The following is a 112,394-nucleotide window of genomic DNA, read 5'->3' on the forward strand; positions in this document are numbered from 1 at the left end:
GTCGAGCTCGCGCGGCGTGAGCTGCGGCGCGCCGGGCGCCGGACCGGTCCGCGGCGCCTGCGGCGGCGCGCCGGCCGCCGCCAGCCGGATGCACGCGCTCAACAGCTCCTCGCGCAGCCGCGCGTCCGGCACCTGACCGGCCAGCGCCCGCAACTCCGCGTGCGCCTCGCGCACTTCCTCCCACGCCCGCGGGTCCGCCGGCAGGGGAGCCTGAGCGAAGGAGAGCAGCCGCTGCGCCTCGTCCCTTATCACCAGCGCCTGCTCCAGCTCCCGCGCCGCGTCCAGCGCCACGTTCAGCGGCCGGTCGCCGAGCGCGAAGGGCTGCCGCAGCGCCCCGTAGAGCACCCCCCGCACCCGCCGCTGCACCACGACCGGCACCGCGAGCACCGACCGCAGGCCCTCGCTCGCCACCGCCGCGTCGTACTCGTGGCTGATCACCCGGGAGTCGCGGTACTCGGTGACGGCGTAGGGGCGGCCCATCGCGAGCGTCTTGCCGCCCAGACCGTTGCCGGTGGTGATCGCGAGGCCGCGCAGTGCCTCGGTGGCCGTGCCCGCCAGCTCGCTGATCCGGAACTGCCGCGCCCCGTAGCCGACCGGCAGCCCGCCGCCGCCCGCCACCAACCCGCCGAACGACACCGGCAACAGCCCCGACCTGCGCATCCGCAACAGCGCCGCGCGCACCTCGACCGACTCGCCGCGTCCGTTCACCCGCATCACCCCCTCACCCCCTTCCGGGGGTAGTGAGACCCACGTCACTCCCGGACGATGCTACTCAGGGGTCCGTCGACGAGGAGGACACATGGCGGCATCGGACGCGACCGGGACCTTCCGGGAGGCCCGGGACTTCCTGCTGCGGCACCGTGAGGACTACCGGGCAGCCTACGACGGCTTCGCCTGGCCGCGCCCCGAGCGGTTCAACTGGGCGCTGGACTGGTTCGACGTGATCGCCGCGGACCCCGAGCGCGCCGACCGGCCCGCGCTGTGGATCGTCGAGGAGGACGGCAGCCAGGCGCGCACCACCTTCCGGGAGATGTCCGCCCGCACCGACCGCGTCGCGAACTGGCTGCGCGGCCTCGGCGTGCGCGCCGGCGACCGGGTGCTGCTCATGCTCGGCAACCAGACCGAGCAGTGGGAGACCGCGCTCGCGCTGATGAAGCTGCGGGCGGTGGCCATCCCGGCCACCCCGCTGCTCGGCCCGGCCGACCTGCGCGACCGGATCGACCGCGGCCGGGCCCGGCACGTGGTGGTGCGCGCCGCCGACGTCCCGAAGTTCGCCGAGGTGCCCGGCGACTACACCCGGATCGCGGTCGGCGGCGCCCCCGCGCCGTGGCGGGCGTACGAGGACGCGTACACCGCCGACCCGCACTTCGTGCCCGACGGGCCGACCCGCGGCGACGACCCGCTGATGCTGTACTTCACCTCCGGCACCACCGCCCGGCCCAAACTGGTCGAGCACACCCACCTGTCGTACCCGGCCGGCCACCTGGCCACCATGTACTGGATCGGGCTGCGCCCGGGCGACGTCCACCTGAACATCTCCTCGCCGGGCTGGGCCAAGCACGCCTGGTCCAGCCTGTTCGCGCCGTGGAACGCGGAGGCGACGGTCTTCGTGCACAGCTACACCCGGTTCGACCCGGCCCGGCTGATGGCGGAGATGGACCGGGCCGGGGTGACCAGCTTCTGCGCGCCGCCCACGGTGTGGCGGATGCTCATCCAGGCCGACCTGCGGGCCCTGGCCCACCCGCCGCGCGAGGCCGTCGCGGCCGGCGAACCGCTCAACCCCGAGGTGATCGAGCACGTCCGCCGGCTGTGGGGGGTGCTGATCCGCGACGGCTTCGGGCAGACCGAGACCGCCGTGCAGGTCGCCAACCCGCCCGGTGAGCTGGTCAAGGCCGGCTCGATGGGCCGGCCCACCCCCGGCTACACCGTCGCCCTGGTGGACCCGCAGACCGGCGAGCCCGGTGACGACGGCGAGATCTGCCTCGACCTGTCCCGCCGCCCGGTCGGCCTGATGACCGGGTACGCCGGCGACCCGGAGCGCACCGCCGAGGCGATGGCCGGCGGCTACTACCACACCGGCGACATCGGCCACCGGGACGCGGACGGCTACATCACGTACGTCGGCCGCAGCGACGACGTCTTCAAGTCCTCCGACTACAAGATCTCGCCGTTCGAGCTGGAGAGCGCGCTGCTGGAGCACGAGGCGGTGGCCGAGGCCGCCGTGGTGCCCGCGCCGGACGAGCTGCGGCTGTCGGTGCCGAAGGCGTACGTCGTGCTCGCGGCCGGCTGGGAGCCGGACGGGGAGACCGCCAAGGCGATCTTCGCGCACTCCCGCGCGGTGCTCGCCCCCTACAAGCGGCTGCGGCGGCTGGAGTTCGCCGAGCTGCCCAAGACCGTCTCCGGCAAGATCCGCCGGATCGAGCTGCGCGAGGCGACCGCGCGCGACGGCAGCCACGAGTACCGCGAGGAGGACTACCGGTGAGCGACACCGACACGACCGGGACGGTCACCGGCACCGCGCCGGCCGAACCGTCCTACGCGCACGGCACCGGCGGCACCCCGCTGCTCGGCGACACGATAGGGCGCAACCTCGACCGGGCGCTGGCCGCGCACGCCGACCGCGACGCGCTGGTGGACGTCGCCGGCGGACGGCGCTGGACGTACCGCGAGTTCGGCGCCGACGTCGACGCGCTGGCCCGCGGACTGGCCGCCCACGGGGTGCGCAAGGGCGACCGGGTCGGCATCTGGGCGGTCAACTGCCCGGAGTGGGTGCTGGTCCAGTACGCCACCGCCCGGCTCGGCGCGATCATGGTGAACATCAACCCCGCCTACCGGCTGCACGAGCTGGCGTTCGTGCTCAAGCAGTCCGGCATCGAGGTGCTGGTCGCCTCGACCGAGTACCGCACCAGCGACTACCGCGCGATGGCCGCCGAGGTCCGCGGCGACTGCCCGCGGCTGCGCGAGGTGGTGCACATCGGCGACCCGGAGTGGGACGCGCTGATGGCGGCGGGCGCCGACCTGCCCGCCGACTACCTCGCCGTCCAGGAGGCGTCGCTGAGCTGCGACGAACCGGTCAACATCCAGTACACCTCCGGCACCACCGGCTTCCCCAAGGGCGCCACCCTCTCGCACCACAACATCCTCAACAACGGCTACTTCGTGGGCGGCACGGTCGGCTACACCGAGCAGGACCGGGTCTGCCTGCCGGTGCCCTTCTACCACTGCTTCGGCATGGTGATGGGCAACCTCGGCATCACCTCGCACGCCGCCTGCATCGTCATCCCGGCGCCCTCGTTCGACCCGGCCGCCACGCTGCGCGCGGTGGAGCAGGAGCGCTGCACCTCGCTCTACGGCGTGCCCACCATGTTCATCGCCGAGCTGGGCCTGCCCGACTTCGCCTCCTACGACCTCAGCTCGCTGCGCACCGGGATCATGGCCGGCTCGCCGTGCCCCACCGAGGTGATGAAGCGGGTGATGTCGGAGATGCACATGGCCGAGGTGTCGATCTGCTACGGCATGACCGAGACCTCGCCGGTGTCCACCCAGACCCGCCGGGACGACGACCTGGAGCACCGTACCGAGACCGTGGGCCGGGTCCTGCCGCACCTGGAGGTGAAGGTCGTGGACCCTACCTCGGGCGTCACCGTTCCCCGCGGCACCCCGGGTGAGCTGTGCACCCGGGGCTACTCGGTGATGCTCGGCTACTGGGACGAGCCGCAGCGCACCGCGGAGGCCGTGGACGACGGGCGCTGGATGCACACCGGCGACCTCGCGGTGATGCGCGAGGACGGCTACGTCGCCGTGGTGGGCCGGATCAAGGACGTGATCATCCGCGGCGGCGAGAACGTCTACCCGCGCGAGGTCGAGGAGTTCCTCTACACCCACCCGAAGGTCTCCGACGTGCAGGTGGTCGGGGTGCCCGACGAGCACTTCGGCGAGGAGGTCCTCGCCTGCGTGATACCGCGCGACCCGGCCGACCCGCCCACCCTCGCCGAGGTCGCCGACTTCTGCGCCGGCCGGCTCGCGCACTACAAGGTGCCGCGCCACCTGCGCGTCCTGGACGCCTTCCCGATGACGGTCAGCGGCAAGGTGCGCAAGATCGAGCTGCGCGAGGGGTTCGGCGCGCGGGGCTGACGGCGGCCGGACCGGTCGGCGCCGACCGTGCGGGGAGCGGGTGCCGCGCCGCGCTCAGCACCGCCGGGCGAGCCGGTCGGCGGCCTCGTTGACCGGCTGCGGCGTGCCCGTCAGGTCCAGGACGAACAGCGGCACCGCGAGCTGGTCGGCCCGCAGCCGCGCGTCGTGGGCGTACCCGGCCAGTGAGAAGAACGCGCCGGTGGCGTCCTCGTTGAGGCAGTTGAGCCACAGGCACTCGACGTCCCGCAGCGGGGTGGGCAGCGTGGTCGGGTCCACCTGGGCGACCAGGTCGTCCCCGCGCAGGTCGATGCCGCTGGCGGTACGGTCGCCGGCCAGCCGGACGTTCCCGAAGCCGAGCCACTTCAGGTAGTGGGCGGCGGCGCTCAGCGCGTCCCGGGCGGTGCGGATCGTGACCGGGCGGAACGGCGGCCGGCGGGTGGGTGGAGGCGGGACCTGCCCGGCCGGCTCGGGCGCCCCCTCGTGGGGCGCCGGCGCCGTGGCCCGCCCCGGCTCGGCCGCGCCGCCCGCGACCGGCAGCCGTACCAGCGCGCCGCACACGCAGTCGAACTCCGGCTGCGGCCACTGGTCCGAGCGCCCGCACTCCGGGCAGCGCAGCCGGACCCAGGAGTCGTCCCAGGAGCGGTGCAGCACCTGCACGGGCTGGCCGCCGGGCAGGACCGCAGCGGCGAGCGGGTTGCCGCAGGCGCACGGAAACGTCGGGGCGGTGTAGCCGCGCTCCCGCCCGCAGGCGGGGCAGCGCACCGGCACGCTCTCAGCCATCGCTCGCAACTCCCGTCCGGCCCCGGCGGTTTCGGGCCGGGGCGTCGTGCACCCATAGTGCAGGAACTCGGCGCCGGTGTGACCGTTCCGCCGCAAGCAGTGAGCGTATGGAGTATCCGGGGCGGCGCCGTGCGCGTACCGGCCGGCTCCGGCGGGGTTAAGGTCGCCTGCGGGCCGCCTCCGCGGTGGAGGGCCCGCGAAGCCGCAAGTCACCGTGGGGGCAGTCGTGAGAATGAGGCTGGAGTTCACCACCGAGCCGTTCGACCTCCAGGAGCCGCCCGCGCACGCGATGGAGGCGCGCGAGGTGCTGCGGGACGGGACGCTGGAGGCCGTCGACGTCGGCCCGTTCGGCAACAGCGCCGAGGGCGACCTGGAGGCGGTGATCGCGGCGGTCGGCGAGCTGCTGCGGCGCACCACGGCGGTCGGCGCCACCCGCGTCTCGCTCCAGGTCAGCGTGCTGGGCGAGGAGGCGCGGTGAGCGACCAGGAGCGCAGGTCCGCCTTCGTCGCCGCGGTGCGGCCCCTGGTGGACGCGATGGGCGGGCGGGTGCTGCCGCCGGGCGAGGCGGAGGGCGACGACGTGGTGCTGAGCTGGGAGGGCGAGCCGGCCGTCGCCGTGCGCCTGCCGCACCTGGCCGACTCCCTCGACCACCTGCTCGCCGACCTCCGGCGCCGGCACGGCCCGCTCCACGAACTGGGCCGCAGGGAGAAGCAGGCCGTGGTCCGGGTCCTGGAGGAGCGCGGCGCGTTCGTGCTGCGGCACGGGGTGGAGACCGTGGCGTCGGCCCTGGGGGTCAGCCGCTTCACCGTCTACAACTACCTGAACAGGGAGAACGCGGCCCGCGAGGTGAAGTGAGCGCACGGCGGCGGCCGTTCGCGGAGCCCGGAGTTTTCAACAAACTGTTGACGCCCGCGCGCGGCGGCTCGTAGCTTGCGGGGGTGACATCCAGCGCTTCGCCGGGCCTGGCCCGGTTCAACGCGGCCGACGGGCGTGCCGCCGCCGAGCTGCTGCACGACGTGTGCGCCAGCCGGGTGTGGGGCGCGGCGGTCGCGGCCGGGCGGCCGTACCACCGGCTGGCGGACCTGCTCGCGGCGAGCGACGCGGCGATGGCGGCGCTGACCGCCGCCGACCTGCGCGAGGCGGTCTCCGGCCACCCGCCGATCGGCCGCCCCACCCCGGGCGACCCGACGTCGGCACGCGAGCAGCGCGGGGTCGGCGACGCCGAGCGGGACGAACTCCTCCGGCTGAACCTCGCCTACCAGGAGGCGCACGGCCACGTCTTCCTGATCTGCGCCACCGGCCGTACCGGCGCCCAGATGCTGGCCGCGCTGAAGGAGCGGATCGGCAACAGCGCGGCCGACGAGCGCGAGATCGTCCGGGCCGAGCTGGGAAGGATCAACCGGATCAGGCTGGCCCGCCGCACCGAGGAGGACCCCGCATGACGGCAGCGCCGCAGGACCCGCGGCCCCGGACCGACCAGGAACAGGCCGCCCCCGTGCGCGCCGTCTCGGTGTCCACCCACGTCCTCGACACCGGCGCCGGGCATCCGGCGGCCGGCGTCGGCGTCGAACTGGCGGTCAGGACCGGGCCCGACGCGCCCTGGCAGGAGCACGGCGCGTCGGCCACCGACGCGGACGGCCGGTGCCGGGACCTGCCCGCGCTGCCCCGGCACGCCACGCAGGCGCGGCTCCGCTTCGCCGTGGAGCCCTACCTCGGCCGGCAGGCCGGGTCCCGGCCGGGGGCGCGGCAGGACGACCCCCGCGGCGGCGTGTTCTTCCCCGAGGTGGCGACCGTGTTCACGGTCGTGCCCGGCGAGCACTACCACGTCCCCCTGCTCCTCAGCCCGTTCGGCTACTCCGTATACCGAGGGAGCTAGCACCATGACCGCGCACACCAGTCCCGCCCGCGTCGCCCGGCTCGGGCAGAACCAGTACGGCAAGGCCGAGGTCCGGGTGGTCCGGGTGGTACGCGACGGCGCGACCCACCACCTGAAGGACCTCAACGTGTCGGTGTCGCTGTCCGGCGCGATGGACGACGTCCACCTGTCCGGCTCCAACGCCAACGTGCTGACCACCGACGCCACCAAGAACACCGTCTACGCCTTCGCGCAGAAGCACGGCGTGCAGTCCGCGGAGGCGTTCGCGATCCACCTGGCCCGGCACTTCGTCACCCGCCAGGAGGCGATCCACCGCGCCCGCGTCCGCGTCGAGGAGTACGCCTGGGACCGGATCGGACCCCGGGAGGGCGGCCACTCCTTCGTCCGCGACGCCCGCGAGACCCGCACCACCGAGGTCGGCTACGACGGCACGCGCTGGCAGGTGGTCTCCGGGCTGAAGGACCTGGTGGTGCTCAACTCGACCGACTCCGAGTTCTGGGGCTTCGCCAGGGACGAGTACACCACCCTGGAGGAGACCCGCGACCGCATCCTCGCCACCGAGGTCGCCGCACGCTGGCGGTTCGCCTGGAACAGCGACGACCAGTCGCCGCCCGCCTGGGAGGAGGAGTACGCGCGCGTCCGCGGCCACCTGCTGGACGCCTTCGCCGGGACCTACTCCTTCTCCCTCCAGCAGACCCTCTACGCCATGGGCGCCCGCGTCATCGAGCAGACCCCCGGTGTGGACGAGATACGCCTGTCGCTGCCGAACCGGCACCACTTCCTGGTCGACCTCGCACCGTTCGGCCTGGAGAACGACAACGAGGTGTACTACGCCGCCGACCGCCCGTACGGCCTCATCGAGGGCACGGTGCTGCGGGAGGGCGCCGAGGCCGCGATCCCGGTGACGGACTGAGAGGGCGGACGGCATGGCAGAGCAGACCCCTACCGGCGCGGCACCGGACGGCGGGCGGCCGGGGGGACCCGGCCCGCGCACCGTGATCGAGAACTGCGCCGTCGCCACCGTGGACGCCGCCGGCACCGAGTACGCCACCGGGCACGTGGTGGTGGCCGGCCGCACCATCGAGGCGGTCGGCGCGGGGCCCGCGCCCGCCGGCCTCGCGGACGTCGTCCGCCGGATCGACGGCACCGGGCACCTGGCCACCCCCGGCCTGGTCAACACCCACCACCACTTCTACCAGTGGCTCACCCGCGGCCTGGCCCAGGACAGCAACCTCTTCGACTGGCTGGTCGAGCTGTACCCGACCTGGGCCCGGATCGACGAGACCATGGTGCACGCCGCCGCGTCGGGGTCACTGGCGATGATGGTCCGCGGCGGGGTCACCACCGCCATGGACCACCACTACGTCTTCCCGCGCGGCACCGGCGACCTGCTCGGCGCCGAGATCCGGGCCGCCGCCGAGGTCGGCGTGCGCTTCACCGCCGCCCGCGGCTCGATGGACCGCGGGAAGTCCGACGGCGGGCTGCCGCCGGACTTCGCGGTGGAGGGCCTGGAGGAGGCGCTGCTGGCCACCGAGGCCGCGATCGACACCCACCACGACGCCTCCTTCGGCTCGATGCTCCAGATCGCCGCCGCGCCCTGCTCGCCCTTCTCCGTGTCCACCGCACTGATGCGGGAGGCGGCGGAGCTGGCCCGCCGCAAGGGGGTGCGGCTGCACACCCACGGCAGCGAGACCGTGGAGGAGGAGAAGTTCTGCCACGAGCTGTTCGGGATGGGCCCGACGGACTACTTCGAGTCCACCGGCTGGCTGGGCGACGACGTGTGGATGGCGCACTGCGTGCACATGAACGACGCCGACGTCGCCGCCTTCGCCCGTACCGGCACCGGTGTCGCGCACTGCCCGTCCTCCAACGCCCGCCTGGCCGCGGGGATCGCGCGCGTGCCGGAGATGCTCGCCGCCGGCGTCCCGGTCGGCCTCGGGGTGGACGGCACCGCCTCCAACGAGTCCGGCGAACTGCACACCGAGCTGCGCAACGCGCTGCTGATCAACCGGCTGCGCGGAGGCGAGAAGGCGCTCACCGCCCGGCAGGCGCTGCGCCTGGGCACGTACGGCGGCGCCCGCGTGCTGGGCCGCGAGGCGGAGATCGGCTCCCTGGAGCCGGGCAAGCTCGCGGACCTGGTGCTGTGGAAGCTCGACGGGATCGGGCACGCGTCGATCGCCGACCCGGTCGCGGCGCTGGTCCTGGGCGCCGCGGCGCCGGTCACCCTGTCGCTGGTGGGCGGGACCGCCGTGGTGGAGGACGGCCGCCTCACCCGCGTCGACGAGGAGGGGATCGCGCGCCTCACCCGCGACGAGGCCCGCCGCCTCGCCCGGATCGCGGGCCTGACCTGAGCCGCCCGGCCCGCGGCACTCCGGCTCGCGCCGCCCCGGCGCCTACAGCCGCCGGTACATGACGTGCAGCCCCACGTAGCCCAGCCGCGGGTGCCGGAAGCCCTCCGGCACGGTGCCGATCACCTCGAAGCCCAGCGACCGGTAGAGCCGCACCGCGGGGGTGTTGGACGCGACCACCGCGTTGAACTGCATCCCGCGGTAGCCGGCCGCGCCCGCCCAGCGCAGCGCCTCCTCGCACAGCGCCCGCCCCACGCCCCGCCCGGCGTGCCCGGGGTCCACCATGAAGCTCGCGCTGGCGACGTGGGCCGCGTTGCCCATCTGGTTGGGGTTCATCTTCGCAGTCCCCAGGACGGCGCCGGAGGAGTCGGCGGCCACGACGGTGCGGCCGGGCGGCGCCAGCATCCAAGCGGTGCGCGCCGACTCCTCGGGGATGTCCACCGGGTAGCCGAACGTCTCGCCCTCGGCGCAGATCCGGTGCAGGAACGGCCAGATCAGCGGCCAGTCCGCGGCCTTCGCGTCGCGTACCCGCAGGTCCGTCACCTGCTCACCCCGCCAGCCGCTGGTAGGCGGGCAGGGTGAGGAAGTCGACGTAGTCCGTGTCGAGGGCGGTGCGGATCAGCAGGTCGTGCGCCTCGGCCCACTTCCCGGCGGCGAAGGCGTCCTCGCCGATCTCGTCCCGGATCGCGAGGAGTTCGTCGGCGGCGACCTGGCGGGCCAGCTCCGCGGTGGCCTTCTCGCCGCCCTCGAAGACGATCCCGGCGTGGGTCCACTGCCAGATCTGCGAGCGGGAGATCTCCGCGGTGGCCGCGTCCTCCATCAGGTTGAAGATCGCCACCGCGCCGGAGCCGCGCAGCCACGCCTCGATGTAGCGGATGCCGACCTGCACCGCGTTGCGCAGGCCCTCGTAGGTGGGGCGGGCGTCGAGCGAGGCGATGTCGATCAGCTCGGCGGCGGTGACGTGCACGTCCTCACGCAGCCGGTCCTTCTGGTGCGGGCGGTCGCCGAGCACCGCGTCGAAGGAGGCGCGGGCGATCGGCACCAGGTCGGGGTGGGCCACCCAGGAGCCGTCGAAGCCGTCGGCGGCCTCGCGGTCCTTGTCCGCCTTGACCTTCGCGAAGGCCACCGTGTTGACCTCGGGGTCGCGCCGGGAGGGGATGAAGGCCGCCATGCCGCCGATCGCGTGCGCGCCGCGCTTGTGGCAGGTGCGCACCAGCAGTTCGGTGTAGGCGCGCATGAACGGCGCCGTCATCGTCACCGCGTTGCGGTCCGGCAGCACGAACCGCTCGCCGCCGTCCCGGAAGTTCTTCACGATCGAGAACAGGTAGTCCCAGCGGCCCGCGTTGAGCCCGGAGGCGTGCTCGCGCAGCTCGTAGAGGATCTCCTCCATCTCGTACGCGGCGGTGATCGTCTCGATCAGCACGGTGGCGCGGATCGTGCCGCGCGGGATGCCGGTGTACTCCTGGGCGAAGACGAACACCTCGTTCCACAGCCGGGCCTCCAGGTGCGACTCGGTCTTCGGCAGGTAGAAGTACGGTCCCTTGCCGAGGTCGATCAGCCGCCGGGCGTTGTGGAAGAAGTACAGGCCGAAGTCGACGAGGCCGCCGGCGACCGGCTCGCCGTCGACGGTCAGGTGCCGCTCGTCGAGGTGCCAGCCGCGCGGGCGCACCACCACGGTGGCCAGCTCGGCCGCGTCCTTGAGGGCGTAGCTCTTGCCCTCGGGCGAGGTGAAGTCGATCCGCCGCTCGTAGGCGTCGATCAGGTTGACCTGGCCGGTGACGACGTTGTGCCAGGTGGGGGCCGAGGCGTCCTCGAAGTCGGCGAGCCAGATCCGGGCGCCGGAGTTGAGCGCGTTGACCGTCATCTTGCGGTCGGTCGGCCCGGTGATCTCCACCCGGCGGTCCTGCAACGCGGCCGGGGCGTCCGCCACCCGCCAGTCGCCGTCGCGCACGTGCGCGGTCTCCGGCAGGAAGTCGAGGGCGGCGGTGCGGGCGATCTCGGCGCGGCGCTCCTTGCGCAGCGCGAGCAGCTCGTCGCGGCGGGCGGCGAAGCGGCGGTGGAGCGCGGCGAGGAAGGTGAGCGCCTCGGGGGTCAGCACCTCCTCCGAGCGGGGTACGGGTCCGGCGGCCGCGGAGACGACGGCCGGGGACGGCGCGCTTGCTGACATGGGGGTCACTCCTCCGTAGGGCAGGGGCGGCACGGGGTGCCGGGACGCGCCGCGGCGCGCTCGCTTCTGCACAGTGGAGCATAGTTTTCGCTGTGCGGAAGTTCAACGTTTTGTGGCACGGCGTACGGGGGACGCACCGGGCGGCGGGGCGGCGGGGCGGACAGGTACGGGAGACGGGCGGGAGAGGCCGGGCCGGGAGACCGGCACGGCCCGGACGCGGCGCCGGGTCCGCCGCTCAACCGAGGAGGCGCAGGTCGTCCGGAGTGTCGATGTCGGCGGGGTCGCCGACGTCCCCGCACTCCACGAGCACGGTCTGCCCGGCGTGCTCGCGCAGGTACGTCCGCGCCCCGCGGTCGCCGCCCGCGCTTCCCGCCACCCCCGCCCAGCGGCTCGCGCCGAACAGCACCGGGTGCGCCCGGCGCCCCCCGTACACCGCCGACACCAGCGCGGACGGCAGGTCGTCGGCCGCCCGGGCCGCCGCGACCACCCGCGCCACGGCCGCGCCCGGAATCCCCGGCTGGTCCACCAGCGCGACCACCGCCGCGGCCGGCCCCTCCTCCCGCGCCGCCGCCCGCTCCCTCGCCGCGGCGGCCAGCGAGGCGAGCCCCGCGCGCAGCGAGGAGCCCATCCCGTCGGACCAGTGCGGGTTGTCCACCAGCACGCAGCCGGCCAGGTCGGCGCGCTCGCGCACCTCGTCCGCCGCCGCGCCCAGCACCACGTGCACCGGGCCGCAGCCGCCCGCCCGCAGCACCGCGACCGCGTGCTCCACCAGCGGCCGGCCCCGGTGGCCCAGCAGCGCCTTGGGACGGCCGCCGAGCCGCCGCCCCCCGCCGGCCGCCAGCAGCAGCCCGGCCACCTCGCCGTGTGAGTCCATCCGTCCTGCATACCGCGCGTGTCACGGCAGTGGAACAGGGCGCCGTCGGCGCGGCGTGTTCCGGTATCGTCTGGCCCTGTTGCGGGTGGGGCGGTTGCCAGGCGAGAGACGGGGACTGGGGGGACTGATGGGGCCAGCGCACAGCGGTCCGGACTTCGGTCAGGACCTCGGGCCGGACGTCCGCGGACCGGTCTTCGCTCCGCTCCTCGACGACGACCCGGCGGCCGTCTCGGGGCACCGGATCAGCGCGCGCCTCGGCGCGGACGGACCGGGCGCCGCCGGCGTCACCTACCTCGCGTACGACCCGGGCGGGCAGCCCGTCGCGCTCACCGTGATCAGGCCCGGCCTCACCGCCGCCGACGGCTTCGCCGCCCGCTTCCACCACGACGCGCAGGCCGCGGCCCGGGTGCCCGGTCCCCGCGCGGTGCCGGTGGTCGGCAGCGGGCGCGAGGGGGACCGGTACTGGATCGCCTCCGGCTACGTGCCGTCGCTCTCGCTGCGCGCGGCGGTGGAGGTCGCCGGGCCGCTGCCCACCGGGGTGGTGCTCCGGCTGGTCGCCGCGCTCGCCGAAGGGCTCCAGGCGATGCACCACGCGGGGGTGGTGCACGGCGGACTGCGCCCCGCGCACGTGCTGCTCGCGGGCGACGGCCCCCGGGTGAAGGGACACGGGCTGGCCTGGGTCGCGGAGGCGGCGGGCCCCGGGACCGCCGCCGGTGAGGCGGCCGCGGGTGGGGCGTCTGCCGCGGGTGGAGCCGAGGACGCGGGCGGTGACGCGGCGGCCGGGACGGGGACGGGGGCCGGCGCGGACGGCGCACCGGGGGCCGGAACCGTGGGAGCCGCCGATGCCGGCGGCGCCGCGGCGGACGCCGGTGAGGAGTCCGGAGCGGCGCCCGGAGCGGCGTCCGGAGGGGAGCCCGGCACGGACGCGGTCGGCGAGGCGACCGCCTTCCGCTCGCCCGAGCAGGCCGCGGGCAAGCCGGCCCGGCCCGCCACCGACGTCTTCGCGCTCGGGCAGATAGCGGCGTACGCCTCGATCGGCGCCGCGCCCTTCGGCGACGGCTCCCGGGTGCAGCACGCGGAGCCCGATCTCAACGAACTCCCGGGCCAGTTGCGGGAGATCGTCACCCGCTGCCTCATCAAGGACCCCGCGCTGCGGCCCTCCCTGGCCCAGATCACCACGATGTGCGCGCAGGCCGCGCCCGAGTCCCGCCCGGTCTCCTGGCTGCCGGCACCCCTCCTCGCCGCGATCCTCCCGGCGATACCCCCGCCGCACTTCGCCCCGCCCCGGGCCGCGCCGCCGTCCCCGGCCGCGCCCGCGGCGCCGCCCCGCCCGCCGGAGCCCGCGCGGCCGCCCGCGCCCGACGCCGGGCCCGACGCCCGGCCCGAAGGCGCTGCCCCGGCGCCCGCCGGCCCGCCGCCGCAGGACGCGCCCGCGCCGGCCGCGGCGGCCCCCGCGCAGCTCCACGCACCCGCGCCGCCCGCCCCGGCGGCCCCCGCGCCGCCGTCCGCCGCGCCGCACGGCGGCTACCTGTGGCACCCCCAGCAATGGCCGCGCGCCCCCTACGTCCATGTGCCGCTGCCCCTGCCGCGCAGGCGGCGCAAGGCGGTCGGCGTGGTGGCCGCCGTCGCCGGGGTCGCGGTCGTGGCCACCGCCGCGGTCGCGCTCTCCTCCAGCAGCGGCAACCGTTCGGCCGTAGGCGCCCGGCCGCCGGAGGCCGGGGCGCCGCAGCAGTCGCCCTCGGGGTCGGCGCCCTCCCGGCAGACACCCGCGCCGGGGCAGTCCGCACCGACGGCCCCCTCGCCCACGTCACCGCCGCCGGGCGGCGACGCCACCGGGTCGCCGCCCGGGGCCGCCCTGGTCTACCAGCAGATGGAGCTGCCCGCCGGTGACGGGCTGTCACTGCGCACCGACCCGCCGGCCGTCGGCTCCGGCACCAACAGCGGCGACTTCGGGCTCACCGGGGACGCCTCCGCGTTCACCGTGGACCGCACCCGCGACACCCTCGCCGTGGTCGGCCCGGACAGCCCGATGACCGTCGACACCTGCCGGTCGGCGGTCGCGGCCGGGGTGGACGCCGTCGACGCCGCCTCGCTCGGCGAGGGCTCCCGGCTGTGCGTGCGGTCCGTCGACGGCACGCTGACCGCGCTGGTGACGTTCCGTCAGCTTCCGCTGCGTCAGGTCCCGCACGCCGCCGCGGTGTTCGACGTCACGGTGTGGCACGAGGTGGGCGAGCGCTCCGCGCCGGGCACCGGAATCAGCGCGAATTTCGACAACGGAGTGGCGCGACGGTGGTCGGTTCGCGTTAACTGATCCGCCCCGGGGCGCGCCGGCGCACCGCCGCGTCCGGGTGCGGTACCGACGCGAGGGTGGGTCATACGTGGTGGTGGGGGAGACACGCGTGCTCGACGACGGGCGCGGCGGCACGGTCGGCGGCGGGCCGGGTACCGGACTGGCGGACGCGGTGGACCGTATGCGCCGGGAACTGGCCGCCTACCGGCGGGCGCTGCCGGACCGGTCGGTCGCCGAGGACGGGCTCGGCGCGCTGGCCCGCGCGGCCGCCGCGGACCGGGCGCCCGATCCGGCGGACTCCGAGCGGATGCGCCACTCCTTACTTCTCGTGGTGGCCGCGGTCGGCTCGGTGAGCGCGCTCACCGCTCCGCTCGACGCGCTGCGCGAGGCCGTCGAGACGCTCGCCCCGCCCTGCCCCTGAGCGCGGGGGCGCCCTCGCCCGTTGCCCGCTGCCCGCCGCCCGTTCGGCCGTGGACCGTTGGACGGCCCCTTGCCGGCCGGTGGCGGCCCCGCGCGTACCTGGCCGGTCGGGGGCCGCGCCCGCTGACGCCGGCTCGGGCGGCCGCTCTCGTGGCCGTGCCCGCCGGGTTCGGGCGGCCCGTGCCCGCTGCCGCGTCCCGGCCTCGCCCACGCCCGGCGCGCCGCTGACGCCGGGAGATTGTCTCCAGCCCCCGGTGGCCCCAGCTCCTCGCGCCCGCACGCCCGCACGCCCGCACGCCCGCTGACGGCGGCTCAGGTGGTCAGGGCCCGCGCCAACCGCCGTGCCACGTCGTGCAGGACCGGCACGATCCTGTCGGTGGCCGCCTCGGTCACCCGCGCGGCCGGGCCGGAGATCGAGATGGCCGCGGCGGTCGGAGCGCCGGGCACGGCGACCGCGAGGCAGCGCACCCCGGCCTCCTGCTCGTTGTCGTCCACGGCGTAGCCGCGCTCCCGGACCCGTTCGAGCTCGGCCAGGAGGACGTCCGGGTCGGTGATGGTGTGCTCGGTCGCCGCCGGCATCCCGGTCCGGGCCAGCAGCGCCCGGGCCCGCTCCGGCGGGACCTGCGCCAGCAGCGCCTTGCCGACGCCCGTGGAGTGCGGCAGCACCCGCCGTCCGACCTCGGTGAACATCCGCATCGAGTGCCGCGAGGGCACCTGTGCGACGTACACCGCCTCGTCGCCGTCGAGCAGCGCCATGTTCGCGGTCTCGCCGGTCGTCTCGACGAGTTCGGCCAGGTGGGGGCGGGCCCAGGCGCCCAGCAGCCGGGAGGCGCTCTCGCCGAGCCGGATCAGCCGCGGGCCCAGGGCGTACCGCCGGTTCGGCTGCTGGCGGACGTAGCCGCAGTCCACCAGGGTGCGCATCAGGCGGTGGATCGTCGGCAGCGGCAGCCCGCTGCTGGCGGACAGCTCGCTCAGGCCGACCTCGCCGCCCGCGTCCGCCACCCGCTCCAGCAGGTCGAAGGCGCGTTCGAGCGACTGCACGCCTCCGGCGCGGTCAGCAGGCACGTGTGTTCCCCTCGTTCGTAGGCGGCCCTCGCGGCGGGCCGCCCGAAGGCCCGGCACCCCGGCACCCGCCGCCAGGACCCAGCGGAAGGGGGTTTTCGCTTGGTGGAATCCTACCGCTCTTGACGTCCCGCGGAACGCTCCCCACCATGGCCGTCAACAGAACGTTGAAGTCTTTCCGACGGCGGAGGTCGCATGGTGGAGCAGCAGGTGCTGCGTTCGAGGCGCGTGGTCACCCCCGAGGGGGAGCGCCCGGCGTCGGTGGTCTTCGCCGCCGGCACGATCACCGCGGTGCTGCCCCACGACGCGCCGCCGCCACCCGGCGCCCGGTGCACCGACCTCGGCGACGACGTGCTGCTGCCCGGGCTGGTCGACACCCACGTGCACGTCAACGACCCGGGCCGCGCGGAGTGGGAGGGTTTCGCCTCCGCCACCGCGGCCGCCGTGGCCGGCGGCGTCACCACGCTGGTGGACATGCCGCTCAACAGCGTGCCGCCGACCACCACCGCGGCCCACCTCGACGTCAAGCGCGCCGCCGCCCTCGGCCGGGTGCACACCGACACCGGCTTCTGGGGCGGCGCGGTGCCCGGCAACGGCGCCGACCTCAAGGCCCTGCACGACGCGGGCGTGTTCGGCTTCAAGTGCTTCCTGGTGCCCTCGGGCGTGGACGAGTTCCCGCACCTGGACCGGGAGCAACTTGCCTCCGCCATGGACGAGTTGGCGCGCTTCGACGGCCTGCTCATCGTGCACGCCGAGGACCCGCGACAGATCGACGGCGCTCCGCGGCCCGGTGGCCGCCGGTACGCCGACTTCCTCGCCTCCCGGCCGCCGGCCGCCGAGGACGACGCGATCACCGGGCTGATCGAACTGGCCGCCGAGCGCGGCACGCGGGTGCACGTCCTGCACCTGTCCGCCGCGAGCGCGGTCCCGCTGGTCGCCGCCGCCCGCCGGGAGGGGGTGCGGCTGACCGTCGAGACCTGCCCGCACTTCCTCACCCTCACCGCCGAGGAGGTCCCCGACGGCGCGACGGAGTTCAAGTGCTGTCCGCCGATCCGGGAGGCCGCCAACCAGGACGCGCTGTGGCAGGCGCTCGCCGACGGCGTCATCGACTGCGTGGTCTCCGACCACTCGCCCTCCACCGTCGACCTCAAGCACCGGGACACCGGGGACTTCGCCACCGCGTGGGGCGGCATCTCCTCGCTCCAGCTCGGCCTGCCCGCGGTGTGGACCGAGGCCCGCCGCCGCGGGCACACCCTCGCCGACGTGGCCGGCTGGATGTCGGCCGGCCCGGCGCGGCTGGCCGGCCTCGACGCGGTCAAGGGCGCGATCGCCCCCGGCCGCGACGCCGACTTCACCGTGCTGGACCCCGAGCGCACCTTCACCGTCGATCCGGCGAGGCTGCACCACCGCAACCCGATCACCGCGTACGCCGGACGCACCCTGCACGGCGTGGTCCGCGCCACCTACCTGCGCGGCACCCTCGTCGCCGCCCAGGCGGCCGGCGATCCGGGCCCGGCCCGGGCCGTGGACGCTCCCGCCGGCCGGCTCATCGAACGGCCGACCGGCGGGAGTTGACAGGCGGCGCGCTCAGGCCGCGCGGCGCCCCTTGCGGCGGTGGCCGGCAACGATGTCGGCGTAGCGCCGCCCGCTGCCCTTGACGGTCCGCTTCTGCGTGGCGTAGTCCACGTGCACCAGGCCGAAGCGCTTCTCGTAGCCGTACGCCCACTCGAAGTTGTCCATCAGCGACCAGGCGAAGTAGCCGGCCAGCGGCACCCCGCGCCGGACGGCACGGGCGCAGGCGGCCAGGTGGTCCTCCAGGAACGCCGCCCGCTCCGGGTCGTCCACCTGGCCGTCCGGGCCGACCACGTCACGGTAGGCGGAGCCGTTCTCGGTGACGAAGATCTTGCGGGGGCCGTACTCCTCCTTGAGCCGCAGCAGCAGCGACTCCAGGCCGCCCGGGTCCACCTCCCAGTCCATCGCGGTGCGCGGCACGCCCGGCCGGTAGGCCATCTTCGCCCGCGGCGCCGGGCCGGTCGGGTCGTCGGTGATGTACTGCGGGAAGTAGTAGTTCAGCCCCAGCCAGTCCAGCGGAGCCGCGATCAGCTCCATGTCGCCCTCCTTGACCGGGAGTTCGACGCCGTACACCTCCAGCATGTCCTGCGGGTAGCCGCGGCCGTGGATCGGGTCGAGCCACCAGCGGTTGGTGTGGCCGTCGGCCCGCCGCGCGGCGGCGACGTCCGCCTCGCGGTCGGTGGCCGGCAGGCACGGGCTGAGGTTGTTGACGATGCCGACCTGCAGGTCGCCGTGCGCCGCCCGCAGCGCCTGCACCGCGAGGCCGTGGCCGACGTGCAGGTGGTAGGACGTGCGGACCGCGGCGGTCAGGTCGGTCCACCCCGGCGCCATGGTGCCTTCGAGGTGGCCGATCCACGCCGAGCACAGCGGCTCGTTGAGCGTCGCCCAGTACTTGACGCGGTCGCCGAGCGCCTGCCCGACCACGGCCGCGTACTCGGCGAAGCGCTCGGCGGTCTCCCGCTCCGGCCAGCCGCCGCGGTCCTGCTGCGCCTGCGGCAGGTCCCAGTGGTAGAGCGTCGCGTTCGGGGTGATGCCCGCCTCCAGCAGGCCGTCCACCAGCCGGTCGTAGAAGGCCAGGCCGGCCCGGTTGACCGGACCGGCGCCCGCGGGCACGACCCGCGGCCACGCGACGGAGAAGCGGTAGGCGTCCAGACCGAGGGACTTCATCAGCCCCAGGTCCTCCTGCCAGCGGTGGTAGTGGTCGCAGGCGACGTCGCCGGTGTCGCCGCCCGCGACCTTGCCGGGGGTGTGGGAGAAGGTGTCCCAGATGGACGGGGCCCGGCCGTCCTCGTCCACCGCGCCCTCGACCTGGTAGGCGGCGGTGGCCGCGCCCCAGAGGAAATCCGCGGGAAGAGCGCTGAGGTCGTTCACGAGTTGCCTTTCGCTGGGGGTCACTTGACGGCGCCGGCGGTCAGCCCGGCCACCAAGTAACGCTGAAGAAGCAGGAATCCGGCGACCACGGGGACGCTCACCACGAGCGAGGCGGCCATGACCTGGTTCCAGTACACGTCGTTCTGCGTCGCGTACTCGCGCAGGCCCACGGCGAGCGTGCGGGTGCTCTCGTTGGTCATGACCGAGGCGAAGAGCACCTCGCCCCAGGCGGTCATGAACGCGTAGACGCACACCGCGACGATGCCCGGGATCGCGGCCGGCACCACGACCCGGAACAGGGCGCCCATCGGCCCGCAGCCGTCCACCTTCGCCGCCTCGTCCAGGTCCCGGGGGATCGAGTCGAAGTACCCGACGAGCATCCAGATGGAGAAGGGCAGGGAGAAGGTGAGGTAGGTGATGATCAGCCCGAGCCGGCTGCCGTTGAGCGTGATGCCGGTGTCGTTGCCGATGTTGACGAAGATCAGGTACAGCGGCAGCAGGAAGAGGATGCCGGGGAACATCTGGGTGGACAGCACCGTGACGGTGAACAGCCGGCGGCCCGCGAAGCGGTACCGGCTCACGCCGTACGACGCGAAGATCGCCACCGCGACCGACAGCAGCGTGGCGCTCACCGACACGATCAGCGAGTTCACGAAGTAGTGCGCCAGCGGGATGGTCTTCCAGATGTCGACGTACGGCTTGACCGTCACGTGCCGGGGAATCCACTGGAAGGAGCCCTGCACGTCCTGGAGACTCTTGAGCGAGGAGCTGAGTATCACGTAGACGGGCACGAGCACGAAGACCAGCAGCAGGGTCAGCACGATGCGCCGGGTCCAGACGAAGGACCGGGGCTGCGCCATCGGGGACCTCGGGACGGCGGCCCTAGGCATCGGCGTCACCTCGCTTCCGGGACGTGACGAGCAGGTAGACCGCCGTGACCAGCAGCAGGAACAGCAGCAGGAGGACCGACATCGCGGAGCCCTCGCCGAAGTTCCAGGTGATGAACGACGACTGGTAGATGTGGATCGAGATCAGGTCCGCCTGGTGCGGCGCGGCCGAACCGAACAGCACGTAGGGCGTGTTGAAGTCGTTGAAGGTCCACAGGAACAGCACCAGGACCAGGACCTGGTTGACCGGGCGCAGCGACGGGAGGGTGATCTTCCGGATCTGCTGCCAGACGCCGGCGCCGTCCATCGCGGCGGCCTCGTACAGCTCGCGCGGGATGTTCTGCAGGCCGGCCATCAGCGCCAGGAACGCGAACGGCCAGGACTTCCAGACCGAGACGATCACCAGGGCCCAGAAGCTGTTGCTGCCGATCAGCCAGAACGACTTGTCCGACGTCAGGTGGAGCTGGTCGTGCAGGACGTGGTTCACCAGGCCGGTGTTCTGCTGGAACATGAAGGTCCAGGTGATCACCGTCGCGTAGACCGGCAGGGCGTACGGCACCAGGAAGACGGCGCGCATCACGGCCCGGCCGCGGAAGCCCTCCTGCATCAGGATCGCGGCCGCGGTGCCGATCAGCCACGACAGGCCGACCGACAGCACCGTGAACTCCAGCGTCACCCAGAACGAGTGCAGCAGCGCCTGGCCGATCGGCTGGTGGATCTTGACCGCGATCTTGTAGTTGTCGAAGCCCGTCCAGGGGGCGGTGCTCCAGTTGCGGATGTAGAAGAGCGTCAGGCCCTTGAAGCTGATCAGGATGCCGAAGACCATCGGCACGATGTGGATCAGCAGCTCCAGCAGGACGGCGGGCAGCAGCAGGAGGTAGGGCAGGCCGCCTTGGCGCAGCCGTGCCGGGATGCGCGGCCGGAGCCGGCCCCGGCCAGCGGGCTTGCCGCTGTCGGGACCGGCCTCGGAGGCGTTCTCGAGGGGGGCGGTGGCAGTCATGGGGAGAGCCGATCCTTAGGACGCGGGCATCTGCGACTGCGCCTTTTCCAGCGCGGCCTTGACGGAGGCGGTCGTGACGGACTTGCCACTGGCCGCGTCGGCGAACAGGTCCTTGACGGCGGCGCCGACCGTGGTCTCGAACTGGCTCTCGTTGGGCACCTGCGGCAGCGGCGCGGCCGACTTGGACAGCACGCTCGCGAGGGTCTTCAGGTCGGGCGTCTGGAACGCCGGGTCGCTCTGCGCCTCGGTGACCGGCGGCAGGGTGCCGTAGGTGGAGTTGAGGAGCTTCTGCTCCGGGGTGCTGGTCATGAACTTCACGAACTTCAGCGCCGCGGACTGGTGCTTGGTGCTCTTGAAGACCGCGATGTTGATGCCGGCCACCATGGAGGTGACACCCGCGTCGCCGGTCGCGCCGGCGGTCTGGGTCGGCACCGGCACCACGCCGTACTGGTCCTGCGACATCCCGTGCGACTTGATGGACGCGGCGGCGGACTGCCACATCATCATCGCCGCCTTGCCGGTGGCGAAGTCGGTGATGGTCTGGTTCTGGTCGTACTCCGCGTCGCCCTTGGCGGCCTCGCCGCTGGCGACGAAGTCGACGTACTGCTTGACGGCGGCCACGTTGGCGTCGCCGGTGAAGGTCGGCTTGCCGGAGGAGTCGAACCAGTCCGCGCCGCGCTGCTTGGCGAGCACGAACGCGTGGTGGATGTTCTCGGCGCCGTTGCTGCCCTCGACGGCTATGCCGTGCACGTCGCCCTTGGTCAGCTTCTTGGCGTCGGCGTTGAGCTCGTCCCAGGTCGTCGGCGGCTGGAGGCCGGCGTCGGCGAACATCTTCTTGTTGTAGTACAGGCCGTAGGACTCGGAGTACAGCGGCACCGCGGCCGGGTCCTGGCCGGCCGCGCCCGAGGCGGCGATGGCCGAGGCGGCGAAGCGGTCCTTGCCGCCGATGGCGGTGAAGTTGGCGCTGTCGAAGGGCAGCAGGGCGCCGGTGGCCTGGAGGGAGGCCGACCAGGTGTTGCCGATGTTCAGGACGTCGGGGCCCTGGCCGGAAGTGGTCGCCGCGAGGATGCGGTTGAGCAGGTCGGCCCAGCCGATCACCTCCAGCTTGACCTTGATGCCGGTCTGCTGCTCGAACTTCTTGAGTTCGGGGGTGAGCACCTGCTTGTCGTTGCCGAGGCTGGTGCCCTGGTTGCTCGCCCAGTACGTGAGCGTGACGCCCTTGTCGCTGCCGCTCGTGCCGCTGCTGTCGTCGCTCGAACCGCCGCCGCACGCGGCGGCGGTGAGGCCGAGCGCGGCCACGAGGGCGGTGGCCGCGAAGACTCTGTTGGTGCGCATAGGGGTTCCCTCTCAGGGTGGGTCCGCTTCAGGAAGTGAACAGCGCCTGTGCCTTAATTCAGGCCGTGATTTAACTTGTGAGAAAAGGTGGCGTCAAGACCCTGTGCAGCGATAGGTTCCAGCGGGGCGGAGCGGGAGGGAGACCAGATGGCTGAGCGGGCCAAGCGCACGGTGCGTGACCTGCGGCGCGGCAACCGTGCCTCGCTTCTGCGTCATTTGTATTTCGAAGGGCCCCTCAGCCGGCAGGAGCTCGGCCGGGACACCGGTCTGAGCGCCGGCTCGATCAGCAACGTCGTTGGAGAGTTGATCGCGGACGGCATGGTCGAGGAGGCCGGCGCGGTCGAGTCCGACGGCGGGCGCCCGCGCATCCTGCTCCAGGTCGCCCCCGGCTACGGCTACGTGGTCGGCGTGGACGTCGGCGAGACCCGGGTGCGGGTCGAGCTGTTCGACCTCGCGCTGACCGAACGGGCCTCCGCGGACCTGCCGTTGTCCGACAGCGGGCACGACGTGGACCTGGTGGTGCGGCTCGCGCTGGAGGGCATCGGGTCCGTGGTGCGCGAGGCCGGGATCGACGACCGCGAGGTGCTGGGCGTCGGCATCGGCGTGCCCGGGATCGTGGAGCAGGGCGACCCGCGGGACGTGGTGCCCGGCGCCGGCGACGGGATCGTGGTGCACGGCCAGACCATCGGCTGGGACGCGGTGCCGCTGGGGCGGCTGCTGCGGGCCGGCACCGACCTGCCGCTGTTCATCGACAACGGCGCCAAGACGCTGGGCCAGGCCGAGATGTGGTTCGGCGGCGGCCGCGGCGCGCGCAACGTGGTGATCGCGCTGATCGGCTCCGGTGTCGGCGCCTGCGTGGTCGCCGACGGGAGCCCGTACCGCGGTGAGAGCAGCAGCGCGGGGGAGTGGGGGCACACCACGCTGCGGGTCGGCGGCCGGACCTGCCGGTGCGGCTCGCGCGGCTGCCTGGAGGCGTACGTCGGCGCGGAGGCGCTGCTGGGGCGGTGGCCGGACGCTCCGCGCGGGGTCAGCGAGGAGAACGCGCTCGCCGCGCTGCTGGCCGCGGCCGACCACGACCCGCAGGTGGCGGAGCTGCTCGCCGAGGCCGCGGAGTACCTGGGCGCGGGCATCGCCGACCTGATCAACCTCTTCAACCCGCAGCGGATCGTGATCGGCGGCTGGGCCGGGCTGCTGCTCGGCCCCCGGCTGCTGCCGGCGGTGCGCGAGGTGGCCGCCGCGTACGCGCTGCGCCACCCCTGCGCGCAGACCTCGATCGAGCTGGGCCGGCTCGGCGCGGACGCGGTCACCGTGGGCGCGGCGACGCTGCCGCTGGCCCGCTTCCTGGACACCGGCGGCGAGCGGCCGGTGCGGCTGCCGGCGCCGGGCGGGGAGGGCGGCGGGCCGCACGCGCCGGGCGGGCCGGCGGACGACCGGGGGCGCCCGCCGGGCCGCGGGTCACGGTCCGGTGCCGCTCCCGGTGATCCGGTGCGGAACCGAACCGCACGGGCGGTACGTTGACAGGTGGGTGAGCGGCGCGCCGCCGTGTCGCGGAACGTCGCGTTCGCACCCTTTCGTCACGTTCTGCCGAGCATGCCCCCCAGGAGCCCGTCCATGACCCTTCGACAGCAGATCGTCGGCAACGCCATGCAGATGGCCGTCTGTAGCCTCGACCCCGGTCAGACCGTGTACTGCGAGGCGGGCAAGTTCCTGTTCAAGACCGCCAACGTCGGCATGGAGACCCGGCTCGGCGGCCCCGGCAACACCGCCCGGCAGGGCCCCGGCGCGCAGGGCGGCGGCATGGGCGGGATGCTGCGCCAGGCGATGGGCACCGCGATGCAGGTCGGCCAGCGCGCGCTGGCCGGCGAGTCGCTGGCCTTCCAGTACTTCACCGCCGCCGGCGGCGAGGGCACCGTCGGCTTCGCCGGGGTGCTCCCCGGCGAGATGCGCGCCCTGGAACTGAACGGCTCGCGCGCCTGGTTCGCGGAGAAGGACGCCTTCGTCGCGGCGGAGGAGAGCGTGCGCTTCGGCATCGCCTTCGCCGGCGGCCGGCAGGGCATGAGCGGCGGAGAGGGCTTCATCCTGGAGAAGTTCACCGGCACCGGCACCGTGATCATCGCCGGCGCGGGCAACTTCATCGACCTCAACCCGGCCGACTTCGGCGGCCGGATCGAGGTGGACACCGGCTGCATCGTCGCCTTCGAGGAGGGCATCCAGTACGGCGTGCAGCGCATCGGCGGGCTCAACCGCCAGGGCATCATGAACGCCGTGTTCGGCGGCGAGGGGCTGTCGCTGGCCACCCTGGAGGGCAACGGGCAGGTCATCCTCCAGTCCATGACGATCGAGGGGCTGGCCAACGCGCTGAAGAAGGCGCAGGGCGGGGACAAGCAGGGGCCCACCGGGGGCCTGTTCTCCACCCACGCCGGCTGAACCCGGCGCTCCCCGGCGCCGCCGAGCACCCCCCGCCGCCACCCGGTCCGCCCGCCGCGGACCGGGCTCCGGCGGCGGTGTCCGGCGCCTTGACCGCCCCGCACCGCGGGTCTCATGCTCCTCTCATGTCACGGTGCGGTGACAGCTCGCCCGCCGGGGTCCAACGCCCTGCCTCCCGGCGGGTAGCGTCTGATCACGTGCATCCCGCAGTGCCGCACGATCCGCGCGTGGCACCCGCGCAGGAAGGTGGACCGACTGCCGTGTACCGCTGGGAGATCACCCGGGCCGCACTGGCCCAGCGGGTATTCGCCACGATCCGCAGCGAGAGCTACGACCAGGCCGCCGCCACCGCGGACACCCTGCTGTCCGCCGGCCTGACCACGTTGGAGATCTCCCTCACCACGCCGTTCGCGCTGGAGGCGGTGACCACCCTGGTCCGCGAGGTCGGCGACGACGCCGTCATCGGCGCGGGCACGGTGCTCGACGAGGTCTCCGCGCGGATGGCGATCGAGGCGGGGGCGCGCTTCCTGCTGTCGCCCAACCTCGACGAGGCGGTGCTGCGCACCGGGCACCGCTACGGGGTGCCGGTCTTCCCCGGGGTGGCCACGCCCACCGAGGCGGTGCGCGCGATGGAGTTGGGCGCCGACGCGCTGACCCTCTACCCGGCCACCGCGTACACCCCGGACTGGGTGGGGGACGTGCGCGCGATCATCCCGCAGGCAGCGCTGCTGCCGATCGGCGGGGTCACCGTCAGCGCGGCGCCCGACTGGGTCGCCGCCGGCGCGGTCGCGGTCGGCATGGGCTCCGCCCTCACCGACGGCGACCGTGCCACGGTCACCAAGCGGCTCACCGAACTGCTGGAGCGGCTCGCCGACACGGCGTGAGCCGTGACGGCGGGCGTGCGGCTGGGCGCGGGCCGAGCGGGGCACCGTCCGGGACGGGAAACCGGGGGGACGGACGGGGCGTCCCCCGTAGAATCCTCCGGGTGACCGTACTCGCCGTTCCCGGCTCGAAGTCCGTGACCGCCCGCGCCCTGTTCCTCGCCGCGGCCGCCGACGGGGTGACCGTGCTCCGCGACCCGCTGCTGTCCGACGACACGGAGGGCTTCGCCGAGGGCCTGACCCGGCTCGGCTACGACGTGGAGCGCTCCCCGGGCGCGTGGCGGATCACCGGCCGCCCGGCCGGCCCGGCCGCCGGCCACGCCGAGGTCTTCACCCGCGACGCGGCCACCGCCGCCCGCTTCCTGCCCGCGCTGGCCGCCGCGGGCCACGGCACCTTCCGCTTCGACGCCTCCGCGCAGATGCGCCGCCGCCCGGTCGCCCCGCTGACCGAGGCGCTGCGCACCCTCGGCGTGGACCTGGCGTACGAAGGGGAGGAGGGGCACCTGCCGCTGCGGGTGGTCGCGGACGGCGTCAAGGGCGGCGCGATCGAGCTCGACGCGAGCCTGTCCTCGCAGTTCCTCACCGCGCTGCTGCTGCTCGGCCCGCTGACGAAGGAGGGACTGCGGATCAGGGTGACCGGCATCGTCTCGGTGCCGTACGTGGAGATCACCCTGGCGATGATGCGCCGCTTCGGCGTCGAGGTGGCCCGCGAGGGGGACACGTTCGTGGTGCCGCCGGGCGGCTACCGCGCGCAGGACTACCCGATCGAGCCGGACGCCTCCACGGCGAGCTACGTGTTCGCCGCGGCCGCGCTGGCCGGCCGCACGGCCACCGTGCCGGGGCTCGGCCGCGACGCGCTCCAGGGCGACCTGCGCTTCGTGGACGTGCTGGAGCGGATGGGCGCGCGGGTCGAGACCACCGCCGACGCCACCACCGTCACCGGCACCGGGCGCCTGTCCGGCCTGACCGTCGCCATGCGGGACATCTCCGACACGATGCCGACCCTCGCGGCCATCGCGCCCTTCGCGGACGGCCCGGTCCGGATCGAGGACGTCTACAACACCCGCGTCAAGGAGTGCGACCGGCTGGAGGCGTGCGCGCTGAACCTGCGCGCGCAGGGCATCGAGGTCGCCACCGGCCGGGACTGGATCGAGATCCACCCGGGCACCCCGAAGCCGGTCGAGATCGCCTGCCACCGCGACCACCGCATCGCGATGAGCTTCGCCGTCGCGGGCCTGCGCACCCCGGGCACCACCTTCGACGACCCGGGGTGCGTGAAGAAGACCTTCCCGGGCTTCCACGCGTTCTTCGCCGACCTGCGCCGGACCTGGGAGGTCTGAGCCGCGCGCTCCGGCCGGGGCTCTACGGCCCGGGCCGCTCCGCCTCGTAGGCGGCGCGGGCGGCGACCGCCGCCGGGCGGGTGGCGGTCTCGGCCACGGGGACGTTCCACCATGCCTCCGCGGGCAGGGCCGGCAGGCCGGGGTCGGTGGTGACGTGGACCGCGGTCGGGCGCGGCGAGTCGCGGGCGGCGGCCAGCGCGGCGCGCAGCTCGGCGGCGGTGCGGGCGGTGCGGACCTCCAGGCCGAGGCTGGCGGCGTTGGCCGCGAGGTCCACGGGGAGCGGTGCGCCGGTGAAGGCACCGTCGGGGGAGCGGAACCGGTAGGCGGTGCCGAAGCGTTCCGCGCCGACCTGCTCGGACAGCCCGCCGATCGACGCGTAGCCGTGGTTCTGCACGATGACGACGTTGATCGGGATGCCCTCCTGCACCGCCGTGACGATCTCCGTCGGCAGCATCAGGTAGGTGCCGTCGCCGACCAGCGCGAACACCTCGCGGTCGGGCGCGGCCAGCCGCACCCCGATCGCGGCGGGGATCTCGTAGCCCATGCAGGAGTAGCCGTACTCCACGTGGTACTGCTCCGGGTCGCGGGACCGCCACAGCTTGTGCAGGTCGCCCGGGAGCGAGCCGGCCGCGTTGACCAGGACGTCCCGGTCGCCGAGCACCGCGTCGAGCGCGCCGATCACCTCGCCCTGCGACAGCCCGCGGGGTGCCTCCTCCGATGCGCCGTCCCCGCTGCCGCCGGCGTCCGCCGCCCGGCCGGCGCCGCCGCCTGCGCCGACTCCGCCGGCGTGGGCCGCCGGGTACGCGCCGGCGAACACCGCGTCCGTCAGCGCCCGCCAGTCGGCGAGCTGCTCCGCCCGGGCCGCCGGGACGGGGAGGCGGTGGCCGCCCCACCGCGCCGCCAGCGCCTCGATGCCGGCCCGGGCGTCGCCGACCAGCGCCAGCCCCGCCGCCTTGTGGCCGTCGAAGGAGGCCACGTTGAGGTTCACGAAGCGGGTGCCGGGGGCGAAGAGCGAGCCGGAGGCGGTGGTGAAGTCCGTCCAGCGGGTGCCGATCCCGAGCACCGCGTCGGCGGAGCGCGCGGCCGCGTCGGCCGGTGCCGTGCCGGTGTGCCCGAGGCCGCCGAGGTTGCCGGGGTGGTCCCAGCGCAGCGAGCCCTTCCCGGCCTGCGTCTCGGCCACCGGCACGCCCGTCGCCGTCGCGAAGGCCGCCAGCGCGGCGCCCGCCTCGGAGTGCCGCACCCCGCCGCCGGCCACCACCAGCGGGCTGCGCGCGGCCCGCAGCAGCGCCACCGCCTCGGCGACCGCGGCGGCGTCCGGCACCGGCCGCCGCACCGGCCACACCCGGGTCCGGAACAGCTCCTCGGGAAAGTCGTACGCCTCGGCCTGCACGTCCTGCGGCAGCGCGAGCGTGACCGCGCCGGTGTCGGCCGGGTCGGCGAGCACCCGCATCGCCTGGAGGAGCGAGGGGGCCAGCATCTCCGGCCGCCAGATCCGGTCGAAGAAGCGGGAGACCGGCCGCAGCGCGTCGTTCACCGACACGTCGTAGGCCCACGGGACCTCCAACTGCTGGAGCACCGGGTCGGCGGGGCGGGTCGCGAAGACGTCGCCGGGCAGCAGCAGGACCGGGACGCGGTTGACGGTGGCCAGCGCGGCGCCCGTCACGAGGTTGGTCGCGCCGGGGCCGATCGAGGTGGTGCAGGCCATCGCGGACAGCCGGTGCGCCGTCCGCGCGTAGCCGACCGCCGCGTGCACCATCGCCTGCTCGTTGCGGCCCTGGTGGAAGGGCATCGCCTCCGGCCCCGCCTCCAGCAGCGCCTGGCCGACCCCGGCGACGTTGCCGTGCCCGAACACGCCCCACATGCCGGCGACCAACCGGTGCCGCACACCGTCCCGTTCGGTGTACTGCGCGGACAGGAACCGGACCAGGGCCTGCGCGACGGTGAGCCTCATGCGTCGTCCTCCTCGTCGGGGCGCGGCGCCCCGTACAGCGGCAGCCGGGGGTCGGTCGGCTGCTCGCGCCAGGTGTCCCGTACCCAGGCGTGCGCCGGGTCGTCGCTGATCAGCCAGGCCCGCAGCGGTCCCGGGCCGGCCATCACGTTCAGGTAGTACATGTCGTAGCCGGGCACCGCCATGCTCGGGCCGTGCCAGCCGTCGGGGATCAGCACCGCGTCCCCGCCGCGCACCTCCGCCAGCACGTCGCCGGCTCCGGCCGGCGAGGGGTAGACCCGCTGGTAGCCGATCGCGGCCGGTCCGCCGCGCAGCTCGTAGTAGTAGATCTCCTCCAGGCGGGTCTCGTGCGGACCGTCCTCGTCGTGCTTGTGCGGCGGGTACGACGACCAGTTGCCGCCCGGCGTCAGCACCTCGACCGCGATCAGCCGGTCGCAGTCCAGCACGTCGGCCGCCGCGAAGTTGTTCACCTGCCGGCTCGCGCTGCCCGCGCCGCGCAGCTCCACCGGCACGGCGGACGCCGGGACGTACCGCGCCGGCAGCCGCCGCGGGCAGCGGGCCCCGGCCAGCGCGAACCGGCCGCCGCCCGCACTGCCCACCACCGCACGGCAGTCGCGGGGCAGGTAGCAGAAGTCGGTGGTGCCGGAGAAGACGTCGGCGCGGCCGTGCAGGGTGAACTCCGATTCCGACTCCGACTCCACCCGCCCGGCGCCGGGTCCGGCGGCGCCGGATTCCGGGTCCGCGCCCTCCACCCGGACCGTGCACCTGCCGCCCAGCGGCAGCACCACCCACTCGCTGTCGCCGGTGTCGAAGCTCCGCGACCCGCCCGGCGCCAGCGTCAGCACCCGCAGCGCGCTGTGCTCCCACCCCGCCGACCGCGGGTCCACCCACAGGTCGTAGCCGTCGCGGGCCGCGCTCCCGGCCGGCACGTGGCGGGCCGGGGCCGCCCCTCCGGGGGACTCCGCCGTCCTCACACCGGCTCCTTCCGCAGCGCCGCGTCGATCTCCGCCCGGGTCGGCATCGCGTCCGCGCAGGCCAGCCGGGAGGCCACGAGCGCGCCCGCCGCGTTGGCCGCGCGCAGCACGTCCTGAAGCGGCTCGCCCGCGAGCAGCCCCGCGCACAGCGCGCCGCCGAACGCGTCTCCCGCGCCCAGCCCGTTGACCGCCTCGACCGGCACCGGCGGGACCGTGTGCGACCGGGAGGCGGTGCGGCCCAGCACGCCGTCCGGGCCCTGCTTCACCACGGCCGTGCGCACCCCCCGGCGCAGCAGTTCCCCGGCCGCCTCCACCGGGTCGCGGCTGCCCGTGGCCACCTCGACCTCCGCGAGGTTGCCGACCGCGAGCGTGGCGTACGACAGCGCGCGGGCGTACAGCGCGGGCGCCTCGGCGGGGTCGGCCCAGAACACCGGCCGCCAGTCCAGGTCGAACCACACCTCCGTGCCCTCCTCCCGGGCCTCCAGCGCCGCGAAGAGCGTGGAGCGGGTCGGCTCCACGGCCAGCGCGGACCCGGTGATCCACAGCACCCGCGCCGCCCGCACCGCCGCGCAGTCCAGGTCCCGTGGGGTCAGGCACTGGTCGGGCGCGATCGGACGGCGGTAGAAGTGGATCGGGAAGTGGTCCGGGGGGAAGAGCTCGCAGAACACCACCGGGGTCTGGGCGCCCTCGACGGTGCGCACGAAGGAGTCGTCCACGCCGAAGCCGCGCAGCGCGGCGCGGACGTAGCCGCCGAAGGGGTCGGCCCCGACGCCGGTCAGCACAGCGGTGCGCAGGCCGAGCCGGGCGCCCGCGACGGCCACGTTGGCGGCGGTGCCGCCCAGGGACTTGGCGAACGTCTCGACCTCGGCGAGGCCGACGCCGCTCTGCAACGGGTAGAGGTCCACGCCCGCGCGGCCGATGGTGATCACGTCATGGCGCCCGGGCGCGGGCGGGGGCGCCGCGTCCCGTGGGCCCGCGGGACGCGGCGCCGGAGCGTGCCCGGGCACCGGGGCCTTCCCCGGCCCGGTCGCGCGGCTCGCCTCCCGGGGCGTCATCGGGCGGCCAGCCACGCCAGCGACGCCCGCACGTCGGCCACGGGACCCTGGGACGGGGGCGGTTCGGCGGTCAGGACGGTGTCCTGCTCCATGACGTACCAGCCGTCGTAGCCGGCGGATTCGAGGGTGGCGACGAGGGTCGCGAGGTCGAGGTCGCCGGCGCCGAGCGGGCGGTAGAGGCCGTCCGCGACGGCGGCGGTGTAGGAGGTGGCGCCGTCGCGGACGGCGGCGGCGCGGGCGGCGTCCACGTCCTTGAGGTGGACGTGGACGACGCGGGAGGAGGCCCGGCGGGCGAGGTCCACCGGGTCGGTGCCGCCGACCAGGAGATGGCCGGTGTCGAGGCAGAGCCCGGTACGACTGCCGTCGAGGACCCGGTCCACGTCGTCGGGGCCCTCCACGAGGGTGCCGACGTGCGGGTGGAGGGCGGCGGTCACGCCGAGGGACGCCGCCAGGTCCGTGACGGCGTCGAGGCGGGCGAGCAGGGTGCGCCAGCCGGCGGCGTCGAGGTCCGGCCGGGAGTCGTAGCCGTCCTGCCCGGTGGCGGCGGCGAGGACCAGGGTGTGCGCGCCGGCGGCGGTGAAACCGTCCAGGGCGGCGCGGACGCCCGGCAGCGGGTCGTGGCCCGGGTCGTGCAGGACCGCGGGGACGAAGCCGCCGACCGCGGTGACACCGCGCTCGGCCAGCAGGGGGCCGGGCAGGAAGCCGTCCGGCCCGAACTCGCTGGCACCGATGCCGAGTTCCGCCATCTCGTCCAGCACCCGGTCGGGGCCGAGCTGGTGGCCCCAGCCGGGGACCTCGCACACCCCCCAGGAAATCGGTGCCCCGGCGATCCGCTCGCGCCTCATGCCACCACCACTCCCTTCGGCTCGGACGCCGGCCCGCCGCTCGGACCGGCGTTCGGTGCGTCCCCCTGTCGTGCCGCCGCCCGGCCCCGTCCGCGCAGGTCCCGGTGCCCGGCCGCGCCCCCATGCCCGTACACGTGCCCAGGATCGCGCGCGGAAACGTGCCGGTGCCTCCGGCCGGGTACGCGCCCGGGTGCGCCCCGCCGCCCCGCACTGCGCCCCGCACTGCGCCCCGCGCCGGGCGCCCGGCCCTGTCGCCCGGGAGGAACCTCCGCGCCCGGAAGCGTGCCGGTGCCTTCGGCCGGGCCCGGACCCGGGTGTGCCCCGCTGCCCCCGCCCCGCGACCCGCCCCGGGGTGGAACCCCGGCCCCGCCGCCCGGTACGCGCCCCCTGCCCGGAGACGTGCGGGCCCGCGAGCCGGCAGCCGCCCGAGCCCGTGGCCCGACCCGGGTGGGGCACCGGCCCGGGGGCGCGTTCGTGTGCGGGCACGGGCGCGGGCACGGGCACGGACCGGCGGTCGGTCCCGGGCCCGCTTCCGTGCGCGCGCCCGGTGCCGCGACCCGGAACCGGAACCGGACCTCGACCCGGACCTCGACCCTGAACCGGACCCGGGCCCGGCCGCGTCGCGCCGTCGCCGGGGCGGGGCGCCTCAGGCCCACGGTGTCGCCCGCTCGGTTGCGCGCGCGGCCCCCGCCCCCAACTCCCCGGTGACCTCGTCCAGTTCCGCGAGGGCCACCGGCCGGCGCCCCGCGCGGGAGCGCTCGCACGCCTCGGCGACGAGCAGGGCGCGCAGTGCGTCCCGCGGGGTGCACGGGTTGTCGGCCTCGCCGCGGGCGACCCGCAGGAAGGCCGCGAGTTCGGCCACGTACGCCGCGGCGAAGCGGTCGAGGAAACCGGGCCAGGGCGGGGGCACCGCCGGCCGTACGCCGCCGCCCGCCGCGGTGCCGCCGCCACGGCCCGCGCCGGCGTCCGCGGCGGACGCCGTGCCCGCCGCCGGAGGCGGCACCGCCGGGCTGAGCGGGGCGCGCGGCCCGGTGCCGACGGCGAGTTGGCCCTCCGTGCCGGCCAGCTCCATCCGCACGTCGTAGCCGGCCGCGTGGTACCTCGCGGCGGTCGCCGTCGCCAGCACGCCGCCCTCCAGGGTGAGCAGCACCGCGCCGGTGTCCACGTCCGAGGCGGCGCGGAAGAAGTCGGCCCCGACGTTGGCGCCGGCCGCGTAGACCTCCGCGACCTCCCGGCCGGTCACCCACCGCAGCGCGTCGAAGTCGTGGATCAGGCAGTCCCGGTACAGGCCCCCGGAGAGCGGGACGTAGGCCGCCGGGGGCGGCACCGCGTCGGAACTCACCGTGCGCACCGTGTGCAGCCGGCCCACCTTGCCGGCGCGTACCGCCTCGCGCGCGGCGGCGTACTCCGGGTCGAAGCGCCGCTGGAAGCCGACCTGGAGCACCGCGCCGTCCCGCTCGGCCGCGCGCACCGCGGCGAGGGTGCCCGGAAGGTCGCGGGCGAGCGGCTTCTCGCAGAACGCCGGGATCCCGCCGCGGGCGGCCCTGGCCAGCAGGTCCGCGTGGGTCGAGGTCGCGGTCGCGACCACCACCGCGTCCGGGCGCGCGGCGAACAGCGCGTCCACCGTCAGCGCCCTGCCGCCGTGGCCAGCCGCGACCCGTTCGGACCGCGCCGGGTCGGCGTCCGCGACCAGCAGTTCGGCCACGTCCGGGTGCGCCGCGAGCGTCCCGGCGTGAAAAGCGCCGATCCGCCCGGCGCCCAGCAGTCCGATCCGCATCCTCTGCCCCCTCCGCGTCGTCCCCCGCACGCACGGTCGCCACAACGATCTCCCGTCATCATGCCCTGTCCGCGGCCCCCGACGGCGCTTACCGCTCAGGTCGGGACGCCGCGCCGACCCTGCTCAGCCTCCTGCCGGCCCCTGCCGGCAACCGCCGACGCCCCGCCCGCGCCCCGACCCCGCCCCCGTGCGGACCCCGCGCCGGGCCCGGCCGCCCGGTCGCCGCCCCGGCGCGCGAGTGGTGGTCGGGGCGCGCGGAGGCTTGACGGATACTGGGGCCGCCGGGAGGGTCACACGCAGCACTCTCATCCCGGCAGCACCAGGAACGTGAAGGAAAGGCAGGGCCACGTGGCGGAGGCAAGGGCGGGACGCGACCGCGGCGACCGCGGGGGCAGGCGGCGCACGCGCCGGGCGGTCGGGGCACTGCTCGCGGTCGGGCTCTGCGCGGCGGCCCTGGCCGGGTGCAGCGCGACCGGCGGCAAGCGCGCGGAGGACCGGGCCAAGCGGCTCGCCGCGAACGGCTCCGCGGTGAACACCCCGCGCTGGACGTTCGCCATGGTGACGCACTCCGGCGCGGGCGACACGTTCTGGGACATCGTGCAGAACGGAGCCAAACAGGCCGCGCAGAAGGACAACATCAAGTTCCTGTACTCCAACAGCGACCAGGGCGACCAGCAGGCCCAGCTCGTGCAGGCCGCGATCGACCAGCACGTGGACGGCCTGATCGTCACCCTCGCCAAGCCGGACGCGATGAAGGCGGCCGTCACCAAGGCGGTCAAGGCCGGGATACCGGTCATCACCGTCAACTCCGGCGCCGAGCAGTCCAGGCAGCTCGGCGCGCTCACGCACATCGGGCAGGACGAGACGGTCGCCGGCAACGCGGTCGGCGACGAGCTGAACGCGCGCGGCCGCAAGCACGCCCTGTGCGTGCTGCACGAGCAGGGCAACGTCGGCCTGGAACAGCGCTGCGCCGGCGTGAAGGCGCACTTCCACGGCACGCTGGACAAGGTCTACGTGGACGGCACCAACATGCCCGACGTGCAGTCCGCGATCGAGGCCAAGCTCCAGTCCGACCCGTCGATCGACTCCGTGGTGACCCTGGGCGCGCCCTTCGCGCCGACCGCCGCCAAGGCCAAGCAGGAGGCGGGCTCCAAGGCCGAGATCGACACCTTCGACCTCAACGCCCAGGTGGCCGCCTCGCTGAAGGACGGCACCCTCGGGTTCGCCGTCGACCAGCAGCCCTACCTCCAGGGCTACGAGGCGGTGGACCTGCTGTGGCTGTACCGCTACAACAAGGACACCCTCGGCGGCGGGCAGCCGGTGCTCACCGGCCCGCAGATCGTCACCAAGGACGACGCGGACGCGCTGCTGGCCTACACCAAGCGGGGCACCCGGTGACCGGCACCCGTGACGCCGTGATGGACGTCGTCGGCGCGGGCGGGGACGAGCGGCTGGCGCCCCGGTCGCTGGCGCGGCGGCTGCTGGGCCGGCCCGAGCTGGGCGCGGTGGTCGGCGCGGCGGCGGTCTTCCTGTTCTTCTCGGTCGTCGCCGACTCCTTCCTGCGCGCCTCCAGCATGGGCACCGTGCTGTACGCGTCGTCCACCATCGGCATCATGGCGGTGCCGGTGGCGCTGCTGATGATCGGCGGCGAGTTCGACCTGTCCGCCGGCGTGATGGTGACCAGCTCGGCGCTGACCTCGTCGATGTTCAGCTACCAGATGACCGCGAACACCTGGGTCGGTGTCGGGGTGTCGCTGCTGGTCACGCTGGCGCTCGGCGCGTTCAACGGGATCATGCTGGTGCGCACGAAGCTGCCGAGCTTCATCATCACCCTGGGCACCTTCCTGATGCTCACCGGCCTCAACCTCGGCCTGACCAACCTGATCAGCGGCACCGTGGCCACGAAGTCGATCGGCGACATGCAGGGCTTCCCCACCTGCCGGGACCTGTTCGCCTCGCACTGGACGATCGGCCCGATCGACCTCCAGGTGACCATCCTGTGGTGGCTGGGCCTGGTCGCCGTGGCGACCTGGGTGCTGCTGCGCACCCGCGCCGGCAACTGGATCTTCGCGGCCGGCGGCAACGCGGACGCGGCGCGCGCGGTCGGCGTGCCGGTGGCCCGCACCAAGATCGGCCTGTACGTGGCGGTCGCCTTCTGCGCCTGGATCTCCGGCCAGCACCTGCTCTTCGCGTTCGACGTGGTGCAGTCCGGCGAGGGCGTCGGCAACGAGTTCCTGTACATCATCGCGGCGGTCATCGGCGGCTGCCTGATGACCGGCGGCTACGGCAGCGCGATCGGATCGGCGGTCGGCGCGTTCATCTTCGGCATGGCGAGCAAGGGCATCGTGTACGCGCAGTGGAACGCGGACTGGTTCCAGTTCTTCCTGGGGGCGATGCTGCTGCTCGCCACCCTGCTCAACGCGTGGGTGCGCAGGCGGGCGGAGGCGAGCAAGTGATCACGGTCGACGACGGCAGGGACCCCGGCGCCGCCGGCGACGCGCCCGGCGCCCCCCTGGTGGCGCTCACCGGCGTGAGCAAGTCCTACGGCAACGTGCGGGCGCTGCGCGACGTGTCCCTGGAAGTGCACGCCGGGCAGATCACCTGCGTGCTGGGGGACAACGGCGCCGGCAAGTCCACCCTCATCAAGATCATCGCGGGCCTGCACCCGCACGACGCCGGCACCTACGCCGTCGAGGGCCGCCAGGTCCGGCACGGCTCGCCGCGGCAGGCGCTGGACCTCGGCATCGCGACGGTCTACCAGGACCTCGCCGTCGTCCCCCTGATGCCGGTGTGGCGGAACTTCTTCCTCGGCTCGGAGCCGACCAGGGGCCGCGGCCCGCTGCGCCGCCTGGACACCGCGGCGATGCGCGCGGCCACCCACCAGGCGCTGCTGCGGATGGGCATCGACCTGCGCGACGTGGACCAGCCGATCGGCACCCTGTCCGGCGGCGAGCGGCAGTGCGTGGCGATCGCCCGCGCGGTGCACTTCGGCGCGAAGGTGCTGGTGCTCGACGAGCCCACGGCCGCGCTCGGCGTGAAGCAGTCCGGAATGGTGCTCCGGTACGTCGCCGCGGCCCGCGACGCCGGACTGGGTGTGGTGCTCATCACCCACAACCCGCACCACGCCTACCTGGTCGGTGACCGTTTCGTGCTGCTCAAGCGCGGCGCGATGTCCGGCAGCCACCTGAAGGAGGACATTACGCTGGACGAGCTGACGCGGGAGATGGCCGGCGGCAGCGAGCTGGACGAACTGACCCACGAGCTGAACCGGCCGCGCGGAGGCGGCACAATGGCGGAGGACACCGCCACGTCCGCACCGCAGGCTCCCCCGACCCCGTCCGCCCCCCACGCCGACCCACCCGACCCGGAGACCACCGCTTGAGTGCCAATCGTGAACGTGTCTACCGCGGCGGCGCAGCGCGCGCCACGGTGTGGCAGAGCGTGGGCATGCGCGACCGCAGGGAGCGCCGCTCGCACCTGACCGCGCCCCGCGTGCCCACCGTCGGCATCGACATCGGCGGCACCAAGGTCATGGCGGGGGTGGTGGACGCCGACGGGAACATCCTGGAGACGCTGCGCACCGAGACCCCCGACAAGTCCAAGAGCCCCAAGGTGGTCGAGGACACCATCGTGGAGCTGGTGCTCGACCTCTCCGAGCGGCACGACGTGCACGCGGTGGGCATCGGCGCCGCCGGCTGGGTGGACGCCGACCGCTCCCGGGTGCTGTTCGCGCCGCACCTGGCCTGGCGGGACGAACCGCTGCGCGACCGGCTCTCCGAGCGGCTGCTGGTGCCCGTGATGGTCGACAACGACGCCAACACCGCCGCCTGGGCGGAGTGGCGCTTCGGCGCCGGCCGCGGCGAGGCCGACCTGGTGATGATCACCCTGGGCACCGGCATCGGCGGCGCCATCCTGGAGGACGGCCACGTCAAGCGCGGCCGCTTCGGGGTGGCCGGCGAGTTCGGCCACATGCAGGTGGTGCCCGGCGGGCACCGCTGCGCCTGCGGCAACCGCGGCTGCTGGGAGCAGTACAGCTCCGGCAACGCGCTGGTCCGCGAGGCCCGCGAGATGGCCGCCGCCGACTCCCCGGTGGCCTACGGCATCAACGACCGGGTCGGCGGCAGCGTCCGCGACATCACCGGGCCGCTGATCACCGAACTGGCCCGCGAGGGCGACCCGATGTGCGTGGAGCTGTTCCAGGACATCGGCCAGTGGCTCGGCGTCGGCATCGCCAACCTCGCCGCCGCCCTGGACCCGTCCTGCTTCGTCATCGGCGGCGGCGTCAGCGCCGCCGACGACCTGCTCATCACCCCGGCCAGGGAGGCGTTCCGGCGCACCCTGACCGGCCGCGGCTACCGGCCGGAGGCGCGCATCGCCAAGGCCGAACTCGGCCCGGAGGCGGGCATGGTGGGCGCCGCCGACCTGGCGCGGCTGGTCGCCCGCCGGTTCCGCCGCGCCAACCGGCGCCGGGTCGAGCGCTACGAACGGTACGGACGCACCCTCGGACGACAGGCGGCGCAACCGTGACCACCTCCCCGCACGGCGCCCCGCGGACGGCCGCCGTGGACGACCTCGCCGAGGCGGAGGCGGAGTTCGCCGCCGGGCCCCGGCCGCCGCGCGAGCTGCCGCGCTGGGTGCGCTGGACCGTGGTGCCGCTGCTGGTGCTGGTGCCGATGGGCTACGTGGCGGTCTCCGCCGCGCAGAGCCGCGGCAGCGGCGAGGACGCCCGGCAGGAGCAGGCCGGCCGCCGGCTCACCCAGGTCTACCCGCCGCAGCTCGAACAGCGGATCTACCAGGTGACCATCCCGGTCGGCTCGCGCTACGTCCGCTATCTGGAGACCAACTCCTGGGACAACAGCGAGATGTACGCCGAGTTCGTGACCACCGCCGGCGGCCTGGACACCTTCCTGGCCCAGATCGGCACCAGCCGGGCCGCGCTGCGGTACGGCCGGGTGGCCATGTCGGCCGCCCAGTCCGAGGCGGCCGGCTGGAACTTCACCATCCCCCGCACCTGGGCGGGGGAGAGCCTGCACCGGCCCGGTGACAAGCCGGACCACGACATCACCGTCGACATGACCAACCCCGACCACCCCCGGGTCTACGTCGTGTCCACCGTCAACTTCCAGCACGGGTTCGGGGGCGGCTGAGCGCCGCCCGCGAGGGAGGCCCCTGCCATGTCCCGCCCTTCACTCGATAGCGTGAGGCGATGAGCGACGCGACCGACGAGACCGCCGACCGGCTCGGCCCGTACGCCGCCGCGGCCACGTACACCCCGTACGGCGGCCGGGTCGGCGCACCGACCGACCAGGGCGGCGGCACCGCAACCGACCCGGACGACGAACGCGACGACCTGCAACCCCCGTTGCAGTACCGGTTCGACGGCCCCGACGACGCCCCCGTGCTGGTCCTCGGACCCGCGCTCGGCTCGACCTGGCACATGTGGGACCGCCAGTTGCCGCAACTGACCGCGCAGTGGCGGGTGTTGCGGTACGAACTGCCCGGGCACGGCGGCGCGCCCGCCGAGCCCGCCTCGACGGTGGACAACCTCGCCCGGCGGCTGCTGGCCGTCCTCGACGACGAGGAGGTCGACACCTTCGGGTACGCCGGCTGCGAGCTGGGCGCGGCGGTGGGGGCCCGGCTGGCCCTGCTGCGGCCCGACCGGCTGGCGGTGCTGGCCCTGGTGTCGGCCGCGGCCCGGTTCGGCAGCGCGGACACCTGGCGGCAGCGCGGCGTGGTGGTGCGCGCCAACGGCCTGGACCGCACCGCCGCCAACACCCCCGAGCGCTGGTTCACCGGCCCGTTCCGGACCACCCAGCCGGCGATCACCCAGTGGGCCGTGCAGATGGTCAAGACCACCGACAGCGCCTGCTACGTCGCCGCGTGCGAGGCGCTGGCCGGGTTCGACATCCGCGACCAGCTCGGCAGCATCACCGTGCCCACGCTGGTGGTGGCCGGCGCCGACGACACCGAGACGCCCCCGGCCGACGCCCGGCTGCTGGTGGCCGGCATCCACGACGCGCGGCTCGCGGTGGTGCCCGGCACCGGGCACCTCGCGCCGGTCGAGGAGCCGGCCGCCGTCGGCACCCTGCTGGTGCGGCACTTCGAGACCGCGTGGACGGCCGACCGCACCCCGGGCGCGGTCCCGCACCCGCCCGCGCCGCCGCCGGTCCAGCCGCGGCTGCCCGCTCCCGCCGCCCCGCCCCCCGGGCCGGACGCGTACGAGGAGGGCATGCGCATCCGCAAGGAGATGGTCGGCGAGGCGGAGGTGAACGCGGCGGTCGCCCGGGCGAAGACGTTCGGGGGCGGGTTCGACGCGTACGCCACGCGGTGGGGCTGGGGGGAGACGTGGACCCGGCCGGGGCTGGACCGGCGCACCCGCAACTTCGTCGCGCTCACCGCCCTCACCGTGCTCGGGCAACTGGAGGAGCTGGCCGACCACACCCGGGCGGCCCTGCGCGGCGGGCTGACGCCCACCGAGATAGAGGAGACGCTGATCCAGACCTCGGTGTACTGCGGGCTGCCCGCGGCGCGCGCGGCGGTCGACCGGGCCCGCAAGGTCATCGCCGAGGAGACCGCCACCGGCAAGGGGTGACCCGTCGGCCCGGGCACCCCCCGGCGCGCCGTGCGCGGGTGCCGCACGGCGCGGGGGACCCGGGCAAGATGGCGGTATGGAGCTGACGAAGAAATCGCACGCGTGCGTGCGACTGGAGCAGGACGGCCGCACGCTCGTCATCGACCCGGGCGCGTTCAGCGAGCCGGACTCGGTGGCCGGGGTGGACGCGATCCTGGTGACCCACGAGCACGCCGACCACTTCAGCGAGGACCGGCTGCGGGCCGGGCTGGAGGCGAACCCGGCCGCGGAGCTGTGGACCCTGGCGAGCGTCGCGGACCAGATGTCGGCGGCCTTCCCCGGCCGCGTGCACGCCGTCGGCCACGGCGACAACTTCATGGCGGCCGGCTTCGACGTGCAGGTGCACGGCGAGCTGCACGCGGTGATCCATCCGGACATCCCGCGCATCACCAACATCGGTTTCCTGATCGACCGGGCCGTCTTCCACCCGGGTGACGCGCTGACGCTGCCCGGCCACGCGGTGGACACCCTGCTGCTGCCCGTCCAGGCGCCCTGGAGCAAGGTCTCCGAGATCATCGACTACGTCCGCGAGGTGCGGCCCCGCAGGTCGATCGACGTGCACGACGCGCTGCTCACCGACCTGGCCCGCCCGATCTACGACCTGCAGATCGGCAACCTCGGCGGCGCCGACCACCTGCGGCTGGCGCCGGGGGAGGCCACCACCGCCTGAGGGGCGCGGCCGGGCTGTCGTACCCAGCGGCTAGGTTGGGGCCATGCGTATCGCGACCTGGAACGTCAACTCGATCACCGCGCGGCTGCCCCGGCTGCTGGCCTGGCTGGAGAGCAGCGGTACCGACGTGCTGTGCGTCCAGGAGACCAAGTGCACCGCCGAGCAGTTCCCGCACGAGGAGCTGCGCGCGATCGGTTACGAGGCCGCCGTCGAGGCCACCGGCCGGTGGAACGGCGTGGCGGTCGTCTCCCGGGTCGGCCTGGCCGACGTGGTGCACGGCCTGCCCGACGGCCCGCGGTACGAAGAGGTCGCCGAGCCCCGGGCCCTCGCCGCGACCTGCGGCCCGGTCCGCGTCTGGTCGGTCTACGTGCCGAACGGCCGGGAGGTCGACCACCCGCACTTCGCCTACAAGCTGCGCTGGTTCGAGGCGCTGACCGCCGCCGTCGCCGGGGACGCGGCGGGGCAGCGCCCCTTCGCCGTCCTCGGCGACTACAACGTGGCGCCGGCCGACGCCGACGTGTGGGACACCGCCGTCTTCGAGGGCGCCACCCACGTCACGCCGGCCGAGCGCGCCGCCCTGGCCGCCCTGCGCGGCACCGGCCTGACCGACGTGGTGCCCCGCCCGCTGAAGTACGACCACCCGTACACCTACTGGGACTACCGCCAGCTCGCCTTCCCCAAGAACCGCGGCATGCGGATCGACCTGGTCTACGGCAACGCGCCGTTCGCCGAGGCGGTCTCCGACGCGTACGTGGACCGCGAGGAGCGCAAGGGCAAGGGTGCCTCCGACCACGCTCCGGTGGTGGTCGACCTGGAGGTGTGAGCGGGGGCATGGGTGCGGCGTGCGGCCGACCGGGGTCATCAGCGCGGGGGACCACCACGGGCGTGTCAGCCGCCGATCGGCCGGAAGGCGTGTACCGCGCGTGCATGATGGCGCCAGCGGACACACAGGAGCGCGCCCTCACCGGTTCCTGACGCTCCCTCAGACCACCTTCACCACCGGCTCGTACGGAGGCATGACGTGGACTCCCTTCAGCAACTGCCGAACATCGGAGCGGTGCTCGCCGACCGGCTGCGCCGCGCAGGCGTGGACGACGCGGGCGAACTGCGCCGGCTCGGCTCGGGCCGGGCCTTCGAGAAGATCCGTCCGGAGCTTCCGGAGGACGCCTGCACGCACACCCTCCTGGCGCTCGAAGGGGCGCTGCGGGGGATGCGGTGGACCGCGATCCCGCAGACCGAGCGGGACACCCTCGTCGACCGCGTCCTGGGGTGCCCCTGACCCATCCGTTTGGTGCGGGCCTGGTCGGGCAGCCGGACGGAAGGGGGGCCGTTCGGACACCTCGGACACCTCGGACACCTCGGACAAGGGAGAACCGCACCATGCCCCCGACCGTCACGCAGGACACCGTGCTCAGCGACGCGCAGGTCGCCGAACTCGCGCAGCAGCTCAGAGTGGACGCGGTCCGCGCCGCGGACGCCGCCGGCTCCGGCCACCCGACGTCCTCGATGTCCGCCGCGGAGATCTTCGCGGTGCTGCTCGCCCGGCACCTGCGCTACGACTTCGACCGTCCCGAGCACCCCGGCAACGACCACCTGATCCTGTCCAAGGGCCACGCGTCCCCGCTGCTGTACGCCGCCTACAAGGCGGCCGGCGCGATCGCGGACGACGAGCTGCTCACCTTCCGCAAGCTCGGCAGCCGGCTGGAGGGCCACCCGACCCCGAAGGTCCCGTGGGTCGACGTGGCCACCGGCTCGCTCGGCCAGGGCCTGCCGATCGGCGTGGGCGTGGCCCTGGCCGGCGCGCGCCTGGACCGCCTGCCCTACCGCGTGTGGGTGGTGTGCGGTGACAGCGAGATGGCCGAGGGATCGGTGTGGGAGGCGTTCGAGCAGGCCGGGATGGAAGGGCTCGACAACCTCACGCTGATCGTCGACGTCAACCGGCTCGGCCAGCGCGGACCCACCCGGCACGGCTGGGACCTGGACGCGTACGCCCGGCGGATCAGGGCCTTCGGCTGGCACACCGTGGAGATCGACGGCCACGACGTGGACGCCGTCGACCGGGCCATGGCCACCGCCCGCGCCAACCGCGGCGCGCCCACCGCGATCATCGCCCGCACCCGCAAGGGCAGGGGCGTGGCCGCGGTGGAGAACCAGGAGGGCAAGCACGGCAAGCCGCTGCCGGACGCCGAGGCCGCGATCCGCGAGCTGGGCGGCCGCCGCGACCTGCGGGTCCAGGTCCAGGCGCCCGCCGACGCCGAGCGCCCCGCGCGCGAGGCCCCCGACCCCGACGCCGCCCTGCCCCGCTACGACCGGGGCGGCAGCGTCGCCACGCGCACCGCGTTCGGCGAGACGCTGGCGGTGCTCGGCGACCGGCGCGGCGACGTCGTCACGCTCGACGGCGAGGTCGGCGACTCCACCAAGGCGCAGCTCTTCGCCGCCGACCACCCCGAGCGCTACATCGAGTGCTACATCGCCGAGCAGGAGCTGATCGGCTCGGCCGTCGGCGTCGGGGTGTGCGGCTGGACGCCGTACGCGTCCACCTTCGCGGCGTTCCTCACCCGCGCGCACGACTTCCTGCGGATGGCCGCGGTGTCCCGCTCCGACCTCAACGTGGTCGGCACCCACGCGGGCGTCGCCATCGGCGAGGACGGCCCGTCCCAGATGGGCCTGGAGGACCTGGCGATGCTGCGCGCGATCCACGGCAGCACCGTGCTCTACCCGTGCGACGCCAACCAGACCGTGCAGCTCGTCACGGCCATGGCCGAGCGGCGCGGCATCACCTACCTGCGGGCCAGCCGCGGCGACTTCCCGGTGATCTACGGCCCCGACGAGGCGTTCCCGATCGGCGGCAGCAAGGTGCTGCGCGCGGGCGGGGAGGACCAGGTCACCCTGATCGGCGCCGGCGTCACCGTGCACGAGGCGCTGAGCGCGGCGGACAAGCTCGCGGCCGAGGGGATCGCCGCCCGGGTGATCGACCTCTACTCCCTCAAGCCGGTCGACGTGCAGACCCTGCGGACGGCCGCCCGGGAGACCGGCCGGTTCGTCACCGTCGAGGACCACCACCCCGAGGGCGGCCTCGGCGACGCGGTCCTGGAGGCGTTCGGCAACGGGCACCCGATGCCGCTGTGCACCCGGCTGGCCGTCCACTCGATGCCGGGGTCGGCGACCCCGGACGAGCAGCTCGACGCCGCCGGTGTCAGCGCCCCCGCCATCGCCGCCGCGGCCCGCAAGCTCCTCGCCGACTGAGCCGTCCGCGGGGAGGGGCCAGGGCGGCCCTACGTCGGGGAGGGGCGCCTGGGCCCCTCCCCGACGTAGGGCCGCTCGACGCCTTCCCGCGCGCCCGTGACATGCCGGACCGGCCCCACTCCGGAGTGGGGCCGGTCCGGCACGCCGCGGGGGTCAGTCCACGTTGGGGCCGCTGTGGCGGCGCGGGTGGGAGGGGACACGACCGGAGCGCACCCCGGAGTCGTGCACCTCGTGCGGGAACCTGCGCCGGCCGTCCTGCGGCATCTCGTCGGGCTCGATCCGCCGCGCGTCATGGCTGCGCAGCCCGTCGCCCTGGTGCCCGGGACCGTGGTCCGGCGGTGCACCGCTGTCGTGCTCCTGGCGGGTCTGCCACGCGCCCGACCGGGGCCGTGTGCCCGTCGGCACCCCCGGGCCCCTGCCCAGCCGCCGCATCCCGAACACCACGGCCGCGATCAGGACGATCACGATGCAGATACCGATCACCAGGGGACCGATCGAACCGGCGGGAAGAGCGAGCTGGACCATGTGCTGCTCGGAAAGAGACATTTCGGCACCTCCTCAACCAACGGGTGCCCGCGATCTGCGGGGGAACACGACCGGAGACCGGGAAATGCGGATCACCACACGAGGGGTCACACCCAGTGACCGATGAGGAGAGAGCGGATGGCAGACACGTCACGCGACCAGGGAACCCGCGGCGCCGTACTGGTCGCACTCGGCGCGAACCTCGTGATCGCCGCCGCCAAGACCGCCGCGGGCCTGTTCGCGGCCTCCCCCGCCCTGCTGTCCGAGGCCGCCCACTCGGTGGCCGACAGCCTGAACGAGGTCTTCCTGCTCACCTCGCTGCGCCGCTCCCGCCGCGCCCCGGACCGCCGGCACCCCTTCGGCTACGGCAAGGAGCGCTACTTCTGGTCGCTGCTCGCCGCGGTCGGGATCTTCGTGCTCGGCGGCTGCTTCTCCTTCTATCAGGGCATCCACGCGCTCGGCGAGCACGGCGGGGAGAGCCGGAACGGCTACCTCGCGGGCCTGGCGGTGCTGCTGGTGGCGCTGCTGGCCGAGGGCGGTTCGCTGCTGCGTGCGGTGGTCCAGGCCCGCCGGTCGGAGGAGGGCTCCGACGACCCGGCGCTGCGCACCGTCCTCGCGGAGGACGGCACCGCCGTGATCGGGGTGCTGCTCGCCGCCACCGGCATGATCGTGCACATGGCCACCGGCGACGCCGAGGCGGAGGCGGCCGCCTCGATGGCGGTCGGGGTGCTGCTGATGGTCGTGGCCACCAGCCTGGCGCGCACCGCGCACCGCCAGCTCATCGGCCTGGCCGCCGACCCCGGCCTGCGCGACGAGATCGAGGGCCTGCTCGCACGGCAGCCGGAGATCGACACCGTCGAGGAGCTGCTGACGATGCGGCTCGGCATGGACTCCACCCTGGTCGCCGCCCGGATCGACCTGCTGGGCGGGATGGACAGCGAGCGCGTCGAGGAGGTCAGCATGCGCATCCGGCACTCCATCCGCGAGCGCTGGCCCGCCGCGGACCGGGTCTTCCTGGACATCACCGACGCCGGTGCCGAGCGGGCGGAGCGCGCCGCCGCCCGCGGCGACGCCGGCTGACCGCCCGCCCCGCGCCCGGCGGCGGCCCGCGGCGGGGGCACCCGGATTCGCCAGCGCGGACGCCGTCCTGGATCATTGCCGCATGCCGGTCCTGATAGCCATGTGCGCCTTCGTGATGACCCTCGTCGGCGGTGTCGTCGCACAGCACATCGGAGACCGCCGCCACCTCGTGCTGGGGCTCGCCGCCGGGCTGATGCTGGGCGTCGTCGGGTTCGACCTGCTGCCCGAGGCGCTGGAGAACCAGCCCCGGCACGTCTTCGGGGTGCCCGCGGGCCTCCTGATGTTCGTGGCCGGCTTCCTGGCCCTGCACGTCGTGGAGCGGTCGGTCGCCATCCACCGCGCCCACGAGGGCGAGTACGCCTCGCACACCCACGGACACGCCCACGCGCACGACCCCGTCAAGGGCGTCGGCGTCGCCGCCGCGTGCGCGCTGGTCGGGCACAGCGTGATGGACGGCTTCGCGATCGGCGCCGCGTTCCAGGCCGGGAACACCGTCGGCATCGTGGTGGCCATCGCGGTCGTCGCCCACGACTTCGCCGACGGGTTCAACACCTACACGATCACGCGGCTCTACGGGAACGGCCGGCGCCGTGCCCAGACGCTGCTGGCCGCCGACGCGATCGCCCCGGTGGCCGGCGCCGCGATCACCCTGGCCTTCACCATCCCGTCCGGGGTGCTCGGCCTCTACCTCGGCTTCTTCGCCGGCTTCCTGCTCTACCTCGCCACCTCCGACATCCTCCCCGAGGCCCACAGCCCGCACCCCTCCACCTCCACCCTGCTCTGCACGGTCGGCGGCGCGGGCGTCATGTGGATGGTGATCGGCCTCGCCAACTAGCCGTCCCGGCACGACGCGCAGCCGACCGCCGGCAGGCGGAGCAGAGGGCAGGCGGTTCAGGGGGCGGGGGTCTTGGGGGCGGTGGTGGCCTGCTTGGTGACGTCCGCGACCAGTTCCACCACGTCGGAGCCGTACGCCTGCGAGTTCACCACCCGCAGCAGCAGGCAGAAGGTCGGGTCCTGGCCGTACTTGCGGATCAGCCGGGCGTGGTGGCGGGCGAGGTAGCGGGTCGCGGCCTGGTTGGCTATGCCGCGCTGGCCGGAGGCGAGGAAGACCGGCCGGTCGTTGCCGGACTCGCGGCCGGACGACAGCCGGGCCAGCAGGACGTACTCCACCGCGCCCTTCTCCAGCCGGTACGTCTCGCCGGCCACGGTGATCGCCCCCTGGTTCGGGCCCTGCGACGGGTCGGTGTCGACCTCCACGCCGGGCAGCATCGAGCGCAGGTGCGCCGCGAGGCGGTAGTTGGCGGTCGGGCCGCCGATGCAGAACTCGGTGCGGGCACCGAAGCCCTGCCACGCCGTGTCGTGGGCCAGCACCTCGGCGTGCGCACCGCACTCCTTGATCACCGCGGCGAGTTCCAGCAGCGCGAACGCGTCGTGCCGGGCCAGGCTCCAGCCGCGGGACCCCGGGTCGCGCGGCACCACGAGCAGGCACTCGGAGTCCTTCGGCAGCCCGAAGAAGCGCTGCCTGCGGTGGAGCCTGCGCCGCCACAGGCTGCCGCGGACCAGCCAGCCGAGCAGACCGCCGATGGCCAGACCGGCCAGGACCAGCACGAGGTTGCGCACGTCGTCGCTCATGGCGCGGCATCGTAGCGGTGTTCGAGCCGGGCCGTCGCCCCCTCGAAGGAGCGCGCGGACGCGGCCGCCGCCGTACCCGGGCGGGCACGGCGGCGGCCTGCGGATCACGGGTCCGGGTCGGCCGGCGCGACCCGGTCGGGTCCGGCCGGTCGGGTCCGGCCCGGCGCGGGTCGGGCGCGGTCAGGTCCCGGGCCGGGAACGCCGGGTCAGTTGCCGGCGGCGGGCAGCAGCGCCAGGATCTCGTCGGTGCCGCCGGTCTCCCCGAGCCGCGGGAAGATCCGCTGCACGGAGTTGGCGTGCGCGTCCGCGTCGGTGTCGGTCACCGCGTCGGTGGCGATCGTGACGTGGTAGCCGGCCTCGAAGGCGTCGCGGGCGGTGGACTCCACACCGATGCTGGTCGAGATGCCGACCAGCACGATCTGGGTCACCCCGCGCCGGCGCAGCTCCATGTCGAGCCCGGTGCCGTAGAACGCGCCCCACTGCTGCTTGCTGACGGTGATGTCGGAGGGCTGCCGGTCCAGCTCCCCGACGAGGTCGGCCCAGCCGTCGGGGAAGGAGACGGGGCCGCCGGGGCCGCCGTCGGTGCGGCCGGGGGCCACGCCGGTGACGTTCACCAGGACCACCGGCAGGTCGCGCGCCCGGAAGGCGGCGGCGAGCCGGGCGGCGCGCTCGACCACCTCGGCGGACGGGTGGACGGTCGGTAGCGCGGTGATGCCCTGCTGGAGGTCGATGACGACGAGCGCGGTGCGGGCGTCGAGGGTGGTCGCGGTCATGGCGGAGTGCTCTCTCTCACGGGATGGGTGGTGGTGCGTGGTCGTACGGGAAAGGTCGTGGGTCACCGCTCCGGCCGGCGCAGCGACCGGTCGGCCACGGTGAGCAGCAGGACGACGACCCCGAGCACCGCCGAGGTCAGCGCCATCTCGTGCAGGCCCGCGTCGGTGGCCCGCCGGCCGTAGAACAGGCCGATCAGGCTCGCCGCGGTGATCGCGCCGAGGTACTGCGAGGTGCGCTGCAACCCGGCCGCGCTGCCGGTCTCGCCGGGAGGCGCCTGGGCGTAGACCGCCGCCTGGTTGCCGGTGGCGGTCAGGCCCTGCGGCAGGCCGAACAGCGCGCCCGCCGCGCACAGCGCGAACGCGGGGGTGGTGTGCCCTGCGGCCAGCAGCAGCCCGCCGCCGCCGGTCAGCAGCACCGCGGAGGCGGTCAGCGGCCCCCTGATCCCCTTCGTCCGCGCGCCCAGCAGCGACGTGGCCATCGCCGCCACCGACATCGGCAGCATCAGCAGCCCGGCCGTCGCCGAGGAGTAGCCGTGCGCGTCCTCCAGCCACTGCGCGTAGCCGTACATCACGCAGTACACGACCAGGTACGTCATGCCGTGCCGCAGGTACGTCAGCGACAGCGGGCGGTTGCGGGCCAGCATGCGCAGGTCGAGGAACGGCGCGCTGCGGCGCAGCTCCCACCGGGCGAGCACACCGGCCAGCACGGCGGCCACCGGCAGCAGCGGCCACGGCGGTGCCGACAGCCGCATCAGGAAGAGCATCAGGGTGGTGAGGAGCGCCGCGAACAGGGCGATCCCGACGGGGTCGATGCTGCCCGGACGTCCGCTTCCGCTTCCTGGGGCACCCGAGCCGGGCGTGGCCGGGGCCGGCGCCGCGGGCGGGGCGGCGACCGGCGCCGGGGACGTGCGCGGCAGCCAGAGCGCCGCCAGCACGAACCCGGCCAGCGCGAGCGGAAGGTTCACCGCGAAGACGGCGCGCCAACCCAGCGTCGCGGCGAGCACGCCGCCCAGCACCGGGCCGACCGCCGCGCTCGACAGGCCCGCCAGGGACAGCAGCCCCAGCACCGGGCGCGGCGTCGGGACGCCGATCCGCTGCGAGTGGGCCCGCAGCAGCGCCATCGCCGCCGGGTACGCCGCCGACGTGCCGATGCCGAGCATCACGCGGGAGACGATCAGCCACGCCAGGGAGGGAGCCGCGGTGCCCACCACTCCCGCCGCGGCCACCACGAGCAGCCCGGTCAGGAACACCCGGCGCGGGCCGAGCCGGTCCGCGAGCCGTCCCATCGTCGGCTGCGCCACCGCGCTGGCCAGGTAGAGGCTCGACACCAGCCAGGCCGTGTCCGCGGCGCCCGCGTGGAAGCTGCCGCCGATCGCGACCAGCGCGGTGGCGATCATCGTGGAGTTGATCGGGTTGAGGACGGCGCCGAGCATCAGCGGCACCACCAGGCGGGGTCCGAAGCCGGGGGCGGCGCCCTCGGCGGGCCGCGCGGCCTGGGGGTCCGCGGCTTCCGGCGGCCGCTCGGCGCCGGGTGTCCCCGGCTCCCAGCGCCCGCGCGCGGGGCCGTTCGTCGCCCGGCTCACCGGTCGGCCGTCCGGTGGCCGCCGGGCCGACGGGTGCCGGGCCTACGGGTGCGGGGGCGCGGCCGACGATCCGGGGGAGGGGCGAGGCGCGCGCACCGGCCGGTGCACGTGCGGAGGGCGGGGATCGCGCGAGCCGTGGGAGGTGTGCCGACCGGGTGCCGCGGGCCGGCCGAGGGGTGTGGGGCGACCGGGTGCCGTGGGGCGACCACCGGGCGTGTCCGGAAGGCGGAGCGTGTGCGGGTGAGGGCGGGCCGTATGCGTGCGGCGGTGGAACGTGCCCGAGGGCCCGGCCGTGCCGCGGGTATTCCGGTCACGACTCGACCAGGCGTCGCAGCAGCGGTACCAGGTCCGTCATCGCGCGCTGCTCGGCCGGGCTGAGCCGCGCCTCCATCACCTCGGCGAGCCATCCTCGGCGCGCCCGGCGGCCGGTGCGCAGCAGGTGCGCGCCCTCGTCGGTGAGGGAGAAGACGACCTGGCGGCCGTCGGTCGGGTGCGGCGCGCGCGCGACCAGCCCGCGCTCCTCCAGTGCGGCGAGCGTCATCCGCATGGACTGCGGCCTGACCAGCTCGCCCCGCGCCAGTGCCGCGGTGGTGGCCGGGCCCTCGCGGTCGAGCCGGCTGATCACCGACTGCTGGGAGGGGGTGATCTCCGCCCCGCTCGACGCGATCCGCATCCGGCGCGACAACTGCGCGACGAGCGTGGTCAGCTCGTCGGCGGTCCGGAGTCGTTCGGCCTGTGACATGCCTCCACCGTAGGAGATCGACAGGAAGACTTGCAAGTTTGCCTGTCGAGACCGGGCGGCGGGGCCGTACGGCCGCCCCGCCCCCGCCCGCGCGTCCCGGCGGGCGGGACCAGGAGCGAAAAGAGCGCGTAGCGGGCACGTAACGCAACGGGTGTGCAATGCCGGACGGAGGCCGGGCGGGCGGAGCCCGGCGTGTGAGGGCGGAGGGCGCGGTGGCGGCCGAGTTTGCGTACTACTTCCGGTCGTTGCTCGCGGCACTCGGTGAACGGCCCGGCTGGTACGGCGTGTTCGCCCAGCGGCACCCGGAGGACGCGGCCGCCTACGGCAGCGGGCGGCGGCTCCCGCCGTGGGACGTGGTGCGTACGGTGCTGCGCGACGTCGCGGTCAACGGCGGTGCGGCGGACGCCGATCCGGGCGAGGCGGGCCGGGCGTACGCGCTGCACCGGGCCGCGGTCGTCGCCGAGGACGCGCTGCCCGGTGCGGCCGACGTGCTGCGCGCCCGGCTGGACGCGGCGATCCGGGAGCGCGACACCGCGGCGGCGCGGGCCAGGGCCGCCGCGCGCGCCTGCGAGGACGCCGACGGCCGCTCCGGGGGAGCGCAGGGCGCCCGGCTGGCCCACGGCCTGGCGTGGGCGCGGGACGACCTGGCCCGGGCATCGGCGCGCTGCGGGGAACTGCGGGAGAGGCTGCTGGCCGCCGCGGGCACGGACGCGGGTGTCGGCGCCGCCGGTGCGGGCGGTGGCCGGTCCGAGGCCGCGGAGGTACGGCGGCCCACGGGCGCGCGGTTCGCGGGCGCGGGCGGCGGGAGCGGTGGGGACGGTGCCGGGGGTGGGAGCGGTGCGGGCGGAGCCGGCGGCGGGAACGAGGGGAGCGGCGCGGGCGCCCCCACCCCGGCGCCCACCCGGACCCGGACCTGGACCCGGTCCTCGGCGCCGCGCGGCGCCCGGTTCGCCGGCGCCCCCACCGCGGAGACGTTACTGCCCGCGCCGCCCGTGCCCGCCGCGGGGCAGGCGCCCAGCGGGGCGCGGTTCGCCGGCGCTCCCAGGACGCGCTCCGCGCCCGCCGCCTCGGCCGCCCCCGACCCGCGCTGGACCGGCGAGGCGCAGGCCGCCGCGGCCCGGCTCGGCGCGCTGCGGCGGGCCGGGGAGAGCGGGGCCGCCTACCTCGTCCTGTGCGCCGCGGCGGAGGGGCCCGCCGACCGTATCCCGTACGTCGTCCGGGAGTTGGAGCGCACCGGGCTCGGGGCCGATGTGGCCACCCTGCTCTGGGAGATCGCCGCGCTCCCGCCGGAGCCGCTCGCCGAGGCCGCCGCCGCGCTCGCCGGCGACGGGCGCGGCGGCGACTGCCTGACGCTGCTGCGGCAGGCCGCCGCCCGCAGTCCCGAGGACGTCGCCGTCGTGGCCGAAACCCTCCACCGGGCCGGGCGGGCCGGCGAGGCGGGCGAGTTGCTGGAGACCCTGGCGCGCTCGCGTCCCGCCGCCACCGCGGCCGCCGTCGCCCGCACCCGCCCCTCCCTGGCGGCGCCCCTGCTGGCCGCCGCCTCCCGCGTCTCCCGCCCCTGCCACCGCGAGATCTCCGCGGCGCTCGGCTGAGAACCGCCCCGCCGCCCCCCGGCGATTCCCGCGGCGGCCGACCCGTCACGCGGGCGGGCCGATGCCGCCGTACGGGTCGGGAGGGTGCGAAACAAGGCCGTTGTCGGCTGGTAACCGCAGGGGCCTTGCCACAGTGGTGCGCGGGACTTACGTTCGTCGGACGGCTGGGATCTACGGGCGTAGAACCGACGTGACGTCACGTCAGAGGAGCTGCGGATGAGCAACGTCGTCAGGGCCGCGCTGGTGCAGGCCACCTGGACCGGGGACACCGAGTCCATGATCGCCAAGCACGAGGAGCACGCGCGGGCCGCGGCCGCACAGGGCGCGAAGGTGATCGGCTTCCAGGAGGTGTTCAACGCCCCCTACTTCTGCCAGGTGCAGGAGGCCGAGCACTACCGGTGGGCCGAACCGGTGCCGGACGGCCCGACGGTGCGCCGGATGCGGGAGCTGGCCCGGGAGACCGGGATGGTCATGGTCGTGCCGGTCTTCGAGGTCGAGCAGTCCGGCTTCTACTACAACACCGCCGCGGTGATCGACGCCGACGGCACCTACCTCGGCAAGTACCGCAAGCACCACATCCCGCAGGTCAAGGGCTTCTGGGAGAAGTACTACTTCAAACCCGGCAACCTCGGCTGGCCGGTCTTCGACACCGCGGTCGGCCGGATCGGCGTGTACATCTGCTACGACCGCCACTTCCCCGAGGGCTGGCGCGCCCTCGGCCTGGCCGGGGCCCAGCTCGTCTACAACCCGTCGGCCACCAGCCGCGGCCTGTCGGCGTACCTGTGGCAGTTGGAGCAGCCGGCCGCCGCCGTCGCCAACGCGTACTTCGTCGCGGCGATCAACCGCGTCGGCACCGAGCCGTACGGCGACAACGACTTCTACGGCACCAGCTACTTCGTGGACCCGCGCGGACAGCTCGTGGACGGCGCCGCCTCCGACACCGCGGAGGAACTGCTCGTCCGCGACCTCGACCTCGACCTGATCGACGAGGTCCGCCAGACCTGGGCGTTCTACCGCGACCGCAGGCCCGACGCCTACGGCGACCTGACGGAGGCGTGAGCAGATGGCAACCGCGACCGGCAGCGCGCACGCCGCGCTGCACGCCCGCCACCAGGCGGTGCTGCCCGACTGGCTGGCCACCTACTACGCCCGGCCGATCGAGCTGACCCACGGCGCCGGCCGCTACGTGTGGGACGCCGAGGGCAACCGCTACCTGGACTTCTTCGGCGGCATCCTCACCACGATGACCGCCCACGCGCTGCCCGAGGTGACCGCCGCGGTCACCGAGCAGGCCGGCAGGATCCTGCACACCTCGACGCTCTACCTCAGCCGGCAGGCGGTCGAACTCGCCGAGCGGATCGCCCAGTTGTCCGGCATCCCGGACGCACGGGTGTTCTTCACCACCTCGGGCACCGAGGCCAACGACACCGCGCTGCTGCTGGCCACCACGTACCGCCGCTCCAACCAGGTGCTGGCGCTGCGCAACAGCTACCACGGCCGGTCCTTCACCTCCATCGGCATCACCGGCAACTCCGCCTGGTCCCCGACCAGTCTCTCCCCGCTCCAGACGCTCTACGTGCACGGCGGGGTCCGCACCCGCGGGCCCTACGCGCACCTGACGGACGCCGAGTTCACCGACGCCTGCGTGGCGGACCTGGAGGACCTGCTCGGGCAGGCGAACGGCACCGTCGCGGCGCTGATCGCCGAACCGGTGCAGGGCGTGGGCGGGTTCACCTCCGGCCCGGACGGGCTGCTCGCCGCGTTCAAGCGGGTGCTGGACCGGCACGGCATCCTGTGGATCACCGACGAGGTGCAGACCGGGTGGGGCCGCACCGGCGACCACTTCTGGGGCTGGCAGGCCCACGACCAGGCCGGCCCGCCGGACATCCTCACCTTCGCCAAGGGCATCGGGAACGGCCTGTCCATGGGCGGCGTGGTGGCGCGCGCGGAGGTGATGAACTGCCTGGGCGCGAACTCCATCTCCACCTTCGGCGGCAGCCCGATCACCACCGCGGGCGCCCTGGCCAACCTCACCTACCTGCTCGACCACGACCTCCAGGGCAACGCCCGCCGGGTCGGCGGCCTGCTGCGCGCCCGGCTGGACGCGGTCGCCGCGCGCAGCGGCATCGTCCGCGAGGTGCGCGGCCGCGGCCTGATGCTCGGGGTCGAACTCGTCGAGCCCGGCACCGACACCCCGTCGCCGGCCGCCGCCGCCCTCGTCCTGGAGGCCGCCCGCGAGCGCGGCCTGCTGATCGGCAAGGGCGGCCGGGACGGCAACGCGCTGCGCATCGCCCCGCCGCTGAGCCTGACCGTGACCGAGGCGGAGGAGGGCGCCGCCGCACTGGGCGAGGCGCTGGCCGCCGCGCAGGCCGAGCTCGGGAAGCCGGCCGAGGGGGGCACGCGATGACCCGCACGCTCATCACCGGCGGCCTGGTCGTCACCGCAGCCGAGGAGACGCACGCCGACGTGCTGGTCGAGGACGGCCGGGTGGCCGCCCTGGCGACCCCGGGCAGCCAGCAGTGGACGGCGGACCGGGTGATCGACGCGTCGCGGAAGTACGTCGTCCCCGGCGGCGTGGACGCGCACACGCACATGGAGATGCCGTTCGGCGGCACCTTCTCCTCCGACACCTTCGAGACCGGCACCCGCGCGGCCGCCTGGGGCGGCACGACCACGATCATCGACTTCGCCATCCAGTCGAAGGGCGGTTCGCTGCGGGCGGGACTGGACGCCTGGCACGAGAAGGCGGACGGGCGCTGCGCGATCGACTACGGCTTCCACATGATCGCCTCCGACGTGAACGAGTCGACCCTGAAGGAGATGGACGCCCTCGTGGAGGAGGGCGTGACCTCGTTCAAGCTGTTCATGGCGTACCCGGGGGTCTTCTACTCCGACGACGGGCAGATCCTGCGGGCGATGCAGCGGGCCGGACAGAACGGCGGCCTGATCATGGTGCACGCCGAGAACGGCATCGCCATCGACGTCCTCGTGGAGCAGGCGGTGGCCCGCGGGCACACCGATCCGCGCGTCCACGGCGAGGTGCGGAAGGCGCTGCTGGAGGCGGAGGCCACCTACCGCGCGATCAAGCTGGCCCAGGTGGCCGGCGCGCCGCTGTACGTGGTCCACGTGTCGGCGGCCGAGGCGGTGGCGGAACTGACCCGCGCGCGGGACGAGGGCCTCAACGTCTTCGGTGAGACCTGCCCCCAGTACCTGTTCCTGTCCACGGACAACCTCGCCGAGCCGGACTTCGAGGGCGCGAAGTACGTGTGCTCGACACCGCTGCGGCCGCGCGAGCACCAGGCGGCGCTGTGGCGGGGACTGCGGTCGAACGACCTCCAGGTGGTCTCCACGGACCACTGCCCGTTCTGCTTCACCGGCCAGAAGGAACTGGGCCGCGGCGACTTCTCCAAGATCCCCAACGGCCTGCCGGGTGTCGAGAACCGGATGGACCTGCTGCACCAGGCGGTCGTGGACGGGCACATCAGCCGCCGCCGCTGGATCGAGATCGCCTGCGCCACACCGGCCAGGATGTTCGGCCTCTACCCGCAGAAGGGCACGATCGCACCGGGCTCGGACGCGGACATCGTGATCTACGACCCGCGGGCCGAACAGGTGATCTCGGCCGAGACCCACCACATGAACGTCGACTACTCCGCCTACGAGGGCAGGCGGCTGACCGGCCGGGTGGAGACCGTGCTCTCGCGCGGCGAGCCCGTCATCTCGCAGCGTACGTACACCGGGCGGGCCGGCCACGGCGCCTACACGCCGCGGTCCACCTGCCAGTACCTGAACTAGGGGGCCTCCCTTGGACTTCGGACTCGTCCTTCAGACCGACCCGCCGGCCTCCCGGGTGGTCGCCCTGATGCGGCGCGCGGAGCGCAACGGCTTCACCCACGGCTGGACCTTCGACTCGGCCGTGCTGTGGCAGGAGCCGTTCGTCATCCTCAGCCAGGTGCTCGCGGCGACGGAGCACCTGAAGGTCGGCACGATGGTCACCAACCCCGGCACCCGCACCTGGGAGGTGACCGCGTCCTCCTTCGCCACCCTGAACGACATGTACGGCAACCGCACGGTCTGCGGTATCGGCCGCGGCGACTCGGCGATGCGGGTCGCCGGCCGCAAGCCGAACACCCTGGCCCGGATCAGCGCCGCGATGAGGGTGATCCGGGCGCTGGGCCGGGGGGAGGAGGCCGACCTCGGCGGCGGGACGGCGGTCCGGTTCCCCTGGATCTCCGAGGGCGCGGAACTCCCCGTGTGGATGGCCGCGTACGGGCCGAAGGCGTTGAGGATGGCGGGGGAGGAGGCCGACGGCTTCATCCTCCAACTCGCCGACCTCTACCTCACCGCCTCCATGGTGAAGGCGGTGCGGGGGGCCGCGGAGGCGGCGGGCCGCGACCCCGCCTCGGTCACCGTCTGCGTGGCCGCGCCGGCGTACGTCACCGAGGACGACTCTCCGGCCGCCCTCGCCCACGCCCGGGACCAGTGCCGCTGGTTCGGCGGGATGGTCGGCAACCACGTCGCCGACCTGGTCGCCCGCTACGGCGCCCACTCGTCGGACGTCCCCGACGAGCTGACCGACTACATCAAGGCGCGTGAGGGCTACGACTACTCCCACCACGGCCGCACGGGCAACCCCGACACCGCGTTCGTGCCGGACGAGATCGTGGACCGCTTCTGCGTGATCGGCCCGGTCGAGGCACACGTCGAGAAGCTGTCGGCGCTCCGGGCCGCGGGCGTCGACCAGTTCGCCGTCTACGACATGCACGACGCCCAGGAGAGCGTCATCGACGCGTACGGCAGCCGCGTCATCCCGGCCCTCAACGCCTGACCGGGACCGGATCGGGACCGACCCGGGCCGCTCGCAGCCGCTCGCAGCCGCTCGCAGCCGCTCGGAGCCGCTCCGGGCCGCGCCCGGGGCGCCCGGCGGGCCCGGCGGGGTCACTCCTCGCCGAAGCGGGCCAGCGCCGACTCCATCAGGACGGTGATGTGGCGACGCATCAGGTCGGCGGCCAGGTCGCCCTCGCCCGCCCGGATCGCCTTGGCGACGGCGACGTGGTCGTCGGCCCGCCCCGCCTGGTCGGGGGGTGCGGGCAGGTCGCGCCGGGAGAGGGTCAGCGTGAAGACGTGCGCCTGCTCGACGGCCTTGCGGAGCAGGGCGTTGTCCGTCGCCTGGGCGATGCGCAGGTGGAAGTCCCGGCCGGCCGCGTAGTACTCGTCGCTGCTGTCGGCGCCCGCCACCGCCCGCTGCGCGCTGGCGGCCACCTGGTCCCTGACCGTCGCGCCGGCCCGCTGCGCGGCGAGCCGGGCGCAGTGCGGCTCCATGTACAGGCGGAACTCGTACGCCTCGTGGATCAGTTGGCGGGAGGGCGTGATGACCCGCAACTGTCTGCCGTCCGGCACCAGCAGGCCGGCCTCCTTCAGCCGGATCATCGACTCCCGCACCGGCGTCTTGCTCACGTTGAGCCGGGTCGCCAGGTCGCTCGCGGTCATCACGCTGCCCGGGGCGAGCGACTTGTTGATGATCGCGTCACGGACCAGTTCGAAGACGAAGTCGGTGAGGCTGTCGGGGCGCGCCGGAGCACCGGGGAACAGCACGGGGTCCGGAGTCACCGAGGTGGATTCGCGAGGGCTCATGCGCGGGACAACTCTCCTTCGAACTGCCGCGTCGTCCTGGCGAGCGGCACTTCCCGACCGGGCACCGGAGGGTCCGTCACTCCGATGCGTACTTCGTATCCAGTATTCTGTACTCTTCGCGGGCCGGGCATCGCTACGCGCGATCCGGCCGACTTGCGGCGGTCGGCCCCGGGGGGACCGGCCACCGGTGGTAGGCCGCCGGCACCACGGTGGCCCCGCGTTCGGCCATGGCCGCGCGGGTCCGGTGGAACACCACGTCGGCGCGCGACCGCCGCGCCTCCCCGCCGGACGCGAGGTCCGACGGCCGTCCCTTCGCCGCCTCGACCTCACGGTGGGCGGCCAGCACCGCCGCGGCCTGGTCGGCGGGCACCACCACGATGCCGTCGCCGTCCGCCGCGACGACGTCGCCCGGCTGCACCACCACCCCGCCGCAGGCGACCGGGACGTTGACCTCGCCCCAGCCGGCCGTGGAGGTCCCGCTGCGGGGGGTGACCGCGCGGGCCGCGACCGGCAGGCTGAGGGACGCGATCTCGTCGAGGTCCCGTACCGCGCCGTCGACCACGAGGCCCGCCACGCCCCGGTCACGGGCGGCCAGCAGGACGGTGCCGCCGAGCACCGCGCGGTCCGTGGCCCCGAAGGCGTTGACCACCAGCACGTCACCGGGACGGGCCAGGCCGATCGCCTCCCGCAGCATCAGCCCGTCGCCGGGCGAGACGGCCACGGTCACGGCGGGCCCGGTGACCCTGGCGGCGGGCGTCACGACCGGGCGGATCCCGCTGTCCATGGTGTACAGGCCGTGCATGGCGTCGGAGAGGTTGCCCACTGCGGCGCCGGCGAAGCCCTCCAGCAGGGCCCGGTCCGGGCGCAGGACGTCCTGGTGGACGCGGAAGCCGACGTTCACGCGTGCCCTCCCGCTTCGGCGGCCGTCTCGCGCGGGGTGTCCCGCGGGCCGGCCCCCGTCCTGGCGGCCGCCGGTTCCCCCAGCCCGAGCCAGCGCGCGATGCCGTCGCCGAGCAGCGAGGCGCGCTCGGCCGGCGACAGCCCGGGCAGGCCCGTGCGGAAGAGGTCCAGCCACTCCGCGTAGGGGCAGCACAGCCGGGACAGGTCGCTGCCCCAGAACACCCGGTCGGCGCCGAACAGTTCCAGCGCCGCCAGCACGGCCGGCGCCAGCTCCCCCGGGTCCGTGCCCGGCGGCAGGTAGTTCGGCAGCGCCGACGCCTTCACGCTGACGTTGGGGCACGCCGCCAGACCGGCGAGCCGGGCGATGTCCGGCAGGAGCCGCCCCACCGTCGGCCGCCGCGTGCCGAGGTTGAGGTGGTCGAGGGTGATGCGCAGACCGGGGTGGGCGCGGGCCACCTCCTCCAGCGCGTCCTCCATACCGGCGGCCAGCACCATGACGGGGATGTCCAGCCGCTCGCACACCTGCCACAGCCATCCGGCGCCGCCCTCGGCGAGCACCCGCCGCAGGTGGTCCTGGTTGAACGCCAGCCGGAACCCGGTCAGGCGGAAGTCCCGCCGCCGCGCCGCCAGTTCCCGGACCCCGATCGGCCGGTGGAGCGGGAGGCGGCCGAACGCCAGGAACCGGTCCGGGAGCCCGGCCACCGCGTCGCGGACGAGTTCGTTGCTGTCCCCGGCGAAGGAGGGCGGCACGAGGACCGCCATGTCCACGCCCGCGCCGTCCATGGCCCCCACCAGTTCCCCGGTCCCGAGGGGGTCGTCCAGGCGGTGGACGAACGGCAGGTCCCGGGCGCCCGGCGGCCAGGGGTGCGCCGGGGCGTCCGGCCGCCAGACGTGGACCTGGGAGTCGATGATCATGTGCGCTCCTCCTCCTGACGCCGGCTCAACGGTCCTGGTCCACGACGGGCGCGCCGACCGGGAACACGCACGACGGGTCCAGGTCCGCGAGGCTCTTCACGCCCATCAGCGTCATGGCCCGGGACATCTCCTCGCCCAGGATCTCCAGCACCCGTCGCACGCCGTTCTCCCCGTCGACGGCCAGGCCGTACAGGTAGGGCCGGCCGATCAGGACGGCCCGCGCGCCGAGCGCCAGGGCCTTGATCACGTCGGTGCCGCGCCGGATCCCGCCGTCGAACAGCACCTCGGCGCCGGTGCCGACACGCTCCACGATCGCCGGGAGCGCGTCCAGGCTCGCCGGGGCCCCGTCGAGCTGGCGCCCGCCGTGGTTGGAGACGACCAGGCCGTCCGCGCCCACGTCGACGGCCCGCGCCGCGTCCTGCGGGTCGAGCACGCCCTTGACGTACAGCGGGCCGTCCCAGCGCTTGCGCATCCAGGCGAGGTCGTCCCAGGACAGCTCGCGGCGCATCATCCTCTCCTGCTTGACCAGCGAGGACATCGCCGCCCTGCTGCCGCCGGTGTCGACCAGGTTGCGCATGGAGATCCGCTGGTGGCGCACGAAGCCGTACGCCCACCGCGGGTGCAGCGCGCCGCTCATCGCGCGGCGCGGGGTCATGACCGGGGGCTTGCCGAGCCCGCGGCGGCGCTCGGCCTCCTTGTTGCCCGACATCGGCACGTCGGCCGTGACGAACATCGCCCGGAAACCGGCCTCCTGGGCCCGGTCCATCAGCGAGGCCACGACGTTGTTCTGCATCGATCCGGTCGAGGACGAGCTGTCGTGGTACGGGTAGAGCTGGAAGAAGTGGTCCCGCTCGGTGGCCTCGGCGACCTCCTCGTACGAGTACGAGCTGGCGGTGCTGAGCACGGCCAGGGTGCCGGCCTTCTCGGCGGCGACGCACGCCGCGCGCTCGCCCGACCAGTGCACCAGCCCGGACAGCCCGGTCGGCGCCAGCAGCACCGGCAGGTCCAGGCGGTCGCCGGCGACGGTGGTGCCGAGGTCCACGGGCTCGTTGCCCACCAGGACGCGCTGGCGCAGCGCGTACCGGGCGAACGCCTCGCGGTTGTGGGCCAGGGTGACGTTGTCCTCCGCTCCGTAGTCGAAGAAGGACCACACCATGTCGGGCAGGCTGCGGCGGGCCTGCCGCCGGTAGTCGTCGATGTTGATCGGCTCACGGCCGGCGGTGAGCTGGTACTTGAACACGGTCATCAGGGCCTCCACGGTGACGGGTGGGCGGGCGGGGCGGGGGGCGGGACGGGGATCCGGTACACCGCGCGCGCCGTCCCGCGGAACAGGGCCGCCTTCTCGTCGGCGCTCGCGTCCGCCACGATGCGCTTGTAGGTGTTCCACAGGACCCGGTAGGAGCACGTCACCCGGTCCACCGGGAAGTTGCTCTCGAACATGCAGCGGTCGACGCCGAACAGCTCGATCACCCAGCGGACGTCCTCGGCCCAGTGGGCGGCCAGTTCCCCGGAGGTGGGCGGGACGGCGTCGGGGTCCAGGCCGTCGGCGGCCAGGGCCCGGCGCGCCTCGGGGCCGCGCCGGGCGACGACGGCCGAGGGCTCGATCATCAGCGGGAAGCCGATGCCGCCCAGCTTGACGTGGACGCTGGGCACGCGTGCGAGGTCGGTCAGCGCGGCGCGCCAGGCCGCGCGCACCGACTCCCGGCGGCCGGCGTAGGGGCCGACCGCGAGAGGGCCGCCCAGGTGGTCGACGACCACCGGGACCTCGGGCCGGCTCCGGCACAGGTCGCGCAGCCCGGGCAACTGGTGGTGGTACACCCAGGCGTCGAACGACAGGCCCCTACGGGCGAGTTCGGCGAACCCGGCCCGGAAGCCCGGCTCGCTCACGGCAGCTCCTCGCATCCACACCACTGCACAGCGGTGTGACTCGCATCACTCCCGCCTCGGAATACGGAACGCGATATATGGAACATCGGCCGGGGGGAAGGGGTTAGTTTCCGCGGAGTTAACCGGGCGTTGCCGGAAGGCCCAGGTCAGCGGGTCGAAATCGGCTGCGGGCGGCGCGGCCTGACGGGGCCGCACGCGCCCGACCCGGCTCAGGACCCGCTGGTGCCGTGGGCCTCGCGCAGTTCGGCGGGGTGGCGGCGCAGCCGGAAGACGACCACGGCGAGGACGGCCAGGAGCGGAGGCAACAGGGCGAGCCCGCGCACGTGTTCCGCCAGGACGGCGCCGCACACGGCCCCTCCGACCAGGGCGGGCAGGCCGACCACCGCGGCCGGGTCCACATGCCGCCGGCGGCCGGTGAAGAGCGCCTCGACCAGGGTGGTGAGCGCGCCCGTCATGAAGGTGGTCGAGGGGGTGCCGGCAACGGAGCGCAGGGCCGCGCCCTGAGCGCCCAGCGCCAGGGCCGCGCCGACCAGGAGCACGTCCGTGGCCCGGGCCGGAGGCCGCCCGTGGTAGGCGAACCAGGCCGCGTTGACCGCCGCCAGCACCGCGCACTCGGCGGCGAGCACGACGGTCGCCCGCCCGGGCCACTCGCCCGACGGGCCCCAGTGGGCGAACCCGTGCCCCAGCCGGCTTCCCGCGGCGACCCCCAGGACGTAGCCGGCCACGGCCAGCACGGCGTGCACGGCGGGGGTGGCCGTGCCGGTGCCGATCGCGCGGCCGACGAAGATCAGGTTCCCGGTGACGACACTGGTGAACGCGCCGCCCAGCGCGATGAGGCTGACGACGTCGACGCACCCGCTGGCGAAGGCCAGCAGGCCCACGAGCGGGATCTTGCCGGTGCCGGTGCCGGTGCTGGAACTGGTGGTGGCGCCGGAGGCGGAACCGGTGCCGGTGGTGGCGCCGGTCTCGCTGCCGGCGCCCCCTCGCGACGTCGGCCCGGAGGGTTCGGAGACTTTGCTGCTGTGCACAGGACATCCCTTGGGTAGGGGCGCCCCACGGCTCGCCCGTGCCTCCGCGCGCTGGGGCGCTTCGGCGCACGGCCGCTCCGCCGCGGGCCGAGGCCGGCGGACGGGGGACCGCGGCCTGTGCCGCCGGGAGGGCGGGCGGCGCGTGGGGCGCCACGTGCTGGAAGGACACGGGAGTACGTCGTCCGCCCCGGGTCTCGGGGCGGCGCTCCCGTGCGGGAGAAGAGAACGGTCCGGTCGTGCCGGCCGGCGACCTGAGGCCGGCGACCTCCGTCCGGCGGACGGCGGACACTGAACGGCGTACCGCGGATCGAGAAGGGTGAAGAAGGGCGAGGGGTGCGGGTCGGACAGCCGGTGGCGGGCCGCGCCGGTGTCATCGGCGGCGGCCGGGGCGCGGCCCGGGTCGCGCCCGCGTCACCCGGCCCGGAACTCCCCGCCCGCGGCCGGTTAACCCGGCCGGCGGGGCCCGTCCGTCGTCCGGCCGCTGGTCACGCGAGAAATCCGACCCGCGCCCCGGTCGGGCGGGGCGCCGGGCCGGGGCGGGTCACTCGTCCCCGATCCGCTCCAGGGCGGAGACGAGCAGGGACTGCAGGTGCCGCTCCATCAGGTCGAAGGCCCGCCCGCCGTCGCCCTCGCCGATCGCCTGCGCGATGGCCAGGTGGTCGTCGGCGTGTCCGGGCTGGTCTATCGGCCCGTGGGTGTCCCGACGGGTGAGCGTCAGGGTGTAGAGGTGGCTGCGGCGCACGGCGCCGCCGAGCAGGCTGTTGCCGGAGGCGGCGGCCACCCGCCGGTGGAACTCGTACCCGGCGTCGTAGAAGCCGAGCGTGCCGCGGGTGTCCGCCACGACGACGCCCCGCTCGGCCCCGGAGAGCAGGTCGGCGGCCTGCTCCGGCGAGGCGCGCTCCGCCGCGAGTTGGGCGCACTGCGGTTCGAGGCAGACCCGGAACTCGTACGCCTCCCTGATCCGCTGCGGCGACGGCGTCACCACCCGCAGGCGGCGCCCGACCGTCTCCAGCAGCCCCAGTTCCTTGAGCCGGATCATCGACTCGCGCACCGGGGTCTTGCTGACGTTGAGCCGGGTGGCCAGGTCGCTCTCCACGACGGCGCTCCCCGGGGGGAGGGACTTGTCGATGATCGCGGTCCGGATCAGGTCGAAGACGTAGTCGGTCACTCTGTCCGGGCCGGGAGGCAGGGCGCCGAACGCCGCTGGGGCCGTGCTCCCCGGGTCCGGTCCCGGCATACGGGTAGTCATCCGCGTCCCTCCGTCGACCGGTGACCGGTGCGCCGCCGGCCCGCGTCACCAAGGCTGCCGGGTGCGGTGGAGCGTCGGTCCCGTCCACCCTGACCCGATGTCGAGAATACGATATACGAAGAGGGGGTCCGGGGGAGGGAGTGACGGTCAGCGGGTCAGGAGTTCCACGGCGACCCTCATGCGCGCCACGAAGAACTCCCGCGAGGACGCCTGGTGCTTCAGGCCGATCGACGCGCTGATCATCGTCCGCGCGACGTCGGGCGCCGCGTCGCGGTCCGGCCCCGCGGCGAGCGCGTCGGTGAGGAGGTCCTCGAAGCGGCGCGGCGCGGTCCGGGCGATGTCGCCGAGCAGGTCGGGGTGGGCGTCGACGACGTCGCGGACGTCGCGCGCCAGGGGGCCGACGTAGCGGCCCGCCCACTGGTCGAACGCGCCGACGAGGCGCTCGGGGAGGGGGCGCCCGTTGTCGGCCAGGATCCGTTCGACCGCGGCAAGGTCCCGTTCCAGGAGCTGGGTGACCGCGGCCCGGAACAGCGCCTCCTTGGAGGAGAAGAGGAAGTAGAGCCCCGGGCGGGAGATGTGCGCCGCCCGCGCCACCTCCTCCATCGAGGTCTTCCGGTACCCGAACCGCGCGAACGTCGGCAGGGCCGCGTCGAGCACCGCGCTCCGCCGGCGGGCGTCGCCGGCCGCCGGGGTCGCGCCGCGCTCCGCCGGCGGCCGGTCGGCATCAGGGCTGCTCATGGAGCGAGGTTACGAGAAGTGCCCGAACTATACAAACAAGGTCCAGTACGTATAGTGCGTACATGACCGAGCCACGACTGATCACCACTCCCTTCACCGCTGCCAGCACCGCCGACGACGTGCTCCGCGGCCGGGACCTGACGGGCCTGCGCGCGATCGTGACGGGCGCGTCCTCCGGCATCGGGTTCGAGACGGCCCGCGCGCTGGCCTCGGCCGGCGCGGAGGTCACCCTCGCGGTCCGGAACCCGGCCGCGGGTGACGCCGCCGCCGAGTCCGTCGGCAGGGCGACCGGGGGAGCGCGCCCCCGGGTCGCGCGGCTCGACCTGGCCGACCGGGCGAGCGTCACGCGGTTCGCCGACGGGTGGACCGGCCCGCTGCACCTCCTGGTCGACAACGCGGGCGTGGTGACCGGCGGCCTCGAACGGACCGCCGAGGGCTGGGAGGCGCAGTTCGCCACCAACCACCTCGGCCACTTCGCCCTCGCCACCGGCCTGCACCGCGCCCTGGCGCGGGGCGCGTCCGAGCGCGACGGCGCGCGGATCGTCGCGGTCAGCTCGACGGCGCACATGCGGTCGGGCGTGGACTTCGACGACCTCCACTTCGTCCGCCGCGCCTACGACCCGCAGACCGCCTACGCCCAGTCGAAGACGGCCAACTCCCTGTTCGCCGTCGAGGCCACCCGGCGGTGGGCGTCGGACGGGGTCGTGGCCAACGCCGTGAACCCCGGCGGCGTGGCCACCGGACTGCAACGGAACTTCACGCCGCGGCAGCGGGCGTCACTGGACGCGGCCGAGGCCGCCGGCGTCTTCACCTACAAGACGGTCGCGCAGGGAGCGGCCACCACTCTGGTCGCGGCGGTGTCCCCCGAGTTCGCCCGATCCGGCGGCCACTACCTCGACGACTGCCAGGAGGCATACACGGTGCCGGACGACGCGGAGCTCGCGCGGCACCCCCACGGCGTCAAGGCGTGGGCGCGCGATCCCGCCCTCGCCGAACGGCTCTGGGAGGTCTCGGCCGACCTGGTGCACGGCGGGGTCCGAGGCCGCCGCGCCTGAGCGGACCCCTCCCTGGCGCCGGGCGGTGTCCGGGCGGCGGACAGGCAGCGGACAGGCGGCGGGCGGGCCGTGCGCGGGCGGGAGGCGGGAACGCGACCGGGACCCTGGCGGCGGCCCGTTCTCTGGTTGGATAGGGGCCATGGGCAACGATGCAGGTGTGGTCGGGCCGGCTCCGGACGACGCGTTCATGGCCGTGGTCGAGGAGACCGTCAGGGACGTCGTCGCGGCGGAAGTCACCCCGCGCTGGCGGCGCCTGGCCGCGGGCGACATCGTCGAGAAGCACGGCCCGCACGACCTGGTCACCACCGCCGACCGGCGTGCGGAGGAAGCCCTCACCGAGCGGCTGCCCGCCCTGCTGCCGGGGTCGGTCGTGGTCGGCGAGGAGGCCGTCGCCGCGGACCCGTCGCTGCTGGAACTGCTGCGCGGCGACGCCCCGGTGTGGGTGGTCGACCCGGTCGACGGCACCTCGGCGTTCGTCCGTGGCGACGAGGGCTTCTCCACGCTGGTGAGCCTGGTCCGCGGCGGCGAGCCGGTCGCCTCCTGGACGTACGCCCCGCAGTTGGGCCTGTTCGCCACCGCCCGGCGCGGGCAGGGCGCGTACCTCGACGGGGAGCGGCTGCGGACCGCCGCCGACCGCGAGCCGCTGCGGATATGGATCTCCAACCCGGTCTTCCGCCACGACGAGGAGCGCGCCGCGCTGGCCCGCCTGGAGCAGGCCGGTGTCGAGACGGTCCCCTGCACCACCAGCGCGGGCCTGGCCTACCTGGAGGTCGCCCGCGGGATCGCGGACGGGGTGGCCTTCTTCTGGGAGGCGCCCTGGGACCACTCCGCGGGGCTGCTGCTGGTCTCGGAGGCGGGCGGCGCGAGCCTGACGCCTGCCGGCGAGCCGTTCCGCGTGCCCGGCGGCAACCGGCTGCCCTTCACGGTGGCCCGCGACGCGGCGACCGCCCGGCGCGTGATGAGCACCCTGGGCGTCGGCTTCGCCGCGGACGCACGGGGGACCGAGCGCGCGGAGGCCGCCGGCCGGGAAGGCGGCACGCGGTGAGCCGGGCGGTGGTCGCCGACGCCGTCGTGGTCGGAGCCGGCCCGAACGGGCTGACCGCCGCGGTCGAACTCGCCCGCGCCGGCCTGTCCGTGCAGGTCTACGAGGCGGCCGACACGGTCGGCGGCGGCGCCCGCACCGAGGAGTTGACGCTTCCCGGTTTCCGGCACGACCCCTGTTCGGCGGTGCACCCGTTCGGCATCGGCTCGCCCGTCTTCAGCGCGCTGCCGCTGGCCCGGCACGGGCTGGAGTGGCTCCAGCCGCGGGTGCCGATGGCGCACCCCTTCCCCGACGGCACCGCGGCCGTGCTGGGCCGTACGGTCGGCGAGACCGCGGCCTCGCTCGGGCCGCGCGACGCCCCCGCCTACCGCAAGCTGCTCGCTCCGTATGTCGGCCACTGGGAGACCCTGGCGGCGGACTTCTTCCGGCCGCCGTGGTCCGGGCTGCCCAAGGACCCCTACCGCTTCGCCCGGTTCGGGCTCACCGGGCTGCCCCCGGTCGGGGTGCTGGCGCTGAGGTTCCACGACGCGAAGGCCCGGGCTCTGCTCGCGGGCCTGGCCGGGCACGCCATCGCCCGGCTCCGCGAACCGCTCACCGGCGCCATGGCGATGATGTTCGCCCTGGCCGCCCACGAACGCGGCTGGCCGGTGGCGCGCGGCGGCTCCCAGGCGATCAGCGACGCCCTCGCGGCGCACCTCACCGAACTCGGCGGCGCCGTCACCACCGGCGTGACCGTGCGCAAGCTCGACGAGCTCCCGCCGGCCCGCGCCTACGTGTTCGACACCTCGCCCTCCGCGCTGGCCCGGATCGCCGCGCTCGGCGACGCCTACCGCGGCTACCGCCACGGTCCCTCCGTCTTCAAGATCGACTACGCGCTGGACGGCCCCGTGCCGTGGACCGCGCCCGCCGCCCGCGAGGCCGGAACGGTGCACGTCGGCCCCACCTACACGGAGATCGGCGACGCCCTCGACCGCGCCGTCACCGGCCGCCCGCCGCAGACGCCCTTCCTCATCACCTCCCAGCCGACCGTGGTCGACCCCTCGCGCGCGCCGGAGGGCAAGCACGTCTTCTGGGCGTACGCCCATGTCCCGCGCGGCTGGCACGGCGACGCGACCGACGCCGTCGAGCGGCAGATCGAACGGTTCGCGCCCGGCTTCCGCGATCTGGTGCTGGCCCGCGCGGTGACCGGCCCCGCCGGCCTCGCCGCCCGCAACGCCAACTACGTGGAGGGCGACATCGCGTGCGGCGCGTTCTCCGGGCTCCAGACGGTGCTGCGGCCGCGGCTGGCCGCGATCCCGTACGCCACGCGGCGCCCCGGGGTCTTCCTGTGCTCGGCGGCGACCCCGCCCGGGCCGGGCGTGCACGGCATGAGCGGCCACAACGCGGCGAAGGCGGTGCTGCGGCACCTGCGGCGGGCCGCGGCGCGTTCGTAGCCGTAGCCGTAGCCGTAGCCGTAGCCGTAGCCGTAGCCGTAGCCGTAGCCGTGGCGCGTCGGCGGTCGGCGGGGGAGCGGGTCGCGGGTGGTGCGGGGCGGGCGGTCAGGCGCGGTGGGTCCGGCGGTAGCTCCACGCCAGCAGACCGAGCAGCACCAGGCCGGAGAGGATCAGGCTGGAGCCGGTGCTCCAGCCGCCGAACGGCAGCCGCGGCACCAGCCGGGCGCCCCACACCACCCCGGCGCCGATCAGCGCGAGCCCGGCCAGCGCCGTGCCGGCGATCCGCCAGGGGGAGGCGACGCTCGCCTCGACGCCCTGCATGGCCCGGACCCGCACCGGTTCCTCGAAGCGGGCCACCGCGGGCACCGCGCGCGAGAGCAGCACCAGTCCGGCCAGCACCAGCAGCATTCCCGGCCCCGGCAGCACCAGCAGGGCCAGCCCGACGAGCAGCAGCAGACCGCCGACGACGCCGAGTACCAGCCGCTTCGCCGGGTGCATCCGCCGGGCCCGGTCCGCCGCGCCGGGCGCACCCTCCCGCCGCGTCCCGCCCTGCCCCGTCCGCCGTGCCGCGCTCACCGCCTCACCGTAACGGCCCGGCGCGCGTGCGGCGCGGCAACGCGCCTGCGCCGGGGACGGTCAGACAGACCCTGGCGGCGCGGCCGGGCTCAGCCGAGGGTGAGCTGCTGGAGGCCGACCACCCGCAGCAGCTCCAGCCGCTCACGGGACTCGCTGCCGGGGCGGGCGGTGTAGATCACCAGCCGCTGGTCGTGCTCCGGGTTGAGCAGCACCTCGCAGTCCAGTTCCAGCAGTCCGACCACCGGGTGCAGGAGGCGTTTGACGTCGCTGCGTCGTACGGCGACCTGGTGGTCGTCCCACATCGCCGCGAACTCCTCGCTGCGCTGCCGCAGTTCGCGCACCAGCGCGGTCAGCCGCGGGTCGTCCGGACGGCGGGCGAACGTGGCGCGCAGGTCGGCCACCGCCGCGCGGGCGGCGCGGTCGCGGTCCTCGGCCGGGAAGCGGTCCCGGGCCGCGGGATCGGTGAAATAGCGCCGTGTGATGTTGCGTTGTGCCTCGGGCCGGGCGGACGCGTCGCCGTGCAGCGCCTTGGCCATCGCGTTCTGCGCCAGCACGTCGCCGATGTCGCTCAGCACCTGCGCGGGGGTGTCGGTCAGCCGGTCGAGCACGAGCAGCAGTCCGGGGCGGACGTGCTCCGTGGCCGGGCGGCCGCCTCGCGGGGGCTCCTCCCCGGCGAGGTGGAAGAGGTGGTCCCGTTCGTCACCGGACAGCCGCAGGGCCCGGGCGACGGCGGCGAGCATCTGGCGCGAGGGGTGCGAGCCCCGGGCCTGCTCCAGCCGCGTGTAGTGGTCGGTGGACATGCCGGCGAGTTGCGCCACCTCCTCGCGGCGCAGCCCGGGGGTACGTCGCCGCGGCCCCTCGGAGAGCCCCACGTCGGCGGGGGAGAGGCGGGTGCGGCACCGGCGCAGGAAGTCGGCCAGCTCGGATCGGTCCACCCCTCCACCATGCCCTGCGGCGCCGTCCCCAGCCAGGGAGAGCTTGTCCCTGGCTGGGGAGCGGGGAGCGGGGGGGCCGGGAGCCGGGACGGGCTCGGTCAGGCGCTCGGGTAGCCGTAGCCCTGGCCGGGCTGGGCGCCGGGCTGCTGAGGGTAGCCCTGCTGCGGGGCGCCGTAGCCGGGGGCCGGCTGCTGGTAGCCCTGCTGATACCCCTGCTGCTGGTAGCCGAGCTGCGGCTGGCCGGCTCCCGGGAAGGCGGCGGCGGGGTCGCGCACCTCGGACAGCGCGCGCTTGAAGATGACCTTGCTGAGGTAGCCGCTGCCGCCGAATATGCACAGGATCACGTACCAGAACTGCTCTGCGCCGGTCATCTGGACCAGGCCGTACTCGCTGAGCGCCTTCTTCGCCGGCACCTTGGCGAGGTAGTACACCCCGAAGTAGATGCAGCCGAGGACGTACCAGAACTTCTCCCAGGACGTGTTGGTGCCGTGCCCGAGGTACTGCCGTTCCGCCATGGGACTTTCCGCCTTCTGTCGCTGTGGTGGCAGGGCCGGGGTCTGCCACCCCGCTCCCTCGCGGAGCAACGCCGACGCCATATGGCCGTCGCCAAGCGAAAAGCCGTCGTCCCCCCGTGCGCAGAATCTTAGGTCGGTGGGTGCACGGATGTCCCGTCCCATTTCCGTAACCCTTGCCAGTTGAGAGGCGGTTCACTAATCTTACTCGCCGGTAAGGTTACTCCGAAGTCAGGAAGAGGCAGATCCATGGCCGCACTTGATGATCTCGACCTGGAGGCGTTGGACTTCGGGGCCGTGGAGCCGCGGGAGTTCGCCCGGATCGTGAAGGGGCTGCCCGGCCGCCGGCTCGCCGAGCTGATGGCCGGACCGCAGCGCCGGCGGGTGCTGGACGAGGTGTTCGGCCGGATGCACACCCAGTTCAAGCCCGAGGCGGCCGGCGGTCGGGACGCCCTGATCCGCTGGCGGATCACCGGCAGCGGCACCGAGCCGGGTGACGGCGACGACGTCTACGAGACGCACATCGCGCAGGGCGCCTGCACCGTGACCTCCGAACGCACCGACCGCACCCCGCAGTTGAGCCTCACCATGGCCGCGCCGGAGTTCCTCAGGCTCGTCTCGGGCAACGCCTCGGGCCCCACCCTGTTCTTCACCCGCAAGCTGAAGGTGAAGGGCGACATCCGGCTGGCGGGCGGCCTGACCTACTTCTTCGACATCCCCCGGGCGTGAACCCGGACCGCGTCCGCGGTCAACTCCCCTGCGGGCCGGCCTGCACCGCCGGGTCGCCGTTGACCAGTTCCACGGTGCCGGTGCCCGCCGCCAGCGCGGCCAGCCCGGCGCGGACGCGGCGAGCGCCGTTCGCGTACAGGTACTGCTCCAGGTCCTCGGGCGCGACCAGCCGCCAGGAGTCCAGTTCCTCCTCCTGGAGCCTGATCGCGGCCAGTTGCCGGTCGTCGAGCACCCCGCCGTCGTACAGGTAGATCGCCAGCGGCGGCCGCCCGGTCCCGCCGATCCAGTCGACCGCGAGCAGCGCGCCGGGCGGCACGTCCAGGCCGATCTCCTCCAGCGTCTCGCGGTGGGCGCCCTGCCGCGGGTTCTCGCCCTGGTCCGACTCGATGGTGCCGCCCGGCAGCGTCCAGGTGCCGTCGTCCCGGTAGTTCGGCTCGACCAGCAGCACCCGGCCGTCGGCGGACCGGAACAGGGTGTTGGCACTGGCCAGGATCTTGGGCAGCGAGGCGATGTACGCGGCGTAGTCGGTGGTCATACGCCCCAACCTACGGGGCGGGCGCCGCAGGTGGGATAAGGTCCGGAACTGGCGCGACGTTCCGTTTCGGATCAGGAGATTGCACGTGTCCGACGCACGACGGCGGCAGGCGGGGCACGTCCTCGTCGCCGCGGACAAGTTCAAGGGCTCGCTGACCGCGGTCGAGGTGGCCGCCCACGTCACCGCCGGGCTGCACCAGGTCGCACCCGGTGTGACGGTGACGTCGCTGCCCGTGGCCGACGGCGGCGACGGCACGGTGGACGCGGCGGTCGCCGGCGGCTTCGAGCGCCGCACCGCGCGGGTGACCGGCCCGCTCGGGGAGCCGGTCGAGGCGGCGTACGCGCTGCGCGGGGACACCGCGGTGGTCGAGATGGCCGAGGCGTCCGGACTGCGGCACCTGCCTCCGGGGGTCTTCGCGCCGCTCACCGCCACCACCTACGGCACCGGTGAGCTGCTGCGCGCCGCGCTCGACGCCGGGGCCCGCACCGTCGTGCTCGGGGTCGGCGGCAGCGCCACCACCGACGGCGGCGCCGGCATGCTCGCCGCGCTCGGCGCGCGGCTGCTGGACGCCGAGGGCGTGCCCGTCGCGCCCGGCGGCGCCGCGCTCGCCGCGCTCGCGACCGCGGACCTGTCGGGGCTGGACGCGCGGCTGGCCGGAGCGGACATCGTGCTGGCCGGCGACGTGGACAACCCGCTGCGCGGGCCCCAGGGCGCCGCGGCGGTCTACGGGCCGCAGAAGGGCGCCTCCGCGCAGGAGGTGGCCCTCCTCGACGGTGCGCTCGGCCAGTACGCCGCCGTGCTCGGGGCCGCCCTGGGCGGCGGGGCGCTCGCCGCCGCCGACGCGCCCGGTGCCGGGGCGGCCGGCGGGATGGGCTACGGCGCCCTCGTCGGGCTGCGCGCGTCCTTCCGGCCCGGGATCGAGGTCCTCCTCGACGTCCTCGGGTTCGCCGCCGCGCTCGACCGGGCCGACCTCGTCATCACCGGCGAGGGCTCCCTCGACGCCCAGACGCTCCACGGCAAGGCGCCGGTCGGGGTCGCGGCGGCGGCCCGCGCCCGTGGGATCGAGGTGGTCGCGGTGTGCGGTCGGCTCGCCCTCTCGCCCGGGGAACTGGCGGGGGCCGGGATCTCCCGCGCCTACCCGCTGGCCGAGCTGGAGCCCGACGTCCGGCGCTGCATGGCCGAGGCGGGCCCGCTGCTGCGCCGCGCCGCCGCCACCCTCGCCCGGGACCTCCTCGTCTGACCCTCGCCGTCTGACCCTCGCCCAGGGCCCGGAACGACTGTGCGGCCCCTTCCACCCGGAAGGAGCCGCACACGGCCAGGGGCCCGGGAGCGCTCAGCGCGCGGTGGCGCGCTCACGACGGTTGGCACGGAACGTGTTCACCCGGCGGGTGGTCGCGAACCCGGGAATCGTGGCCGCGGCCACGCACTGGAGGGCGCATCCGGCCTGGAGGAGCTGGTGCCCACCGGGAATGTCCAGGGTCCAGGCGGCCAGGCACCCCATGCTGACCAGCGTCCAGCAGAACGTGACCAGCGCCAGCCGCCCGCGCGGCTTGGGGTACTCGACGCGGCTCACCATCAGCCACGCCACCCCGACGATCGCCAGCACGGTCGGCACGAAGGGCAGCTCCAGCAGCACCAGCGACACCACGGTCATCGCCCCGAACGGGCTCGGCATCCCCTGGAAGACCCCGTCCCGCAGCGTGGTGCAGGAGAAGCGGGCCAGCCGCAGCACCACCGCGAGGACCACGAGCACCGCCGCGGCGGCGGCCACCTTGCCGTGCGCGTCGTCGGTGACGATGCCCCACACCACGACGAAGTAGGCCGGTGCGAGCCCGAAGCTGATCAGGTCCGAGAGGTTGTCCAGCTCGGCGCCCATCGCCGAGCTGCGCAGCTTGCGCGCGACCAGCCCGTCGAAGAGGTCGAAGACCGACGCCATCAGCATCAGCGTCACCGCGTTGGCCGCGCTGTGCTTGGACATCGCGCTGTCGCCGTGCCCCATCAGGTGCGGGACGAGGACGCCGGTGGTGGTGAAGTAGACGGCCATGAAGCCGCAGATCGCGTTGCCCAGCGTCAGCGCGTCCGCGATCGACAGCCGGGTGGACAGGGGCAGGTCGTCGTCCTGCTCCTCGATCTCGCTGACCCAGTTGCTGTGCGTCTCGTGCTCAGTCACGGTCAAGACGCGTCACCCCAGCCGTCATGGTCTCGCCGACCTCGACCGCGGAGCCCACGCCTTCCGGCAGGTAGACGTCCACCCGGGAGCCGAAGCGGATCAGCCCGATCCGCTCGCCCTGCTCGACCTTGCAGCCGCGCGGCACGTACGGCACGATCCGCCGGGCCACGGCGCCCGCGATCTGGATCACCTCGACGTCACCGATCTCGGTGTCGAAGTGCCAGACCACCCGCTCGTTGTTCTCGCTCTCCTTGTTGAACGCCGGAACGAAGCCGCCGGGGACGTGCTCGACGGAGGTGACCGTGCCGCTGAGCGGGGCGCGGTTCACGTGGACGTTCAGCGGGCTCATGAAGATCGCGACGCGGGTGCGCCCGTCCTTCCACGGCATGACGCTCTGGACCACGCCGTCGGCGGGGGAGACCACCCCGCCCTCGGTGATCTTCCGCTCTGGGTCGCGGAAGAACCACAGCATGCCGGCCGTGAGCACGGTGGCGGGGACGGCCACCGCGGCCCAGCGTCCGGAGCGGCGGGCACGCAGCAGGCCGACGGCCGCCGTGGCCGCGGTCGGCAGGAGCCAAGGCGACGCTCCGCGCGCGAGACCGACCCGGCGGCGAGGTGCAGAGGACTGGCTGTGGGGCATGGAAGACCTTCGTAGCGGAGGGTGCCGCGAAATGCTTCTGGGGACGGCGGCTTTCACTGATGGTATCGGCTGACACCGGCAACTCGGCAAGCTGATGGGCGAGTCGATGGCTGGTTCCCGTGTCCCCGGCCTTCACGCAGTGTGACCCTCATCTCAGGAAAACCGCCGCGAACACGGGCATTCATCCTTGGACACGGTACTCCTCCAACAGCCGCCTCCCGATGATCATTTTCTGGATCTCGGCGGTCCCCTCGCCGATCAGCAGCATGGGAGCCTCGCGGTACAGCCGCTCGATCTCGTATTCCTTGGAGAAGCCGTACCCGCCGTGGATGCGGAAGGCGTCCTCGACGACCTCCTTGCAGTACTCGGAGGCGAGATATTTGGCCATGCCCGCCTCCAGGTCGTTCCGCTCGCCGGAGTCCTTCTTGCGGGCGGCGTTCACCATGAGCTGGTGGGCGGCCTCGACCTTGGTGGCCATCTCGGCCAGCTTGAACTGGATCGCCTGGTGCTGCGCGATCGGCCGGCCGAAGGTGGACCGCTGCTGCGCGTAGGAGATGCCCAGCTCGAAGGCGCGGCGGGCGACCCCGCAGCCGCGCGCGGCGACGTTCACCCGGCCCACCTCGACGCCGTCCATCATCTGGTAGAAGCCGCGGCCGCCGGTCCCGCCGAGCACCCGGTCGGCCGGGATGCGGACGTCCTGGAGGATCAGCTCGGTGGTGTCGACGCCCTTGTACCCCATCTTCTCGATCTTGCCGGGCACGGTCAGCCCGGAGACCTTCGGGTTCGGGCCGAAGCCCGGCTCCTTCTCGATCAGGAAGGTGGTCATCGACCGGTGCGCGGGCGCGTCCGCCGGCCGGCCCTCGTCGGTGCGGCACAGCACGGCCACGAGGTTGGCCGAGCCGCCGTTGGTGAGCCACATCTTCTGGCCGTTGAGGACGTAGGCGTCGCCCTCCCGGACCGCCTTCGTGCGGATCGCGGACACGTCGGAGCCGAGCCCCGGCTCCGACATCGAGAACGCTCCGCGTACGTCGCCGGTGGCCATCTTCGGCAGGAAGTAGTCCTTCTGCTCCTGCGTGCCGTGCTGCTTGATCATGTAGGCGACGATGAAGTGCGTGTTGATGATGCCGGACACGCTCATCCAGCCGCGGGCGATCTCCTCCACCGTGAGGGCGTAGGTCAGCAGCGACTCGCCGAGCCCGCCGTACTCCTCGGGGATCATCAGACCGAAGATGCCCAGCTCCTTCAGGCCCGCGACGATCTCGGTCGGGTAGGCGTCCTGGTGCTCCAGCTCGGTCGCGACCGGCAGGATCTCCTTGTCGACGAAGGAGCGCACCGTGGCGAGGATCTCCTGCTGGACGTCGGTCAGGCCATCGGTCTGCGCGAGGCGGTCGGCCATGTCACTTCCCTCCCCGGGAGTCGGTGCCGGCATCGGTGCCGGTGGCGGTGCCGGCATCGGTGCCGGCGGGTTCGGGGCGGCCGGGCTGCTCGCCCCCGCGCTCCTCGACGTACGCGGCGGTCGGCACCATCACCTTGCGGCGGAAGACGCAGACCAGGGTGCCGTCCTGCTTGTAGCCGCGGGTCTCCACCTCGACGATGCCGCGGTCGTCCTTCGACTTCGACGGCCGCTTGCCGAGCACGGTCGTCTCGCCGTAGACGGTGTCGCCGTGGAAGGTGGGTGCCACGTGCCGCAGCGACTCGACCTCCAGGTTGGCGATCGCCTTCCCCGACACGTCGGGCACGGACATGCCCAGCAGCAGCGAGTAGACGTAGTTGCCGACCACCACGTTGCGGCCGAAGTCCGTGGTGTTCCCGGCGTAGTGCGCGTCCAGGTGGAGCGGGTGGTGGTTCATGGTGAGGAGGCAGAAGAGGTGGTCGTCGTACTCGGTGACCGTCTTGCCGGGCCAGTGCCGGTAGACCGCGCCGACCTCGAACTCCTCGTAGGTGCGCCCGAACTGCACAGTCATACCTCCAGCTTGTTCGCTCGGCGGATCTCGTCCACGATCCGGCCGATGATCCCGGTGATGCCGAAGTCCTTCGGCGTGAAGACGGCCGCCACGCCGGCCGCCCGCAGGTCCGCCGCGTCCGCGGCCGGGATGATGCCGCCGACGATCACCGGGATGTCGTCCACCCCGGCCCGCCGCAGCCGGCCGAGCACGTCCGGCACCAGGGCCGCGTGCGACCCGGACAGGATCGACAGGCCCACGCAGTGCACGTCCTCGGCGACCGCCGCGGAGACGATCTGCTCGGGGGTCAGCCTGATCCCCTGGTAGACCACCTCGAAGCCGGCGTCGCGGGCGCGCACCGCGATCTGCTCGGCGCCGTTGGAGTGCCCGTCCAGGCCCGGCTTGCCGACCAGCAGCCGCAGCCGTCCGCCGCCGAGTTCGGCCGCGGTCGCGGCCACCTTCCGCCGTACGTCCGCGAGTTCGCCGCTCGCCTCGGCGCTCACCGCGACCGGGGCGCCGCTCACCCCGGTGGGCGCGCGGAACTCGCCGAACACGTCGCGCAGCGCCGAGGCCCACTCGCCGGTCGTCACCCCGGCCCGCGCGCACTCCAGGGTGGCGGGCATCAGGTTCTCCGCACCGGCCGCGGCGCCCCGCAGGGTGACGAGCGCCTTGTCCACCCGCGGCTGGTCCCGGGACAGCCGCCAGTCGTGCAGCGCGGCCACCACCCGGGCCTCGCCCGCCGGGTCCACCGTCATGATCGCCCGGTCCAGGTCCGCGGTGAGCGGGTTGGGCTCGGTGGACTCGTGGATGTTGACGCCGACGATCTTCTCCGCGCCGGACTCGATCCGCGCCCGCCGCTCCGCGTGCGAGGCGACCAGTTGCGACTTGAGGTAACCGGACTCCACCGCGGCCATCACGCCGCCCAGTTCGGCGATGTGCGCCATCTCCGCGGTGGCCTGCTCGACCAGTTCGCCGACCTTCGCCTCGACCACGTGGCTGCCGGCGAAGATGTCGTCGTACTCCAGCAGGTCGCTCTCGTGCGCCAGCACCTGCTGGATGCGCAGGCTCCACTGCTGGTCCCAGGGCCGGGGCAGGCCCAGCGCCTCGTTCCAGGCGGGCAGTTGCACCGCGCGGGCGCGGGCGTCCTTCGACAGCGTGACGGCCAGCATCTCCAGCACGATGCGCTGGACGTTGTTCTCCGGCTGGGCCTCGGTGAGTCCGAGCGAGTTGACCTGCACGCCGTACCGGAAACGGCGCTGCCTGGGGTTCCGCACCCCGTACCGCTCGCGGGTGACGTCGTCCCAGATCCGGCCGAAGGCGCGCATCTTGCACATCTCCTCGACGAACCGGACGCCCGCGTTCACGAAGAACGAGATCCGCGCGACCACGTCGCCGTGCCGCTCCTCCGGGATCCGGCCGGACGCGAACACCGCGTCCAGCACGGCGATCGCGGTGGACATCGCGTACGCGATCTCCTGGACCGGGGTCGCCCCGGCCTCCTGGAGGTGGTAGCTGCAGATGTTGATCGGGTTCCACTTGGGGATGTGGTTCACCGCGTACGTGATCATGTCCGTGGTCAGCCGCAGCGAGGGGCCGGGCGGAAAGACGTGGGTGCCGCGGGACAGGTACTCCTTGACGATGTCGTTCTGCGTGGTGCCCTGGAGCGTGGCGATGTCGGCGCCCTGCTCCTCGGCGACGACCTGGAGCAGCGCGAGCATCCACATCGCGGTGGCGTTGATCGTCATCGAGGTGTTCATGCGCTCCAGCGGGATGTCCTCGAACAGCCGCCGCATGTCGCCCAGATGGGATATCGGCACGCCGACCCGGCCGACCTCGCCGAGGGCCAGCACGTGGTCGGGGTCGTAGCCGGTCTGCGTCGGCAGGTCGAACGCCACCGACAGACCGGTCTGCCCCTTGGCGAGGTTCCGCCGGTACAGCGCGTTGGACGCCTCGGCGCTGGAGTGCCCGGCATAGGTCCGCATCAGCCACGGCCGGTCGCGCTGCCTTCCCGGCTCGCTCGCCTCCGGGGGTGCCGTTTTCGTCGCGTCGGCCTGCGGGTTCTGGTGGTACGTCATGTGACCGCCTCACGCGTCCTTGAAGCGGTTGATGGCCGGCAGGTGGCGGGCGCGCAGCTCGGGGTCGGTGACGCCCAGGCCCTCGCGCGGGGCGAGCGCGAGCACGCCGACCTTGCCCTGGTGGAGGTTGCGGTGCACGTCGTACGCGGCCTGGCCGGTGTCCTCCAGCCGGTAGGTCCTCGACAGCGTCGGGTGGATCCTCCCCTTGGCGATCAGGCGGTTGGCCTCCCACGCCTCGCGGTAGTTGGCGAAGTGCGAGCCGACGATCCGCTTCAGGCTCATCCACAGGTAGCGGTTGTCGTACTCGTGGGTGTAGCCGCTGGTGGAGGCGCAGGTGACGATGGTCCCCCCTTTGCGCGCGACGTAGACCGACGCGCCGAACGTCTCGCGGCCGGGGTGCTCGAAGACGATGTCGACGTCCTCGCCGCCGGTCAACTCCCTGATCCTGCCGCCGAAACGCTTCCACTCGCGCGGGTCCTGGTGCCGGTCGTCCTTCCAGAACCGGTACCCCTCGGCCGACCGGTCGATGACCGCCTCGGCGCCCATCCGCCGGCAGATCTCGGCCTTCTGCGGGCTGCTGACCACGCAGACCGGGTTGGCGCCGCCGGCCAGCGCGAACTGCGTGGCGTACGACCCCAGTCCGCCGCTCGCGCCCCAGATGAGCACGTTGTCGCCCTGCTTCATGCCGGCGCCGTTGCGGGAGACCAGCTGCCGGTAGGCGGTGGAGTTGACCAGCCCGGGTGCGGCGGCCTCCTCCCAGGACAGGTGCGCCGGCTTGGGCATCAGCTGGTTCGCCTTGACCAGCGCGATCTCCGCCAGCCCGCCGAAGTTCGTCTCGAAGCCCCAGATCCGCTGCTCCGGGTCGAGCATGGTGTCGTCGTGGCCGTCGGCCGACTCCAGTTCGACGCTCAGGCAGTGCGCCACCACCCGGTCGCCGGGATGCCACTTGTTCACGCCGGGACCGGTGCGCAGCACCACGCCGGCCAGGTCGGAGCCGATCACGTGGTAGGGCAGGTCGTGCCGGGCGGCGAGCGGCGAGGTGCGGCCGTACCGCTCCAGGAAGCCGAAGGTGGAGACCGGCTCGAAGATCGAGGTCCACACCGAGTTGTAGTTGACCGAGCTGGCCATGACGGCCACCAGGGCCTCTCCCGGGCCGAGTTCGGGCACCGGGACCTCGTCCAGGTGGAGCGACTTGCGCGGGTCCTTGTCGCGGGACTCCAGTCCGGCGAACATCCCCGCCTCGTCCTTGTGCACGGTCACCGCCCGGTACGACGCGGGCAGCGGCAGGGCCGCGAAGTCGGCGGCGGTGGCATCCGGTGCCTGGATCACGTCCAGGACTTCCCTCGTGGAACTCGTCGTCATGTGGCTCGCCTCCGGCGGAGCGTATCGGGCGTCGCCGCGCGTCTCGCGGCAGCGCCCGAGCGGGGAACGCTGTGTCGATGGGATGGAGGTGCCGTCGTCGGTTCGGCGCACAGAAGGGGATTCGGCCCGGGCCTGGGGGACAGGTGCCCGGACTACGGATACGGTATGGCACTGCGTGCCAGCCGTAAAGACACTGCGTGCCAGTATTTTTTCTCAAGTGTCGCCCGGGCGTCACCGATGAGCAACGCGGGCGCCGTCCGCCCCGGGAACGCCGCCGTCCGCCCCGGGAACGCCGACGGCCGCCCGGAGACACTCCGGACGGCCGGGGCCGCGGCAGGACCGGACGGGTCCTCGCGCGGGGTGCGGACAGGCGCTACGCCTTGCGCAGCACCTCCTCGATGCTGCGCAGGATCTCCGCTGGGGAGGCGTCCGTGCGGGCCACCGCGACCACCACCTCGCCCTGCCGGGAGACGGCCGTGGTGCCGCCGGTGCCGGCCCGGGAGGGTATCCGCCCCGCCCCGATCCCGGTGCCGAAGGTCGCCTTGATCACGTCGAAGGCGTGGTCGAGCTGCGCCTCGACGTCGCCCTTGCCGTCCGCCCGCAGCCAGCGCCGCAGCACGTGGTTGTGGGCGGCCACCACCGCGGAGGCGGCGACCTCCGCGAGCAGCGGGTCGTCGTCGCCGTCGCGGTGCGCCCCCTCGTCGAAGTGGCCCAGCAGGTAGCGGGTGAACAGTCGCTCGTACCGGGCCACCGAGGCGATCTCCCGCTCCCGCAGGGTGGGCACCTCACGGGTCAGCCGGTAGCGCTCGACCGACACCTCGGGCATGTTCGCGTACATCCGCAGCACCTCGGTGATGCCGCGGCAGACCGTGTCCAGCGGGTGTTCGTGCGGATCGGCGGAGTCCAGCACCGCCTGCACCCGGACCAGGGTGTCGTCGTGGTCCGGGAAGATCGCCTCCTCCTTCGACCGGAAGTGCCGGAAGAAGGTGCGCCGGGCCACCCCGGCGCTGGCGGCGATCTCGTCGACGGTGGTGGCTTCGTAGCCCTGGGTCGCGAACAGCCTCATGGCCGCTGACGCGATGTCCTGCCGTACCCGTTGGCGCTGGGCGGCCGCGCGGCGGCCGCTCGCGGTCTCGGTGGCGGACTTCACACTCTGGGGCATGCGGGGAACGTAACACGTACGGTCGCCGGTGATCGACGGATCATCCCTTCGGCCGCCCCGACGACCCGCCGGCGGCGGTGGAAGGGCGCGAGGCGTACTCGCGGAAGCCGCGGCCGGTCTTGCGCCCGAGACAGCCCGCCGAGACCAGGTGCTCCAGCAGCGGCGCCGGGGCGAGGCCCGGATCGCGGAACTCGTCGTGCAGCACCTGCTCGATCGCCAGGGAGACGTCCAGGCCGACCACGTCCAGGAGTTCGAAGGGGCCCATCGGGTAGCCGCCGCCCAGCTTCATCGCGGCGTCGATCGCGTCCACGGTCGCGTAGTGGTCCTGCACCATCTTCACCGCGTTGTTCAGGTACGGGAAGAGCAGCGCGTTCACGATGAAGCCGGCCCGGTCGCCGCAGTCCACCGGGTGCTTGCGCAGCGCCCCGCTCACCTCGTGTGCCGTCGCCACCACGTCGTCCGCGGTCAGCACCGTGCGCACCACCTCGACCAGCTTCATCGCCGGCGCCGGGTTGAAGAAGTGCAGCCCCACCACGTCCTGGGGCCGCCCGGTGGCCCGCGCGACCGCCACCACCGGCAGCGAGGACGTGGTGGTCGCCAGCACCGCGCCCGGCCGGCACACCTTGTCCAGCACCCGGAACAGCTCCTGCTTCACGTACAGGTCCTCCGCCACCGCCTCCACCACGAGGTCGGCGCCGGCGAACGCGTCGTACGACCCCGACGGCGTCACCCGCGCCACCGCCGCGTCGCGCTGCTCCGGCGTGATCCGCCCCTTGGCCACCGACCGGTCAAGCGAGGCCGCCAGCCGCTCCACCGCCTGCCGCGCCTTCTCCGGGCTCCTGGCCGCCAGCGCCACCTCGAACCCGGCCTTCGCGAAGACCTCGGCGATGCCGGTGGCCATGGTGCCGGAGCCCGCCACCCCGACCGAGCGGACCGTACGGCCGCGGGCGCCGCCGCTCCGCTCGCCCGGCGTCTCGGCGTCCGGCACCACCGTGCCGGAACCGGGGGCGTCGTAGCGGTAGAAGCCGCGCCCGGACTTGCGCCCCAGCAGCCCGGCCGCGGTGAGCTGCCGCAGCACCGGCGCGGGCGCGTGCAGCCGGTCCCGGCTCGCCTCGTACATCGCCTCCAGGACCGTGGTGGCGGTGTCCACGCCGATCAGGTCGAGCAGCGCCAGCGGGCCCATCGGCAGCCCGCAGCCCAGCCGCATCGCCGCGTCGATGCCCTCCCGGGTGGCGTACCGCGCCTCGTACATCGCCGCGGCCTGGTTCAGGTAGCCGAACAGCAGGCCGTCCGCGATGAAGCCCGCGCGGTCGCCGACCGGAACCGGCTCCTTGTCCAGGCTGCGCACCAGCGCGGTCACCGCGCGGGTCGCCTCGGGCGCCGTGAGCACCGTGGAGACCACCTCGACCAGCTTCATCGCCTGCGCGGGCGCGAAGAAGTGCAGGCCGAGCACGCGGTCGGGCCGGCCGGTCTCGGCCGCCAGGCGTGTCACCGACAGCGCGTTGGTGCCGGTCGCGAGGATCGCCTCCGGCTTGACGACGCGGTCCAGCCTGGTGAACACCTCGCGCTTGACGTCATAGCGCTCGGAGACCACCTCGATCACCAGGTCGGCCGCCGCGGCCGCCCGCAGTTCGGGGAAGGTGCGGAACCGCGCGAGCACGTCGGCCCGTTCGGCCATGCTCAGCCGGCCGCGCTCGACCAGGTGGACGGTGCGTGCCTCCAGCGCGGCGACGGCGCGGCGGGCGGCGGCGGCGTCGGTGTCGATGCCGACCACCTCGTGGCCGGCGCAGGCGAGCACCTCGGCGATGCCGGTGCCCATGGTGCCCAGGCCGACCACGGCCACCACGGCGGGCAGGACGGGCGGTTCGCAGCCGGAGCCGGAGGCGGAGGCGGATGCCGCGCCGGGGTGTTCCCCGGGCCGGGGGGAGGGCGCGGAAGCGGCGCCGGCGGTCGGGTCGGTCGGGGCAGAGGCGGTGGGACGGTCCATCGCGTGACTCCAGGGATGGCGAGAGCCGCGCCGCGCAACGCGCGGGCGCACGGCAGAGGGATGAGTGGAGCCGCGGGCCTGACCGCAGGAGAAGGTGCGAGTGCGCGCCCGCGCGAGTCGGCGGGCCCTGTCCCGGGGCCACGCCGCGAAGTGCCGAACCGACAACGGCAGCCGCAGAGCGGCCGGTTCACCGGCCGCCGTGCGTGTCCTCCGACTGTAACCCGTGAGTAACTTGACCGCCAGCCTTTCGCGCATGTGATTTCCGCGCGCGACAGATGAGCGGGAGGCGGGTGCGGATGTGGTTCCGGCTTCTGGTGCGGTCTCGGCTCCGGGTGCCGCGTGCGGGCGTGGGCGGTCCGGGCGGGGTGCTACCCGAGCGCGCGGGTGTAGGGGGGACCAGGACCCGGGCGGAGCTGCCGCTCCTGGGCGCTACCCGAGCGCGCGGGTGTAGCGGGTCTCCTCGACCGGGACGCCGTCGTACAGCTCCGTCATGGTCGCGCCGTCGGGCCGGAAGCCCGCGGCGGCGTAGAAGCGGCGCGCCCGCGCGTTGCCGGTCAGGACCCACAACGCGAGCCGGGTGCGGCCGAGTTCGGCCGAGCGGCGGATCGCCTCCGCGGTGAGCGCGCGCCCGGTGCCGGTGCCGATCCGGTCCGGCCGCACGTACAGCGCGTACAGCTCGCCGACCGCCGCGCCGGTGTCCTCCCCGCGGTAGGGCCCGAAGGCCGCCCATCCGACCAGGGACGCGGTGCCGTCGGGCGCGGCCTCCTCGGCGACCAGGTTGTGCACCCGCCCCGCCGACCGCGCGAGCCACTCCCGGCGCCGCGCGGCGTCCTCGGCCGGGTCCATCGCGTCGAGGTAGCCCTGCGGCAGCAGTCCGGCGTAGGCGTGCCGCCAGCCCAGGACGCGGATCGCCGAGACGTCCGCCACGTCCGGCTCGCCCATCGCCCTGATCCGCAGCATGGGCCGCATTCTAAAGGGCGCGTCACATCAAGGTGAGCTGCGTGTTCTCCGGCGGCGCCGTCCCCGGCGCTCCGGCCGGCGGCTCCCGCTCCGCCCCGTCCCCGACGCCGGCCCCGTCCCCGACGCCGGCCCCGTCCCCGACGCTGGCCCCGTCCCCGACGCCGACCCCGTTCCCGGCCGTGGTCCGGCCTCGCGCCGCCCCGAGCCGCGCCGGGCCGCAGCCGAACTCCGCCGCGAACTCGTGCACCTGCCGGGTGACCTGCCGCTGGTACCACTTCGGCGCGTACGAGCCGCCCGCGTACAGCGCTTCGTAGCGCCGTACCAGGTGGGGGTGGTGCCGCCGCAGCCACGCGGTGTACCACTCCCGCGCGCCCGGACGCAGGTGCAGCACCAGCGGCGTCACCGAGGTGGCGCCGGCCGCGGCGATCGCCCGTACCGCCGCACGCAACTGCTCGGGGGAGTCGCTGAGGAAGGGCAGCACCGGTGCCATCAGCACCCCCGTGGGTATGCCGTTCTCACTGAGGGTGCGGCAGACCGCCAGGCGCGTCTCGGGGGAAGGCGTGCCCGGTTCGACGCTGCGCCACAGCTCGCCGTCCAGGAAGCCGATCGACAGTGCGACGGACACATCGGTGACGCTCGCGGCCTGCCGCACCAGTTCGAGGTCCCGCAGGATGAGGGAGCCCTTGGTGAGGATCGAGAAGGGGTTCGCCCGGTCGCGCAGGGCGGTGAGGATGCCGGGCATGAGCTGGTAGCGGCCCTCGGCCCGCTGGTAGCAGTCCACGTTGGTGCCCATGGCGACGTGGTCGCCCTGCCAGCGGGGCGCGGCCAGCTCGCGGCGCAGCAGCTCCGGGGCGTTGACCTTCACCACGATCTGCGAGTCGAAGTCGTGGCCGGTGTCCAGGTCCAGGTAGCTGTGCGTCTTGCGGGCGAAGCAGTAGACACAGGCGTGCGAGCAGCCGCGGTAGGGGTTGACCGTCCACTCGAACCGCATCCGCGAGGTGCCCGGCACCCGGTTGAGGATCGAGCGGGCCCGCACCTCGTGGAAGGTGATGCCCCGGAACTCGGGGGTGTCGAACGTGCGTGTCGTCACCGCCGAGGTCCCGAAGAGCGCACCCGCGGAGCCCTCGGCGTCCAGCCCGTCCCAGCGCATCGCGCCCTCCTTCCGTCGTCCGGCCCCCACCGGCGGTCCCGTGGCCGCCCTCGCCGTCCACAATAGAACAGATTTTCGATAAGCGAGTGTGGTTGGCTGGTGTGTCGCGTGACGCACACGCGCAGCAAGCACCCCGATGCCCGCAGGGGCATGGACCCGAGGAGAAGTCATGGCGCTGGTCGAGGCCACCACGGAGCGGATCGTCGCGGCGGAGCCGGAGCGGGTGTTCGCCGCCCTGGCCGACTACGCCGGCACCCGCGGCCGGGTCCTGCCCGGTCAGTACAGCGAGTACGAGGTCCGCGAGGGCGGCGAGGGCGCGGGCACCGTCGTGCACTGGAGGCTCCAGGCCACCAGCAAGCGGGTGCGCGACTGCCTCTTCGACGTGACCGCACCCGCCCCCGGGCAGCTCGTCGAGACCGACCGCAACTCCTCGATGGTGACCACCTGGACCGTCGCCCCGGCCGGCGAGGGGCGCAGCAAGGTGGTCAACGCGACCGTGTGGCAGGGCGCCACCGGCGTCGGCGGCTTCTTCGAGCGGACGTTCGCCCCCAAGGGCCTCAACGCCATCCACGGCGAGGTGCTCGCCAAGCTCGCCGCCGAGGTGGAGCAGTAACTCCGGCGGTACTCGCCCGGTTTCGCGGTCATTCACCGATAAGGGTGGTTTCCGCAACTTCCTGAGACTCCCCGGGTCCGTCCGTCGTTGTCGCCTCATGGCGGGAGACGGTGGTGGAACAGGTGGGACGAGGGGAGTGGCAGTGAGCGGCGGCACACTGATCGAGCGACTGGGGGAACCCCGCCCGGACGAAGTCCTGGGCGAGGGCGGGCCGGTGCAGGCACCGGTCGGCGGGCCGGCGGGCGGCCCGGAGGGCGGTGCGGCCGAGCCGCCCGAAGGGTCGGCCGCCGGCCCGGCCGGAGTGCGGGGCACCCTCACCCCGCGCCAACTCCGGCTGGTCTTCGTGGGGCTGATGCTCGCCCTGCTGCTGGCCGCCCTGGACCAGATGATCGTGGCGACGGCGCTGCCCAAGATCGTCGGCGAGCTGCACGGCCTGGACCGGATGTCCTGGGTCGTCACCGCCTACCTGCTCGCGTCCACCATCGGCCTGCCGATCTACGGGAAGCTCGGCGACCTGCTCGGCCGCAAGAGCGTCTTCCAGTTCGCGATCCTGACCTTCGTGATCGGCTCGGCACTCGCCGCCTGGTCCCAGACCATGAACGAGCTGATCGCCTTCCGCGCGGTCCAGGGCATCGGCGGCGGCGGACTCATGATCGGCGTGCAGGCGATCATGGCCGACATCGTGCCGCCCCGCGAACGCGGCCGGTACATGGGTCTGATCGGCGCCGCCTTCGGCGTCGCGTCGGTCGCCGGACCGCTGCTGGGCGGCTTCTTCACCGACCACGCCTCCTGGCGCTGGTGCTTCTCGATCAACGTGCCCTTCGGCCTGGTCACCCTCCTCGTGGTCAGCCTGGTGCTCAAGCTGCCCAAACCGGCCTCGCGGCCGCGGCTGGACGTGCTGGGGGCCCTGCTGCTGGCGGCCGGCTCGACCTGCCTGGTGCTGCTGACCACCTGGGGCGGTTCCACCTACGGCTGGCGGTCGAAGGAGATCCTCGGTCTCGGCGCGGGCACCGTCGTGTGCGTGCTGCTCTTCGCGCTCGTGGAGCGGTTCGCCGCCGAACCCGTCATCCCGCTGCGGCTGTTCCGCGACGGGGTGTTCAACACCTCGGCGCTGATCGGCGCCGTGGTCGGCGTCGCGCTCTTCGGCGCCGCCAGCTACCTGCCGACCTTCCTCCAGATGGTCGACGGCGCCAGCGCCACCGGCTCGGGGCTGCTCATGCTCCCGATGATGCTCGGCGTCGTGGTCGCCTCCATCGGAGGCGGCCAGCTCATCAGCCGCACCGGCCGCTACAAGATCTTCCCGATGGTGGGCAGCGCGCTGTCCGCGATCGGCATGTACCTGCTGTCCCGGCTGGACGCCGACACCGGACGCCCCGAGTACAGCGCCTACATGGCGGTGCTCGGCCTCGGCATCGGCATGATCCTGCCGGTCCTGGTGCTCGCCGTGCAGAACTCGGTCCGGCCCGCCGACATCGGCTCCGCGACCAGCGCCAACAACTACTTCCGGCAGATCGGCGGCTCGGTCGGCGCCGCGGTCTTCGGCACCCTGTTCGCCAACCGGCTCAGCCACCAGCTCGCCGCCGACCTGCCGCACGGCGTGCGACTGCCCGACCCCGAGTCGGTCACCCCCCAACTGGTCCGCACCCTGCCCGCGCCCCTGCGCGACGGATACGTGCACGCGTACTCCGACGCCATGCCGCGGATCTTCCTCTACCTGGTGCCGGTCCTCGTCCTCGGCTTCCTCATCACCTTCCTGCTCAAGGAGAAACCCCTGGTGACCCAGCACGGCCCGGCCGCTCAGGCGGCGTACGAACCCGGATTCGACCCCGGGTACGAATCCCCCTACGAGTCCGGCCACGACCCCGTGTACGGCGCGGGGCCCGCGACCGCCACGATCGCCCCCGGCGGGCCCGCCCCCGACTCCCCGGTGCCCGGCGCCCGGCGCGGCCAGGGCGGCGTCCCCGTCTGCGGCACCGTCCAGCACTCCGACGGCACCACCGTCGGCCGCGCCGCACTGACCCTGATCGACGGCTCCGGCCGCCAGGTCGGCCGCGGTGCCACCGCCGAGGACGGCAGGTACGCCCTGAGCACCCCCGGGCCCGGCAGCTACGTCCTGATCGCCGCGGCCGGCGGGCACCAGCCGCAGGCCGTCACCGTCGCCGTCGGCGAACACCCGGTCGAGCTCGACGTGGTGCTCGGCGGCGCCGGCCGGCTGGCCGGCACCGTGCACACCGCCGACGGCACCCCGGTACGGGACGCGATCGTCACGCTCACCGACGTGCGAGGCGACGTGGTGGCCACCTCGCGCAGCGGGCGCGAGGGCGTCTACACGCTCACCGACCTCGTCGCGGGGGAGTACACCCTCGCGGCCAGCGCGCCCGCCTACCGGCCGGCCGCGCTCCCCGTCACCGTCCAGGCGTCGCGCGAGACCCGGCAGGACGTCGAACTGGCCGGCGGGGCCTCGCTGCGCGGCATCGTGCGCGCACCCGGCGGCCGTCTCGTGGAGGACGCCCGGGTCACCCTCCTCGACGCCGCCGGGAACGTGGTGGACTCCGTCACCACCGGCGCGGACGGCCACTTCCGCTTCGTCGACCTGGCGGCGGGGGAGTACACCGTCATCGCCGCGGGGTACCCGCCGGTGGCCACGGTCCTCCAGGTCGCCGGGGGCGGTCGCACCGAGCGGGACCTCCAACTCGGCCACGCCGACTAGGGCCTAGCGGCGGGATCCGCCGGACAGGCCCTGGCCGGCTCCTGCCGGTTGCTGCGGACGGCCCGAGCCGTCCCTCCCGGGCGCCCTGCCCTCGATTCCGGGACCACCTGCCCGGTGGGCTGCTGGTCGTGCCCTTCCCCGCGCCCCTGAGTGCGTGCGGCCCCCACGGAGGGCCGCCCCTCAGGGGTCGCGGGGATTCGTGCGTCGGCCCGGAAGGAGGCGCAGGTACGCCCCGGAAGGAGGCGCAGGTACGCCCCGGAGGGAGGGGCAAGGTGCGCAGGGCCGCGGAGAACCGCGCGCTCGGCCGCGGTGCACCGTCAGGCCGGTGTGCGGCGCATGGGCCGGCACCCGGGGTCGCGGAGAACCGCGCGCCCAGGAGGACACCGGGTGGTGGCCGGAGCAGCCCGGGGCACCCCGGCGGCGGGCCGCCGTGAGCCCGCGCCGACCGCAGGGTCCGGGAACCCCCCAAGGGTCACACCGGGGGGCAGCCGGCTCAACCCCCGGAGGACGCCGTCGGCTCGCGACCCGTACCGTCCTGGATCTGCGCCTTGTCGCACTGGGTTCCGCGGATCAACGCGTAGGTCCCGCCGATCTTGTACGTACCGGGCTCGGGCGCGTACAGGCGCGTCCAGTCCCCGTCGGGTGCCAGGCACCCGCTGTCGTTGTCGGTCGCGCCCTCGATCCCGAGGACCGGCGACCACGGGATGCGCAGCAGCACCGACCCGCTGTTCGGCATCGTGACGGTCAGCTCGGCCGGCCCGGCCTGGTCCACCACGGCGGGCGGGTCCGCCATCGGGTCCGCCCCCGCCACGGAGTACACCTGCCAGTCGGCGTCGTGCCAGACCTCGGTCATCCAGGGCTGTCCCGCCGCCACCAGCTTCGCCTCCGCGACGGCGGCGCCGTCCGGCTGGGCGACGGACGGCAGCACCACGTAGTTGACGCTCCAGCGCCGCAACCAGTCCCGGTAGGTGTCGGCGGTCAGCGTGCCGTCGTAGAACAGCGGGTTGCGCTCGACGTCCGCCTGCCGGTTCCAGCCCCGGGCGAGGTTCACGTACGGCGACAGGCCGGACGCCTCCCAGTGCGACCGCAGCGGCACCACCTCCACCCGGCCCCGGTCCGCGTGCAGGGTGCCCAGCTCGTGGATCAGCGACGACGCGTGCACCGAGGAGGAGGTCGCCGACGTGGTGACCTGGTCGACTATCGGCTTCGCAATCTGCCAGGACGCGGTTCCGGCGAACGCCAGCCACAGCACCAGCGCCCGCTTGGTGCCCCAGGTGCTCGCCATCGCCACGACCAGCAGGATCGTGCCGCCGTAGAGCAGCGCGAGGCGTTCCACGTTGCTGCCGATCGGCGAGGGGATGACGAAGGTCAGCGCCACGCCCAGCGCGTACACCCAGGAGCCCAGGTGGATGGCCTTCCACGCCTTGGGCACCGCGAGCGCGATCGCCACCGACACCGCGAACGGGATGATGGCGAAGTACCACTTGAAGGGCTGCACGCCGTAGAACGGGAAGAGCAGCGAGGTCGCGCCGACCACCAGCGGCGGGGCGGCGGCCAGGATGTAGGCGTCCTTGCGCCGGCCGGTCAGGAACAGGGCCGCGGCCACCACGAGCAGGAAGAGCCCGGCGACCGGGCTGCACATCGTGGCGAAGGCCGCCATCGCCGTCGCCAGCGCCAGCCGCGGCGACCTGCCGCGCGCGGCCCGCTCCGCGGGGTAGAGCACCACGGTGGCGACCACCGCGAACAGCATGCCCAGCGCGAAGGTGACCCGCCCGGAGACGACATCACCCCAAAGAGCGAACGTCGTCCACAGCACCGGCACCAGGGGCCGCTTCACCCGGGCCCGCATCAGCATCGCCGCCGAGAACGTCGCGGTGAGCGTGCCGGCGATCACACCGGTCATCCGCACCCCGAGCGCGGCCATGATGTAGGGCGACAGGATGCTGTAGGAGGCCGGGTGCATGCCGCCGTACCACGACAGGTTGTACGACGCGGCGGGGTGCGCCTTTATGAACTCCGTCCACGCGTACTGGGCGGCCATGTCGCCCGAGTCCTTGGCCAGGTACAGGGCCCACAGCACGTGCAGCACCGCGGCCAGCAGCGTGGCGACGACCACCGGGTGGCGAAGATCGACCCGCCGCAGCAGGCCCCTCGGTCCGCGGACGACGGCGACGCGCGCGGGCTGCCAGGTGGTCACGTGGCCTCTTCCGTAGCGGGTGCGGAGTGTCCCGGCCGGGTCCCGTCCGGCGGGGCCGGACTCCCACCGTGACAAGAGTTCGAACACAGGCTTTGGACGCTAGCACGCTCGGAACGGTTGCCACCGTGCGGGCGTACCCGGGATGCGCGCTGTTCCCTCCCCCACGGGCGCGCTCCGGCCGCACTGTGGTAAGGGCACCGCGCACGTCCGGGCATCGCGCACCGCGCCCACGGGGGCGTCCTCCCGCGCCGGCTCCGGGAACTTCGCCGCACCGGTCGCGGGCACGGTCCCGGGACCGTCACGGCGGCGACCCGGGACCGTCACGAAAGGGACCCGGGACCGTCACGGCAGCGAGCCCAACGAACCACGGACCGCCGCGATCCGCCACTGGTTTTCGGTCGGCGCCGCGGTGTCCCCGGGGCGGCCGCGGAAGGCTCCCGCGGGCCCCTCCGAGGGCGTCCGGAAGGTGCGCGGAGAGCGAACGGCCGCTGCCCGAAGCCGAGTTCGGCGCGGCCGGCGGACGGGGCGGCGCTGCCGCGGAATCCGCTGGTCGCGGGTATACGGAGGGGTTCGGGCGGGCCCGGCTCCGGCCCCGGCGGGTCACGCGAATTGGTCTAGGCCACTGAAGTTATCCACAGGCCGTGCGGGGGGCCTGGCACGCGTGTCCGAAGGCCGCGTAACGTGACGCGCATGACGAAGATCCTCATCTCGGCGGACATGGAAGGCGCGACCGGCGTGACGTGGCCGGCTGACGTCCTGCCGGGAAGCGAGCAGTGGCAGCGCTGCCGCCATATGTTCACGTCCGACGTCAATGCGGCGATCGCCGGTTTCCTGGACGGCGGCGCCGACGAGGTCCTCGTCAACGAAGCGCACTGGTCCATGCGGAACCTCCTGCTGGAGAAGCTGGACGAGCGCGCCCAGATGCTCACCGGCCGCCACAAGGACCTGTCGATGGTCGAGGGCGTCCAGCACGGCGACGTGGACGGTGTCGCCTTCGTCGGGTACCACACCGGCGCCGGCACCGAGGGCGTCCTCGCCCACACCTACCTGGCCAACTCCATCACCGGCGTGTGGGTCAACGGCGAGCAGGCCAGCGAGGGCCGGTTGAACGCCCTGGTGGCCGCCGAGTACGGCGTCCCGGTGGTGCTCGTCACCGGAGACGACCGGACCGGTCTGGACGCGCGGGGATACGCCCCCCGGGCCCACACCGTCGCCGTCAAGGACTACGTCTCGCGGTACGCCGCGGTGTGCCGCCCGCCCGCGCGCACCGCCGCCGACATCCGCGCCGCCGCCCAGCAGGCGGCCGCGCTCGCCGTCCGGCACGAACCGGCGGACGCCGGGCCGTACACGGTGGAGTTGGAGTTCGACGCGGTCCACCTGGCCGGAGCGGCCACCGTGGTGCCCGGCGTCGAGCGCACCGGAGAGCGGCGGGTGGCCTACACCCTGCCGACGATGTACGAGGCAATCCGCGCCTTCAAGGCGGTCACCACCCTCGTTTCGCAGGCCGTGGAGGAGCAGTATGGCTGAGCAGTCCGTCGACGCGCAGGCACTCGACGAGGTGGTCCGCTTCACCTCCGAGCTGATCCGGATCGACACCACCAACCGCGGCGGCGGCGAGGGCAACGAACGCCCCGCGGCGGAATACGTCGCGGAGCGGCTGGCCGACGCGGGCATCGAGCCGCGCGTGCTGGAGTCCGCCCCCGGCCGTGCCAACGTGGTGGCGCGCATCCCCGGCACCGACCCGTCCGCCGACGCCCTCCTCGTGCACGGCCACCTCGACGTGGTGCCCGCCGAGGCCGCCGACTGGAGTGTGCACCCCTTCTCCGGCGAGGTGCGCGACGGCGTCGTGTGGGGCCGCGGCGCCATCGACATGAAGAACATGGACGCGATGGTGCTCGCCACCGTCCGCGGCTGGGCCAGGTCGGGCGTCCGCCCGGTCCGGGACATCGTGCTCGCCTTCACCGCCGACGAGGAGGACAGCGCCGCCTACGGGTCCGGGTTCCTCGCCGACAAGCACGCCGAACTCTTCGAGGGCTGCACCGAGGGCATCAGCGAGTCCGGCGCCTACACCTTCCACGCCGGCGGCGGCCTGCGCCTGTACCCGGTCGCCGCCGGCGAGCGCGGCACCGCCTGGCTCCGGCTCACCGCCCGCGGCCGGGCCGGCCACGGCTCGAAGGTCAACGGCGAGAACGCCGTCAGCCGGCTCGCCGCCGCCGTCGCCCGGATCGGCGAGCACCGCTGGCCGCTCCGGCTCACCGACACCGTACGTGCCGCGCTCCTCGAACTGGCCGCGATCCAGGGCGTGGACATCGACCTCGACCGCGTCACCGACGGCGACGCGACCGACCCTGCCAGCATGGACGCCCTGCTCGCCCGGCTCGGCCCGGCCGCCTCCTTCATCCGCCCCACCGTCCGCAACAGCTCCAACCCGACCATGCTCCAGGCCGGCTACAAGGTGAACGTCATCCCCGGCGCGGCCACCGCCCACGTCGACGGACGCGTGCTGCCCGGCGGCGAGGAGGAGTTCGTCACCACCATGGACCGGCTCACCGGGCCCGACGTCGACTGGGCGTACCACCACCGCGAGGTGGCCCTCCAGGCGCCGGTCGACTCGCCCACCTTCGCCGCGATGCGCGAGAGCCTGGAGCACTTCGACCCGGGCGCGCGGGTGCTGCCGTTCTGCATGTCCGGCGGCACCGACGCCAAGCAGTTCTCCCGCCTCGGCATCGCCGGCTACGGCTTCTCGCCGCTGAAGCTGCCGCCCGGCTTCGACTACAACGCCCTCTTCCACGGCGTGGACGAGCGGGTGCCCGTCGAGGCGCTGCACTTCGGGGTCGAGGTGCTGGACCGCTTCCTGCGCCGCACCGGCGCACCCGCCGAGACCGCCGCGACCGCCGGGGAGGGCGCCCGATGACCGCCGCCGACCGCACGGCCCCCGCCCGCGGCACCTGGCCGTCGCCGATCGACGCCACCACCGCCGCCTCCCACGACGGCAGCCCGGAGTTCGTGGGCGTCGTCGGCGACGAGGTGTGGTGGACCGCCCCCCGTCCGGCCGAGGGCGGCCGGCGCGCGCTGGTCCGCCGCCTGCCGGACGGCAGCGAGCAGTGCCCGCTGCCAGCACCGTGGAACGTCCGCAGCCGCGTCATCGAGTACGGCGGCACCCCCTGGGCCGGCGCGGTCCTCGACGGCTCCGTGCTGATCGTCTTCGCCCACCACCTCGACCAGCGGCTGTACGCCTTCCGCCCCGACCACCCCGACAGCGAGCCCCGCCCGCTCACCCCGGTCTCGCCGGTCGGCGACGGCCTGCGCTGGGCCGACCTCACCATCCGCCCGGAGCGGGGCGAGGTCTGGGGGGTGCTGGAGGAGTTCACCGGCGACGGCCCGTCCGACGTGCGCCGGGTGCCCGCGGCCGTCCCGCTGGACGGCTCGGCCGCCGAGGACCGCGGCGCGGTGCGCGAACTGGCCGCCGCCGACCACCGCTTCGTCACCGGACCGCGTCTGTCGCCCGACGGCACGCGGGCGGTCTGGCTCGCCTGGGACCACCCGCTCATGCCGTGGGACGGCACCGAGCTGCGGATCGCCGAGATGGGAGCCGACGGCGTCCTCGGCGCGGCCCGCACCCTGATCGGCGGTCCCGAGGAGTCCGTCTCGCAGGCCGAGTGGACGCCTGACGGCACCCTGCTGGCGGCCACCGACCGCACCGGCTGGTGGAACATCCACCGGGTCGACCCGGACACCGGTGAGGCGGTCGACCTGTGCCCGCGCGAGGAGGAGTTCGCGGGCGCGCTGTGGAAGCTCGGCCAGCGCTGGTTCCTGCCGCTGGGACCGGGCCGGGTCGCGGTGCTGCACGGCGTCGGCGCCCCCCGGCTCGGAGTGCTCGACACCGTCACCGGCGACGTCACCGACGCCCCCGGCCCGTGGACGGAGTGGAACCCGACGCTCGCCGCCACCGGCGGCCGGGTGATCGGCATCGCCGCCGGCGGCCGCACCTCCCACGAGGTGGTCGAGCTGGACACCGCCACCGGCCTCACCCGGGTGATCGGCAACGCCCACCACGACACCGTCGATCCCGCCTTCCTCCCCGACCCGGTGGCCCGCACCTTCACCGGCCCCGGCGGCCGCGAGGTGCACGCCCACCTCTACCCGCCGCGCCACCCGGACTTCACCGCCGAGGGCCCCGGCCCGTACGTGATCTGGGTGCACGGCGGCCCGACCAGCCGGGCGGCGATGGTGCTCGACCTGGAGATCGCCTACTTCACCTCGCGCGGCATCGGTGTGGCCGAGGTCAACTACGGCGGCTCCACCGGCCACGGCCGCGCCTACCGCAACCGGCTGCGCGAGCAGTGGGGCGTGGTCGACGTCGAGGACTGCGCGGCGGTCGCCGAGGGGCTGGTCGCCGAGGGCGCGGCCGACCCGGACCGGCTCGCCATCCGCGGCGGCAGCGCCGGCGGCTGGACCAGCGCGGCGGCCCTGACCAGTACCGGCACCTACGCCTGCGGCACCGTGATCTACCCGATCCTGGACCTGCTCGGCTGGTCGAAGCAGGGCGGGGAGACCCACGACTTCGAGTCGCAGTACCTGGAGTCGCTGGTCGGCCCGGTCGACGAGGTGCCCGACCGCTACCGCGAGCGCTCGCCGATCAACCGCGCGGACCGGATCACGGTGCCGTTCCTGCTGCTCCAGGGGCTGGACGACGTGATCTGCCCGCCGGTGCAGTGCGAGCGCTTCCTCGCCGAGGTCGCCGGGCGCGGCATCCCGCACGCGTACCGCGCCTTCGCCGGCGAGAGCCACGGCTTCCGCCGCCTCGACACCATGGTGACCTGCCTGGAGGCCGAACTGTCCCTCTACGGGCAGGTGTTCGGCTTCACCCCGGCCGGGGTGCCGGTGCTGGAGCTGACCACGTGACCGGGCGGGAGCCGACCTCATGACCGAACGACTCAGGCGCGTCGCGGACGCGGTGGGCGTGCCCGTGCCTGCGCTGATCCGCCCGCACCGGCTCGCCCCGGGCGACCGGATCTCGGTGGTGGCCCCCAGCGGCCCGGTGCCGGCCGACCGGCTGGCGGCCGGACTGGAGGTGCTGCGCGGCTGGGACCTGGAGCCGGAGGTGTCCCCGCACGTCCTGGACGGGCACCCCTGCGGGTACCTGGCCGCGGGCGACCAGGCCCGGGCCGACGACTTCCAGGACGCCTGGTGCGACCCGACCACCACCGCGGTGCTCTGCGCCCGGGGCGGTTACGGGGTGCAGCGGATGGTCGACCTGCTCGACTGGGACGAGATGCGGGCCGCGCCGCCGAAGGCCCTGATCGGCTACAGCGACATCACCGCGCTGCACGAGGCGGTGGCCACCCGGCTCGGGCTGGCCACCGTGCACGGCCCGATGGCCGCGGCAGCCACCTTCCTGGAGGACGAACCGACCCGCGAGGGCCTGCGGCGCACCCTGTTCGCGCCGGAGTCCGTCCAGGTGATGGCCCCGGCCGGCGCCCGCACCCTGGTGCCCGGCCGGGCCGAGGGCGTCACCCTCGGGGGCTGCCTGTCCCTGCTCGCCGCCGACCTGGGCACGCCGTTCGCCCGCGCGTCGGCGGCCGGGGGCATCCTCCTGCTGGAGGACGTGGGCGAGGAGCCGTACCGGCTCGACCGCTACCTCACCCAGTTGCTGCGGGCCGGCTGGTTCGACGGGGTGGCCGCGGTCGTGCTCGGCTCGTGGGCGGAGTGCGGCCCCCATGACGCCGTGCGCGACCTCGTCGTCGACCTGCTCGGGCCGCTCGGGGTGCCGGTGGTGGAGGAGTTCGGCTTCGGGCACTGCGCGTCCACCCTGACGATGCCGCTCGGCGTCCCGGCGGTCCTCGACGCCCCCGCGCACGATGCCCCCTCGCCCGGCGACCCGGCGTCCTCCGGCCCCGTCCTCACCATGGAGGTGCCGGCACTGGCGTGACCGGGGGCCGCCGGCGGGTCAACTGCCCGCCGGCCGGCCCGCCGGCAGGAGCACGGCGGGGACGACGGCGGCGACCGCGATGCCGACCGACCACCAGAACGCCCCCTGGAACGCGCCGACGGCGCCGTGGTCGACGAGCGACTGGAGGGCGACCGCCACGATCGCGGTGCCGAACGAGGCCCCGACCTGCTGCGAGATGCGGGTGTTCATGGTGGCGTGCGGGATGCCGGCCGGCCGGATGTCCTGGTAGGCGACGGACATCGGGGGGATCAGCACCGATCCCACCCCCACCCCGCGCAGCAGCAGCACGCCCTCCAGCCACCACAGGCTCGTCCCCGGGCCGGCGAGCGCGAAGGGGACGGTGGCGGCTGCGGTGAGCAGGAAGCCGGCGACGGTCAGGGCGCGCGCGCCGATCCAGTCGACCAGCCGGCCCACCACGAAGCGCGAGGCGAGTGCGCCGACCCCCTGCGGGATCAGCAGCAGCCCGGCCTGGAGCACGCTCTCCCCGCGCAACTGCTGGTAGTACAGCGGCAGCAGGAACATCCCGGCGTACATCGCCGCGCCCGCGGTGAACAGGACCGCCGAGGCGCTGCCGAGCGAGCGCAGCCGCAGCAGCCGGATGTCCACGACCGGCTGGTGCTCCCCGGGGCGCGTCGCCCAGCGGATGAAGACCACCAGCAGTCCGACCCCGACCAGCAGCGGGACGAGCACGCCGGCGTGGCCGATCCCGCCGTCCTCGGAGAGCTGCGAGAGGCCGAGCAGGATGCCCGCCAGCGACGGCGTGAGCAGTGCCAGCCCGGTCCAGTCCAGGCGGGGGCGCCCGGCCGCGGCGTCGGGTCGGTCGTCCGGGAGGTGCCGGCGGGCGAGCAGCAGCCCGACGGCGACCACGGGCACGTTGATGAGGAACAGCCAGCGCCAGCTCAGCCAGTTGAGGACGACCCCGCCGATCACCGGGCCGAGGATCGGGCCCAGCGCGATCGGCAGGCTCACGGCCGCCATCAGCCGGCTGCTGACCTGCCCGCCCGCGGCGCGCACCGCGAGCGTCTGCATCAGCGGGAAGATCAGGCCGGCGCCGAAGCCCTGGAGCGCGCGGAAGGCGATCAGCGAGGGGGCGTCCCACGCCACCGCGCACAGCACGGAGGAGACCACGAACACCGTGAGCGCGGCCATCCACACGCGCTTGCCGCCCCAGCGCCGTTCCGCCCACCCGGTGACCGGGATGGCGACGGCCATCGCCAGCAGGAACCCGGTGGTGACCCACTGGATCGCGTCGGTGGTCGAGTGCAGCTTCCCCACCAGCGTGTGGATCGCCAGGGTCACCATCGTGGAGTCGAGGATCGCCGCGATGCCGCCGACGACCAGGGCGATCAGCGCCCCCTTCACCTGCGGCGTCAGCTTCGGTTCCGCCGCCTCCGATATCCCGGCCGCGTCGTCCGCGCCGTCCGTGCCGTCCGTGCCGTCCGCCTCGGGTGTCCCGGGTGTCCCGGGCGTCCTGCTCGTCTCCGTCATGGTCTCGTCGCCCCATCCTCGCCAATAAGAGTCGAATCCATTCCTTAGGAGAGTAGGGCTTCTTGTTAAGAGGTGCAAACCTCTCTTATGATGGACTCATGACTACCGCGGCTCCCGATCCCACCCGACGGCGCCGACGCGGAGCGGAACTGGAGGCCGCGCTGCTGGACGCGGCGTGGGACGAGCTGATCGAGGCCGGGTTCGCGAAGCTGACCATGGAGTCGGTCGCTTCTCGGGCGGGCACCGGCGTGGCCGTGCTGTACCGCCGCTGGGCCAACAAGGACGAGGTGGTGCTCGCCGCGCTGGAGCGCTACCGCAACGCCCACCTGGTCGACATCCCCGACACCGGCAGCCTGCGGGGCGACCTGGTCGCCGTGCTCACCACCATGGGCGAGGCCCGCTCGGTGTTCTTCGCGATCGCCGCGGCCACCGCCTTCTCCGGGCTGCTGGTCGACACGGGGATGACCCCCACCCAGGTGCGCGACAGGATCATGGGCGACAAGCGGCTCTCACGCATGCGCTCCGTCTACGAGCGGGCGCACGACCGCGGCGAGATCGACCTGGAGTCGATCCCCCCCGCCCTGCTCGCGATGCCCTTCGACCTGGTGCGGCACGACCTGGTCATGGACCTCAAGCCCCTGGAGCCCCGGCGGATCGAGTCGATCGTGGACGAGCTGTTCCTGCCGTTGGTCCGCCACTACGGCCGTGACGGGGGCGGGTCGTCTCCGGCCGGAGGGGCCCCGGGAGCCGCCGGAGTCGCCTGAACGGCCGGGCCCGCCGGGGCGCCCCGGCGGGCCCGGGATATAGGGACGGCCGGAACCGCCCGGCGCAGGAGGGTGTGGCGGCGTGGCGGGCCGTGGACGGGCCCGCCGAGGCGCGCCCGCCTCAGGGCGCCGCCGGCAGCAGCACCTCGAAGCGGCAGCCGCCCGGCACGTTGTGCACCGAGGCGCGGCCGTGGTGGGCCTCCACGATGCCGCGCACGATGGCCAGCCCGAGGCCCGCGCCGGCCGGAGGGGTGCGCGCCCCGGTGCCGCGCCACCCCGTGTCGAAGACCCGCGGCAGGTCGTCCGGCGGGATGCCTCCGCATCCGTCGGTGACGGACAGCACCACGGAATGCGTGGCCTCGTCGCGTCGCGCCGAGACCGCCACGGTGCCGTCGGCGGGGGTGCGGTGGATGGCGTTGGCGAGGAGGTTGGCCAGCACCCTGGTCATCTCCCGGCCGTCCACCTCGACGGGCACCTGGTCCACCCGGTCGCCGACCAGCCGGACGCCGTGCTCGGCGGCGAGCGGGTCGGCGCCGGCGATCGCGTCCCCCACCAGGTCGTACACCGACACGCGGGCGGGCGTCAGCGCCAGTACCCCGGCCTGGATGCGGGACAGCTCGAAGAGGTCGCCCACCATGCCGCTGAGCCGGTCCACCTCGGCGCGGATCTGCCGGTGGTAGCGCGCGGGATCCTGGGCTATGCCGTCCTCCAGCGCCTCCGTCATCGCCCGCAGCCCGGCCAGCGGGGTGCGCAGGTCGTGCGAGATCCACGCGACCAGGTCGCGCCGGGACGCCTCCAGGGCGCGCTCCCGCTCCCGGGAGGCGGCCAGCTTGGCGCTGGTGGCGGCCAGCTCCCGGCCCAGATCGGCGAGCTCGGCGGTGGGCGCCCCCGCGGGGGCGGCGAACGGGCCGCCGTCGCCGAACGCCCGGGCCGCCTCGGTCAGCGCGCGGCTGCCCGCGACCACCCGGCGCCCCAGGATCAGGGAGACCGCGAGCGAGACGACGGCGGCCATCGCGCACACGGTGGTGACCACCCCGAGGTCGTGTTCGGAGAGGAACATCGCCCAGGCCACCGACAAGGTGCCCGCGAGCATCGCGCCGACGGTCACGACCGCGACCACGGCGAGCGACAGCGCGACCGAGCGGTTGCGCAGCAGCCGCAGCACCAGCGCGCCCAGCAGCCCGGCGGCCACGGCGCCCATCGCCGCGTACGCGGCGATCAGCAGCAGGTCACGCATCGCGCACCTCCGCCTCACTGGCCGCCGTCCCCGGGCGCGCCTCCCCGGCGGTACCGCCCGCCGGCCGATCCGGTTCCGGTTCCGGCGGGTCGAAGCGGTAGCCCACCCCCCAGACAGTGCTGATCAGGCGGGGCCGGGCCGGGTCGTCCTCGACCTTCTCGCGCAGCCGCCGCACGTGCACCGTGACGGTCGACAGGTCACCGAACTCCCAGCCCCACACGCGGCGCATCAGCTCCTCGCGGCCCAGCACCCGGCCGGGGTGCCGCAGGAAGAAGGCGAGCAGGTCGAACTCGCGGATGGTCAGCGCCAGTTCGACGTCCCCGCTCAGTGCGCGGCGGGCCGCCGGGTCGAGCGCGAGCGTCCCCGACCGCAGCCAGGGCCCGGCGGGCGGCGGGGTGCCAGCCCGGCGCAGCACCGCCTCCACCCGCAGCACCAGCTCGCGCGGGCTGAACGGCTTCGTCACGTAGTCGTCCGCGCCGACCTCCAGGCCGAGGATGCGGTCGTCCTCGTCGCCACGCGCGGTGAGCATCACCACCGGCAGCGGTCCGTCCTCGCGCAGCCGCCGGCACACCTCCAGGCCGTCCATACCCGGCAGCATCAGGTCGAGCACCACCAGGTCCGGCCGGCTCGACGCGGCCCGGGCCACCGCCGACGGGCCGTCCGCGGCGCGCTCGACTGCGAATCCGGCCCGGTCCAGGTAGCCCGCGACGACCTCGGCGACGGTCGGGTCGTCGTCCACGACCAGGACCTGCCGCCGCGCTCCGTGCGGGGGAGCCGATGCGGCGGTCCCGGGTGCGTTGCTCATGCTCACGAGTCTGACACCCGCCACTGACAGTGACCACGGCCGAGTGCCCCGGAGCCGCCTCCGTCCCCGTTTCGTAAGGACCGTGCCCCCCTCGTCGCGTCCCGTTCGCCGCCCGGGACGGCGCGGGCGTCCCCCTGCGCCTCGCCGCCGCCCACCGAAGGACCGCCGTCGCCGCCCCCGCGCCCATGGAACGTCCCGGCGCCTCCGTCCTCCGCGGTTGCGGGACCCGGCAGCCGCGGACCCCGGCAGCCGCGGACCCCGGCAGCCGCGGGCCCGCGGCTCCGGGAGCCGCTATGCAGCGCGGGCGCCGCGGGACCCCGGCCGTTTCCGGGCGTGCGACCCGGGCCTGCGACCCGGGCGTCCAGTCCCTGCGTACCGCGCCTGCGGACGTCGCCGACGGCCGACCGGCGTATCTGCCGTATATCGACCGGTCACGGGAGTACGGGGAGCTGGGCTGTGACCGTCTGTGGGAACCCTGTGGCCGGGCGCGGGGGACGGGGAGTCCGGCGGGGCGCGGAGGAGGCATCGGCGGGCGGTCGCGGGTCGGGGCGAAAGGGGCCGGGCGGTGCCCGCCGGTGCGCCCGTCGAGGAAGGTCGAAGACAGGCGTGGGCGCCCCGCTGGCCTGCGGTTTCGCGGAGCGGCCGACCGGCGGCACGGCGGGGGAGCGGCCGCCGACCGCGCTCCCGGCGTGCCTGGGCGCGCCCGCGGCCGGGCGAAGCGGCGGCCCGGCCGCGGCCCGCCGGCGCCCCCGGGGTGCGGCGCCGGCGCGGACGCGGTGGCGGCCTGCGGGGTACGGCTCCGCATCGGTCTCGGTAGCACCGTTGACACCCCTGCGGGGGCATGACCTACTGACGGGACCGAACTCGAAGTCGTCATGCGGGGTGCGGGCTCGGGGGCCCGCGGCAGGGGGTTGCGGTGACGGAAGAGTGCTATCCGACGACGGCGGACATCACCCAGGGTGCACGTCGTCTGACACTGAGGTACCACGGTCTGTGCCGGCTCGCCGAGGTCGGCCGGTCACGGGCGGGTCGACCGCTCCTGCTCCTGACGGTGGGTCAGGGACCGCGCAACGTCCTCGTGGTGGCCGGCCCGCACGCCAACGAGGCCGCGGTCGGCGGCGCCACCGTCCTGCGGCTGGCCGAGCGGATCGCCGAGACCTGCCAGGCGGGCGACGGCGACGGCAGCACCTGGCACTTCCTGCTGTGCATCGACCCGGACGGGGCGGCGCTCAACGAGCCCTGGCTGGCCGGGCCGTACACCCTGCGCCGGCACTACGAGCACTTCTTCCGGCCGTGCGCCGCCGAGCAGCCGGAGTGGCTGCCGCCCGACGGCGCGGTGCGTGCCGCGACACTTCCCGAGACCCGCACCCTGGTCGAACTCCTCGACCGGCTCCGGCCGGTGCTCCAGTGCTCGCTGCACGGCATCGACGTCGGCGGCAGCTTCGTGCAACTGACCCGGGACGTCCCCGGTGTGGCCGAGCGGATCGGCAAGTCCGCGGCCGAACTCGACATCCCGCTGGAGAGCGGCTCCTCCGACGCCTTCCAGTGGCCCAGCCCCGGCGCAGGCGTCTACGTCATGCCGCCGGCCTCCGACCCCGCCGCTGGCGACGGCGCGCACTCCACCTGGGCGCACGCCGAGCGGTACGACGGGGTCACCGCCATCGTCGAGGTGCCGATGTGGGCCTGCGACCGCGCCGCCGACACCACACCGCACCCCGACGCGGACCGCGCCCTGCGCGTGGCCGGGGCCGCGCTGCGCCGCGATCTGCCCACCGTGGCGGGGCTGCTGGACCGGATCGATCCCCGACTCATCGGTGCGGACAGCCCGATGCTCCGCACCGTACGCGAACTCGTCGGCATCGGACCGCAGTTGAGTGCCGAGTGGGACCCCGCGGTGCGGCCGGCGGGTGCGGGCGGGCTGCCGGAGATGACCACCGCGCGCGTGACCAGCATCGAGGTCTACGCCCAGCGCATCCCGCTGCGCGCCGCCGCGATGCTGCGCCGGATCGCCGCGCTGCCCGCCGTGACCCGCCTGGTCGACTCCTGGTGCGACGCGTACGAAGCCGCCTACCACCCGCGCTGGGTGCCGGTCGCCGACCAGGTCGAACAGCAGGCGCGCAGCGTGATGGCCGTCTACCAGGAACTGGTCTCGTGAGCGCGCGCGGCTGACGCGGCCACGGTTCCACCGTCACCCGTTCGGAGTAGTCCGCCGCCCGCCCGGCCCCCTCTGCGGCGAGCATGGACGGGAGGGGGCGGCCGCGGAGCGGAGGCAGGTGAGCGCGATGAGTGCCGACAGGGCCGACAAGGCCACCGGTCGCCGGTGGCAGGACGTGCTGACGCCGCGCCGCATCATCGCGCTGGTGCTCGCCGCGCTCGCGCTCGTGTTCATCTTCGAGAACACCCGGCAGGTGCGGATCCGGCTGATCGTGCCCGAGGTGACGATGCCGCTGTGGGCGGCGCTGCTGATCACGTTCGTCGCCGGCCTGCTGTGCGGGTTGTTCGCCGCGTGGAGCGGGCGGCGCAGCCGGCGGCGCGCCAGGCGGTGAGACCGCGCTGCGTGCGCCCCGTGGTCGCGTTGCCCCGGTGCGGCCGGGCCGCCGGACGCCGGGTGGCAGGGCGGTCGGACGCCGGACGGCAGGGTGGTCGGGCGGGCCGTCAGGCGGTGAGCGGCTTGCCCATGTGCACGCTCAGCTCCTCGTACCGGTAGTGGCCGAACTTGCCCACCGGCAGGTACCCGCAGGACGTGTAGAGCGCGATCGCCTCGGGCTGCTTCTGCCCGGTCTCCAGCACCATCCGGGTCCGGCCGGCGGCGGCCGCGGTGGCCTCCAGCTCGGCCAGCAGCGCCCGGGCGTGGCCCGACCCGCGCGCCTCGCGCACCACGAACATCCGCTTGATCTCCGCGTCACCGGCCTCGAACCCCTCGGACGCGGCGTCCTGCGCCCTCCAGCCTCCGCTGGCCACCGGCTTGCCGTCGGCGTCGTACCCCAGCAGGTACAGCCCGCGCGGCGGGTCGAAGTGGTCGGCGGCCATGTGTGTGGCGTCCCCGTCGCCGTACCGCTCCGCGTACTCCAACTGCACCAGGTCGTTCAGACGTATGGCGTCCGGGTGGTCGAAGCGGGTCTTCCTGATCTCCATCCGGCCATCGTAAGCGGACCCTCCGACAGGTCGGAAAGCCCGGTCCGGTGCTTACGGCGGAGGGCGGACGGGGCCTGGCGGACGGCGGACGGCGGAGAGCCGACGGAGGCCGGGACCCCGGGCGCGGGAAAGGCGTGGAAGCCGGGAGCGGGCCGGTGGGATGCTGGTGGCGTGAGGCGAAACACCGAGGGGATGCCGCGGGTCCGTGTGCGCATCGCCCCTGAACTGCGCGTCTTCGTGGCCGCTGAGCACCGTGGGGACACCGCGGACGTGGCGACGGACGGGACGTCCTCGCTCGGGCACGTGGTCGAGTCCCTCGGCATCCCGCTCACCGAGGTGGGAGCGCTGCGGGCCGGCGGCCGGGAGGTGCCCGCCGCGCACGTGCCCGCGGCCGGCGAGGAGGTCGCCGTCGAGGCGGTGCGGCGACCGCAGCGGGTCCCCGGCCCGCCGCCGGCGTTCCTCCTCGACGTCCACCTGGGCACCCTGGCGCGGCGGTTGCGGCTGCTCGGCGTCGACGCCGCGTACGAGAACGAGGACATCGGCGACCCCGCGCTCGCCCGCTGGTCCGCCCGGGAGCGGCGCGTGCTGCTCTCCCGTGACCGGGGCCTGCTGCGCCGCCGCGAGATCTTCGCCGGCGGGTACGTCTACAGCGACCGCCCCGAGGACCAACTGCGCGACGTGCTCGGGCGGTTCGCGCCGCCGCTGGCACCCTGGACCCGGTGCGTGGCCTGCAACGGCGCGCTGGCCGCCGCGGACAAGGACACCGTCAGCGACCGCCTCCGCGACGGCACCCGGAAGTCCTACGACGTCTTCGCCCGCTGCACCGCCTGCGAGCGCGTCTACTGGAAGGGCGCGCACCACGCCCACCTGGAAGCGGTCGTGGCCCAGGCGCTGCGGGAGTACGGCCCCGCGCCGGCCGCCCCCGGTCCGACCGTCTGAGCCGGTCCGGACCGGGCGGCCGCGCCTCGCCCCGCCCCGCCCCACGCGCGGTGTCCGCGGTCGCGGGGGTCGCGGGGCGGGTCAGGGCGCGGGCGGAACCCGTCGCGGGCGGAACCGGCGGTCAGGCGCCGACGCGTGCGCGCCAGGCGAGGAACGGCACCGCGGGCGACCTGTCGTCGAGGTACCGCCACGGCATCTAGGTGGGGAGCTTGCGGACCATCCGGAACATGGCCCGGGCGGCCGCGTCCTCGCCGGCCAGCGCGAACGCCAGCGCGAAGGTGTTGACGCCCACCGCCCAGTCCCCGCGCCGGACGAACGCCGGGTGGTGCACCGAGCGCGCGCCCGCCTCGTGCAGGGCGCGCACCGTCTCCGGGGCGTGCAGGAGGGTGGAGTCGGGGTCGCCGCCGGCCTCCTTCCAGTCCTCCAGGTGGGCCTGCGCGACGAGTTGCCCGAGGCCGCTTCCCTCGGGCGCGGAGAGCGCCGCCTCCCGCGCGAAGGCGTGCATCCGCTCCTGCGACCCGCCCCACTTGGCGCAGAGCTGCTGGAGGTGCTGGCGGTGCGCGGCCACATGGCCCGGCGCCCGGCGGCCGACCTCCTCGAAGCGCCGCTCGGCCTCCTCCTGCCCGACCTGGAGCGCGCGCCCGCTGACCTGGAGGAAGTACCACGGCGCCGCCCACGACGGCTCGCGCCCGGCCACCTCGTACAACCGCTCCTCGGCGGCCGTCAGCCGCTCCCGGAAGAGCTTCTCCTGTTCCCCGGAGCCGGCGGTGCCCCGGTTGCGCGCCTGATAGGCCCACTCCACGTGCCGGGCGCCGCAGACCAGCAGCGCCAGCGTGTCGCCGGGGTCGGCGGCGACCACCTCGGCGGTCCACTGCTCGACGCGGGCGATGTCCTGCACGCCCTCGACCAGGAACGTCAGGTCCTCGTGGCCGTCGGCCGCCTCCAGGTGGCCGCGGACCTCCGGCCAGCGCGTGGCGCCGCCGTGGGCGGCCTCCCGCATCGCGGCCAGCCGCGGATCGCCGAACGAGCGGTCCACGGCCGGGTTGCCGCCCCTGCGCCGCAGCGCGTAGGCGTGCCCCTCCGGCTGGCGTACCTGCAACAGTCTCCGCCAGGCCATGTACCACCCCTCGGTGTGTGCTCCCGCCGCACCGGTCCGATCGTCCCGGCCATGCTCCCCGACGTCTGGATACCACGCCCGTCGGACAGCGCCTCACGCGGTCCGTCGGCGCGGGCGGCGGGCGCGGCCGGGGCCCGGTAGGCGGCGGCCCGGCGCGCGGGGGTCACTTGTAGACCTTGCCCGCCTGCGGTGTGCCCGGCGCGAGGAGCTGCTTGACGGTGACGAAGGTGTAGCCGCGCGCCTGGAGCGTGGAGATGATCGGGGCGATCGAGGCGACCGTGCCGTTGTAGCCCTTGTTCGTCGGGTCGACCAGGTCGTGCAGCAGGATGATCCCGTCCGGCCTGGCCGACTTCAGTATCCGGGAGGCTATCAACCGGGAGTCGGTGGTCCGGTAGTCCGCCCCGTTGGAGTTCCAGACCACCTCCGACATGCCGAGCTCCTTGACGATCTTGGTGACCTTGCCGCTGGTCCGGCCCTGCGGCGGGCGCAGCAGGGTGGGCGTCACTCCGGTGACCTGGCGCACCGCGTCCCGCCCCTCGGTGATCTCCTTGCGGATCTCCGACGAGCTGATCCTGGTGAGGATCTGGTGGCTCCAGGTGAGGGTCTCCACCTCGTGGCCCTGGGCGACCATGTCCCGGACCATCTGGGGGTGCTTCATCACGTGGTTCTTACCGAGCGTGAAGAAGGTCGCGTGCACGTGGTACTTGCCGAGGATGCCGAGTATCTGCGGGGTGCGCACGCTCGGCCCGGCGTCGAAGGTGATCGCGATGCACTTGGCCTTGCGGCAGTCCACGGTGCCCTTCGCGTCGGTCGCGAACGCGGCGGGGCCGGCCGCCGCCTCGTGCCTGCGCGCGGCGGCGGGGGACGTGCTGTCGTAGCCGTTGCACCCGGTCAGGGTGAAGGCCATGGTGGCGGCGGCCAGCAGTGTGGTCAGCGCGCGGGCTCGGCGCGCCGTCGTCGTGCGCATGCGGAAGCTCCCCCTCGTGGCGTCGGAGGACCCGTTCGGGCGGGTCCGGCAGGAACTATACACAGAAGGTATACACCTGGTGTCTAGTGTCCCCGCCGCCCTGTGCGCACGCCGTCCCGCACAGCGTTCTCGCAGGATTCTCCCAGCTTCGCTCGAACGGCCATTCGGCGGCCCTGCCGCGAGCGCGCCCACCGTTCGCCCACCGTTCCGGCGCCGGTCGTCCGACGGCGCCGCCCGCCCTTCGTACGCGCGCGACGCGCGTTTCCGTTATCCGCCCACCGTCCCGGCCGTCTCCTGTCCGAACCGGCCGCGGGAAGCGTGAAGCGGGAGGAAGCCGATGGGGACCAGGGCCAGAAGTGGGCACGGGCGCAGGCGCAGGCGGGGCCGGCGGCACGGCGCCGCGTGGTCGGCCGCGGTGATCGCCGTCGTCGGCGTGTGCGTCGCGGTGTACGTCGTGGCCGGCGGTGGTGGGCGGCTGCCCGCGGGCGCGGACGGCGCGGCGGCCGCCGCCTCGCGCCCGTCCGCCCCGGCCGCGGCGCCGGCCGGCACGGCGCCGGCGGGCGCGCCGACCAGCGCCCCGCCGTCCGCGTCGCCGTCGGGGCCCGCCCCGCGGGCGAAGCCCGCCACGCCGAGCGCCACCTCCGCGAAGCCGCCGGAGGCGCCGAAGGCGAGCGGGTCGGGCGCCCCCTCGGTCCTCGCCCCGACCACGGGCACCCGCGTCTTCACCCTCGTCAACCACGTCGACGAGACCGTGTGGGTGGGCGCAGGGCAGCAGACCGCGGAGCCCGCCCTCGCCACCACGGGCTGGGTGCTGCCGCCCGGCGTCACCCTCGCGGTCCGCGTGCCCGACCACTGGAACGGCCGCTTCTGGGGCCGGACCGGCTGCTCCTTCGACGCGTCCGGCCGAGGCCACTGCGAGACCGGCGACTGCGACGGCCGCTTCCAGTGCCCCGGCTACGGCGCGATCCCCGCCTCGCTGGCCGAGTTCAACCTCAACGCGGCCCCTGAAGGGCCGAAATGGCCCTGACCTGCTCGAACCGGCTAGGGTGAGCGGCGAATGGGAGACAATTGGGAGATGATCACTCGCATCCGGCGCCCCGCGCCTGGAAGGTCTCCCACCGCTTCTGCAACGCATCCATGATGGCACGCTCCATCGGCACCGTCACGCTGCTGTACGTCCCCTCAACGCCCCCCACCTCGTGACCCATCCGCGACTCCACCGCGAACCGGCTGTGCCCGTCCTCGTCCAGCCATGCCTTGTGGCCGTGCCGCAGCAGATACATCCGCTTGCCCTTGAACAACGGCACCTCCGGAAGCGCCGGCCGCGGCTTCCTGCCGCCCCGCTCGTCCACGCCGTCCGCGATCGACCGCCAGTAGTACGCATCGAAGTCCGTTGCCGCCAGGCTTCCACCCATCAGCGCGGGAAACACCCACGGGCCGTCGTGGGACGCCAGTTGTTCCTTCAGCATCTCCGCCAGGAAGGGGGGGATGACCAGCGTCCGCTTCGAGTCGTACTTGGGGTCCATGACGTGCAGCTTGCGCTGGTGATACTGCGTCTGCTGCTGGACGCGAATCGCCGGCAGCAGACCGAGGCCGTACCGTTCCAGGTCGTCCGCGTACCGCTCTTCCTCGTCCTCGTCCAGACGGGGGTCCGACGCAGGCCAGTTGGGATAGCAGTACTCGCGCGGCAGCCCGAACAACTCGCCAGGACGCATCCCCGTCATCGCCATCGTCCACACCAGCACCTTCCCCGTGCCGTTGCCGAAGAACACCTCGGCATTTCGGGCCAACTGGTCGACGACCTCAACGGACAGGTCTCGCTTCCGTTCCTTGGGTTTCTTGGTGAACCGGCCGCGCTTCCGGTTGCGCTCGACGGGCGAGACCTTGATGAGCCGAGGGACGGCATCGTCAAGAATCATGCCGAGGATCATCATGACGTTGGACGCCCGCCCTTTCCCTACGCGAGTTGCGATGTGTTTTCGGAACGCCCGGTAGGTGATCACATCGACGTCCGCAACGCTCATGCGCTCGAAGTAGGGCTTGATGTGAACCTTGATGATGTCGCGGTAGTTCTTCTCGGTGAGCATGCCGACGTCCATCGAATCCATCCAGGCATCGCACCATTCCGGCATGGGCGTGGCGCCGTCGCGGTTCTTGACGTGCGTGCCGTGCCGGATCTCGTAGAGCTTGTCTAGGCCGTGCTGGGTGGCGGTCTCCTCATCCGTGAACCCTCCCTTGCTCTCGTAGCGCTTGCGGCCGCCTGCCAGGTACTCGCCGCTCCACCACTTCACGCGGCACGTGCCGCCACGCCATTCGATGTGGACATGCTTGTGCACTTCGGGCACAGACCTCACCCCGTCTCAGTTGTTCAGATTGAGTGGACCCAGCGGGCAGCCTTGGCACGCACGGCAGTCGCCCCCTTGTCGGGCCACCATCTCGCGCATCACGGCGAGCACGGTCGGGTCGGTCATGTAGTCCGGCGGAGCGATGCAGATCATCTTCTCTGCCGTGCGACCTACCCATCCCCTGAAATGCGGGCCGTAGTCGGCCACATAGAAGTCGTTGCGCACCAAGTCCCCCCCATTTCGGGATCGGGAGAACCCCCCAAGGTGTGTGTCCGACTCTGCCACGACCAGGGCCGGTTGGGACCGGCTGGGGCCAAAACAGGCAGCAAGTATTTCCCGACGCACCGTCAGAAACCAGAAGGTTGTACGCCGAACGGATGAATCTGCGGTCAGATGATGCCCTGGCGCTTCAGATCCGCGACAATCCGGTCGCTCAGGTTGCGGATGTCGGGGGCCGGCAGGTCTGTGGTGCCGATGGAGGCGGACTCCACGATGCGGCGGACGGCGTCATCCCGATCGGTGGGGGTGGCGTCGGCGATGGTCACGGTCGGATCGACGGTGGACGGGGTGGCGACGGTGGGCTCACCGCCGCCCTTGATGGCGGCGCAGCTTCCGACGGCCCAGCCGAGCTCCTGGTCGATGGCTGCGTAGGCCAGGTCGCGGACCGGGAGTGCCTCCTCCACGCGTTTCCAGGTGTCTTTGTTGATGCCGGCGGACTTCGCGGCCTTGAGGCGGGCAAGGCCCAGTGCCAGGCGGCGCGTCTTCACGGCGTCCGCGAGGCGGGGCAGGTCCTCTGTCGACATGCGCCCATCTTGGCAGGGCCAGGAGGGGCCAGCTAGGGCCAACCTCACTAAGGCCGAAAGACGCGCAGGTCACATGCGCCCCCATGCTCGCACGTGTGTGCGAATCTCTAGAGATCTTGCGCCAACTAAAGCCAACTAGCGCTGGACTTGGGGGCCAACTAGAGCTATGTTCAGGGCATGGAAGTCCTCCCGAGCACCTTCGAGGTGCTAGGGGCGCAAATCCGCAAACGGCGCATGCAGATGGGAATGGGGGCGCGCGAGCTGGCCGCCAAGGCGCGAATCAGCCGTCGCTACCTCAACCACCTGGAGAACGGCTCGCGCAGCCACATGAGCCCACCGCGCTACATCGATCTGCGCACCGCCCTTGACGTGACCGACGAGTACCTCCTCGCCCCACCGAGGCCCAACACCGACAAGGAGTGACATGCCCGGCGCCAAGTACGAGAAGTACGGCCGGCCGAAGGCCCCCACCGACCTCAATCAGGAGTACATGACCGTCCAGGAGACGGCCTACGTCCTGGGGTGCAGCGTCACCTGGCTGCGGAAGTTCCTGCGGACGCACCCCAAACTCCAGGCCCGGTCGGGCCGCCGCATCATCACCGACCGCGCTGCGCGGGCGGCGATCTACCGCGCGCAGTCCGGGAAGCTCCCCGCCGCCGCCTGACCTACCCCCGCGCGTTGCGGGGCCGCCCGCTCTTGCCCGGACCAGGCGACCCCCGGCGACGCGCTCACCCACTGACGAAAGCGAGGCATCGCCTTGAATCCCATCATCCCATCCGAGCCGGGCGAGGTCGTGAAGCTCGACCTGTCCGCCGGTTCCGTACACACCGTCTTGGTCGACGGGCTGCCGCACGTCGTGTTGCGTCCGGCGATCGAGGCCCTGGGTATGGACTACTCGACCCAGCTCGCCAAGCTCAAGACCCGCTCGTGGGCATCCGTGGGGCAGAGCCCCATGACTGGCGCGGACGGCAAGACCTACCAGATGGCCGTCGTCCCGGTCCGGACGTTCCTGATGCTGCTGGCCACGGTCAACGAGAACCGCGTGAAGGAGTCGGCGCGGAAGACACTGGTCGCGTTCCAGAACGAGACGGCCGACGCCATCGAGGCGTACTGGACGCAGGGCGGCGCGATCAACCCGCGCGCCACCGAGGACCAGCTCGACTCGCTGATCGCCCGCGCCAAGCAGCAGGCCGAGGTGCTGTCGATCCTCGCGCCGATCGTCTCGCCGGAGTGGCTGGAGACGAAGGGCCGGTTGGTCGCGGCCCGCGCTCTAGGTGAGGAGCCGGAGCTGGACCCACTGGACGTGCCGCTGTACGTCCCGGACTTCCTGAAGGACAAGGGCCTGAAGCGGGCCCAGGTCGAGTCGGTGCAGTCCTGGTTCGGCCGGCGTGCCGCCGCCCTGTACGAGGCGGAGCACGGCGAGAAGCCGGGAAAGCGCCAGTCGGATCTACCGAACGGCTCCGTGCGTGAGACCTACGCGTGGACGGCCCGTCACCTGCCGGTGTTCGAGGAGACGTGGGACCGCTACTACGCGGACCAGTACCCGACCCAGGTCGAGTTCGGCGGTGCGGCATGAGCGCCCCGGACCCGCAGTTGGCGCCGGCTCTGGCGTTGGCGCAGTTGATCACGGAGTACCCGGCGCGTCCGTTGACGACGTGGTCGATCGTGGACGGCCGGCTGGAGGGCCGCGTGTACGGCCCGGAGGCGGGCGACCGGGCGGCGGTGGAGTGGTGGGCCGGAGTGCTTGCCGCTGAGCCGGTGGAGCGGCACATGTTCGAGTACGCGGGGCGCCGCATGCAGGTGGTGGAGGTTGCCGCTGTGTGGCGGGACGTGCCGCTGGTGGTGCAGGTGTCGGTTCCGGCCGTGCTGGTGCCGTCTCTGTCGTCGCTGGTGCTGGGCCGTGAGCAGGTGGCGGCGTGAGCGCCCCGTTGAGCGAGCAGCAGCTCGCGAAGATCCAGGAGATGGCGGCCCGTACCGAGGCGCGTCCGCTGTTGTTCTCGGACTGTGAGGGCCTGGTGAGGGTGTGGGCGGTGTCCGCACTCAAGCGCATCGTCCGAGACGGCGCCGGCAGGATCGAGAGTTGGTCGGAGCCCTTCTCCTACCGGCCATCGGATCTGGTCGCCGAGATCGAACTCGAAGGGGGCACCTGGGACCCGGGCGAGGACGAGGCCGACGACCAGCGCCGCCGTGACATCGGTGACCTGGTGGCCGCTCGCGAGGTGCTACCCGCGCTGCTGACCGAGGTCGAGCGGCTGTCCGCTCAGATGGCCGCGGTCAGGGCGTTCGCCACGAGCCACGAGTACCGGTGGCTGCACGAACTGCTGGACGGCCCCGGCTCGCACGGGGGTGCCCTGTGATGTTCACTCCGGAGTTCGAGAAGGCTCTGCGGCTCCTGGTCGACGCGCCAGCGACGGGTGAGAGGGCGGTCTACCGCGCCTACTTCCGGGTCGCCTTGGACGAGATCGACCGGCTGCGGGCGGGCGACGGATACGTGGCGGGTCGGGTCGCGGGTCTGCTGGAGGCGGCGGAGATCGTCGGGAACGACGACGACTGCACCTGCGGCGGCTGCGACACGTGCGTGGGCCGTGAGCTGGCCGCCAAGGTCCGTGACCGCGCAGACCAGTTGGCCGGGGGTGGCCCGCGATGACGTGGTTCCCCGAGCCCAAGCCGAAGCCGCAGAAGCCGGGTGGTGGCCACCGTGGCTGACGTGATGCTGGCGCTGGCTGCCGAGACGGTGGTCGGCGGGTCGCTGACCGCCACCGGGGTCCTGTTGGCGGCGCGTGCGGAGCAGGTTGCCGGGTCGGCCCGTGAGGGCGCGGTGTGGCTGACGGCCCACGTATCTGCCTGCCCGCGCCCGTCGACCGACA

Annotated in this window: 107 protein-coding genes (2 of these 107 only partly in view); 55 read left to right on the top strand and 52 right to left on the bottom strand. The window is 74.1% G+C overall.

Annotated features, from left to right (window positions below; all coding sequences use genetic code 11):
* Positions 1 to 714, bottom strand: partial view of a helix-turn-helix transcriptional regulator gene (locus RVR_RS29045; RefSeq protein ID WP_202236873.1) — the 5' portion only. The gene continues 168 nt to the left of window position 1, outside the view; only the first 714 of its 882 coding nucleotides appear in the window; it begins with the start codon at positions 712 to 714; its stop codon lies off the left edge, out of view.
* A gap of 85 nt (positions 715 to 799) precedes the next feature.
* On the opposite strand from RVR_RS29045, the gene RVR_RS29050 reads away from it, so the two are divergent.
* A complete protein-coding gene (locus RVR_RS29050; protein WP_202236874.1) occupies positions 800 to 2,482 on the top strand; it encodes an AMP-binding protein in 1,683 nt (560 codons plus the stop codon).
* The gene (locus tag RVR_RS29055; protein WP_202236875.1) at positions 2,479 to 4,134 is read left to right on the top strand and encodes an AMP-binding protein; all 1,656 of its coding nucleotides are present in this window, start codon (positions 2,479 to 2,481) and stop codon (positions 4,132 to 4,134) included. The genes RVR_RS29050 and RVR_RS29055 overlap by 4 nt, the downstream gene beginning before the upstream one ends.
* Positions 4,135 to 4,188: 54 nt before the next feature.
* On the opposite strand, the gene RVR_RS29060 is transcribed toward RVR_RS29055, so the two are convergent.
* Positions 4,189 to 4,914 (bottom strand): hypothetical protein, encoded by a 726-nt coding sequence (locus RVR_RS29060; RefSeq protein ID WP_202236876.1) that lies wholly within the window; start codon positions 4,912 to 4,914, stop codon positions 4,189 to 4,191.
* A 226-nt stretch (positions 4,915 to 5,140) separates the two neighbouring features.
* Between RVR_RS29060 and RVR_RS29065 the strand changes: the two genes are divergently transcribed.
* The 6 genes from RVR_RS29065 to RVR_RS29090 all read left to right on the top strand — a co-directional run bounded on the left by RVR_RS29065 (position 5,141) and on the right by RVR_RS29090 (position 9,141).
* Positions 5,141 to 5,392, top strand: a complete 252-nt coding sequence (locus RVR_RS29065) for a hypothetical protein (RefSeq protein ID WP_202236877.1) — start codon at positions 5,141 to 5,143, stop codon at positions 5,390 to 5,392.
* 56 nt (positions 5,393 to 5,448) lie between these two features.
* Entirely contained in the window at positions 5,449 to 5,769 is a 321-nt protein-coding gene (locus RVR_RS29070; RefSeq protein WP_202239333.1) for a helix-turn-helix domain-containing protein, read from the top strand.
* Between the two features lie 83 nt (positions 5,770 to 5,852).
* Positions 5,853 to 6,356, top strand: coding sequence for a 2-oxo-4-hydroxy-4-carboxy-5-ureidoimidazoline decarboxylase (gene uraD, locus RVR_RS29075; RefSeq protein WP_202236878.1), 504 nt, complete (start codon positions 5,853 to 5,855; stop codon positions 6,354 to 6,356).
* Entirely contained in the window at positions 6,353 to 6,790 is a 438-nt protein-coding gene (gene uraH / locus RVR_RS29080; RefSeq protein ID WP_202236879.1) for a hydroxyisourate hydrolase, read from the top strand. Before uraD ends, uraH begins: the two co-directional genes overlap by 4 nt.
* A 4-nt stretch (positions 6,791 to 6,794) precedes the next feature.
* Positions 6,795 to 7,703, top strand: a complete 909-nt coding sequence (pucL, locus tag RVR_RS29085; RefSeq protein WP_202236880.1) for a factor-independent urate hydroxylase — start codon at positions 6,795 to 6,797, stop codon at positions 7,701 to 7,703.
* Positions 7,704 to 7,716: 13 nt separating this feature from the next.
* The gene (locus RVR_RS29090; protein WP_202236881.1) at positions 7,717 to 9,141 is read left to right on the top strand and encodes an 8-oxoguanine deaminase; all 1,425 of its coding nucleotides are present in this window, start codon (positions 7,717 to 7,719) and stop codon (positions 9,139 to 9,141) included.
* A gap of 42 nt (positions 9,142 to 9,183) precedes the next feature.
* Here the strand turns inward: RVR_RS29090 and RVR_RS29095 are convergent, their stop codons facing one another.
* The 3 genes from RVR_RS29095 to RVR_RS29105 all read right to left on the bottom strand — a co-directional run bounded on the left by RVR_RS29095 (position 9,184) and on the right by RVR_RS29105 (position 12,179).
* Complete coding sequence (locus RVR_RS29095; protein WP_202239335.1) at positions 9,184 to 9,672, bottom strand: GNAT family N-acetyltransferase; 489 nt, start codon at positions 9,670 to 9,672, stop codon at positions 9,184 to 9,186.
* Positions 9,673 to 9,685: 13 nt separating this feature from the next.
* Positions 9,686 to 11,305 (bottom strand): malate synthase A, encoded by a 1,620-nt coding sequence (gene aceB, locus RVR_RS29100; RefSeq protein WP_202236882.1) that lies wholly within the window; start codon positions 11,303 to 11,305, stop codon positions 9,686 to 9,688.
* A 235-nt stretch (positions 11,306 to 11,540) separates the two neighbouring features.
* Positions 11,541 to 12,179, bottom strand: coding sequence for a nucleotidyltransferase family protein (locus tag RVR_RS29105; protein ID WP_202236883.1), 639 nt, complete (start codon positions 12,177 to 12,179; stop codon positions 11,541 to 11,543).
* 127 nt (positions 12,180 to 12,306) lie between these two features.
* Here RVR_RS29105 and RVR_RS29110 point away from each other — a divergent pair, with 127 nt between their 5' ends.
* Both RVR_RS29110 and RVR_RS29115 read left to right on the top strand, forming a co-directional pair.
* Positions 12,307 to 14,490, top strand: a complete 2,184-nt coding sequence (locus RVR_RS29110; RefSeq protein WP_202236884.1) for a protein kinase family protein — start codon at positions 12,307 to 12,309, stop codon at positions 14,488 to 14,490.
* Positions 14,491 to 14,578: 88 nt separating this feature from the next.
* Positions 14,579 to 14,890: a DUF5955 family protein gene (locus tag RVR_RS29115; RefSeq protein ID WP_237405028.1), complete on the top strand. Its 312-nt coding sequence runs from the start codon at positions 14,579 to 14,581 to the stop codon at positions 14,888 to 14,890.
* 311 nt (positions 14,891 to 15,201) lie between these two features.
* On the opposite strand, the gene RVR_RS29120 is transcribed toward RVR_RS29115, so the two are convergent.
* On the bottom strand, positions 15,202 to 15,954 hold the full coding sequence (locus tag RVR_RS29120; protein WP_202236885.1) for an IclR family transcriptional regulator: 753 nt from the start codon (positions 15,952 to 15,954) through the stop codon (positions 15,202 to 15,204).
* A gap of 192 nt (positions 15,955 to 16,146) precedes the next feature.
* Between RVR_RS29120 and allB the strand changes: the two genes are divergently transcribed.
* Entirely contained in the window at positions 16,147 to 17,526 is a 1,380-nt protein-coding gene (gene allB / locus RVR_RS29125; RefSeq protein WP_202236886.1) for an allantoinase AllB, read from the top strand.
* 12 nt (positions 17,527 to 17,538) lie between these two features.
* Here the strand turns inward: allB and RVR_RS29130 are convergent, their stop codons facing one another.
* From RVR_RS29130 to RVR_RS29145, 4 genes are read right to left on the bottom strand one after another with little or no spacing between them, the layout of a single operon-like run.
* Positions 17,539 to 18,894: a GH1 family beta-glucosidase gene (locus tag RVR_RS29130; protein WP_202236887.1), complete on the bottom strand. Its 1,356-nt coding sequence runs from the start codon at positions 18,892 to 18,894 to the stop codon at positions 17,539 to 17,541.
* A 20-nt stretch (positions 18,895 to 18,914) separates the two neighbouring features.
* Positions 18,915 to 19,784, bottom strand: a complete 870-nt coding sequence (locus RVR_RS29135; protein ID WP_202236888.1) for a carbohydrate ABC transporter permease — start codon at positions 19,782 to 19,784, stop codon at positions 18,915 to 18,917.
* Positions 19,777 to 20,781: a carbohydrate ABC transporter permease gene (locus RVR_RS29140; RefSeq protein WP_202236889.1), complete on the bottom strand. Its 1,005-nt coding sequence runs from the start codon at positions 20,779 to 20,781 to the stop codon at positions 19,777 to 19,779. The genes RVR_RS29135 and RVR_RS29140 overlap by 8 nt, the downstream gene beginning before the upstream one ends.
* 15 nt (positions 20,782 to 20,796) lie before the next feature.
* The gene (locus tag RVR_RS29145) at positions 20,797 to 22,116 is read right to left on the bottom strand and encodes an ABC transporter substrate-binding protein (protein WP_202236890.1); all 1,320 of its coding nucleotides are present in this window, start codon (positions 22,114 to 22,116) and stop codon (positions 20,797 to 20,799) included.
* A 147-nt stretch (positions 22,117 to 22,263) separates the two neighbouring features.
* Here RVR_RS29145 and RVR_RS29150 point away from each other — a divergent pair, with 147 nt between their 5' ends.
* From RVR_RS29150 to aroA, 4 genes are all read left to right on the top strand, one after another.
* Entirely contained in the window at positions 22,264 to 23,634 is a 1,371-nt protein-coding gene (locus tag RVR_RS29150) for an ROK family transcriptional regulator (RefSeq protein WP_202236891.1), read from the top strand.
* 93 nt (positions 23,635 to 23,727) lie between these two features.
* The gene (locus RVR_RS29155; RefSeq protein ID WP_202236892.1) at positions 23,728 to 24,543 is read left to right on the top strand and encodes an AIM24 family protein; all 816 of its coding nucleotides are present in this window, start codon (positions 23,728 to 23,730) and stop codon (positions 24,541 to 24,543) included.
* Between the two features lie 260 nt (positions 24,544 to 24,803).
* Positions 24,804 to 25,427, top strand: a complete 624-nt coding sequence (locus RVR_RS29160; protein WP_202239339.1) for a bifunctional 4-hydroxy-2-oxoglutarate aldolase/2-dehydro-3-deoxy-phosphogluconate aldolase — start codon at positions 24,804 to 24,806, stop codon at positions 25,425 to 25,427.
* Between the two features lie 101 nt (positions 25,428 to 25,528).
* Positions 25,529 to 26,764, top strand: coding sequence for a 3-phosphoshikimate 1-carboxyvinyltransferase (gene aroA / locus RVR_RS29165; protein WP_202236893.1), 1,236 nt, complete (start codon positions 25,529 to 25,531; stop codon positions 26,762 to 26,764).
* Between the two features lie 22 nt (positions 26,765 to 26,786).
* Here aroA and iolD read toward each other — a convergent pair whose 3' ends face one another.
* From iolD to RVR_RS29190, 5 genes are all read right to left on the bottom strand, one after another.
* Entirely contained in the window at positions 26,787 to 28,715 is a 1,929-nt protein-coding gene (gene iolD / locus RVR_RS29170; protein ID WP_202236894.1) for a 3D-(3,5/4)-trihydroxycyclohexane-1,2-dione acylhydrolase (decyclizing), read from the bottom strand.
* Positions 28,712 to 29,686, bottom strand: a complete 975-nt coding sequence (iolB, locus tag RVR_RS29175) for a 5-deoxy-glucuronate isomerase (protein WP_202236895.1) — start codon at positions 29,684 to 29,686, stop codon at positions 28,712 to 28,714. Before iolB ends, iolD begins: the two co-directional genes overlap by 4 nt.
* Complete coding sequence (gene iolC / locus RVR_RS29180; RefSeq protein ID WP_237405029.1) at positions 29,683 to 30,615, bottom strand: 5-dehydro-2-deoxygluconokinase; 933 nt, start codon at positions 30,613 to 30,615, stop codon at positions 29,683 to 29,685. Before iolC ends, iolB begins: the two co-directional genes overlap by 4 nt.
* Before the next feature lie 122 nt (positions 30,616 to 30,737).
* Positions 30,738 to 31,586: a TIM barrel protein gene (locus tag RVR_RS29185; protein WP_202236897.1), complete on the bottom strand. Its 849-nt coding sequence runs from the start codon at positions 31,584 to 31,586 to the stop codon at positions 30,738 to 30,740.
* A 646-nt stretch (positions 31,587 to 32,232) separates the two neighbouring features.
* Positions 32,233 to 33,363 (bottom strand): Gfo/Idh/MocA family protein, encoded by a 1,131-nt coding sequence (locus RVR_RS29190; protein ID WP_202236898.1) that lies wholly within the window; start codon positions 33,361 to 33,363, stop codon positions 32,233 to 32,235.
* A gap of 423 nt (positions 33,364 to 33,786) precedes the next feature.
* Here RVR_RS29190 and RVR_RS29195 point away from each other — a divergent pair, with 423 nt between their 5' ends.
* From RVR_RS29195 to RVR_RS29240, 10 genes are all read left to right on the top strand, one after another.
* A complete protein-coding gene (locus RVR_RS29195; protein ID WP_237405430.1) occupies positions 33,787 to 34,761 on the top strand; it encodes a sugar ABC transporter substrate-binding protein in 975 nt (324 codons plus the stop codon).
* A gap of 20 nt (positions 34,762 to 34,781) precedes the next feature.
* Entirely contained in the window at positions 34,782 to 35,819 is a 1,038-nt protein-coding gene (locus RVR_RS29200; protein WP_202239341.1) for an ABC transporter permease, read from the top strand.
* Positions 35,819 to 36,745 carry an ATP-binding cassette domain-containing protein gene (locus RVR_RS29205; protein ID WP_202239343.1) on the top strand — a complete coding sequence of 309 codons (927 nt, stop codon included), beginning with the start codon at positions 35,819 to 35,821 and terminating at the stop codon, positions 36,743 to 36,745. The genes RVR_RS29200 and RVR_RS29205 overlap by 1 nt, the downstream gene beginning before the upstream one ends.
* Positions 36,742 to 37,890, top strand: coding sequence for an ROK family glucokinase (locus tag RVR_RS29210; protein WP_202236900.1), 1,149 nt, complete (start codon positions 36,742 to 36,744; stop codon positions 37,888 to 37,890). The genes RVR_RS29205 and RVR_RS29210 overlap by 4 nt, the downstream gene beginning before the upstream one ends.
* A complete protein-coding gene (locus RVR_RS29215; protein WP_237405030.1) occupies positions 37,887 to 38,510 on the top strand; it encodes a hypothetical protein in 624 nt (207 codons plus the stop codon). Before RVR_RS29210 ends, RVR_RS29215 begins: the two co-directional genes overlap by 4 nt.
* Positions 38,511 to 38,569: 59 nt before the next feature.
* Positions 38,570 to 39,955 (top strand): bifunctional 3-oxoadipate enol-lactonase/4-carboxymuconolactone decarboxylase PcaDC, encoded by a 1,386-nt coding sequence (pcaDC, locus tag RVR_RS29220; protein WP_202236901.1) that lies wholly within the window; start codon positions 38,570 to 38,572, stop codon positions 39,953 to 39,955.
* 76 nt (positions 39,956 to 40,031) lie between these two features.
* Positions 40,032 to 40,664: an MBL fold metallo-hydrolase gene (locus RVR_RS29225; protein WP_202236902.1), complete on the top strand. Its 633-nt coding sequence runs from the start codon at positions 40,032 to 40,034 to the stop codon at positions 40,662 to 40,664.
* Positions 40,665 to 40,707: 43 nt separating this feature from the next.
* Positions 40,708 to 41,487 carry an exodeoxyribonuclease III gene (locus RVR_RS29230; RefSeq protein WP_202236903.1) on the top strand — a complete coding sequence of 260 codons (780 nt, stop codon included), beginning with the start codon at positions 40,708 to 40,710 and terminating at the stop codon, positions 41,485 to 41,487.
* A gap of 198 nt (positions 41,488 to 41,685) precedes the next feature.
* Complete coding sequence (locus RVR_RS29235; RefSeq protein WP_202236904.1) at positions 41,686 to 41,943, top strand: TfoX/Sxy family DNA transformation protein; 258 nt, start codon at positions 41,686 to 41,688, stop codon at positions 41,941 to 41,943.
* A gap of 101 nt (positions 41,944 to 42,044) precedes the next feature.
* Positions 42,045 to 43,910 carry a transketolase gene (locus tag RVR_RS29240; protein ID WP_202236905.1) on the top strand — a complete coding sequence of 622 codons (1,866 nt, stop codon included), beginning with the start codon at positions 42,045 to 42,047 and terminating at the stop codon, positions 43,908 to 43,910.
* A 153-nt stretch (positions 43,911 to 44,063) separates the two neighbouring features.
* Here RVR_RS29240 and RVR_RS29245 read toward each other — a convergent pair whose 3' ends face one another.
* Complete coding sequence (locus RVR_RS29245; RefSeq protein WP_202236906.1) at positions 44,064 to 44,456, bottom strand: DUF6479 family protein; 393 nt, start codon at positions 44,454 to 44,456, stop codon at positions 44,064 to 44,066.
* Between the two features lie 117 nt (positions 44,457 to 44,573).
* On the opposite strand from RVR_RS29245, the gene RVR_RS29250 reads away from it, so the two are divergent.
* Complete coding sequence (locus tag RVR_RS29250) at positions 44,574 to 45,515, top strand: cation diffusion facilitator family transporter (protein ID WP_202236907.1); 942 nt, start codon at positions 44,574 to 44,576, stop codon at positions 45,513 to 45,515.
* An 82-nt stretch (positions 45,516 to 45,597) separates the two neighbouring features.
* Positions 45,598 to 46,350, top strand: coding sequence for a ZIP family metal transporter (locus RVR_RS29255; RefSeq protein WP_202236908.1), 753 nt, complete (start codon positions 45,598 to 45,600; stop codon positions 46,348 to 46,350).
* Between the two features lie 56 nt (positions 46,351 to 46,406).
* Here the strand turns inward: RVR_RS29255 and RVR_RS29260 are convergent, their stop codons facing one another.
* The 4 genes from RVR_RS29260 to RVR_RS29275 form a co-directional block, all read right to left on the bottom strand.
* Complete coding sequence (locus RVR_RS29260; protein WP_202236909.1) at positions 46,407 to 47,147, bottom strand: hypothetical protein; 741 nt, start codon at positions 47,145 to 47,147, stop codon at positions 46,407 to 46,409.
* A gap of 206 nt (positions 47,148 to 47,353) precedes the next feature.
* Entirely contained in the window at positions 47,354 to 47,920 is a 567-nt protein-coding gene (locus RVR_RS29265; protein WP_202236910.1) for an isochorismatase family protein, read from the bottom strand.
* A 62-nt stretch (positions 47,921 to 47,982) separates the two neighbouring features.
* Positions 47,983 to 49,503, bottom strand: a complete 1,521-nt coding sequence (locus RVR_RS29270) for an MFS transporter (protein WP_237405031.1) — start codon at positions 49,501 to 49,503, stop codon at positions 47,983 to 47,985.
* Between the two features lie 310 nt (positions 49,504 to 49,813).
* Positions 49,814 to 50,245, bottom strand: coding sequence for a MarR family winged helix-turn-helix transcriptional regulator (locus tag RVR_RS29275; RefSeq protein WP_202236911.1), 432 nt, complete (start codon positions 50,243 to 50,245; stop codon positions 49,814 to 49,816).
* A 212-nt stretch (positions 50,246 to 50,457) separates the two neighbouring features.
* Between RVR_RS29275 and RVR_RS29280 the strand changes: the two genes are divergently transcribed.
* The 5 genes from RVR_RS29280 (at position 50,458) to RVR_RS29300 (ending at position 56,665) form a co-directional block, all read left to right on the top strand.
* Positions 50,458 to 51,837 carry a hypothetical protein gene (locus RVR_RS29280; RefSeq protein WP_202236912.1) on the top strand — a complete coding sequence of 460 codons (1,380 nt, stop codon included), beginning with the start codon at positions 50,458 to 50,460 and terminating at the stop codon, positions 51,835 to 51,837.
* Positions 51,838 to 52,053: 216 nt separating this feature from the next.
* Entirely contained in the window at positions 52,054 to 52,896 is an 843-nt protein-coding gene (locus RVR_RS29285) for a nitrilase-related carbon-nitrogen hydrolase (RefSeq protein ID WP_202236913.1), read from the top strand.
* 4 nt (positions 52,897 to 52,900) lie between these two features.
* On the top strand, positions 52,901 to 54,244 hold the full coding sequence (locus RVR_RS29290; RefSeq protein ID WP_202236914.1) for an aspartate aminotransferase family protein: 1,344 nt from the start codon (positions 52,901 to 52,903) through the stop codon (positions 54,242 to 54,244).
* A complete protein-coding gene (gene hydA, locus RVR_RS29295; RefSeq protein WP_202236915.1) occupies positions 54,241 to 55,632 on the top strand; it encodes a dihydropyrimidinase in 1,392 nt (463 codons plus the stop codon). Before RVR_RS29290 ends, hydA begins: the two co-directional genes overlap by 4 nt.
* A gap of 10 nt (positions 55,633 to 55,642) precedes the next feature.
* Positions 55,643 to 56,665 (top strand): TIGR03842 family LLM class F420-dependent oxidoreductase, encoded by a 1,023-nt coding sequence (locus tag RVR_RS29300; protein WP_202236916.1) that lies wholly within the window; start codon positions 55,643 to 55,645, stop codon positions 56,663 to 56,665.
* 110 nt (positions 56,666 to 56,775) lie between these two features.
* Here the strand turns inward: RVR_RS29300 and RVR_RS29305 are convergent, their stop codons facing one another.
* The 8 genes from RVR_RS29305 to RVR_RS29340 form a co-directional block, all read right to left on the bottom strand.
* A complete protein-coding gene (locus tag RVR_RS29305; RefSeq protein ID WP_202236917.1) occupies positions 56,776 to 57,471 on the bottom strand; it encodes a GntR family transcriptional regulator in 696 nt (231 codons plus the stop codon).
* Positions 57,472 to 57,604: 133 nt separating this feature from the next.
* Entirely contained in the window at positions 57,605 to 58,372 is a 768-nt protein-coding gene (locus RVR_RS29310; RefSeq protein ID WP_202236918.1) for an RraA family protein, read from the bottom strand.
* Positions 58,369 to 59,286 carry an amidohydrolase family protein gene (locus tag RVR_RS29315; RefSeq protein WP_202236919.1) on the bottom strand — a complete coding sequence of 306 codons (918 nt, stop codon included), beginning with the start codon at positions 59,284 to 59,286 and terminating at the stop codon, positions 58,369 to 58,371. Before RVR_RS29315 ends, RVR_RS29310 begins: the two co-directional genes overlap by 4 nt.
* A gap of 25 nt (positions 59,287 to 59,311) precedes the next feature.
* A complete protein-coding gene (locus RVR_RS29320) occupies positions 59,312 to 60,532 on the bottom strand; it encodes an alpha-hydroxy acid oxidase (protein WP_202236920.1) in 1,221 nt (406 codons plus the stop codon).
* Positions 60,532 to 61,173: an amidohydrolase family protein gene (locus RVR_RS29325; RefSeq protein ID WP_202236921.1), complete on the bottom strand. Its 642-nt coding sequence runs from the start codon at positions 61,171 to 61,173 to the stop codon at positions 60,532 to 60,534. The genes RVR_RS29320 and RVR_RS29325 overlap by 1 nt, the downstream gene beginning before the upstream one ends.
* Positions 61,174 to 61,382: 209 nt before the next feature.
* On the bottom strand, positions 61,383 to 62,201 hold the full coding sequence (locus RVR_RS29330) for a YoaK family protein (RefSeq protein ID WP_202236922.1): 819 nt from the start codon (positions 62,199 to 62,201) through the stop codon (positions 61,383 to 61,385).
* A 541-nt stretch (positions 62,202 to 62,742) separates the two neighbouring features.
* On the bottom strand, positions 62,743 to 63,450 hold the full coding sequence (locus RVR_RS29335; protein ID WP_202236923.1) for a GntR family transcriptional regulator: 708 nt from the start codon (positions 63,448 to 63,450) through the stop codon (positions 62,743 to 62,745).
* A 147-nt stretch (positions 63,451 to 63,597) separates the two neighbouring features.
* Positions 63,598 to 64,188: a TetR/AcrR family transcriptional regulator gene (locus RVR_RS29340; RefSeq protein ID WP_202236924.1), complete on the bottom strand. Its 591-nt coding sequence runs from the start codon at positions 64,186 to 64,188 to the stop codon at positions 63,598 to 63,600.
* A gap of 62 nt (positions 64,189 to 64,250) precedes the next feature.
* Between RVR_RS29340 and RVR_RS29345 the strand changes: the two genes are divergently transcribed.
* From RVR_RS29345 to RVR_RS29355, 3 genes are all read left to right on the top strand, one after another.
* A complete protein-coding gene (locus RVR_RS29345) occupies positions 64,251 to 65,243 on the top strand; it encodes an SDR family NAD(P)-dependent oxidoreductase (protein WP_202236925.1) in 993 nt (330 codons plus the stop codon).
* Positions 65,244 to 65,382: 139 nt separating this feature from the next.
* Positions 65,383 to 66,288: an inositol monophosphatase family protein gene (locus RVR_RS29350; RefSeq protein ID WP_202236926.1), complete on the top strand. Its 906-nt coding sequence runs from the start codon at positions 65,383 to 65,385 to the stop codon at positions 66,286 to 66,288.
* Entirely contained in the window at positions 66,285 to 67,718 is a 1,434-nt protein-coding gene (locus tag RVR_RS29355) for a phytoene desaturase family protein (protein ID WP_202236927.1), read from the top strand. The genes RVR_RS29350 and RVR_RS29355 overlap by 4 nt, the downstream gene beginning before the upstream one ends.
* Before the next feature lie 105 nt (positions 67,719 to 67,823).
* Here the strand turns inward: RVR_RS29355 and RVR_RS29360 are convergent, their stop codons facing one another.
* The 3 genes from RVR_RS29360 to RVR_RS29370 all read right to left on the bottom strand — a co-directional run bounded on the left by RVR_RS29360 (position 67,824) and on the right by RVR_RS29370 (position 69,744).
* A complete protein-coding gene (locus RVR_RS29360) occupies positions 67,824 to 68,294 on the bottom strand; it encodes a PGPGW domain-containing protein (RefSeq protein WP_237405032.1) in 471 nt (156 codons plus the stop codon).
* Positions 68,295 to 68,383: 89 nt separating this feature from the next.
* Positions 68,384 to 69,229: a helix-turn-helix transcriptional regulator gene (locus RVR_RS29365; RefSeq protein WP_202236928.1), complete on the bottom strand. Its 846-nt coding sequence runs from the start codon at positions 69,227 to 69,229 to the stop codon at positions 68,384 to 68,386.
* A 98-nt stretch (positions 69,230 to 69,327) separates the two neighbouring features.
* Positions 69,328 to 69,744, bottom strand: a complete 417-nt coding sequence (locus tag RVR_RS29370) for a hypothetical protein (protein ID WP_202236929.1) — start codon at positions 69,742 to 69,744, stop codon at positions 69,328 to 69,330.
* Between the two features lie 246 nt (positions 69,745 to 69,990).
* Between RVR_RS29370 and RVR_RS29375 the strand changes: the two genes are divergently transcribed.
* Entirely contained in the window at positions 69,991 to 70,470 is a 480-nt protein-coding gene (locus RVR_RS29375; RefSeq protein WP_202236930.1) for an SCP2 sterol-binding domain-containing protein, read from the top strand.
* 19 nt (positions 70,471 to 70,489) lie between these two features.
* On the opposite strand, the gene RVR_RS29380 is transcribed toward RVR_RS29375, so the two are convergent.
* Complete coding sequence (locus tag RVR_RS29380) at positions 70,490 to 71,005, bottom strand: NUDIX domain-containing protein (RefSeq protein WP_202236931.1); 516 nt, start codon at positions 71,003 to 71,005, stop codon at positions 70,490 to 70,492.
* An 85-nt stretch (positions 71,006 to 71,090) separates the two neighbouring features.
* Here RVR_RS29380 and RVR_RS29385 point away from each other — a divergent pair, with 85 nt between their 5' ends.
* Complete coding sequence (locus tag RVR_RS29385; protein ID WP_202236932.1) at positions 71,091 to 72,245, top strand: glycerate kinase; 1,155 nt, start codon at positions 71,091 to 71,093, stop codon at positions 72,243 to 72,245.
* Between the two features lie 93 nt (positions 72,246 to 72,338).
* Here the strand turns inward: RVR_RS29385 and pssA are convergent, their stop codons facing one another.
* From pssA to RVR_RS29435, 10 genes are all read right to left on the bottom strand, one after another.
* Positions 72,339 to 73,181, bottom strand: coding sequence for a CDP-diacylglycerol--serine O-phosphatidyltransferase (gene pssA, locus RVR_RS29390; RefSeq protein ID WP_202236933.1), 843 nt, complete (start codon positions 73,179 to 73,181; stop codon positions 72,339 to 72,341).
* Entirely contained in the window at positions 73,168 to 73,815 is a 648-nt protein-coding gene (locus RVR_RS29395; RefSeq protein WP_202236934.1) for a phosphatidylserine decarboxylase, read from the bottom strand. The genes pssA and RVR_RS29395 overlap by 14 nt, the downstream gene beginning before the upstream one ends.
* Positions 73,816 to 73,996: 181 nt before the next feature.
* Positions 73,997 to 75,211 carry an acyl-CoA dehydrogenase family protein gene (locus RVR_RS29400; protein ID WP_202236935.1) on the bottom strand — a complete coding sequence of 405 codons (1,215 nt, stop codon included), beginning with the start codon at positions 75,209 to 75,211 and terminating at the stop codon, positions 73,997 to 73,999.
* 1 nt (position 75,212) lies between these two features.
* Positions 75,213 to 75,773, bottom strand: a complete 561-nt coding sequence (locus RVR_RS29405) for a MaoC family dehydratase (protein WP_202239351.1) — start codon at positions 75,771 to 75,773, stop codon at positions 75,213 to 75,215.
* 2 nt (positions 75,774 to 75,775) lie between these two features.
* A complete protein-coding gene (locus RVR_RS29410; RefSeq protein ID WP_202236936.1) occupies positions 75,776 to 77,833 on the bottom strand; it encodes a protein meaA in 2,058 nt (685 codons plus the stop codon).
* Positions 77,834 to 77,842: 9 nt separating this feature from the next.
* Positions 77,843 to 79,195 (bottom strand): crotonyl-CoA carboxylase/reductase, encoded by a 1,353-nt coding sequence (gene ccrA, locus RVR_RS29415; RefSeq protein WP_202236937.1) that lies wholly within the window; start codon positions 79,193 to 79,195, stop codon positions 77,843 to 77,845.
* Between the two features lie 373 nt (positions 79,196 to 79,568).
* Positions 79,569 to 80,357, bottom strand: coding sequence for a TetR family transcriptional regulator (locus RVR_RS29420; protein WP_202236938.1), 789 nt, complete (start codon positions 80,355 to 80,357; stop codon positions 79,569 to 79,571).
* Between the two features lie 40 nt (positions 80,358 to 80,397).
* Positions 80,398 to 82,176, bottom strand: coding sequence for a 3-hydroxyacyl-CoA dehydrogenase family protein (locus tag RVR_RS29425; protein WP_237405432.1), 1,779 nt, complete (start codon positions 82,174 to 82,176; stop codon positions 80,398 to 80,400).
* 597 nt (positions 82,177 to 82,773) lie between these two features.
* Positions 82,774 to 83,304: a GNAT family N-acetyltransferase gene (locus RVR_RS29430; RefSeq protein WP_237405033.1), complete on the bottom strand. Its 531-nt coding sequence runs from the start codon at positions 83,302 to 83,304 to the stop codon at positions 82,774 to 82,776.
* Between the two features lie 22 nt (positions 83,305 to 83,326).
* Complete coding sequence (locus RVR_RS29435) at positions 83,327 to 84,454, bottom strand: Rv2578c family radical SAM protein (protein ID WP_202236940.1); 1,128 nt, start codon at positions 84,452 to 84,454, stop codon at positions 83,327 to 83,329.
* 169 nt (positions 84,455 to 84,623) lie between these two features.
* Here RVR_RS29435 and RVR_RS29440 point away from each other — a divergent pair, with 169 nt between their 5' ends.
* Both RVR_RS29440 and RVR_RS29445 read left to right on the top strand, forming a co-directional pair.
* Positions 84,624 to 85,067: an SRPBCC family protein gene (locus tag RVR_RS29440; RefSeq protein ID WP_202236941.1), complete on the top strand. Its 444-nt coding sequence runs from the start codon at positions 84,624 to 84,626 to the stop codon at positions 85,065 to 85,067.
* Between the two features lie 97 nt (positions 85,068 to 85,164).
* On the top strand, positions 85,165 to 87,777 hold the full coding sequence (locus RVR_RS29445) for an MFS transporter (RefSeq protein WP_430393194.1): 2,613 nt from the start codon (positions 85,165 to 85,167) through the stop codon (positions 87,775 to 87,777).
* Between the two features lie 493 nt (positions 87,778 to 88,270).
* Here the strand turns inward: RVR_RS29445 and RVR_RS29450 are convergent, their stop codons facing one another.
* Positions 88,271 to 89,974 carry an MFS transporter gene (locus RVR_RS29450; RefSeq protein WP_202236942.1) on the bottom strand — a complete coding sequence of 568 codons (1,704 nt, stop codon included), beginning with the start codon at positions 89,972 to 89,974 and terminating at the stop codon, positions 88,271 to 88,273.
* Between the two features lie 690 nt (positions 89,975 to 90,664).
* Here RVR_RS29450 and RVR_RS29455 point away from each other — a divergent pair.
* Genes RVR_RS29455 through RVR_RS29470 form a run of 4 tightly spaced genes read left to right on the top strand, consistent with a single transcriptional unit; the run spans position 90,665 to position 95,906 of the window.
* Positions 90,665 to 91,501: a M55 family metallopeptidase gene (locus RVR_RS29455; RefSeq protein WP_202236943.1), complete on the top strand. Its 837-nt coding sequence runs from the start codon at positions 90,665 to 90,667 to the stop codon at positions 91,499 to 91,501.
* Positions 91,494 to 92,888: a M20/M25/M40 family metallo-hydrolase gene (locus RVR_RS29460; protein ID WP_202236944.1), complete on the top strand. Its 1,395-nt coding sequence runs from the start codon at positions 91,494 to 91,496 to the stop codon at positions 92,886 to 92,888. The genes RVR_RS29455 and RVR_RS29460 overlap by 8 nt, the downstream gene beginning before the upstream one ends.
* A complete protein-coding gene (locus RVR_RS29465; RefSeq protein ID WP_202236945.1) occupies positions 92,885 to 94,879 on the top strand; it encodes a dipeptidyl-peptidase 5 in 1,995 nt (664 codons plus the stop codon). The genes RVR_RS29460 and RVR_RS29465 overlap by 4 nt, the downstream gene beginning before the upstream one ends.
* A gap of 19 nt (positions 94,880 to 94,898) precedes the next feature.
* Positions 94,899 to 95,906 carry a S66 peptidase family protein gene (locus RVR_RS29470; RefSeq protein ID WP_202236946.1) on the top strand — a complete coding sequence of 336 codons (1,008 nt, stop codon included), beginning with the start codon at positions 94,899 to 94,901 and terminating at the stop codon, positions 95,904 to 95,906.
* Positions 95,907 to 95,924: 18 nt separating this feature from the next.
* On the opposite strand, the gene RVR_RS29475 is transcribed toward RVR_RS29470, so the two are convergent.
* The gene (locus RVR_RS29475; protein WP_202236947.1) at positions 95,925 to 97,415 is read right to left on the bottom strand and encodes an MDR family MFS transporter; all 1,491 of its coding nucleotides are present in this window, start codon (positions 97,413 to 97,415) and stop codon (positions 95,925 to 95,927) included.
* Positions 97,416 to 97,513: 98 nt separating this feature from the next.
* On the opposite strand from RVR_RS29475, the gene RVR_RS29480 reads away from it, so the two are divergent.
* On the top strand, positions 97,514 to 98,179 hold the full coding sequence (locus RVR_RS29480; protein WP_202236948.1) for a TetR/AcrR family transcriptional regulator: 666 nt from the start codon (positions 97,514 to 97,516) through the stop codon (positions 98,177 to 98,179).
* Positions 98,180 to 98,300: 121 nt separating this feature from the next.
* Here RVR_RS29480 and RVR_RS29485 read toward each other — a convergent pair whose 3' ends face one another.
* Entirely contained in the window at positions 98,301 to 99,416 is a 1,116-nt protein-coding gene (locus RVR_RS29485; RefSeq protein WP_202236949.1) for a sensor histidine kinase, read from the bottom strand.
* Positions 99,409 to 100,221 (bottom strand): response regulator transcription factor, encoded by an 813-nt coding sequence (locus tag RVR_RS29490; protein ID WP_202236950.1) that lies wholly within the window; start codon positions 100,219 to 100,221, stop codon positions 99,409 to 99,411. The genes RVR_RS29485 and RVR_RS29490 overlap by 8 nt, the downstream gene beginning before the upstream one ends.
* Before the next feature lie 916 nt (positions 100,222 to 101,137).
* Here RVR_RS29490 and RVR_RS29495 point away from each other — a divergent pair.
* Both RVR_RS29495 and RVR_RS29500 read left to right on the top strand, forming a co-directional pair.
* Positions 101,138 to 102,376, top strand: a complete 1,239-nt coding sequence (locus RVR_RS29495; RefSeq protein WP_202236951.1) for a M14 family zinc carboxypeptidase — start codon at positions 101,138 to 101,140, stop codon at positions 102,374 to 102,376.
* A gap of 127 nt (positions 102,377 to 102,503) precedes the next feature.
* Entirely contained in the window at positions 102,504 to 102,767 is a 264-nt protein-coding gene (locus RVR_RS29500) for a LapA family protein (RefSeq protein WP_202236952.1), read from the top strand.
* Positions 102,768 to 102,876: 109 nt separating this feature from the next.
* Here the strand turns inward: RVR_RS29500 and RVR_RS29505 are convergent, their stop codons facing one another.
* On the bottom strand, positions 102,877 to 103,356 hold the full coding sequence (locus RVR_RS29505) for a GNAT family N-acetyltransferase (protein WP_202236953.1): 480 nt from the start codon (positions 103,354 to 103,356) through the stop codon (positions 102,877 to 102,879).
* A gap of 192 nt (positions 103,357 to 103,548) precedes the next feature.
* Here RVR_RS29505 and RVR_RS29510 point away from each other — a divergent pair, with 192 nt between their 5' ends.
* Positions 103,549 to 104,295, top strand: a complete 747-nt coding sequence (locus RVR_RS29510; protein ID WP_202239357.1) for a Mut7-C RNAse domain-containing protein — start codon at positions 103,549 to 103,551, stop codon at positions 104,293 to 104,295.
* A gap of 196 nt (positions 104,296 to 104,491) precedes the next feature.
* On the opposite strand, the gene RVR_RS29515 is transcribed toward RVR_RS29510, so the two are convergent.
* Positions 104,492 to 105,412 carry a hypothetical protein gene (locus RVR_RS29515; protein ID WP_202236954.1) on the bottom strand — a complete coding sequence of 307 codons (921 nt, stop codon included), beginning with the start codon at positions 105,410 to 105,412 and terminating at the stop codon, positions 104,492 to 104,494.
* Between the two features lie 163 nt (positions 105,413 to 105,575).
* Positions 105,576 to 106,379, bottom strand: a complete 804-nt coding sequence (locus tag RVR_RS29520) for a polysaccharide deacetylase family protein (protein ID WP_202236955.1) — start codon at positions 106,377 to 106,379, stop codon at positions 105,576 to 105,578.
* Between the two features lie 337 nt (positions 106,380 to 106,716).
* Between RVR_RS29520 and RVR_RS29525 the strand changes: the two genes are divergently transcribed.
* Positions 106,717 to 107,406, top strand: a complete 690-nt coding sequence (locus RVR_RS29525) for a thaumatin family protein (RefSeq protein ID WP_202236956.1) — start codon at positions 106,717 to 106,719, stop codon at positions 107,404 to 107,406.
* Positions 107,407 to 107,458: 52 nt separating this feature from the next.
* Here the strand turns inward: RVR_RS29525 and RVR_RS29530 are convergent, their stop codons facing one another.
* The 3 genes from RVR_RS29530 to RVR_RS29540 all read right to left on the bottom strand — a co-directional run bounded on the left by RVR_RS29530 (position 107,459) and on the right by RVR_RS29540 (position 109,527).
* Entirely contained in the window at positions 107,459 to 108,724 is a 1,266-nt protein-coding gene (locus RVR_RS29530) for a tyrosine-type recombinase/integrase (RefSeq protein WP_202236957.1), read from the bottom strand.
* A 15-nt stretch (positions 108,725 to 108,739) separates the two neighbouring features.
* On the bottom strand, positions 108,740 to 108,949 hold the full coding sequence (locus RVR_RS29535; protein ID WP_202236958.1) for a hypothetical protein: 210 nt from the start codon (positions 108,947 to 108,949) through the stop codon (positions 108,740 to 108,742).
* Positions 108,950 to 109,113: 164 nt separating this feature from the next.
* Positions 109,114 to 109,527, bottom strand: a complete 414-nt coding sequence (locus RVR_RS29540) for a hypothetical protein (protein ID WP_202236959.1) — start codon at positions 109,525 to 109,527, stop codon at positions 109,114 to 109,116.
* Between the two features lie 177 nt (positions 109,528 to 109,704).
* On the opposite strand from RVR_RS29540, the gene RVR_RS29545 reads away from it, so the two are divergent.
* The 7 genes from RVR_RS29545 to RVR_RS29575 all read left to right on the top strand — a co-directional run.
* Positions 109,705 to 109,950: a helix-turn-helix domain-containing protein gene (locus tag RVR_RS29545; protein WP_202236960.1), complete on the top strand. Its 246-nt coding sequence runs from the start codon at positions 109,705 to 109,707 to the stop codon at positions 109,948 to 109,950.
* Position 109,951: 1 nt separating this feature from the next.
* A complete protein-coding gene (locus tag RVR_RS29550; protein WP_202236961.1) occupies positions 109,952 to 110,191 on the top strand; it encodes a hypothetical protein in 240 nt (79 codons plus the stop codon).
* 93 nt (positions 110,192 to 110,284) lie between these two features.
* Positions 110,285 to 111,103, top strand: a complete 819-nt coding sequence (locus RVR_RS29555) for a phage antirepressor N-terminal domain-containing protein (RefSeq protein ID WP_202236962.1) — start codon at positions 110,285 to 110,287, stop codon at positions 111,101 to 111,103.
* On the top strand, positions 111,100 to 111,447 hold the full coding sequence (locus tag RVR_RS38720; RefSeq protein ID WP_202236963.1) for a hypothetical protein: 348 nt from the start codon (positions 111,100 to 111,102) through the stop codon (positions 111,445 to 111,447). The genes RVR_RS29555 and RVR_RS38720 overlap by 4 nt, the downstream gene beginning before the upstream one ends.
* Positions 111,444 to 111,884, top strand: a complete 441-nt coding sequence (locus RVR_RS29565) for a hypothetical protein (RefSeq protein ID WP_202236964.1) — start codon at positions 111,444 to 111,446, stop codon at positions 111,882 to 111,884. The genes RVR_RS38720 and RVR_RS29565 overlap by 4 nt, the downstream gene beginning before the upstream one ends.
* On the top strand, positions 111,884 to 112,174 hold the full coding sequence (locus RVR_RS29570) for a hypothetical protein (protein WP_202236965.1): 291 nt from the start codon (positions 111,884 to 111,886) through the stop codon (positions 112,172 to 112,174). The genes RVR_RS29565 and RVR_RS29570 overlap by 1 nt, the downstream gene beginning before the upstream one ends.
* Before the next feature lie 51 nt (positions 112,175 to 112,225).
* Positions 112,226 to 112,394, top strand: the 5' portion of a protein-coding gene (locus RVR_RS29575; RefSeq protein ID WP_202236966.1) for a hypothetical protein. Its footprint extends 80 nt past the window's final position; only the first 169 of its 249 coding nucleotides appear in the window; it begins with the start codon at positions 112,226 to 112,228; its stop codon lies beyond the right edge, outside the window.

It is taken from the genome of Streptomyces sp. SN-593 (assembly GCF_016756395.1).
GTDB lineage: Bacteria > Actinomycetota > Actinomycetes > Streptomycetales > Streptomycetaceae > Actinacidiphila > Actinacidiphila reveromycinica.

Bases quoted from the DNA above. Each gene is read 5' to 3' on its own strand.
- RVR_RS29225 (WP_202236902.1), top strand. From the start codon at position 40,032: ATGGAGCTGACGAAGAAATCGCACGCGTGCGTGCGACTGGAGCAGGAC.
- pcaDC (WP_202236901.1), top strand. From the start codon at position 38,570: ATGAGCGACGCGACCGACGAGACCGCCGACCGGCTCGGCCCGTACGCC.
- RVR_RS29420 (WP_202236938.1), bottom strand. From the start codon at position 80,357: ATGCCCCAGAGTGTGAAGTCCGCCACCGAGACCGCGAGCGGCCGCCGC.
- RVR_RS29230 (WP_202236903.1), top strand. From the start codon at position 40,708: ATGCGTATCGCGACCTGGAACGTCAACTCGATCACCGCGCGGCTGCCC.
- RVR_RS29520 (WP_202236955.1), bottom strand. From the start codon at position 106,379: ATGCGCACGACGACGGCGCGCCGAGCCCGCGCGCTGACCACACTGCTG.
- RVR_RS29260 (WP_202236909.1), bottom strand. From the start codon at position 47,147: ATGAGCGACGACGTGCGCAACCTCGTGCTGGTCCTGGCCGGTCTGGCC.
- RVR_RS29350 (WP_202236926.1), top strand. From the start codon at position 65,383: ATGGGCAACGATGCAGGTGTGGTCGGGCCGGCTCCGGACGACGCGTTC.
- RVR_RS29265 (WP_202236910.1), bottom strand. From the start codon at position 47,920: ATGACCGCGACCACCCTCGACGCCCGCACCGCGCTCGTCGTCATCGAC.
- RVR_RS29060 (WP_202236876.1), bottom strand. From the start codon at position 4,914: ATGGCTGAGAGCGTGCCGGTGCGCTGCCCCGCCTGCGGGCGGGAGCGC.
- RVR_RS29255 (WP_202236908.1), top strand. From the start codon at position 45,598: ATGCCGGTCCTGATAGCCATGTGCGCCTTCGTGATGACCCTCGTCGGC.
- RVR_RS29050 (WP_202236874.1), top strand. From the start codon at position 800: ATGGCGGCATCGGACGCGACCGGGACCTTCCGGGAGGCCCGGGACTTC.
- RVR_RS29540 (WP_202236959.1), bottom strand. From the start codon at position 109,527: ATGTCGACAGAGGACCTGCCCCGCCTCGCGGACGCCGTGAAGACGCGC.
- RVR_RS29550 (WP_202236961.1), top strand. From the start codon at position 109,952: ATGCCCGGCGCCAAGTACGAGAAGTACGGCCGGCCGAAGGCCCCCACC.
- RVR_RS29135 (WP_202236888.1), bottom strand. From the start codon at position 19,784: ATGCCTAGGGCCGCCGTCCCGAGGTCCCCGATGGCGCAGCCCCGGTCC.
- RVR_RS29440 (WP_202236941.1), top strand. From the start codon at position 84,624: ATGGCGCTGGTCGAGGCCACCACGGAGCGGATCGTCGCGGCGGAGCCG.
- ccrA (WP_202236937.1), bottom strand. From the start codon at position 79,195: ATGACGACGAGTTCCACGAGGGAAGTCCTGGACGTGATCCAGGCACCG.
- uraH (WP_202236879.1), top strand. From the start codon at position 6,353: ATGACGGCAGCGCCGCAGGACCCGCGGCCCCGGACCGACCAGGAACAG.
- RVR_RS29435 (WP_202236940.1), bottom strand. From the start codon at position 84,454: ATGCGCTGGGACGGGCTGGACGCCGAGGGCTCCGCGGGTGCGCTCTTC.
- RVR_RS29275 (WP_202236911.1), bottom strand. From the start codon at position 50,245: ATGTCACAGGCCGAACGACTCCGGACCGCCGACGAGCTGACCACGCTC.
- RVR_RS29190 (WP_202236898.1), bottom strand. From the start codon at position 33,363: ATGCGGATCGGACTGCTGGGCGCCGGGCGGATCGGCGCTTTTCACGCC.
- RVR_RS29090 (WP_202236881.1), top strand. From the start codon at position 7,717: ATGGCAGAGCAGACCCCTACCGGCGCGGCACCGGACGGCGGGCGGCCG.
- RVR_RS29240 (WP_202236905.1), top strand. From the start codon at position 42,045: ATGCCCCCGACCGTCACGCAGGACACCGTGCTCAGCGACGCGCAGGTC.
- RVR_RS29515 (WP_202236954.1), bottom strand. From the start codon at position 105,412: ATGGCCTGGCGGAGACTGTTGCAGGTACGCCAGCCGGAGGGGCACGCC.
- RVR_RS29185 (WP_202236897.1), bottom strand. From the start codon at position 31,586: ATGAGGCGCGAGCGGATCGCCGGGGCACCGATTTCCTGGGGGGTGTGC.
- RVR_RS29070 (WP_202239333.1), top strand. From the start codon at position 5,449: ATGGGCGGGCGGGTGCTGCCGCCGGGCGAGGCGGAGGGCGACGACGTG.
- RVR_RS29315 (WP_202236919.1), bottom strand. From the start codon at position 59,286: ATGATCATCGACTCCCAGGTCCACGTCTGGCGGCCGGACGCCCCGGCG.
- RVR_RS29460 (WP_202236944.1), top strand. From the start codon at position 91,494: ATGGCTGAGCAGTCCGTCGACGCGCAGGCACTCGACGAGGTGGTCCGC.
- RVR_RS29525 (WP_202236956.1), top strand. From the start codon at position 106,717: ATGGGGACCAGGGCCAGAAGTGGGCACGGGCGCAGGCGCAGGCGGGGC.
- RVR_RS29430 (WP_237405033.1), bottom strand. From the start codon at position 83,304: ATGCTGCGGATCAGGGCGATGGGCGAGCCGGACGTGGCGGACGTCTCG.
- RVR_RS29485 (WP_202236949.1), bottom strand. From the start codon at position 99,416: ATGCGTGACCTGCTGCTGATCGCCGCGTACGCGGCGATGGGCGCCGTG.
- RVR_RS29510 (WP_202239357.1), top strand. From the start codon at position 103,549: ATGCCGCGGGTCCGTGTGCGCATCGCCCCTGAACTGCGCGTCTTCGTG.
- RVR_RS29245 (WP_202236906.1), bottom strand. From the start codon at position 44,456: ATGTCTCTTTCCGAGCAGCACATGGTCCAGCTCGCTCTTCCCGCCGGT.
- RVR_RS29395 (WP_202236934.1), bottom strand. From the start codon at position 73,815: ATGCCCCACAGCCAGTCCTCTGCACCTCGCCGCCGGGTCGGTCTCGCG.
- RVR_RS29250 (WP_202236907.1), top strand. From the start codon at position 44,574: ATGGCAGACACGTCACGCGACCAGGGAACCCGCGGCGCCGTACTGGTC.
- RVR_RS29305 (WP_202236917.1), bottom strand. From the start codon at position 57,471: ATGAGCCCTCGCGAATCCACCTCGGTGACTCCGGACCCCGTGCTGTTC.
- RVR_RS29465 (WP_202236945.1), top strand. From the start codon at position 92,885: ATGACCGCCGCCGACCGCACGGCCCCCGCCCGCGGCACCTGGCCGTCG.
- RVR_RS29320 (WP_202236920.1), bottom strand. From the start codon at position 60,532: ATGACCGTGTTCAAGTACCAGCTCACCGCCGGCCGTGAGCCGATCAAC.
- RVR_RS29345 (WP_202236925.1), top strand. From the start codon at position 64,251: ATGACCGAGCCACGACTGATCACCACTCCCTTCACCGCTGCCAGCACC.
- RVR_RS29375 (WP_202236930.1), top strand. From the start codon at position 69,991: ATGGCCGCACTTGATGATCTCGACCTGGAGGCGTTGGACTTCGGGGCC.
- RVR_RS29545 (WP_202236960.1), top strand. From the start codon at position 109,705: ATGGAAGTCCTCCCGAGCACCTTCGAGGTGCTAGGGGCGCAAATCCGC.
- RVR_RS29380 (WP_202236931.1), bottom strand. From the start codon at position 71,005: ATGACCACCGACTACGCCGCGTACATCGCCTCGCTGCCCAAGATCCTG.
- RVR_RS29445 (WP_430393194.1), top strand. From the start codon at position 85,165: ATGGCGGGAGACGGTGGTGGAACAGGTGGGACGAGGGGAGTGGCAGTG.
- pucL (WP_202236880.1), top strand. From the start codon at position 6,795: ATGACCGCGCACACCAGTCCCGCCCGCGTCGCCCGGCTCGGGCAGAAC.
- RVR_RS29425 (WP_237405432.1), bottom strand. From the start codon at position 82,176: ATGGGCACCGGCATCGCCGAGGTGCTCGCCTGCGCCGGCCACGAGGTG.
- RVR_RS29200 (WP_202239341.1), top strand. From the start codon at position 34,782: ATGGACGTCGTCGGCGCGGGCGGGGACGAGCGGCTGGCGCCCCGGTCG.
- allB (WP_202236886.1), top strand. From the start codon at position 16,147: ATGGTGGAGCAGCAGGTGCTGCGTTCGAGGCGCGTGGTCACCCCCGAG.
- RVR_RS38720 (WP_202236963.1), top strand. From the start codon at position 111,100: ATGAGCGCCCCGGACCCGCAGTTGGCGCCGGCTCTGGCGTTGGCGCAG.
- RVR_RS29150 (WP_202236891.1), top strand. From the start codon at position 22,264: ATGGCTGAGCGGGCCAAGCGCACGGTGCGTGACCTGCGGCGCGGCAAC.
- RVR_RS29155 (WP_202236892.1), top strand. From the start codon at position 23,728: ATGACCCTTCGACAGCAGATCGTCGGCAACGCCATGCAGATGGCCGTC.
- RVR_RS29400 (WP_202236935.1), bottom strand. From the start codon at position 75,211: ATGGCCGACCGCCTCGCGCAGACCGATGGCCTGACCGACGTCCAGCAG.
- RVR_RS29455 (WP_202236943.1), top strand. From the start codon at position 90,665: ATGACGAAGATCCTCATCTCGGCGGACATGGAAGGCGCGACCGGCGTG.
- RVR_RS29285 (WP_202236913.1), top strand. From the start codon at position 52,054: ATGAGCAACGTCGTCAGGGCCGCGCTGGTGCAGGCCACCTGGACCGGG.
- aceB (WP_202236882.1), bottom strand. From the start codon at position 11,305: ATGTCAGCAAGCGCGCCGTCCCCGGCCGTCGTCTCCGCGGCCGCCGGA.
- hydA (WP_202236915.1), top strand. From the start codon at position 54,241: ATGACCCGCACGCTCATCACCGGCGGCCTGGTCGTCACCGCAGCCGAG.
- RVR_RS29340 (WP_202236924.1), bottom strand. From the start codon at position 64,188: ATGAGCAGCCCTGATGCCGACCGGCCGCCGGCGGAGCGCGGCGCGACC.
- RVR_RS29570 (WP_202236965.1), top strand. From the start codon at position 111,884: ATGTTCACTCCGGAGTTCGAGAAGGCTCTGCGGCTCCTGGTCGACGCG.
- RVR_RS29475 (WP_202236947.1), bottom strand. From the start codon at position 97,415: ATGACGGAGACGAGCAGGACGCCCGGGACACCCGGGACACCCGAGGCG.
- RVR_RS29500 (WP_202236952.1), top strand. From the start codon at position 102,504: ATGAGTGCCGACAGGGCCGACAAGGCCACCGGTCGCCGGTGGCAGGAC.
- iolD (WP_202236894.1), bottom strand. From the start codon at position 28,715: ATGAGGCTCACCGTCGCGCAGGCCCTGGTCCGGTTCCTGTCCGCGCAG.
- RVR_RS29145 (WP_202236890.1), bottom strand. From the start codon at position 22,116: ATGCGCACCAACAGAGTCTTCGCGGCCACCGCCCTCGTGGCCGCGCTC.
- RVR_RS29470 (WP_202236946.1), top strand. From the start codon at position 94,899: ATGACCGAACGACTCAGGCGCGTCGCGGACGCGGTGGGCGTGCCCGTG.
- RVR_RS29410 (WP_202236936.1), bottom strand. From the start codon at position 77,833: ATGACGTACCACCAGAACCCGCAGGCCGACGCGACGAAAACGGCACCC.
- RVR_RS29505 (WP_202236953.1), bottom strand. From the start codon at position 103,356: ATGGAGATCAGGAAGACCCGCTTCGACCACCCGGACGCCATACGTCTG.
- RVR_RS29490 (WP_202236950.1), bottom strand. From the start codon at position 100,221: ATGAGCAACGCACCCGGGACCGCCGCATCGGCTCCCCCGCACGGAGCG.
- RVR_RS29110 (WP_202236884.1), top strand. From the start codon at position 12,307: ATGGGGCCAGCGCACAGCGGTCCGGACTTCGGTCAGGACCTCGGGCCG.
- RVR_RS29335 (WP_202236923.1), bottom strand. From the start codon at position 63,450: ATGACTACCCGTATGCCGGGACCGGACCCGGGGAGCACGGCCCCAGCG.
- RVR_RS29370 (WP_202236929.1), bottom strand. From the start codon at position 69,744: ATGGCGGAACGGCAGTACCTCGGGCACGGCACCAACACGTCCTGGGAG.
- RVR_RS29105 (WP_202236883.1), bottom strand. From the start codon at position 12,179: ATGGACTCACACGGCGAGGTGGCCGGGCTGCTGCTGGCGGCCGGCGGG.
- RVR_RS29290 (WP_202236914.1), top strand. From the start codon at position 52,901: ATGGCAACCGCGACCGGCAGCGCGCACGCCGCGCTGCACGCCCGCCAC.
- RVR_RS29480 (WP_202236948.1), top strand. From the start codon at position 97,514: ATGACTACCGCGGCTCCCGATCCCACCCGACGGCGCCGACGCGGAGCG.
- RVR_RS29140 (WP_202236889.1), bottom strand. From the start codon at position 20,781: ATGACTGCCACCGCCCCCCTCGAGAACGCCTCCGAGGCCGGTCCCGAC.